Annotated in this window: 114 protein-coding genes and 2 tRNA genes (1 of these 116 running past the window's edge); 49 read left to right on the top strand and 67 right to left on the bottom strand. The window is 61.9% G+C overall.

Translation table 11 applies throughout. The features are described from left to right. Positions 1–167, top strand: the end of a protein-coding gene (locus ACI3KQ_RS12590) for an ATP-binding protein (protein ID WP_404958094.1). 1,594 nt of this gene lie to the left of the window's left edge; 167 of the gene's 1,761 nt are visible here — the last part of the coding sequence; the start codon falls outside the window, past its left edge; its stop codon occupies positions 165–167. 330 nt (positions 168–497) lie between these two features. On the opposite strand, the gene ACI3KQ_RS12585 is transcribed toward ACI3KQ_RS12590, so the two are convergent. The 4 genes from ACI3KQ_RS12585 to ACI3KQ_RS12570 all read right to left on the bottom strand — a co-directional run bounded on the left by ACI3KQ_RS12585 (position 498) and on the right by ACI3KQ_RS12570 (position 4,281). Next, positions 498–1,853: a tyrosine-type recombinase/integrase gene (locus tag ACI3KQ_RS12585; protein ID WP_404958092.1), complete on the bottom strand. Its 1,356-nt coding sequence runs from the start codon at positions 1,851–1,853 to the stop codon at positions 498–500. Between the two features lie 227 nt (positions 1,854–2,080). Beyond that, the gene (rpsI, locus tag ACI3KQ_RS12580) at positions 2,081–2,614 is read right to left on the bottom strand and encodes a 30S ribosomal protein S9 (RefSeq protein WP_404958090.1); all 534 of its coding nucleotides are present in this window, start codon (positions 2,612–2,614) and stop codon (positions 2,081–2,083) included. Then, entirely contained in the window at positions 2,614–3,093 is a 480-nt protein-coding gene (rplM, locus tag ACI3KQ_RS12575) for a 50S ribosomal protein L13 (RefSeq protein WP_404958089.1), read from the bottom strand. Before rplM ends, rpsI begins: the two co-directional genes overlap by 1 nt. Before the next feature lie 138 nt (positions 3,094–3,231). Continuing rightward, positions 3,232–4,281, bottom strand: a complete 1,050-nt coding sequence (locus tag ACI3KQ_RS12570) for a COX15/CtaA family protein (protein WP_404958087.1) — start codon at positions 4,279–4,281, stop codon at positions 3,232–3,234. Positions 4,282–4,453: 172 nt separating this feature from the next. On the opposite strand from ACI3KQ_RS12570, the gene ACI3KQ_RS12565 reads away from it, so the two are divergent. Continuing rightward, the gene (locus ACI3KQ_RS12565; protein WP_404958085.1) at positions 4,454–6,460 is read left to right on the top strand and encodes an ATP-binding protein; all 2,007 of its coding nucleotides are present in this window, start codon (positions 4,454–4,456) and stop codon (positions 6,458–6,460) included. An 18-nt stretch (positions 6,461–6,478) separates the two neighbouring features. On the opposite strand, the gene ACI3KQ_RS12560 is transcribed toward ACI3KQ_RS12565, so the two are convergent. Beyond that, positions 6,479–7,108, bottom strand: coding sequence for a 2-dehydro-3-deoxy-6-phosphogalactonate aldolase (locus tag ACI3KQ_RS12560; protein ID WP_404958083.1), 630 nt, complete (start codon positions 7,106–7,108; stop codon positions 6,479–6,481). A gap of 2 nt (positions 7,109–7,110) precedes the next feature. Further along, entirely contained in the window at positions 7,111–8,007 is an 897-nt protein-coding gene (locus ACI3KQ_RS12555; RefSeq protein WP_404958081.1) for a 2-dehydro-3-deoxygalactonokinase, read from the bottom strand. 134 nt (positions 8,008–8,141) lie between these two features. On the opposite strand from ACI3KQ_RS12555, the gene ACI3KQ_RS12550 reads away from it, so the two are divergent. The 3 genes from ACI3KQ_RS12550 (at position 8,142) to ACI3KQ_RS12540 (ending at position 11,732) form a co-directional block, all read left to right on the top strand. Beyond that, positions 8,142–9,944, top strand: coding sequence for an IlvD/Edd family dehydratase (locus tag ACI3KQ_RS12550; RefSeq protein WP_404958079.1), 1,803 nt, complete (start codon positions 8,142–8,144; stop codon positions 9,942–9,944). A gap of 98 nt (positions 9,945–10,042) precedes the next feature. After that, positions 10,043–10,963: a Gfo/Idh/MocA family protein gene (locus tag ACI3KQ_RS12545; protein WP_404958113.1), complete on the top strand. Its 921-nt coding sequence runs from the start codon at positions 10,043–10,045 to the stop codon at positions 10,961–10,963. 19 nt (positions 10,964–10,982) lie between these two features. After that, the gene (locus tag ACI3KQ_RS12540) at positions 10,983–11,732 is read left to right on the top strand and encodes a FadR/GntR family transcriptional regulator (protein WP_404958077.1); all 750 of its coding nucleotides are present in this window, start codon (positions 10,983–10,985) and stop codon (positions 11,730–11,732) included. 33 nt (positions 11,733–11,765) lie between these two features. Here ACI3KQ_RS12540 and ACI3KQ_RS12535 read toward each other — a convergent pair whose 3' ends face one another. Further along, the gene (locus ACI3KQ_RS12535) at positions 11,766–12,632 is read right to left on the bottom strand and encodes an SMP-30/gluconolactonase/LRE family protein (protein WP_404958075.1); all 867 of its coding nucleotides are present in this window, start codon (positions 12,630–12,632) and stop codon (positions 11,766–11,768) included. 183 nt (positions 12,633–12,815) lie between these two features. Between ACI3KQ_RS12535 and ACI3KQ_RS12530 the strand changes: the two genes are divergently transcribed. Then, a complete protein-coding gene (locus ACI3KQ_RS12530; RefSeq protein ID WP_404958073.1) occupies positions 12,816–14,120 on the top strand; it encodes a sugar MFS transporter in 1,305 nt (434 codons plus the stop codon). 79 nt (positions 14,121–14,199) lie between these two features. Here the strand turns inward: ACI3KQ_RS12530 and ACI3KQ_RS12525 are convergent, their stop codons facing one another. Beyond that, complete coding sequence (locus tag ACI3KQ_RS12525; RefSeq protein WP_404958071.1) at positions 14,200–15,093, bottom strand: N-formylglutamate amidohydrolase; 894 nt, start codon at positions 15,091–15,093, stop codon at positions 14,200–14,202. 146 nt (positions 15,094–15,239) lie between these two features. Between ACI3KQ_RS12525 and cpdR the strand changes: the two genes are divergently transcribed. Further along, positions 15,240–15,617, top strand: coding sequence for a cell cycle two-component system response regulator CpdR (gene cpdR, locus ACI3KQ_RS12520; protein ID WP_404958069.1), 378 nt, complete (start codon positions 15,240–15,242; stop codon positions 15,615–15,617). A 5-nt stretch (positions 15,618–15,622) separates the two neighbouring features. Here the strand turns inward: cpdR and ACI3KQ_RS12515 are convergent, their stop codons facing one another. Next, on the bottom strand, positions 15,623–16,957 hold the full coding sequence (locus ACI3KQ_RS12515) for a dicarboxylate/amino acid:cation symporter (RefSeq protein WP_404958067.1): 1,335 nt from the start codon (positions 16,955–16,957) through the stop codon (positions 15,623–15,625). A 126-nt stretch (positions 16,958–17,083) separates the two neighbouring features. On the opposite strand from ACI3KQ_RS12515, the gene ACI3KQ_RS12510 reads away from it, so the two are divergent. After that, positions 17,084–17,158 (top strand) — tRNA-Val (locus ACI3KQ_RS12510). A gap of 556 nt (positions 17,159–17,714) precedes the next feature. On the opposite strand, the gene ACI3KQ_RS12505 is transcribed toward ACI3KQ_RS12510, so the two are convergent. The 5 genes from ACI3KQ_RS12505 to petA form a co-directional block, all read right to left on the bottom strand. After that, a complete protein-coding gene (locus ACI3KQ_RS12505; protein WP_404958111.1) occupies positions 17,715–18,338 on the bottom strand; it encodes a 5'-methylthioadenosine/S-adenosylhomocysteine nucleosidase in 624 nt (207 codons plus the stop codon). A gap of 8 nt (positions 18,339–18,346) precedes the next feature. Then, on the bottom strand, positions 18,347–18,883 hold the full coding sequence (locus ACI3KQ_RS12500) for an adenine phosphoribosyltransferase (protein WP_404958065.1): 537 nt from the start codon (positions 18,881–18,883) through the stop codon (positions 18,347–18,349). Positions 18,884–18,959: 76 nt separating this feature from the next. Next, positions 18,960–19,808, bottom strand: coding sequence for a cytochrome c1 (locus ACI3KQ_RS12495; protein WP_404958063.1), 849 nt, complete (start codon positions 19,806–19,808; stop codon positions 18,960–18,962). An 18-nt stretch (positions 19,809–19,826) separates the two neighbouring features. Beyond that, entirely contained in the window at positions 19,827–21,146 is a 1,320-nt protein-coding gene (locus ACI3KQ_RS12490; RefSeq protein ID WP_404958062.1) for a cytochrome bc complex cytochrome b subunit, read from the bottom strand. Between the two features lie 11 nt (positions 21,147–21,157). Beyond that, entirely contained in the window at positions 21,158–21,724 is a 567-nt protein-coding gene (petA, locus tag ACI3KQ_RS12485; RefSeq protein WP_404958060.1) for a ubiquinol-cytochrome c reductase iron-sulfur subunit, read from the bottom strand. 204 nt (positions 21,725–21,928) lie between these two features. On the opposite strand from petA, the gene ACI3KQ_RS12480 reads away from it, so the two are divergent. The 3 genes from ACI3KQ_RS12480 to ACI3KQ_RS12470 are packed head-to-tail and all read left to right on the top strand — an operon-like array spanning position 21,929 to position 23,840. Beyond that, a complete protein-coding gene (locus ACI3KQ_RS12480; protein ID WP_404958058.1) occupies positions 21,929–22,387 on the top strand; it encodes a tRNA (cytidine(34)-2'-O)-methyltransferase in 459 nt (152 codons plus the stop codon). Next, the gene (gene hemF / locus ACI3KQ_RS12475) at positions 22,384–23,235 is read left to right on the top strand and encodes an oxygen-dependent coproporphyrinogen oxidase (protein ID WP_404958056.1); all 852 of its coding nucleotides are present in this window, start codon (positions 22,384–22,386) and stop codon (positions 23,233–23,235) included. The genes ACI3KQ_RS12480 and hemF overlap by 4 nt, the downstream gene beginning before the upstream one ends. A gap of 5 nt (positions 23,236–23,240) precedes the next feature. Beyond that, on the top strand, positions 23,241–23,840 hold the full coding sequence (locus ACI3KQ_RS12470) for a GNAT family N-acetyltransferase (RefSeq protein WP_404958054.1): 600 nt from the start codon (positions 23,241–23,243) through the stop codon (positions 23,838–23,840). Here ACI3KQ_RS12470 and ACI3KQ_RS12465 read toward each other — a convergent pair. Beyond that, positions 23,822–24,607 (bottom strand): hypothetical protein, encoded by a 786-nt coding sequence (locus ACI3KQ_RS12465; protein ID WP_404958052.1) that lies wholly within the window; start codon positions 24,605–24,607, stop codon positions 23,822–23,824. The genes ACI3KQ_RS12470 and ACI3KQ_RS12465 overlap by 19 nt on opposite strands. A gap of 77 nt (positions 24,608–24,684) precedes the next feature. Here ACI3KQ_RS12465 and lipB point away from each other — a divergent pair, with 77 nt between their 5' ends. The 3 genes from lipB (at position 24,685) to ACI3KQ_RS12450 (ending at position 26,536) form a co-directional block, all read left to right on the top strand. Next, the gene (lipB, locus tag ACI3KQ_RS12460) at positions 24,685–25,395 is read left to right on the top strand and encodes a lipoyl(octanoyl) transferase LipB (protein WP_404958050.1); all 711 of its coding nucleotides are present in this window, start codon (positions 24,685–24,687) and stop codon (positions 25,393–25,395) included. A 58-nt stretch (positions 25,396–25,453) separates the two neighbouring features. After that, on the top strand, positions 25,454–25,744 hold the full coding sequence (locus ACI3KQ_RS12455; protein WP_404958048.1) for a hypothetical protein: 291 nt from the start codon (positions 25,454–25,456) through the stop codon (positions 25,742–25,744). Between the two features lie 102 nt (positions 25,745–25,846). Continuing rightward, positions 25,847–26,536, top strand: coding sequence for a hypothetical protein (locus ACI3KQ_RS12450; RefSeq protein WP_404958047.1), 690 nt, complete (start codon positions 25,847–25,849; stop codon positions 26,534–26,536). Between the two features lie 33 nt (positions 26,537–26,569). On the opposite strand, the gene queE is transcribed toward ACI3KQ_RS12450, so the two are convergent. The 25 genes from queE to ACI3KQ_RS12325 all read right to left on the bottom strand — a co-directional run bounded on the left by queE (position 26,570) and on the right by ACI3KQ_RS12325 (position 48,448). Next, positions 26,570–27,217 (bottom strand): 7-carboxy-7-deazaguanine synthase, encoded by a 648-nt coding sequence (gene queE, locus ACI3KQ_RS12445; RefSeq protein WP_404958045.1) that lies wholly within the window; start codon positions 27,215–27,217, stop codon positions 26,570–26,572. A gap of 4 nt (positions 27,218–27,221) precedes the next feature. After that, entirely contained in the window at positions 27,222–27,914 is a 693-nt protein-coding gene (queC, locus tag ACI3KQ_RS12440) for a 7-cyano-7-deazaguanine synthase QueC (RefSeq protein WP_404958043.1), read from the bottom strand. Between the two features lie 39 nt (positions 27,915–27,953). Beyond that, the gene (locus ACI3KQ_RS12435) at positions 27,954–28,364 is read right to left on the bottom strand and encodes a DUF3617 domain-containing protein (protein WP_404958041.1); all 411 of its coding nucleotides are present in this window, start codon (positions 28,362–28,364) and stop codon (positions 27,954–27,956) included. A 144-nt stretch (positions 28,365–28,508) separates the two neighbouring features. Beyond that, positions 28,509–29,417 (bottom strand): Hsp33 family molecular chaperone HslO, encoded by a 909-nt coding sequence (locus tag ACI3KQ_RS12430; protein WP_404958039.1) that lies wholly within the window; start codon positions 29,415–29,417, stop codon positions 28,509–28,511. Between the two features lie 101 nt (positions 29,418–29,518). Further along, positions 29,519–30,448, bottom strand: a complete 930-nt coding sequence (gene argF / locus ACI3KQ_RS12425) for an ornithine carbamoyltransferase (RefSeq protein ID WP_404958037.1) — start codon at positions 30,446–30,448, stop codon at positions 29,519–29,521. Between the two features lie 114 nt (positions 30,449–30,562). Continuing rightward, on the bottom strand, positions 30,563–31,756 hold the full coding sequence (locus ACI3KQ_RS12420; protein WP_404958035.1) for an aspartate aminotransferase family protein: 1,194 nt from the start codon (positions 31,754–31,756) through the stop codon (positions 30,563–30,565). Between the two features lie 130 nt (positions 31,757–31,886). After that, on the bottom strand, positions 31,887–32,282 hold the full coding sequence (gene fliS / locus ACI3KQ_RS12415; RefSeq protein WP_404958033.1) for a flagellar export chaperone FliS: 396 nt from the start codon (positions 32,280–32,282) through the stop codon (positions 31,887–31,889). 18 nt (positions 32,283–32,300) lie between these two features. Next, positions 32,301–33,701 carry a flagellar filament capping protein FliD gene (fliD, locus tag ACI3KQ_RS12410; protein WP_404958031.1) on the bottom strand — a complete coding sequence of 467 codons (1,401 nt, stop codon included), beginning with the start codon at positions 33,699–33,701 and terminating at the stop codon, positions 32,301–32,303. A 94-nt stretch (positions 33,702–33,795) separates the two neighbouring features. After that, the gene (locus ACI3KQ_RS12405; protein WP_404958029.1) at positions 33,796–34,266 is read right to left on the bottom strand and encodes a hypothetical protein; all 471 of its coding nucleotides are present in this window, start codon (positions 34,264–34,266) and stop codon (positions 33,796–33,798) included. A 79-nt stretch (positions 34,267–34,345) separates the two neighbouring features. Next, the gene (flhB, locus tag ACI3KQ_RS12400) at positions 34,346–35,485 is read right to left on the bottom strand and encodes a flagellar type III secretion system protein FlhB (protein WP_404958027.1); all 1,140 of its coding nucleotides are present in this window, start codon (positions 35,483–35,485) and stop codon (positions 34,346–34,348) included. After that, entirely contained in the window at positions 35,485–36,267 is a 783-nt protein-coding gene (gene fliR / locus ACI3KQ_RS12395) for a flagellar biosynthetic protein FliR (protein ID WP_404958025.1), read from the bottom strand. The genes flhB and fliR overlap by 1 nt, the downstream gene beginning before the upstream one ends. Then, positions 36,264–36,536 carry a flagellar biosynthesis protein FliQ gene (fliQ, locus tag ACI3KQ_RS12390; RefSeq protein ID WP_167302142.1) on the bottom strand — a complete coding sequence of 91 codons (273 nt, stop codon included), beginning with the start codon at positions 36,534–36,536 and terminating at the stop codon, positions 36,264–36,266. Before fliQ ends, fliR begins: the two co-directional genes overlap by 4 nt. 118 nt (positions 36,537–36,654) lie before the next feature. Further along, positions 36,655–37,449 (bottom strand): flagellar type III secretion system pore protein FliP, encoded by a 795-nt coding sequence (gene fliP / locus ACI3KQ_RS12385; protein WP_404958022.1) that lies wholly within the window; start codon positions 37,447–37,449, stop codon positions 36,655–36,657. Further along, positions 37,439–37,702 carry a flagellar biosynthetic protein FliO gene (locus ACI3KQ_RS12380; protein ID WP_167302144.1) on the bottom strand — a complete coding sequence of 88 codons (264 nt, stop codon included), beginning with the start codon at positions 37,700–37,702 and terminating at the stop codon, positions 37,439–37,441. The genes fliP and ACI3KQ_RS12380 overlap by 11 nt, the downstream gene beginning before the upstream one ends. Before the next feature lie 84 nt (positions 37,703–37,786). Beyond that, positions 37,787–38,125, bottom strand: coding sequence for a flagellar motor switch protein FliN (fliN, locus tag ACI3KQ_RS12375; protein ID WP_404958020.1), 339 nt, complete (start codon positions 38,123–38,125; stop codon positions 37,787–37,789). Next, positions 38,122–39,006, bottom strand: a complete 885-nt coding sequence (locus ACI3KQ_RS12370; RefSeq protein ID WP_404958018.1) for a flagellar motor switch protein FliM — start codon at positions 39,004–39,006, stop codon at positions 38,122–38,124. Before ACI3KQ_RS12370 ends, fliN begins: the two co-directional genes overlap by 4 nt. Positions 39,007–39,057: 51 nt before the next feature. Then, positions 39,058–39,699, bottom strand: a complete 642-nt coding sequence (gene fliL, locus ACI3KQ_RS12365; protein ID WP_404958016.1) for a flagellar basal body-associated protein FliL — start codon at positions 39,697–39,699, stop codon at positions 39,058–39,060. A 27-nt stretch (positions 39,700–39,726) separates the two neighbouring features. Continuing rightward, positions 39,727–41,697 carry a flagellar hook-length control protein FliK gene (locus ACI3KQ_RS12360; RefSeq protein ID WP_404958014.1) on the bottom strand — a complete coding sequence of 657 codons (1,971 nt, stop codon included), beginning with the start codon at positions 41,695–41,697 and terminating at the stop codon, positions 39,727–39,729. A 1-nt stretch (position 41,698) separates the two neighbouring features. Further along, entirely contained in the window at positions 41,699–42,124 is a 426-nt protein-coding gene (locus ACI3KQ_RS12355; protein WP_404958013.1) for a hypothetical protein, read from the bottom strand. Next, complete coding sequence (locus tag ACI3KQ_RS12350) at positions 42,121–43,449, bottom strand: FliI/YscN family ATPase (RefSeq protein ID WP_404958011.1); 1,329 nt, start codon at positions 43,447–43,449, stop codon at positions 42,121–42,123. The genes ACI3KQ_RS12355 and ACI3KQ_RS12350 overlap by 4 nt, the downstream gene beginning before the upstream one ends. Further along, a complete protein-coding gene (locus tag ACI3KQ_RS12345; RefSeq protein WP_404958010.1) occupies positions 43,446–44,090 on the bottom strand; it encodes a FliH/SctL family protein in 645 nt (214 codons plus the stop codon). The genes ACI3KQ_RS12350 and ACI3KQ_RS12345 overlap by 4 nt, the downstream gene beginning before the upstream one ends. Continuing rightward, a complete protein-coding gene (fliG, locus tag ACI3KQ_RS12340; RefSeq protein WP_404958008.1) occupies positions 44,077–45,102 on the bottom strand; it encodes a flagellar motor switch protein FliG in 1,026 nt (341 codons plus the stop codon). The genes ACI3KQ_RS12345 and fliG overlap by 14 nt, the downstream gene beginning before the upstream one ends. After that, complete coding sequence (gene fliF / locus ACI3KQ_RS12335) at positions 45,095–46,831, bottom strand: flagellar basal-body MS-ring/collar protein FliF (protein WP_404958006.1); 1,737 nt, start codon at positions 46,829–46,831, stop codon at positions 45,095–45,097. Before fliF ends, fliG begins: the two co-directional genes overlap by 8 nt. Positions 46,832–46,834: 3 nt before the next feature. Then, the gene (fliE, locus tag ACI3KQ_RS12330) at positions 46,835–47,194 is read right to left on the bottom strand and encodes a flagellar hook-basal body complex protein FliE (RefSeq protein ID WP_404958004.1); all 360 of its coding nucleotides are present in this window, start codon (positions 47,192–47,194) and stop codon (positions 46,835–46,837) included. A 12-nt stretch (positions 47,195–47,206) separates the two neighbouring features. After that, positions 47,207–48,448, bottom strand: coding sequence for a sigma-54 interaction domain-containing protein (locus ACI3KQ_RS12325; protein WP_404958002.1), 1,242 nt, complete (start codon positions 48,446–48,448; stop codon positions 47,207–47,209). 330 nt (positions 48,449–48,778) lie between these two features. On the opposite strand from ACI3KQ_RS12325, the gene ACI3KQ_RS12320 reads away from it, so the two are divergent. The 3 genes from ACI3KQ_RS12320 (at position 48,779) to mdoH (ending at position 53,279) form a co-directional block, all read left to right on the top strand. Beyond that, positions 48,779–49,597: a flagellin gene (locus ACI3KQ_RS12320; RefSeq protein ID WP_404958000.1), complete on the top strand. Its 819-nt coding sequence runs from the start codon at positions 48,779–48,781 to the stop codon at positions 49,595–49,597. A 212-nt stretch (positions 49,598–49,809) separates the two neighbouring features. Then, positions 49,810–51,297, top strand: a complete 1,488-nt coding sequence (locus ACI3KQ_RS12315) for a glucan biosynthesis protein (protein WP_404958109.1) — start codon at positions 49,810–49,812, stop codon at positions 51,295–51,297. Between the two features lie 74 nt (positions 51,298–51,371). Further along, the gene (gene mdoH / locus ACI3KQ_RS12310; RefSeq protein ID WP_404957998.1) at positions 51,372–53,279 is read left to right on the top strand and encodes a glucans biosynthesis glucosyltransferase MdoH; all 1,908 of its coding nucleotides are present in this window, start codon (positions 51,372–51,374) and stop codon (positions 53,277–53,279) included. Between the two features lie 37 nt (positions 53,280–53,316). Here the strand turns inward: mdoH and ACI3KQ_RS12305 are convergent, their stop codons facing one another. The 8 genes from ACI3KQ_RS12305 to ACI3KQ_RS12270 all read right to left on the bottom strand — a co-directional run bounded on the left by ACI3KQ_RS12305 (position 53,317) and on the right by ACI3KQ_RS12270 (position 59,620). Beyond that, positions 53,317–54,048, bottom strand: coding sequence for a sigma-70 family RNA polymerase sigma factor (locus tag ACI3KQ_RS12305; RefSeq protein WP_404957996.1), 732 nt, complete (start codon positions 54,046–54,048; stop codon positions 53,317–53,319). 12 nt (positions 54,049–54,060) lie between these two features. Further along, entirely contained in the window at positions 54,061–56,196 is a 2,136-nt protein-coding gene (gene flhA / locus ACI3KQ_RS12300; protein ID WP_404957994.1) for a flagellar biosynthesis protein FlhA, read from the bottom strand. Positions 56,197–56,204: 8 nt separating this feature from the next. Next, a complete protein-coding gene (locus ACI3KQ_RS12295; RefSeq protein ID WP_404957992.1) occupies positions 56,205–57,038 on the bottom strand; it encodes a lytic transglycosylase domain-containing protein in 834 nt (277 codons plus the stop codon). Positions 57,039–57,210: 172 nt separating this feature from the next. Beyond that, positions 57,211–57,519 carry a hypothetical protein gene (locus ACI3KQ_RS12290; protein ID WP_404957990.1) on the bottom strand — a complete coding sequence of 103 codons (309 nt, stop codon included), beginning with the start codon at positions 57,517–57,519 and terminating at the stop codon, positions 57,211–57,213. Positions 57,520–57,527: 8 nt separating this feature from the next. Next, positions 57,528–57,806: a flagellar biosynthesis anti-sigma factor FlgM gene (gene flgM, locus ACI3KQ_RS12285; RefSeq protein ID WP_404957988.1), complete on the bottom strand. Its 279-nt coding sequence runs from the start codon at positions 57,804–57,806 to the stop codon at positions 57,528–57,530. 46 nt (positions 57,807–57,852) lie between these two features. Further along, entirely contained in the window at positions 57,853–58,398 is a 546-nt protein-coding gene (locus ACI3KQ_RS12280) for a flagella basal body P-ring formation protein FlgA (RefSeq protein ID WP_404957986.1), read from the bottom strand. Between the two features lie 65 nt (positions 58,399–58,463). Continuing rightward, on the bottom strand, positions 58,464–58,955 hold the full coding sequence (locus ACI3KQ_RS12275) for a flagellar motor protein MotB (RefSeq protein WP_404957985.1): 492 nt from the start codon (positions 58,953–58,955) through the stop codon (positions 58,464–58,466). Beyond that, on the bottom strand, positions 58,952–59,620 hold the full coding sequence (locus ACI3KQ_RS12270) for a MotA/TolQ/ExbB proton channel family protein (protein WP_404957983.1): 669 nt from the start codon (positions 59,618–59,620) through the stop codon (positions 58,952–58,954). Before ACI3KQ_RS12270 ends, ACI3KQ_RS12275 begins: the two co-directional genes overlap by 4 nt. 261 nt (positions 59,621–59,881) lie before the next feature. Here ACI3KQ_RS12270 and flgB point away from each other — a divergent pair, with 261 nt between their 5' ends. From flgB to ACI3KQ_RS12205, 13 genes are all read left to right on the top strand, one after another. Beyond that, a complete protein-coding gene (flgB, locus tag ACI3KQ_RS12265) occupies positions 59,882–60,253 on the top strand; it encodes a flagellar basal body rod protein FlgB (protein WP_404957981.1) in 372 nt (123 codons plus the stop codon). Between the two features lie 20 nt (positions 60,254–60,273). Further along, the gene (flgC, locus tag ACI3KQ_RS12260; RefSeq protein ID WP_404957979.1) at positions 60,274–60,666 is read left to right on the top strand and encodes a flagellar basal body rod protein FlgC; all 393 of its coding nucleotides are present in this window, start codon (positions 60,274–60,276) and stop codon (positions 60,664–60,666) included. After that, positions 60,663–61,322: a flagellar hook assembly protein FlgD gene (locus ACI3KQ_RS12255; protein WP_404957977.1), complete on the top strand. Its 660-nt coding sequence runs from the start codon at positions 60,663–60,665 to the stop codon at positions 61,320–61,322. The genes flgC and ACI3KQ_RS12255 overlap by 4 nt, the downstream gene beginning before the upstream one ends. 42 nt (positions 61,323–61,364) lie before the next feature. Then, a complete protein-coding gene (locus ACI3KQ_RS12250; protein WP_404957975.1) occupies positions 61,365–62,210 on the top strand; it encodes a flagellar hook-basal body complex protein in 846 nt (281 codons plus the stop codon). Between the two features lie 136 nt (positions 62,211–62,346). Beyond that, complete coding sequence (locus ACI3KQ_RS12245; RefSeq protein WP_404957973.1) at positions 62,347–63,090, top strand: flagellar basal body rod protein FlgF; 744 nt, start codon at positions 62,347–62,349, stop codon at positions 63,088–63,090. Positions 63,091–63,148: 58 nt separating this feature from the next. Then, positions 63,149–63,937, top strand: a complete 789-nt coding sequence (gene flgG, locus ACI3KQ_RS12240) for a flagellar basal-body rod protein FlgG (RefSeq protein ID WP_404957972.1) — start codon at positions 63,149–63,151, stop codon at positions 63,935–63,937. A gap of 104 nt (positions 63,938–64,041) precedes the next feature. Beyond that, positions 64,042–64,701, top strand: coding sequence for a flagellar basal body L-ring protein FlgH (locus tag ACI3KQ_RS12235; protein ID WP_404957971.1), 660 nt, complete (start codon positions 64,042–64,044; stop codon positions 64,699–64,701). 11 nt (positions 64,702–64,712) lie between these two features. After that, positions 64,713–65,945: a flagellar basal body P-ring protein FlgI gene (locus tag ACI3KQ_RS12230; protein WP_404957969.1), complete on the top strand. Its 1,233-nt coding sequence runs from the start codon at positions 64,713–64,715 to the stop codon at positions 65,943–65,945. Next, the gene (locus ACI3KQ_RS12225) at positions 65,945–66,256 is read left to right on the top strand and encodes a rod-binding protein (protein WP_404958107.1); all 312 of its coding nucleotides are present in this window, start codon (positions 65,945–65,947) and stop codon (positions 66,254–66,256) included. Before ACI3KQ_RS12230 ends, ACI3KQ_RS12225 begins: the two co-directional genes overlap by 1 nt. Continuing rightward, on the top strand, positions 66,253–67,590 hold the full coding sequence (flgK, locus tag ACI3KQ_RS12220; RefSeq protein ID WP_404957968.1) for a flagellar hook-associated protein FlgK: 1,338 nt from the start codon (positions 66,253–66,255) through the stop codon (positions 67,588–67,590). The genes ACI3KQ_RS12225 and flgK overlap by 4 nt, the downstream gene beginning before the upstream one ends. Before the next feature lie 13 nt (positions 67,591–67,603). After that, on the top strand, positions 67,604–68,449 hold the full coding sequence (locus tag ACI3KQ_RS12215; protein ID WP_404957966.1) for a flagellin: 846 nt from the start codon (positions 67,604–67,606) through the stop codon (positions 68,447–68,449). A gap of 194 nt (positions 68,450–68,643) precedes the next feature. Further along, entirely contained in the window at positions 68,644–69,507 is an 864-nt protein-coding gene (motA, locus tag ACI3KQ_RS12210) for a flagellar motor stator protein MotA (protein WP_404957964.1), read from the top strand. Between the two features lie 3 nt (positions 69,508–69,510). Next, positions 69,511–70,566 carry a flagellar motor protein MotB gene (locus ACI3KQ_RS12205; protein WP_404957962.1) on the top strand — a complete coding sequence of 352 codons (1,056 nt, stop codon included), beginning with the start codon at positions 69,511–69,513 and terminating at the stop codon, positions 70,564–70,566. Positions 70,567–70,598: 32 nt separating this feature from the next. Here ACI3KQ_RS12205 and ACI3KQ_RS12200 read toward each other — a convergent pair whose 3' ends face one another. The 6 genes from ACI3KQ_RS12200 to ACI3KQ_RS12175 form a co-directional block, all read right to left on the bottom strand. Further along, positions 70,599–71,942 carry an ATP-binding protein gene (locus ACI3KQ_RS12200; RefSeq protein ID WP_404957960.1) on the bottom strand — a complete coding sequence of 448 codons (1,344 nt, stop codon included), beginning with the start codon at positions 71,940–71,942 and terminating at the stop codon, positions 70,599–70,601. Further along, positions 71,939–72,658 (bottom strand): response regulator, encoded by a 720-nt coding sequence (locus ACI3KQ_RS12195; protein WP_404957958.1) that lies wholly within the window; start codon positions 72,656–72,658, stop codon positions 71,939–71,941. The genes ACI3KQ_RS12200 and ACI3KQ_RS12195 overlap by 4 nt, the downstream gene beginning before the upstream one ends. Positions 72,659–72,751: 93 nt before the next feature. After that, a complete protein-coding gene (locus tag ACI3KQ_RS12190) occupies positions 72,752–73,402 on the bottom strand; it encodes an EF-hand domain-containing protein (protein WP_404957956.1) in 651 nt (216 codons plus the stop codon). A 140-nt stretch (positions 73,403–73,542) separates the two neighbouring features. After that, on the bottom strand, positions 73,543–74,760 hold the full coding sequence (locus tag ACI3KQ_RS12185; RefSeq protein ID WP_404957954.1) for an argininosuccinate synthase: 1,218 nt from the start codon (positions 74,758–74,760) through the stop codon (positions 73,543–73,545). Between the two features lie 161 nt (positions 74,761–74,921). Next, the gene (locus ACI3KQ_RS12180) at positions 74,922–75,806 is read right to left on the bottom strand and encodes a hypothetical protein (RefSeq protein ID WP_404957952.1); all 885 of its coding nucleotides are present in this window, start codon (positions 75,804–75,806) and stop codon (positions 74,922–74,924) included. A gap of 210 nt (positions 75,807–76,016) precedes the next feature. Next, positions 76,017–76,214: a DUF4169 family protein gene (locus tag ACI3KQ_RS12175; RefSeq protein ID WP_404957950.1), complete on the bottom strand. Its 198-nt coding sequence runs from the start codon at positions 76,212–76,214 to the stop codon at positions 76,017–76,019. Positions 76,215–76,326: 112 nt separating this feature from the next. On the opposite strand from ACI3KQ_RS12175, the gene ACI3KQ_RS12170 reads away from it, so the two are divergent. The 7 genes from ACI3KQ_RS12170 (at position 76,327) to ACI3KQ_RS12140 (ending at position 90,930) form a co-directional block, all read left to right on the top strand. After that, complete coding sequence (locus ACI3KQ_RS12170; protein WP_404958105.1) at positions 76,327–77,238, top strand: LysR family transcriptional regulator; 912 nt, start codon at positions 76,327–76,329, stop codon at positions 77,236–77,238. Between the two features lie 118 nt (positions 77,239–77,356). Next, positions 77,357–79,534, top strand: coding sequence for a TonB-dependent receptor (locus ACI3KQ_RS12165; RefSeq protein WP_404957948.1), 2,178 nt, complete (start codon positions 77,357–77,359; stop codon positions 79,532–79,534). 105 nt (positions 79,535–79,639) lie between these two features. Then, complete coding sequence (locus ACI3KQ_RS12160) at positions 79,640–80,752, top strand: DUF47 family protein (protein ID WP_404957947.1); 1,113 nt, start codon at positions 79,640–79,642, stop codon at positions 80,750–80,752. Positions 80,753–80,779: 27 nt separating this feature from the next. Next, the gene (locus tag ACI3KQ_RS12155) at positions 80,780–81,781 is read left to right on the top strand and encodes an anion permease (RefSeq protein WP_404957945.1); all 1,002 of its coding nucleotides are present in this window, start codon (positions 80,780–80,782) and stop codon (positions 81,779–81,781) included. 350 nt (positions 81,782–82,131) lie between these two features. Further along, on the top strand, positions 82,132–86,298 hold the full coding sequence (gene rpoB, locus ACI3KQ_RS12150; RefSeq protein ID WP_404957943.1) for a DNA-directed RNA polymerase subunit beta: 4,167 nt from the start codon (positions 82,132–82,134) through the stop codon (positions 86,296–86,298). 78 nt (positions 86,299–86,376) lie between these two features. Next, on the top strand, positions 86,377–90,633 hold the full coding sequence (gene rpoC / locus ACI3KQ_RS12145) for a DNA-directed RNA polymerase subunit beta' (RefSeq protein ID WP_404957941.1): 4,257 nt from the start codon (positions 86,377–86,379) through the stop codon (positions 90,631–90,633). Positions 90,634–90,856: 223 nt separating this feature from the next. Continuing rightward, positions 90,857–90,930 (top strand) — tRNA-Gln (locus tag ACI3KQ_RS12140). Positions 90,931–91,090: 160 nt separating this feature from the next. On the opposite strand, the gene ACI3KQ_RS12135 is transcribed toward ACI3KQ_RS12140, so the two are convergent. From ACI3KQ_RS12135 to ACI3KQ_RS12115, 5 genes are all read right to left on the bottom strand, one after another. Next, the gene (locus ACI3KQ_RS12135; protein ID WP_404957939.1) at positions 91,091–91,867 is read right to left on the bottom strand and encodes a WYL domain-containing protein; all 777 of its coding nucleotides are present in this window, start codon (positions 91,865–91,867) and stop codon (positions 91,091–91,093) included. Between the two features lie 250 nt (positions 91,868–92,117). Next, on the bottom strand, positions 92,118–92,267 hold the full coding sequence (locus ACI3KQ_RS12130) for a hypothetical protein (protein WP_404957937.1): 150 nt from the start codon (positions 92,265–92,267) through the stop codon (positions 92,118–92,120). A gap of 113 nt (positions 92,268–92,380) precedes the next feature. Beyond that, a complete protein-coding gene (locus ACI3KQ_RS12125; RefSeq protein WP_404957935.1) occupies positions 92,381–92,716 on the bottom strand; it encodes a PilZ domain-containing protein in 336 nt (111 codons plus the stop codon). 187 nt (positions 92,717–92,903) lie between these two features. Continuing rightward, positions 92,904–93,203 carry a HigA family addiction module antitoxin gene (locus ACI3KQ_RS12120; protein WP_404957933.1) on the bottom strand — a complete coding sequence of 100 codons (300 nt, stop codon included), beginning with the start codon at positions 93,201–93,203 and terminating at the stop codon, positions 92,904–92,906. Positions 93,204–93,292: 89 nt separating this feature from the next. Beyond that, positions 93,293–93,490, bottom strand: a complete 198-nt coding sequence (locus tag ACI3KQ_RS12115) for a type II toxin-antitoxin system RelE/ParE family toxin (RefSeq protein ID WP_404957931.1) — start codon at positions 93,488–93,490, stop codon at positions 93,293–93,295. A gap of 286 nt (positions 93,491–93,776) precedes the next feature. Here ACI3KQ_RS12115 and ACI3KQ_RS12110 point away from each other — a divergent pair, with 286 nt between their 5' ends. Both ACI3KQ_RS12110 and ACI3KQ_RS12105 read left to right on the top strand, forming a co-directional pair. Next, positions 93,777–95,519: a site-specific DNA-methyltransferase gene (locus tag ACI3KQ_RS12110; protein ID WP_404957929.1), complete on the top strand. Its 1,743-nt coding sequence runs from the start codon at positions 93,777–93,779 to the stop codon at positions 95,517–95,519. A gap of 707 nt (positions 95,520–96,226) precedes the next feature. Next, on the top strand, positions 96,227–96,595 hold the full coding sequence (locus ACI3KQ_RS12105; protein ID WP_404957927.1) for a glycine zipper domain-containing protein: 369 nt from the start codon (positions 96,227–96,229) through the stop codon (positions 96,593–96,595). 12 nt (positions 96,596–96,607) lie between these two features. Here the strand turns inward: ACI3KQ_RS12105 and ACI3KQ_RS12100 are convergent, their stop codons facing one another. Beyond that, positions 96,608–97,276 (bottom strand): hypothetical protein, encoded by a 669-nt coding sequence (locus tag ACI3KQ_RS12100; protein ID WP_404957925.1) that lies wholly within the window; start codon positions 97,274–97,276, stop codon positions 96,608–96,610. Positions 97,277–97,349: 73 nt separating this feature from the next. Then, complete coding sequence (locus tag ACI3KQ_RS12095; RefSeq protein WP_404957923.1) at positions 97,350–97,757, bottom strand: hypothetical protein; 408 nt, start codon at positions 97,755–97,757, stop codon at positions 97,350–97,352. A gap of 213 nt (positions 97,758–97,970) precedes the next feature. Here ACI3KQ_RS12095 and ACI3KQ_RS12090 point away from each other — a divergent pair, with 213 nt between their 5' ends. The 4 genes from ACI3KQ_RS12090 (at position 97,971) to ACI3KQ_RS12075 (ending at position 100,574) form a co-directional block, all read left to right on the top strand. Beyond that, the gene (locus ACI3KQ_RS12090; protein ID WP_404957921.1) at positions 97,971–98,792 is read left to right on the top strand and encodes a hypothetical protein; all 822 of its coding nucleotides are present in this window, start codon (positions 97,971–97,973) and stop codon (positions 98,790–98,792) included. Beyond that, complete coding sequence (locus tag ACI3KQ_RS12085) at positions 98,729–99,598, top strand: site-specific integrase (protein ID WP_404957920.1); 870 nt, start codon at positions 98,729–98,731, stop codon at positions 99,596–99,598. Before ACI3KQ_RS12090 ends, ACI3KQ_RS12085 begins: the two co-directional genes overlap by 64 nt. Before the next feature lie 105 nt (positions 99,599–99,703). After that, entirely contained in the window at positions 99,704–100,174 is a 471-nt protein-coding gene (locus tag ACI3KQ_RS12080) for a Panacea domain-containing protein (RefSeq protein ID WP_404957918.1), read from the top strand. Continuing rightward, positions 100,167–100,574 carry a hypothetical protein gene (locus ACI3KQ_RS12075; RefSeq protein ID WP_404957916.1) on the top strand — a complete coding sequence of 136 codons (408 nt, stop codon included), beginning with the start codon at positions 100,167–100,169 and terminating at the stop codon, positions 100,572–100,574. Before ACI3KQ_RS12080 ends, ACI3KQ_RS12075 begins: the two co-directional genes overlap by 8 nt. Before the next feature lie 521 nt (positions 100,575–101,095). Here ACI3KQ_RS12075 and ACI3KQ_RS12070 read toward each other — a convergent pair. Then, complete coding sequence (locus ACI3KQ_RS12070) at positions 101,096–102,475, bottom strand: amidohydrolase (protein WP_404957915.1); 1,380 nt, start codon at positions 102,473–102,475, stop codon at positions 101,096–101,098. 99 nt (positions 102,476–102,574) lie between these two features. Continuing rightward, entirely contained in the window at positions 102,575–103,468 is an 894-nt protein-coding gene (locus tag ACI3KQ_RS12065; protein ID WP_404957913.1) for a LysR family transcriptional regulator, read from the bottom strand. Positions 103,469–103,763: 295 nt separating this feature from the next. On the opposite strand from ACI3KQ_RS12065, the gene ACI3KQ_RS12060 reads away from it, so the two are divergent. The 3 genes from ACI3KQ_RS12060 to ACI3KQ_RS12050 are packed head-to-tail and all read left to right on the top strand — an operon-like array spanning position 103,764 to position 105,694. Next, on the top strand, positions 103,764–104,102 hold the full coding sequence (locus ACI3KQ_RS12060; protein WP_404957911.1) for a hypothetical protein: 339 nt from the start codon (positions 103,764–103,766) through the stop codon (positions 104,100–104,102). Positions 104,103–104,115: 13 nt separating this feature from the next. Next, entirely contained in the window at positions 104,116–105,072 is a 957-nt protein-coding gene (locus ACI3KQ_RS12055; protein ID WP_404958104.1) for a rhodanese-related sulfurtransferase, read from the top strand. After that, positions 105,062–105,694 carry a glutathione S-transferase gene (locus tag ACI3KQ_RS12050; protein WP_404957909.1) on the top strand — a complete coding sequence of 211 codons (633 nt, stop codon included), beginning with the start codon at positions 105,062–105,064 and terminating at the stop codon, positions 105,692–105,694. The genes ACI3KQ_RS12055 and ACI3KQ_RS12050 overlap by 11 nt, the downstream gene beginning before the upstream one ends. Positions 105,695–105,967: 273 nt before the next feature. Here ACI3KQ_RS12050 and ACI3KQ_RS12045 read toward each other — a convergent pair whose 3' ends face one another. Beyond that, positions 105,968–106,999 carry an SDR family oxidoreductase gene (locus ACI3KQ_RS12045; RefSeq protein ID WP_404957907.1) on the bottom strand — a complete coding sequence of 344 codons (1,032 nt, stop codon included), beginning with the start codon at positions 106,997–106,999 and terminating at the stop codon, positions 105,968–105,970. A gap of 591 nt (positions 107,000–107,590) precedes the next feature. Between ACI3KQ_RS12045 and ACI3KQ_RS12040 the strand changes: the two genes are divergently transcribed. The 3 genes from ACI3KQ_RS12040 (at position 107,591) to ACI3KQ_RS12030 (ending at position 109,975) form a co-directional block, all read left to right on the top strand. Then, on the top strand, positions 107,591–107,998 hold the full coding sequence (locus tag ACI3KQ_RS12040) for a hypothetical protein (RefSeq protein ID WP_404957906.1): 408 nt from the start codon (positions 107,591–107,593) through the stop codon (positions 107,996–107,998). Positions 107,999–108,065: 67 nt separating this feature from the next. Then, positions 108,066–109,397, top strand: a complete 1,332-nt coding sequence (locus ACI3KQ_RS12035) for a site-specific DNA-methyltransferase (RefSeq protein WP_404957904.1) — start codon at positions 108,066–108,068, stop codon at positions 109,395–109,397. 137 nt (positions 109,398–109,534) lie between these two features. Continuing rightward, positions 109,535–109,975, top strand: coding sequence for a DUF5681 domain-containing protein (locus ACI3KQ_RS12030; RefSeq protein ID WP_404957903.1), 441 nt, complete (start codon positions 109,535–109,537; stop codon positions 109,973–109,975). Positions 109,976–110,011: 36 nt separating this feature from the next. On the opposite strand, the gene ACI3KQ_RS12025 is transcribed toward ACI3KQ_RS12030, so the two are convergent. From ACI3KQ_RS12025 to ACI3KQ_RS12015, 3 genes are all read right to left on the bottom strand, one after another. Then, positions 110,012–110,671: a hypothetical protein gene (locus tag ACI3KQ_RS12025; RefSeq protein WP_404957901.1), complete on the bottom strand. Its 660-nt coding sequence runs from the start codon at positions 110,669–110,671 to the stop codon at positions 110,012–110,014. Beyond that, the gene (locus ACI3KQ_RS12020; protein ID WP_404957899.1) at positions 110,668–111,489 is read right to left on the bottom strand and encodes a hypothetical protein; all 822 of its coding nucleotides are present in this window, start codon (positions 111,487–111,489) and stop codon (positions 110,668–110,670) included. Before ACI3KQ_RS12020 ends, ACI3KQ_RS12025 begins: the two co-directional genes overlap by 4 nt. A 476-nt stretch (positions 111,490–111,965) precedes the next feature. Further along, positions 111,966–112,973 (bottom strand): hypothetical protein, encoded by a 1,008-nt coding sequence (locus tag ACI3KQ_RS12015; protein ID WP_404957898.1) that lies wholly within the window; start codon positions 112,971–112,973, stop codon positions 111,966–111,968. Positions 112,974–113,501: the final 528 nt, after the last annotated feature.

Here is a 113,501-nt window from a genome sequence, read left to right as displayed (position 1 = left end):
CACGCTTATCATCGACCTCTAAAATGGAAATATTAATGGTCGGCAAGGGGAAAGCATCGGCAGTTAATGCACAGAACATGGCCGTTGGGGTGACAATCAACTCATATGATGGCATTATAAGTGCGGCACGCAACGAACTAGAATGGTTGGTTTCTTCATTGAAATGAGGGTTTGCGCCGATTTGGCTATCCGCTCACTATTAGTAAGGTGAGCAGATCGCCAATTCCTATACGGTGGCCGTTGCGATCATAGGTGGCATTTATCAGGGGATCATACCAACCTGCTGGCGATCCATTGGCAGCATAGCCCCTGATGTTCCGCCCTACCTGTTGCCGCCATCCTAATAATTTCCCTGAACTATCCCTCAGATTTTGCCGCATCCCACCCTCCAATTTCGAGGCTGCCGATCAAGCGCCAGTTTTGCCGTGCGTCGATCTGAGATGCTCCACTATTAGTGGGAATGCTCTGTCAGAGCTTCTGAGCGCTGAAGGCGCATTTCATATTGCCGTATTGCTGGAGGCAGGCGTATTGCCTTCGTCGGGCTGGAGAACGCTCCTAAGTGCAGGATGCTCGCTTCCCCACGGGTCGTTTTCCAATTCAGCGAGCCCAGCGGATTTCACGAGAGCATCGAAATCAAAATCCTCCCCGCCGTTTTGTTTCGCAAAGCGTAGCGCAGCAAGGATCGTTGCGGGATCCCATTCGCCCTCTGGGTATCCAGTCAGCTCTTTGACACGGTGTTCGGGCAGCACATGGTCATAATGCTTATGGATTTGCGTAACCGAGGTTCCGCAGTTGCGGGCAATATCTGCGTGTTGCTTCCCGTTCGTCAGGCGATCCGTGATGTAGGTATGCCGCAGGCTATAGATGGTGCGGTTGTGGCCATCTGGCCCTTTCAGCAAATTCGCTTCGGCCAGCAAATTTCGGAAGGTGTGATGAGGATCCCAGCCCGGCTTGAATAGGAAAAGCTTCTCCTCTTCCGTGCTGCCGTCAACCTTTCGGAGATTCTCCAATTCCTGCAAATATGGCTTGAGGCCGGGCTGGCTGAACACAATTCGCGTGCCCGTCTTCGTTTCGTTCATCACGGTGATTTTAGCGAGGCCGTCGCAAGTCCATTTCACATCGCCCCATTTGCAGAGGGCGGCTTCGCGCGGCCTCATGCCCGTGAGATAGTAGAACCAGACGAGGCATCGGACGATCTGGCGCTGATGATTGTGCAGCTTATGTTGCCCACTGTGCTGCCAATCATCCATGTGCTGGGCCAGCTTGAACCACTCGTCCGCGTCAAATCCAAAGCGCTTGGCACGGTTGGGATCGGTCTTGAGCAACTTGGCCTTGGCGCGCGGCATGACGGGACAAAGAGACCAGCGCGCAGCCTGATCGAGAGCCTGGCCGATTAATCCAAGTTCCATCGACAGCGTTTTTCGTGCGGGGCGCTTCGTCCCTTTTTCCCTGCGCCAAGCAACGTAATTTTCAACCTTCTGCACAGTGATCTTGTCCACGGCGCAGTTATCAAAATACGGCTTGATGTAACGATTACCACTCCCGCTATGCAGTCTGCGACGGTGAATGCTGAGGTTCTTTTCAACCCACGGAATCCAGCGTTTATCCCAGAATTCGTCGAACTTGACTGAGTTCAGCGGCATGTCAGCATCTGCACGGGGCTTTAGCTTGCTGTAGAGTTCCAAGGCAGCACGTTCCGCCCCTGCCTGATCCAATATTTTCAGGCTTCGTCGTGTCCGTTTCCCGCCGCCAAGCTCCAAACGAGCCTGCCACGTCCCGTCACTATTGTCGCCGCGCTTATAGAGGACGATTGCGCCGCCCATCAATTTTACAGTGTTTTGCTGATGCCCCATGCTTGCCACCCTATGCGTGTAAAGGTGACTAAGTCGTAAGCTCGCGGGACGGCCATCGCGATCAAAACATGAACAAACGTGCAATCGCGCGTGTTATCTGCGTGCGTCAGGCTAACTCGTGGCAGCGCATTTCTGCGGCAAACGTGTAAGCTACGTGTAACGAAAAAAGGGGGGCATTCCTGACCCCCTTTTCCTTAATTTTCAACTGGTTAAACCCAGCTTCCAGATTAGCGCTTCGAGAACTGGAAGCTACGGCGAGCCTTGGCGCGACCGTATTTCTTACGTTCAACGGTACGGCTGTCGCGGGTCAGGAAGCCTTCGGCCTTGACCGCGCTGCGCAGCGCCGGTTCGTACTTCGTGAGCGCCTGGGCGATCCCGTGCTTGACGGCACCAGCCTGCCCGGAAAGACCGCCGCCTTTCACGGTGGCAATCACGTCATACTGACCTGCGCGGTCAGTGACGCCGAACGGCTGGTTGATCACCAGGCGCAGGGTCGGGCGAGCGAAATAGATTTCCTGATCGCGGCCATTGACCGTGATCTTGCCGGTGCCGGGCTTCACCCAAACACGAGCAACGGCGTCCTTACGACGGCCGGTGGCGTAAGCGCGGCCAAGGCTGTCGATTTCCTGTTCGCGCAGCGGCGCGGAAGGCTGGACCGGAGCGATAGGCGCGTCAACGGCGACGGCTTCGCTGGTCGCAGGAGCCGGAGCGTTGGCGGTCAGCGATGCGAGGTCGGACAGGGACTGGCGGTTATCGGACATTATGCACCCACCTTGTTCTTGCGGTTGCGCGACGCGAAATCGAGCACTTCGGGGTTCTGTGCGGCGTGCGAATGTTCGGCGCCAGCGAAGACGCGAAGATTGCGCATCTGCTGACGACCGAGCGGACCGCGGGGGATCATGCGCTCGATGGCTTTTTCCAGAACGCGTTCGGGGAAACGGCCTTCCAGGATCTTGGCAGGCGTGGTTTCCTTGATGCCGCCGGCGTAGCCGGTGTGCTTGTAATAGACCTTGTCGGTCAGCTTGCGGCCCGTGAACTTCACCTTGCCAGCGTTGATGATGATGACATTGTCACCACAATCGACGTGGGGGGTGAAGGACGTCTTGTGCTTGCCGCGGAGGATATTCGCGACGGTCGAAGCGAGGCGGCCGACGACGAGACCTTCCGCGTCGATCAGGATCCACTTCTTTTCGACCGTTGCCGGGGTTGCCGGCTTGGTCGTCTTCATCAGCGCCTTCATGGTGCCAATCTCCAGAATGAAACAGTGAACCGAATGCGTTTTTCAGACATTCGGAAGATGGGCGCTAATGACGGGCTGGGGGCTGGAAGTCAAGAGATTCGGCGGCTTTCCTGACGGGTAAAATAATACCCGTCGATTTTAGGGCCTGTTTTGCGCACCAATTGCATGCGCGCCCCAGGCGGCGGCGGCCACCACCAGCGCGCCCACGGCCTGGTGCAGCACGGCGAGCGGCAGGGCGATGCCGCTGACCACCGTGGCGATGCCGAGCGCGACCTGCGTTCCGACCGTGGCGTTGATGGCGATGGACGCGCCGCGCCGCCCTGCCCGCCTTGCCCGGCGCGCCAGAAGGATGAGGGCGATGGCCGCGACCCAAGCGAACCAGCGGTGAATGAAATGGACGAGATAGGGATCGCTGGAGACGGTCGCCCACAGCGAACCCAGCCATTGTATGCCGTCAGGCACCAGGCGGTCGTTCATCAATGGCCATGTGTTGGAAACATAGCCCGCGTCCAGCCCCGCCGTGAAAGCGCCGAACATCAGCTGGGCCAGCAGGATGAGCAGGACGAGCAGCGCAAAGGGCCGCAGCGCCGCCGGACGGGCAGCGGGATCGCGGGCCAGCGCCAGCAGGTCGAGCGCGGTCCAGACCAGCCCCCCGATGATGAACAGCGCGGTGAGAAGATGCACCGCCAGCCGGTAATGGCTGACATCGGTACGCTCCGACAGGCCGGACGTGACCATCCACCAGCCGATCGCGCCCTGAAGCCCGCCAAGCGCGAGCAGCGCGACGAGCCGGGGGCCGTAGCCCGCCGGAATGGCGCGTCGCCAGGCGAACCAGAGGAGCGGCAGCGCGAAGGCAAGCCCGATCAACCGTCCCAGCAGCCGGTGCACCCATTCCCAAAAAAAGATGAACTGAAAATCGGACAGGGACATGCCCCGGTTGATTTCCTGATATTCCGGCGTCTGTTGATATAGCCGGAATGCGTCCATCCATTGATCATGGGTGAGCGGCGGGATCGCCCCCGTGATGGGTTTCCATTCGGTGATCGACAGACCCGATTCGGTGAGGCGCGTAATCCCCCCGACCACGACCATCAAAAAGACGAGCGCGGCGACGGCCATGAGCCACCGCGCGATTGCGACTGGTCGCAAAGCGGACATGTAAGGGCGGCGGAGAGAAAACACGGTCATGGCGCGGGTTCATGCGCCCACGGCCGAACCGTTGCAAGAGGGTGACCGCCAATGGAAAAGCAAAGGCGGCAAGCAGGATAGCGGATACAATCAGGCGGCCGGGCGTATCCCGAATGATGATGCAATTAACACAAGATAATCGATGAGCGCGCCAACACAGGATGTGGCCAGGATGATCGCGGGACACGGACCGTTGGGCGAGATGACCGCACGGATCGACGGGCGTTCGCCGCTGGGCGCCGTCCACCAATGGTCTCCCGCCCTGCTGTCCACCGTTCGATTGCTGCTGTCATCCCGGGCAGAGATCGTGCTGTTCTGGGGGGCGGACCTTTGCGCCATCTATAATGAAGCCTATGCGGCCACGATCGGCGATAAGCACCCCCATGCCCTGGGTCGACCGGCCCGCGAAAGCTGGTCGGAGCTGTGGCACGACCTGGAGCCGTTGCTGCTGTCGGTGGTGCAGGATGGCCAGACCGTTCATGCCAAGGACCGCCCCTTTTACATCGAACGCGCAGGTGGCCGTGGAGAGCAGGTCTATTTCGACATCAGCTATTCCCCGGTGTTCGAAATGGACGGGTCCATCGGCGGCGCGCTGTGCATCGTCAACGAAACCACGCGGCGCGTGGAATCGGAACGGCAGATGCAGGCCGACCTCGACCGTCTGTGGGCGTTGGCGCGGGACCCGTTCGTGATCGCGGACGAAGCGGGTGTCTGGCTGTCCGCCAGCCCCGCCTGGACCGACATATTGGGGTGGAGCGAAGAGGAGTTGGTGGGTCGCACGTCGCAATGGATGGAGCATCCCGACGATTTTGGCAAAACCCGGCATGAGGTTGAAACCCTGCAGGACGGCATCCCCACGCAGCGATTTGAAAACCGGTTCCGGGCGAAAGATGGCAGCTATCGCATCTTCAGCTGGACGGCGGTGCCGGACAATGGGCTGCTCTATTGCGTGGCCCGGGACGTGACGGAACAGCGGATGCACGCGCAGGCGCTGGCAGAGACCGAGGCGGCGCTGCGGCAGGCGCAGAAGATGGAAACGCTGGGCCAGTTGACCGGCGGCGTGGCCCATGACTTCAACAATCTGTTGCAGGTGGTGACAGGCAATCTGGAACTGTTGCAGCGCGCGCTGGACGATAATGACCGGCTGCGGCGCGTGGCAGACAATGCGATGGGCGGCGCGCAACGCGCGGCGATGCTGACGCAGCGGCTGCTGGCATTTTCCCGCCGCCAGCCGCTGGCCCCCGAACGCGCCGATCCCAACCGGCTGGTAGGACAGACCACCGAATTGCTGAGCCGGACGCTGGGCGCCACCGTCGAACTGGAAACGATACAGGCGGCGGGCGCATGGCCCATCGAAATCGACGTCTACCAGATGGAAAATGTGCTGTTGAACCTCGCGGTCAATGCGCGCGACGCGATGCCCGACGGCGGGAAGCTGACCATCGAGGTCGCGAACACGCATATCGATTCCCATTATGCCGCGCAGGAAGATGAAGTCAGTCCCGGCCAATATGTGCTGATCAGCCTGTCGGACACGGGCCATGGCATGGATGATGACACGCTTAAACGCGCGATCGAGCCGTTTTTCACGACCAAGGAAGTGGGGCGCGGGACGGGTCTGGGCCTGTCGATGGTCTATGGCTTCATCAAACAGTCCGGCGGCCATTTGCGCGTTTATTCGGAGCCCGGACAAGGCACGACGGTCAAGCTGTATCTGCCGCGCAGCTACGGGCAGGTGGCGGCGAACGATCAATCGCCACTGCCCCCCCAGCCGCCAATGGGACACGATGGCGAGACGATATTGGTGTGCGAGGATGATGAAAAGGTGCGCGCCTATTCGGTCGAGGTGCTGACCGAATTGGGTTACCGGGTGATAGAAGCGAATGATGGACCGACCGCGCTGGCCCGGCTGGATGAGGCTTCACCGCCCGTTGACATGCTGTTCACCGATGTCGTCCTGCCCGGCGGCATGACCGGCGCGGACATAGCCAGCGAGGCGCTGGCGCGTCATCCCGGACTGAAGATATTGTTCGCCACCGGATATGCGCGCAACGCCATCATCCACCATGGCCGATTGGACCCCGGCGTAGAATTGCTGACCAAGCCGTTCGCCTATGCCGACCTGGCAAGCAAGGTGCGGGAGATATTGGACCGGGAAAAGGCAAAGGGCGTGGCGTGACGAGGGCCTTTTCCGCCCCTATTTTGCCGCCTTCCATGCAGTGACCAGTTCCCGCGCCTTTTCACCGACCTGTGCGGCGCTGTCGCCGGGACGGTAGAGCGCGCCGCCTACGCCAATACCTTCGCACCCGGCGTTTAGCCATTCGCCGATCGTCGCGGCGTCGGTGCCGCCAACAGCCCAGACGCCGACATTGCGAGGCAACACGTCCTTCACCGCCTTTACATAGGAGGTGCCCAGGCGGGCAGCGGGGAACAATTTGATACGACGCGCGCCTGCGTTGATCGCCGCAAAGGCTTCACTGGGCGTCATGAAGCCGGGCATGACCTCAAGCCCCAGCTGGACGCCCCTGGCGATGACCGATGGGTCGGTATTGGGTGTGACCATGATGCGGCCACCGACGCCGTGCAGCCCTTCGGCGGCTGCTACAGACAGCACCGTCCCCGCGCCGATCAGCGCAGTGTCGCCAAATGCGGATTGCAGCGCGGCGATGCTGGCCAGCGGGTCGGGCGAGTTCAGCGGCACTTCGATGATGCGGATGCCCGATTCCACGAGCGCAGCGCCAACGGCAACCGCTTCGTGCGGCTGAAGCCCACGCAGGATGGCGACGACGGGAGGCGCTCCATCGGCAAGCATGTCATCGATTGTCATGGTCAATTCTCCATAAAGCCAAGGCCCGCGAGCGCGCAGGATTGACCATCAAGCAGTCGGGAGCCGACGCCCTGCACATCGAGCGCCATGGCGTAGCGGGCGGACAGGCGCTGGTCGCCGATCAGGACGACATCGCCGCTGTGCGCCAGCGTGGCGCGGACTTCGGCGATTTCGCAGCCGATCAGCAGCCCGGACAGATAGCCCAGCGCCCAATCGGCGGATTTGCCGCTGCGCAAACGCATCGACCGTGCGGCGAACAGAGTGGTGAGCAGGCGAGCGTCGCTGGCGCGGTCCAGCCCTTCGGCAAAGCCAGCCGATTCCTGATCCACGTCGCCAGTCGCGTCCTTTGGCCCCAGGGTCGACCGGTCGCGCAGCAGGGCGAACAATTCCCCCGTGGGCACGGTGCGGAAGGCGGCGACCCGGCCATTTTCGACCAGCGTCCATTTGTTATGCGTGCCCGGCAGGACGAACAGATGGCGGCCCTGGGCCAGTTCGGGATGCGCGGCGCAGGCACCGAATATCTGCGTTTCTTCCCCCCGCATGACGTCGGGGACGCCGTCTGCCCCGGTGCAGGTCAGCCCGGCCATGATGCTGATCGGGGTCCCGCGCCAGTCGAAGCGGATGGCGGCGGCGCGCCATTCGTCTGCATCGGCGGGGCATGTCGCATAGGGTGCTTCGACCCAGCCGTCGCGGGCGCCGGCCATGCCGCAAAGGCGAATTTCGGCAGGCGCGCCGTCCTCCAGCCAGGGCGCAATCGCCTGCGCAAAGGCGGATTCGGCCTGACGCCCGACTTCGCCAATGCCCGGACCTTCACGTTGCGCGGTGATGCGGCCATCCTGCACCCGGAACAGGCGCAGATTGCTGGTGCCCCAGTCGCCCAGAACATCGTAACGGCTCACAAAAATGTCCCCGCAAAGCGGCGGGCGGAAGTTGGCGCGTGCATGTGAAGTCCTTGAAACCGTATTTGTATGAGTATATGCGGGGAGCAAATGCGTCAATGCGCTCCTTATTCCACATCGTCAGGGTCCCCGTCATGAACGATACCGTCAAGCCCGCCGTCACGCTGCGCAGCCGCGCATGGTTCGACAATCCCGACAATATCGACATGACCGCCCTGTATCTGGAGCGATATCTGAATTTCGGATTGAGCCAGGAGGAATTGCGTAGCGGTAGGCCGATCATCGGCATCGCTCAGACCGGCAGCGACCTGTCCCCCTGCAATCGCCATCATCTGGTGCTGGCCGAACGCATGCGGGAGGGCATTCGCGAAATGGGCGGCATCGCGCTGGAATTTCCTGTGCATCCGATTCAGGAAACGGGCAAGCGGCCGACCGCCGGGCTGGACCGCAACCTGGCCTATCTGGGGCTGGTCGAGGCGCTCTATGGCTATCCGCTGGACGGCGTGATCCTGACCACCGGGTGCGACAAGACGACCCCGGCGTTGCTGATGGCGGCGGCGACGGTGAACATCCCGGCGATCGCTCTGTCGGTCGGGCCGATGCTGAACGGTTGGCACAAGGGCGAGCGCACCGGGTCGGGCACGATCGTATGGCACGCCCGGCAATTGCTGGCGGCGGGCAAGATCGACGATGACGGCTTCATCAAGCTGGTGGCGTCGTCGGCGCCTTCGACCGGATATTGCAACACGATGGGCACGGCGACGACGATGAACTCGCTGGCTGAGGCATTGGGCATGATGCTGCCGGGATCGGCGGCGATCCCCGCGCCCTATCGCGACCGGCAGGAAGCCGCCTATCGCACCGGCAAGCGCATCGTCGAAATGGTGCATGAGGATTTGAAGCCATCCGACATCCTGACGCTGGATTCCTTTCACAATGCGATCCTGGTCAATTCCGCAATCGGCGGATCGACCAATGCGCCCATCCATCTGGCCGCGATCGCGCGCCATGTCGGCGTCGACCTGCCGCTGAAAGATTGGGAGACGGTGGGGCACAAGGTGCCGTTGCTGGTCAACCTGCAGCCCGCTGGCGAATATCTGGGCGAGGATTATTATCATGCGGGCGGCGTGCCTGCCGTCGTCGGGCAGTTGATCACGCAGGGGCTGATCCGCGAAGGCGCGATGACCGTCAACGGCAGGACGATGGGCGAAAATTGCCGGGGCGTGGAGATTGAGGACGAACGGGTCATCCGCCCCTTCGCCCAGCCGATGAAGGAAGATGCGGGCTTTCTGGTGCTGTCGGGCAATCTGTTCGATGCGGCGGTGATGAAGACCAGCGTCATCAGCCCGGAATTTCGCGAGCGTTATCTTTCCAACCCCGGCGACCTCAATGCCTTTGAAGGGCCGGCGGTCGTATTCGACGGGCCGGAGGATTATCACGCGCGGATCGACGATCCGGCGACGGGCATCACCGCCGATACGCTGCTGTTCATGCGCGGGGCCGGGCCGATCGGCTATCCGGGCGCGGCGGAGGTCGTGAACATGCGGCCGCCCGCCTATCTGATCACCGAAGGCGTGAGCGCCCTGCCCTGCATCGGCGACGGGCGGCAGTCGGGAACCAGCGGCAGTCCATCGATCCTCAACGCTTCCCCCGAAGCGGCGGCGATGGGCGGACTGGCGCTGATCGAGACTGGCGACCGGGTGCGGATGGACCTGAACAGCGGGACGGTGAACGTTCTGGTGTCCGACGAAGAACTGAGCGCGCGGCGCGAACGGCTGGCGGCGGCGGGGGGCTATCGCTATCCCGCTTCGCAGACGCCATGGCAGGAAATCCAGCGCAACCTGGTCGGCCAGCTGAACGAAGGCGCGATCCTGGAAGGGGCGGAGAAATATCAGCGCATCGCCCAGACCATGGGACTGCCGCGCGACAATCATTGAGGATCCGATCCGCCAGGAAAGCGCGTGTCGGCCAGCAGGAGTAAAGTGATGGGCAACCAAGCCATATTCGTCAGGGCGGAGCGCGCGCTGTGAGCCATGTGATCAAGGCAGGCCTGGTGGGGCTGGGCAAGATCGCGCGCGACCAGCATCTGCCCGCGATGGAAAAGGTGGACGGGATCGAACTGGCGGCGGTCGCCAGCCGCAACGCGCAGGCGCAGGGAGTCAGCAATTATCCCGACCTTGACGCGATGCTGGCGAACGAGCCGGGACTGGATGCGGTCATCCTGTGCCAGCCGCCGCAGGTCCGTTACGAAGCCGCGCGACAGGCGCTGCTGGCGGGCAAGCATGTCTTTCTGGAAAAGCCGCCGGGCGCGACCGTGTCGGAAGTGGAGGCGCTGGTCGCGCTGGCCGAGCGGCAGGGCGTGACGCTCTATGCCAGCTGGCATAGCCGCTACGCCGCCGCGGTGGCGCAGGCGAAGCAATGGCTGGCGACCCGCACGATCAGGCATGTGTCGATCCAGTGGCGCGAAGATGTGCGCCATTGGCATCCGGGCCAGCCATGGATCTGGGAAGCGGGCGGGTTTGGCGTGTTCGATCCGGGCATCAATGCACTGTCCATCCTGACCGAGATCGTAGCCGATCCACTGGCGCTGCTGTCCGCGCGGCTGGAGATTCCCGCGAACAAGCAGACCCCGATTGGCGCGCAATTGCAGATGGCGACCGCTTCGGGCGCGTCGGTGGAGGCGGTGTTCGACTGGCGGCAGACGGGCCACCAGACCTGGGACATCGCTGTCGATACCGACGACGGCCAGTTGCTGCTGTCCGAAGGCGGCAACATGCTGCGGCTGGACGGCGAGGTCCAGGTGAAAGCCCCTGATGACGAATATCCGGCCATGTACCGGCGCTTTGTCGCGCTGGTCGCCAACCATGCCATCGACGCGGACATTGCGCCATTGCGGCTGGTAGCCGACGCCTTCCTTTGCGGGGAACATTGCCCTACGACGGCATTCGAGGATTAGGAGGGACGCAGGGTTGACGATGGAGCGCAGGTTAGGAACCGAAGATGGCGGGCTGCGCATCCATCAGGCCATTGCCCGCAAACTGGGCACGGCCATCCTGATGGGCAAGCACCGTCCCGGCGACCTGTTCGAAGGTGAGATCGAGGCAGCGGAAAAGCTGGGCGTGTCCCGCACCGCCTATCGGGAAGCGGTGCGCATTCTGGTGTCCAAGGGCATGCTGGAAAGCCGCCCCAAGGCAGGGACGCACGTCCTGCCGCGCAGCCGCTGGAACGTGCTGGACCCCGAAATGCTGGCCTGGATGTTCGCAGGCGAGCCTGAGCCAGCCTTTGTCCGCGACCTGTTCGAACTGCGCAGCGTGATCGAACCGGCGGCGGCGGAACTGGCGGCGCGGCGGCGGACCGATAAACAGCTGGCCGCGATGATGCAGGCGCTGGAGGAGATGGAGCGCAACGGGCTGGCCAGCCCGGCGGGCCGACTGGCGGACCAGCAATTCCACAATGCCATATTGGCCGCGACTCATAATGACGCGCTGGCTGCGCTGACGAGTTCGGTCGGCGCGGCAGTCGGATGGACGACATTGTTCAAACAGCGCAAGCGCGCCGCCCCGCGCGACCCCCTGCCCGATCATAAGGCCGTCTGCCGCGCCATCGCCGCGCGCGACACGGCGGCGGCCCGCGACGCGATGATGGAATTGCTGCGGCTGGCGCTGGCGGACATGGACCTGGCGCTGACGGAGCCTGTGCAGGGTAAAGGTGCGATTGTGCCCTAAGGCTGGGGCCAACGGAAAAATCAGCCCGCGAAATCAGCCCCCGAACAAGGGCGTGGGAACGCCGGTTACGCCTGCATCGACTTCGAAAAAGGCACCGTCATATTCGCTTTCGGGCAGGCCGAATGCCGCCGACGTCACGAACATGCGGTCGAGATTCGCGCCAGCGAAGGTGATGTTCGTCACCTGCCGGGCGGGGAGCGGGATGGCGCGGTCGAGCTGTCCGTCGGGCGTGAAGCGGCTGATGCGCGATCCGCCCCAATGCGCGATCCACACATGCCCCTGCGCGTCGACGGTCATGCCGTCGGGATAGCCGTCATCTTCCGAGAAAAGGATGAAGGGATGCCGGTTGGCCAGCCCGCCGCCTTCGGTGCGGGTAAAGCGATAGACCGTGCGCCGCGCCGAATCGGTGTGGTAGAACCAGTGGCCGCAGGGAGAAAAGGCGGGTCCGTTGGGCACGGCGTAGCCGCTGTCCATCGCGGTCCAGCGGCCGTCGGGATCGAGCCGGTAGAGGGAGCCGCTATCCTGTTGTTCCGCCATGTCCATCGTGCCGCACCAGATGCGACCGTCCGAATCCGCCTTGCCATCATTCATCCGGTTGCCCGGCAGATGCGGTTCGGGATCGCCGATCGGGTCGATAGCCAGCGGGTCCAGCGTCAGCCGGGCGAACCCGCTTTGCAAACCAGCGATAAAGCCCCCGCCCCGGCGTTCCGCCACCCAGCCGAGCGGTTCGGGCATGGGCCAGCGCTGGACGGCGCCATCGGTCAGCGACAGGCGATTGAGCGCAGGTCCGCGAATATCGACCCAATAGACCGCATTGTCACGCGCCGACCACAAGGTCCCTTCGCCCAGCGTGTCGCGCACATCACGATCCACCCGTTTCCATTCGCTCACTATTTCCATCCTTCACTGCCAAGGGGACGATCATCGCATGGCGCCTGTGCCGCCCATCGACGCGTACGACGAAGATGGATTGCCTGTCCGTGCCATGCCAAATATTGACGCCCCGACCGAACGAATATACTCGGACAAATCGAAACGGCGCAACCTGTGGGGTTGGGCCTTTGCACTCCTGGAGAGAGATGAATGGCAGGTCCTGTATCATCGACCGCAGCCGTTGCCGCGGACCACAACCCCGGCACCCGCTACGGCCCGGCCCTGACGCTGTTGGCCAGCCTCTTTTTCATGTGGGGCTTTATCACCGTCATCAACAATACGCTGCTGCCACATCTGCGCAGCGTGTTCGACCTGAATTATACGCAGACCACGCTGATCGAATCCGTCTGGTTCATCGCCTATTTCGTCGCGTCCATTCCATCGGCCAAGCTGATCGAACGGGTCGGCTATCAGAAATCGCTGGTGGTCGGCCTGCTGGTCATGGCTGTCGGGTCGTTGGGCATGATGCTGGCCGCCAGCCTGCCATCCTATGGCGTGACGTTGGCTATGCTGTTCATCATCGCCAGCGGCATCACGCTGTTGCAGGTCGCGGCGAACCCCTATGTCGCGGTCGTCGGCAAGCCTGAAACCGCGTCTTCCCGCCTGAACCTGGTGCAGGCGATGAATTCGGCAGGCACGATGCTGGCCCCATTGTTCGGCGCTTATCTGATCCTGGGCCGGTCCAAGGGTGGCACGTCCAGCGCCGACACGGTCCTGACCGAAGCGGAACGGCTGGCCGACGCGCAATCGGTGATCCTGCCCTATGGCCTGGTCGCCTTGGTCCTGTTCGTACTGGCGATCATCATCGCCCGATTCCCCCTGCCCGCCATGGGTTCAGCGACGCAACGGCTGGCACGGGAAGAGCGCAAGAACCATTCCCTTTGGGCGCACCGCAACCTGGTGTTCGGCATTCCCGCGATCTTCATCTACCTGATCGCGGAAATCGGCGTCGCAAACCTGTTCGTGAACTTCGTCAGCCAACCCGACATCGCCAACCTGACCCATGAACAGGCGGGCCGTTACCTGACATTCCTGTGGGGCGGCATGATGATCGGGCGCTTCGTTGGGTCGGCGCTCATGCAGAAGGTCGATGCGGGCAAGGTTCTGGCCGCGTTTTCGATTGGCGCGTTCATCGTCATGATGGTCACCGTGTTCACCCATGGTCAAGTCGCCATGTGGGCGTTGATCCTGGTCGGCCTGTTCCATTCGATCATGTTCCCGACCATCTTCACGCTGGGCATCAAGGGGCTGGGCCCGTTGACCGAGGAAGGTTCGGGCCTGCTGATCATGGCGATCGCTGGCGGATCGCTGGTGGTGGTGCAGGGCTGGCTGGCGGACAATTACGGTTTGCAGACATCCTTCCTGCTGACCGCCGCCTGCGAGCTTTATATCCTGTTCTACGCATTGTGGGGTTCGCGCCCCACCCATGCCCTGCCGGATCAGCAGATCAGCTGACAGCGCGGAAACGCTGAAATCGCAAAAGGCCGGAATGGGGTGTCCATTCCGGCCTTTTTCTTTGCGTGTGCCGGGGGTCCTACTCGGCGGCTAGCGGATAGGCAGCGCGGGGGGCTTCGCTGGTGAGCGCGGTGACAAGGGCGGCAAGCGTGCCCTGCAATGCGGCAAGGCCGGGGCCCGGCCCATCCAGCACCGCGTCGAGGTAGAGCGTGCGGTCTACCTCGACCTGCAATGCATAGAGATCCTGCGCAGGCAGGCCGTGCCGTTCGATCATATGGCCCCCTGCATAGGGATGGTTTTGCGCCACGGCGATGCCGCGCCCGGCCAGCACATCGGCGGCCAGAGTCATCAGGCGCGCCGACGCCGCGCGACCGAAGCGGTCGCCCAGCACTATGGCAGGCGCGTTCTGCCCCGCAGCGGGTGGCGGCAGCGGCGGCATGGAATGAAGGTCGATCAATATGGCGTGGCCATGGGTTTCCCGCGCCTCCCGCATCAGCGCGGCGAGCGCGGCGTGATAGGGCCGGTGAATCAGTGCGATGCGCCGCTGAACCTCCGCCCAGGCGATGGGTCGCCGCCATAGTTCATAAGCGCCGGGCAGCCGCCGGGGGATGAGGCCCAACCCTCCCCGCAATTTTGCGCTGGCCTGAAGCGGCACTTCGCGGGGCAGTCCGGTGACCATCGCAGGATCAATCTCCCGCTCATGCCGGTTAAGGTCGATAAGGGCGCGGGGCGCGCGGGCTATGATCACGGCATGGTCCTGGCCCACCAGCGGATGGGCGAGCAGATCGGCCCAGCGATCCTCCAGCCGTTCCAGCACCCGCGGTTCCACGCGCGCCGATGCCAGCAGCGTGTCGTCATAATCGCGCCCGGCGTGCGGCACGGAGATCACGACCGGCGCGATCAGGCGGTCGGGCCGGTACAGGTCATAGGCAATCGTGGATTGGGCCGGGGGGCGCGTTGCGATATGGGTCAAATCAGCTCCCTTCATCCGCGCGGCAAAAATGGTTACCCGGCTGGATAATGTTTGTGTCTTGTCGCATATAGGAACTGCAAGCGCCATCCGCGACGGGTGGGACATGGGGCAGGCCGTGACCGGCCAGAGGCGAGACTGACGCAGCGATGGTTCGAATTCTGCTGGCCGAAGACGATGATAGCATGCGCGCCTATCTTTCGCGCGCGCTGGAGCGCACCGGCTATGAGGTCGTTGCCGTCGCGAACGGCGCGGACGCCGTGCCGCTGATCAGCAGTGATCAGTTCGACCTGCTGCTGACCGACATCGTCATGCCGGAAATGGACGGGATCGAACTGGCCCAGCATGCGGCCACCGCCGCGCCCGGCATGCGGATCATGTTCATTACCGGCTTTGCCGCCGTGACGTTGAAGGCGGGCAAGGCAGTGCCGCAGGCCAAGGTGCTGTCCAAGCCGTTCCACCTGCGCGACCTGGTGCTGGAAATCGAACGCATATTCGGCAGCGCGACGATGAGCGAGCTGAGCTGAACCGATCAGTCGGGGACGACTTCCTCCATATCGGGCGTAGGATCGAGCGGCAGGCCAGCCATGGCGGCGGTGAACCGGTCCCTGTCCAGCCCCTTTTCCCACACCGATACGACAACCGTCGCCACCGCATTGCCGATGAAGTTGGTCAGGCTGCGGCATTCGCTCATGAAACGGTCGATGCCCAGGATCAGCGTCATGCCCGCGACCGGCACTGTGGGGACGATCGACAAAGTGGCGGCCAGGGTGATGAAGCCCGCCCCGGTCACGCCCGCCGCGCCCTTGCTGGACAACATCGCCACCAGCAGCAACAGCAGTTGATCGCCAAGGCTAAGGTCCACATTGGTCGCCTGGGCGATGAACAGGGCGGCCAGCGTCATATAGATGTTGGTGCCGTCCAGGTTGAAGCTGTAGCCGGTGGGCACGACCAGCCCGACCACCGACTTGCGGCAACCGGCCCGCTCCATCTTTTCAATGAGGCTGGGCAGCGCGGCTTCGGACGATGACGTGCCCAGCACCAGCAGCAGCTCTGCCTTAAGGTAGCGGATGAGGTGCAGGATGTTGAAACCCGCGAACCGGGCGACGACGCCCAGCACAAGAAGGACGAACAGCAACGAGGTGAGATAGAAGGTCGCCACCAGCCCGGCCAGATTGGCGAGCGCGCCGATGCCATATTTGCCGATGGTGAAGGCCATCGCGCCCAACGCGCCAATGGGGGCGACCTTCATGAGGATGAAGACCAGCTTGAAAATGGCATGGCTAGCCGAATCGAGCACATGCAACAGCGGGTCGGCCTTTTCCCCGATCAGCGTCAGCGCGATGCCGAACAGGATCGCGACGAACAGCACCTGCAGGATATTATGCCCGTCGGCGACTGCGGAAATCAGCGTGTCGGGGATGACGTCCATCAGGAAGCCCGTCAGCGTGCGGGCATGGGCCTGCTGCTGATATTCCGCGATCTTGCCCGCGTCGAGCGTCGCCGGATCTATGTTGAGGCCCGCTCCGGGCTGCACGATATTGGCGACCAGCAGCCCCACGATCAGCGCCAGCGTCGAAAAGGTGAGGAAATAAGCAAAGGCCTTCGCCGCGACCCGGCCGATCGCGCCCACTTCCTTCATGCCCGCTATGCCGGTGACGATGGTCAGGAAGATGACCGGCGCGATGATCATCTTCACCAGTTTGATGAAGGCGTCGCCCAACGGCTGGAGCGCCACCCCCACATGGGGCCAGAAATGGCCGATGAGCACGCCCAGCGTGATGGCGACCAGCACCTGGACATAGAGCTGCCGATGGAATGGTAGGCGCGGCGTGGTCTGAATCGGCGCGGTGGTCGATGGCATCATGGCTGCGTGCGCCCCCTTTTGGCCGCAACATATGGGCCGACGATGGCCTGTCCAGAAGTTTAGCGCGAGGCATGCAATTTCAGGCTTGCGCCACCCCCCACCCCCCGCTATTGGCCCAACTCCCGTGGGCGTGTAGCTCAGTGGTAGAGCACTGTGTTGACATCGCAGGGGTCGCAAGTTCAATCCTTGCCACGCCCACCATCGAAAACCCCGTCAGGCCTGGCGCCTGGCGGGGTTTTTGTTTGCCTGGATCGGACGGCAGACCAAGCCTTGCCCACGACTTTTCTGGGCAAATTCTGGGCATGCAAGCGCCGGGCGAACCCAGCGAAATCCCGATTCGTTCGTGCATCGCAGACCAGCTTGTGCAGAGCGCAATCAGGAAGGGGCTAGAGCATCGTGCGCAAAAGTGGGAACCGGTTTTGCGCTTAAAAGGATGCGATAACAAAAAACTAGAGCGCGCGACCTGCGTCCGATTAAACGCAGCGCGATCTAGTATGTTTGTCCCGGCATTTGATGGTGCGGGATGGTGGCCTGCAGGGCGTAGAGGCGGTCGTCGAGCGGCAGGCAAAACCAGAAAGCAGAAAGCAGAAAGCCCCATCTGACCACCAATGAAATCCAAAACATGACCTTCGGGCGGGTCCGTTCCGGGTGGAAAACCGGGACCACTTCCCAGCGGCAATCAACAGTCATCCCGCACTAAGTGGAGAGTTTCAACGGCCCGATGCGTGACGAAAGCACAAGTGGGAGGAGACAAGCTCTACTCAACCAGCAGGTCCACTGCCCTCGCCAATTGTTCGTCGAGGTGGGCGAGCAGACTGCTCCACCCATGCATATCGACCAGATCGCCGGGGCCGTCGGATATGCCGCGCAGGCCCATCAGTGGCACGCCGAACCGCTGGCACGCGCGGGCGATGGCGAATGTTTCCATGTCGACCATGTCGGCGTCGATCAGCGCGTAATCATCGCCACCCACGATATTTGCGCCGGTCGACAGTCGCGCCGTTGGCAACGGTAGTGGCGCGTGGAGCGGGATGTCGACGGGATGGTCGGTGAAGGGGGTTACGCCCCTGGCAAAGCCTAACCGCGAAGCATCCATGTCTCGCCACGATACGGTTGAAACCTGATAGACCTGCCCCAACGCGCAGCGGCGGGACCCCGCCGATCCCAGCGAGACGACCAGGTCGGGCAGTTCCCCGCCCTCGTTCATGCGGTGCAGTACCAAGCTAGTGGCGATCGCCGCTTCCACAGGGCCGACGCCGATCAGCGCGGGGGTGATGCGTTGGCGTAGATGGGGACCATATTCATCCTCCACCGCCATGAGGAAGAGGACGCGCTGTCCTGCGAAGCTGGAGCAACTGGCTTTGGGCGACGGGCCGGGCATGTCGTCGGTCAATGCCCGTCGAAAGCAATGATGGCAGAGGCAGAGACGCCGTCGGCCTTCAACGCGGCCATGCCGCCAAGGTCGGGCAGATCAACGGCAAAGAGCGCCATCAAGACACTGGCCCCCTGCTCTCGCAAAAGCTGCGCCGCTGCCAACGCAGTCCCGCCGGTCGCGATCAGGTCATCCACCAGCACGACCCGCGCACCGGCCGGTATCTGTCCTTCATGCAGTTCAAGCCGGTCGGCGCCATATTCGAGCACATAATCGATGCCGACCGTCTTGCCCGGTAGCTTGCCCGCCTTGCGCACCGGCACGAAGCCTGCCCCAATCGCGTGGGCAAGCGCCGCGCCCAGGATGAACCCGCGCGCTTCGATACCCACGATGAATTGGGGATCGAGCGGTTGGGCAATTCGCGCCATCCGCCCGACAAGGTCGGCAAAGCCATGCGCGTCAGCGAGCAGGGTCGTGACATCCCGAAACTGGATTCCGGGTTTGGGAAAGTCGGGGATGGTGCGGACCAAAGCCGCCAGTTCGTCAGCTTTCATAATATCCCACGAAAAAGGGCCCGGATCCCGTCAAGAATCCGTGCCCCTTTTTCTTGCACCACTTGGCGCCCAGCCGTCAGGCAGCCTTTTTCTTGTCCGCCCAGATATTCTGGTAGGACATATAGGCCAGAGCCGTGGCGATCAGCAGGAAGACGATGGTCGCCAGACCCGCCCGGCGGCGGTTTTCCAGCTTCGGTTCGGCGGTCCAGGTCAGGAACGCGGCCACATCCTTCGACATCTGATCGACCGATGCCTTAGTCCCGTCGCCATAGGTCACCTGGCCATCAGCCGTCAGCGGCGGCGCCATCGCGAGGTTCAGGTTGGGGAAATAGGGGTTGTAGTGCAGACCTTCGGGCGTTTTGGCGTCCGGGAAATGCTTGATCAGTTCGGCAGGCTGGTTCTGATAGCCCGTCAGCAGCGAATAGACATAAGCGGTGCCGTCGTGACGTGCCTTGGTCATCAGCGACAGATCAGGCGGGATCGCGTTGTTGTTCGCCGCCGCCGCCGCGACATTGTTCGCGAAGGGCTTGGGGAAATAATCCGCCGGAACCGGCTCACGCGACGACATTTCGCCCGTCTTGGGATCGACATCAGGCGTCTTGATCGCCCACTGCTTGGCGATCGCCTTGATCTCCGCTTCATTATAGCCAATGCCGGCGAGATCGCGGAAGGCCACGAACTTCAGGCTGTGGCAGGCCGAGCAGACTTCCTTGAAAACCTGGAAGCCGCGCTGCAGCTGCGCCCGGTCGAACTTGCCCAACGGACCGTCGAACGAGAATTCCGCATCCTTGGGATGTTTGTGGAACTCATGCTCGACCGTCTTGGCGGGCGGCTCGGAGACATATGCCACCGCGCCGACCAGGAAGGAGATCAGCAGCCAGCCAGCAAAGAAGAGGCCGACGAGGAATGCGCCGATGCGAACCATGTTACTCTTATCCCCCTCTTAACCGGCGTTCGAAGGCTGCGGATCTGCGCCCATGCCGGGAAGCGCGTCCTGTTCGCCCTTGATATTATGGCGGTTGAGCACGGATTCAGTGATCGAGCCCGGCAGCGGCAACGGCCGTTCAAAGCGCGAGATCAACGGCAGGATGATCAGGAAGTGCGCGAAATAATAAGCCGAGGCGATCTGCGAGATCATCACATAGGGTTCTTCCGCCGGAGCACCGCCGCAATAGCCCAGGACGAGAACGTCCGCGATCAGGATCCACCAGAACTTCTTGAACGTCGGGCGATAGTTGCCCGAACGCACCGGCGACGTATCAAGCCAGGGCAGGAAGAAGAGCAGCAGGATCGATGCGAACATCGCCAGCACGCCCAGCAGCTTGGCTGGAATGAAGAAGAAGTCGACGGTGAAGGCACGCAGGATCGCGTAGAAGGGCCAGAAATACCATTCAGGGACGATGTGCGCAGGCGTCGAAAGCGGGTTTGCTTCGATATAGTTGTCCGCATGGCCCAGATAGTTGGGCGCGAAGAACAGCAGGATCGAGAAAAGGATCAGGAACACGCCAGCGCCAAAGCCATCCTTCGCCGTGTAATAGGGATGGAACGGCACGGTGTCCTGCGGACCTTTGACTTCCACGCCCGTCGGGTTCGACGAACCGGGAATGTGCAGCGCCCAGATGTGCAGGATGATGACCGCAGCGATCACGAACGGCAGCAGGAAGTGCAGCGAGAAGAAGCGGTTCAAGGAGGCATTGCCTGGAGCAAAGCCGCCAAGCAGCCAGGTCTGGATCGGTTCACCCACGATCGGGATCGCGCCGAACAGGCCCGTAATCACCTTCGCGCCCCAATAGGACATCTGTCCCCAGGGAAGCACGTAACCCATGAACGCGGTCGCCATCATCAGAAGGAAGATGACCAGGCCAAGCAGCCAGACCATTTCGCGAGGCGCCTTGTAGGAGCCGTAGAAAAGGCCGCGGAAGATGTGAAGATAAACGACGATGAAGAAGAAGCTGGCGCCGTTGGCATGCGCATAACGCATCAGCCAGCCCGCATTTACGTCGCGCATCGTCTGTTCGATGCTGCCGAAAGCGACCAGCGTGTTGGCGCCATAATGCATTGCCATGATCACGCCGGTGACGATCTGGATCATCAGCGCGAGACCCGCGAGGACGCCGAAGTTCCAGAAATAATTGAGGTTGCGCGGCACCGGGTAACCGGCGCCAACCGCGTTGTAGACGAAGCGCGGAAGCGGCAGCTTCTCGTCAATCCACTGCGTCAGTGGGTGCTTTGGCGTGTAATGCTCAGCCCAGGGAAAGCTCATGGTTTCTTACCTCAGCCTACAAGAATGGCAGTGTCGGAAGTGAAGGCGAACTTCGGCACTTCCAGATTCTTGGGCGCGGGGCCCTTACGGATACGGGCCGCCGTGTCATAGTGCGAACCATGGCAGGGGCAGAAATAACCGCCGAACTCGCCCTTGTTCTCACCTTCGCCAGCGCCGAGCGGCACGCAGCCCAGATGGGTGCAGACGCCCATGGTAACGAGCCACTGCTTCTTGCCGTCGACGGTGCGTTCCGCCAGGGTCTGCGGGTCGCGCAGTCCACCAGCATCGACCTTGTCGGCTTCCGCTATTTCCTTTTCCGTCAGGTGGCGCACGAACAGCGGTTGCGCGCGGAACGTGGTCTTGACCGCTTGTCCCGGCTGGATCGCCGACAAGTCGACCTCCGTCGAAGCGAGCGCCAGCACGTCCGCGCTGGGGTTCATCTGATCGATCAGCGGGATGACGACGGCAACCGCCCCCACACCTGCAAAACTGACCGCGGCAATGTTGATGAAGTCGCGGCGGCGCACTCCATCTTCGCCAGCTAAACCTTGGCTATCCGTATGTTCAACGCTCGCCATGCATATCAACCCTTGCAAAGACGTCCCTGTCACCCACCACATTGCCGTTGCCGGCTATGATTATCAGGAAAAGGCACCCATGGTAACGGGCCCCGCCTTCCCCCTGGCGTGGTTCGCGGGCCTGATAGCCGCAGGATGCCGTCTTTGCCAACAGCAATTTGGCCAAGCCTATGACAATTTGCCCTGCTGCATTATGGGCGGGGCATGCGTATTGCCCTTTATCAACCCGAAATTGCCGGAAATGTCGGCGCGATATTGCGCCTGGCAGCCTGCTTTTCCGTGCCTGTGGACATCATCATGCCGACCGGATTCGCCTTTTCCGACGCACGACTGAAACGGGCCGCCATGGACTATGGCGCGGCGGCGGAAGTGACTCGCCACGCCAATTTCGAGGCTTTTGACGAAGAGCGCCGCGCCAGGGGGCGCCGCCTGGTGTTGATGAGCAGCCACGCGTCCGAGCCGCTGCCCAGCATGCGGTTCCAGCCCGACGACGTGTTGTTGATGGGGTCGGAAGGCGCGGGCGTGCCGGACGCGGTGCGCGATCTGGCCGATGTGCGCGTGCGCATTCCGATGGCGCCGGGCTTTCGGTCCTTGAATATCGCCGTTTCCACGGGCATCGCGGTTGCCGAAGCCCTTCGCCAGACTGGACAGTTTCCGCAATGACCATCATCCTTGATCACCAGCAGCAGGCCGCACGCGACTGGTTCGAATCACTGCGCACGCGCATCTGCGCCGAGTTCGAGGCGATCGAGCGGGAAGCGGGAAGCGATGCGTCCTTCACATTCACGCCATGGGACCGGGAAGCGCCGGGCCTGACGCCGGGCGAAGGCGGCGGCGGCGTTCGTGGCGTCATGAAGGGCAAGATTTTCGAGAAGGTCGGCGTCAACGTATCGACAGTATCGGGCGAATTCGCGCCGGATTTTGCCAGGACCATCCATGGCGCGGATGAAAATCCGGCCTTTTTCGCCACGGGAATCAGCCTGGTCGCTCATATGGCCAATCCGCATGTCCCCGCGGTGCATATGAACACACGTTACCTGCGCACCGCCAAAAGCTGGTTCGGGGGGGGCGCGGACCTTAATCCGCCGCTGCCGCGCGACGACGATACGGGCGAGTTCCATGCCGTGCTGAAAGCGGCCTGCGACGCGCATGATCCCGACTATTATCCCCGGTTCAAAGCGTGGGCGGACGATTATTTCTACATCCCCCATCGGCAGGTCCATCGCGGGGTGGGCGGCATATTCTACGACCATCTGGAGGGGGAGTTCGATGCGGGCTTCGCTTTCACGCGCGCGGTGGGCGACGCATTTCTGGCGGCATTCCCGCCCATCGTGCGCCGCAGGATGCACGACAGCTGGTCGGAAGCGGATTATCGCCAGATGCTGGAGTGGCGCGGTCGCTACGCCGAATTCAACCTGGTGCACGACCGGGGCACGTTGTTCGGGTTGAAGACCGGCGGCAATGTCGATGCGATCCTGATGAGCCTGCCGCCGATGGCCAGCTGGAGCTGACATCCATGCCGCTGACACCCGTCGCAAATGATCAGATCGCGACGATCGTGACTCATCTGGAAATGCGGGCAAGGCCGATGCCCGCGCCGATCCCGCCCGCGCCGCTGCGCCTCAAGCCCTGGAAGGCGCCGCCAGCCGACGCCTATCGCGCGCTGTTTCGCCGGGTGGGTGAGCAGTGGCTGTGGTTTTCACGGCTGGCGATGAGCGATACGGAACTGGCGGCCATCCTCCATGATCCTGCGGTGGAGGTCTATGCCGTCACCGACCCTCGCGGGGTGGAGGTGGGTTTGCTGGAACTGGATTTCCGCGCAATGCCCGATTGCGAGTTGGGTTTCATCGGCCTTATCCCCGAACTGGCCGGCAAGGGTTTAGGCAGATGGCTGATGGCGCAGGCCAAGTCGCTGGCCTGGCGCAAGGGCGTCGAGCGTTTCTGGGTGCATAGTTGCACGTTGGACAGCCCGGCGGCCCTGCCCTTTTACATGAAGTCAGGCTTTGTGCCGTTCGCGCGGGAGATCGAAACCTTCGCCGATCCGCGACTAGCAGGATATCTGCGGCCCGACGCCGCGCCGCACGTGCCTATGCTGGGTCAGGCCCCTTCGGCCTGACGGTAAAGGCGGGCGAGCATCACCAGCATATAGACCTGCAACAGGGTCGACACCGCCGCAGCGGCGATGCCGCCCGACAGCCGCGCAGCTTCCGGGCCGCCGACCAATCCGCCGATCACGCCGAAGATTGCCTGCGCGGCGGAACCCACGATGGCCGACAGCAGGGTGAGGATGAGGATGAAGCCCAGCAGTCGCCAGAAATGACCGCGGGTCAAGGCCCAGCTATGGCGGAGCGAGGCCATCACCCCCGCATCGCCGTCGATCACCACCGGGTTAAGCAGCAGCAGCCGCACGCTGACGAACAGCATCATGCCGCCAACCGCGACGCCCAACAGCGTTGCGAGCGCGGCGGCCAACGGCTTTGCCACCAGCGACAGTACGACCACCACAATGGCGGCCACGGTGATCGCCGCACCCAGCAGGCCGACGACCAACAATGCGGTGCCGAGCAGAACGGGCAGGCGCGCGAGGCTGAGCCGCAGCGCTTCCTGCACGCTGATGCCGGGGCGCAGGGCGAGCGCGAACAGGGTCAGGGACCCGAACCAGATAAGTATGACGCCCAGCAGCACCGCCAGCCAGAAGCTGACTGGGACATCGGGAAACGCGTCTTTCATGGTCCAGCTGGCGAGTTCGGGCGGTGTCATTTCCTGAACGATCAGGCCGGGCAGCGCGACGAAGAGCAGCGCAACCGGGAACAGCAGGCTGCGTTCGCGCGCGACGAAGGCCACTGTTTCTTCCCATGCCTTGCCAATCGACATCACTGCCATATCTTCATGCCCTGTTCTTCACCGGAAAATCGGGGAGGAGACTTGATCGCTCGCTTCGCCCAAGTCAAGGAAACGCCATGGCATCGCCCCCTCCCCACGCCGCTGCATCAGACGCGACCGACATTGAATGGCGGATGGACCGCGATCTGGTCGATTATCCCGTGGCGCTACGCGACATGGAAGAGCGGGCGGCGGCGATCTTCGCCGGTGAAGCGAGCGAGCGCGTCTGGCTGCTGGAGCATCCGCCGCTTTACACGGCGGGGACGAGCGCCAACCCGGCGGAACTGATCGATCCGCGTTTTCCGGTTCATGATGCGGGGCGCGGCGGGCGCTATACCTATCACGGGCCGGGACAGAGAATCGGCTATCTCAACATCGACCTGCGCGATCGCGGCAGGGATGTGCGCAACTTCGTCCATCATCTGGAGGGATGGATGATCGACGCGCTGGACGAGCTTGGCATCGCAGCGCGGCGGGCCGAAGGACGGATCGGCATATGGACGGATGACGCCCAGGGCCGCGAAGCCAAGATCGGCGCGTTGGGCATCCGGGTGCGGCGCTGGGTCACGCTGCACGGATTTTCGATCAACGTCGATCCCGACCTGTCGCATTTCGGAGGCATCGTGCCGTGCGGGCTGGCCGAATATCCGGTGACCAGCATCGCCGCATTGGGCAAGCCCGCATCCATGGCGGCGCTGGATGCGGCGTTAAGGGCGCATTTCCCCACCTTTATCAGCCGACTGCGCCGCTGTGGCGCGGGGGTTGAGCAATGTGGTGACGGCGGCTAGGGTCTGCGCCTTCGCCAGGTGGGGGGCCGCCGGGCGCGATATGCTTTAGGAGACCTGGATGCGCGGGGACGCAACGACCATCTTGACTGCTTTACTGCTGGGCGGATGCACGATGCTGACGGCATGCGGCGGGGAAGAGAAGAGCAGCAACACGGTGCAGATGAAGGATCTGGAAGTCGTGGACGGCACGACGACCGACGCGATGACCGACCTGGACGGCGTGCAGAGCGATGCTCCGTCGCCCGTATCGTCTACCGCGCCAGCCGCCAATGCCGCCGCTGCCGCCGACAGGCAAGAACCCGCGGCCAACACGGCGCAGGCGGATACGGAGCTTTTGTCGGATCAATAATATCGCAGCGGCGTTCAGGCGCGATATAGGCGCGCGCCTGCAGACACCAGAATATGGGACACGGGCCGCGCGGGCCGGTGGTTCCGACCAAAAGGGGAAGTCATGACATCTCGTTCCACATTGCGGCGTATCGGTTCGGCTCTGGCCCTGTCCGCCGCGACGATGATTGCACAACCGGCGGCAGCGCAGTTTTTCTGGTCCCCGCCTGACTTTTCCGCCCCCGCGCTGACGGACGCCACGGCGGCCACGGCGCTGGGCCTGCCGGGCGCGACGGCGGATGAAATCCGTGCGGGTCTGGTGTGGAACCTGCGGGCAGCGCTCAACGTCGCGGCGCTCCAGTGCCAGTTCGAACCGACGCTGCTGTCGATCAGCAACTATAATGCGATGATCGCGCACCACGACCGAGAAATGGACTCGGCGCAGGCGACCCTGCTGGGTTATTTCCTGCGGACCGTCGGCAAGGGCAAGCCGGGACAGGCCGCGTCGGACCGATATGGCACGCGCATCTATTCAGGCTATTCAACCGTACAGGCGCAGCGCGGTTTTTGTCAGGCCGCAGCAGAGGTTGGGCGGCAGGCGATATTCGCCGACCGCGGCGCATTGCACGAAGTCGCGCGCACCGGACTGGCTTCGATCAAGAAGTCGCTGGTCCTGGCGGGTGAGCAATTTTATGGCGACCCCGGCCGCAGCTATTCGTTGAAGCTGCCGTCGCAGGACAAGAAATGCTGGAAGAAGAACCAGCTGCGTCCCAATTGCCAGGTTACCTACAATCAGCAGATCGGGGCGCAGTAAGGCACCGATCACGGCCCGGCTGGCCGCCAGCCTTTAGCGCAGACCCAGATATTTGTGGGTTTGCAGGCTGAGCCGCCAGCGGGGTCGCTCCATCACCAGGTCCATGGCGGCCTGCACATTGGCGGCCGCGTTGGGATCGTCGAGCGGCTGGACCAGCAGATGGTCGAAAGCCCAGTCCTCCATTGCTTCGACATCGGCCAGGCTATGGCCAAGGCCGGGTTGAGGCCAGACCAGCTTCAATTCATTACCGGCGCGTTGCACGACGTCGCTTCCCGCCTTCGGACTGATGCACACCCAGTCGATCGCCGGATGCGCCGGAATCGTGCCGTTGCTTTCGATTGCGATGGTGAAAGCCCGCGCATGCAGCGCATCGATAAGGGCGTCATCGATCTGGAGCATGGGTTCGCCGCCGGTAATGACGATATAGCGCCCCTCCCCGCCTGTGCCCCAAAAGGCCAGGGCCGCGTCGGCGAGCGCGGCGGCATCGGCAAATTTGCCGCCGCCATCACCATCGGTGCCGACAAAGTCCGTGTCGCAAAACTGGCAAACCGCCTTGCGCCGATCCTCTTCCCGACCAGTCCACAGGTTGCACCCGGCGAACCGGAGGAAGACGGCGCGGCGGCCGCTGTGCACGCCTTCGCCCTGCAACGTCAGAAACATTTCCTTGACGGCGTAGGTCATCGGGTCAGGGCTTTGCGGCGTAATCGGTAGGATCGGGCAGGCCCGCTTCCTCAAAACCCTTCGACCGCAGTCGGCAGCTGTCGCACAGCCCGCAATGCCGATTGCCGGGCGCTGGATCATAACAGGACCAGCTCAACCCCGCGTCCAGGCCCAGCCGCTGAGCCTCCCGCACGATGTCGGCCTTGCTCATATGCTGGAGCGGTGCGTTGATGCGCAGCGGGCGCCCTTCCACGCCTGCTTTGGTCGCCAGGGTCGCCATCTTCTGAAAGGCGTCGATAAATTCGGGGCGGCAGTCGGGATAGCCCGAATAATCGAGCGCGTTGACGCCGATGAAGATATCACTGGCGCCCGAAACCTCTGCCAGGCCCAGCGTGAGCGACAGGAATATCGTGTTGCGCGCCGGGACATAGGTGATCGGGATGCTGGACCCCACGCCGCCTTTGGGAACTTCCAGGTCAGCGGTCAGCGCGGAACCGCCAAAGGCGGTGAGGTCGAGCGGCAGGACGATATGAGACATGGCGTTGAGCGCCGCCGCAACCTTCGCCGCGGCCTGAAGTTCGACGCGATGACGCTGATTATAATCGATAGTGAGCGCAAGCACATGATAGCCAGCTTCGCGCGCGAGCCCGCCCGCGACCATGGAGTCCAGTCCGCCCGAAAGCAGGACGACAGCGAATTTTCCCTTATTGGCAACCATGTCCCCGCGCTAACAACCCGCGCCGCACTGTGCAAGCGATCAGCGGCAGGCGCCAATCCGCCGCGCTTCCATATCGACCGCGAAGGGCGCGCCATTGGCAATGCCCTGCGAACGGACCTGTGCCAGCCGAGGGGTTTCGACGCGAAGGTCGGTCCGACCGCTGCCCGCGCCACCGCAATCATAGCTGACGGAAAGGCGCGTCGCGCTTTGTTCAAGCGTCAGCTGTTTGCAAGTGGCGCGCGGATGACGGAGTTGAACCAACTGGCGCAAGTGGGAAAGGCAGAGCTTTCGCGGGCTGTCGCTTTCGCGCTCGCTGCCCCTTTCCCGCAATTCCCATTCGCCCGGCTCCACGCTGACAGCCGTCGGAGCATGCAGCGCCAGTGCGATGGCAGGCGACGCCAGGACCAGCATCGCAAATGCGCATGTCGTGGCGCGCAGACCGGTTGTCATTCCTTAGCCCCCATCATCAGCGAAGCGCACTGGGTCCGCCGGAGCATCATCCGGCATTGCGCCATGATGCACCCGAAATGCGGCCATTTGATGCGCAGCCCCCGCTGACGCAGCAACCCCCTGCAAAATCGCCCGAACTTGGTGTCAGCCTTCCGCGAAACTGTCCAGCAAAACCGGGAATAGCCGCGAACAGAAGGCGCAATCGACCCCGATCACGCCATTATCATCCGCCATTTCCTGGCGCTCACTGGCGGGGAATCGGCCTATGACACTGCGAATATGGTCGATGTCGCAACGACATCCCTTGGTCAGTTCCACCGGGTCAGTGACGCGCACTACATCTTCTTCGTGGAACAGCCGCCACACGATGTCGGTCAAAGGCAGCGCCGGATCCGTCAGTTCCCCGTCTTGCAGCGTCACGGCAAGGGCCTGCACATGTTCCCATTCGGGGTGGTCGTGGCGGGTGTGCAGCCGATCCCGCCCCACCTCGCCTTCCGGCAGATGCTGGAGCAGCATGCCAGCGGCCAGGCACCCCTCGCCCGCTTCATGCCGGGTCGCGATATGCACGACGCTGGGGATTTGTTCAGACTGGAAGAAATAATGTTCCGCCGCGCTGGCCAGCGAATCGCCATCCAACGGCACAATGCCCTGATAGCGTTCACCCGTTACCGCCTGGTCGAAGGTGATGGCCAGATAGCCCTTGCCGAACAGGCCGAACAGCGTCGGGTCAGGGCCGAGTTCCGCCAGGCGATCCGCGTCGAACTTGGCGTAGCCACGCACTTCGCCGCCCTTATAGTCGGCGACGAGCAGGCTGACGACGCCGCTTTCGGTCTGCGCCTGCAGGGTGAGCTGGCCGCCTGCATCCTTGAGCGTGGTGCCCAGCAACGCGGCCAGCACCAGCGCGGAGGCGAGCAGCCGTTCGATCGCCGGAGGATAGGCGTGCGCGGCAAGCACATCGTCCAGCACCGGCCCCAGCCGCAAGATGCGCCCGCGCGCATGGCGGGACGGAATGGTGAAGCCCAGGGCCTGGTCGATATGGGCGGATGAGGTCAAGGCAAGCTCCGTTTGACCCGCTTTGCAGGCGGGGAATATGCAACGTCCGCTGCTTTAGCGCGCGGTCGGTTCGCTGCTAGATAGGAACATGTCCGGCAAACTCAACCGAGACGGCCGGCGGCCCACAGCAGCACTGACTTTTGCCCATGGATGCGATTTTCCGCCTCATCCCAGATGAGCGACTGTGGCCCGTCAATCACCTCGGGCACCACTTCTTCGCCGCGATGGGCGGGCAGGCAGTGCAGGAAGCGGGCGTCAGGGCGTGCATGCGCCATCAGGGCGGGCGTCACCTGATAGGGCATCATCGCCTTGAGCTTTTCTTCGGCATGCGCCTGGCCCATGGAAATCCATGTGTCGGTGACGAGGACATCCGCGCCCGCGACGGCGGCCACCGGATCGCGAGTCAGGGTGACACGGGCGCCCGCCGCCTGCGCTTCATCGGCAAAGGCGGCGTCCGGTTCATAGCCTTCGGGTACGGCAACCCGGACATCGAACTTCAGCAGACCGGCAGCCTCTATGATCGAATGGAGGACATTATTGCCATCGCCCAGCCAAGCCCATTGGCTGCCCGGCAGCGCCAGGCCATGTTCCACCACGGTCAGCAGGTCCGCCACGATCTGGCAGGGATGGGACAGATCGGTAAGGCCGTTGATCACCGGGACGGTCGCATGGTGCGCCATCTCCTCAATCTTCGCATGGTCGTCGGTGCGGATCATGATCATGTCGCACATGCGGCTGAGCACGCGGGCGGTATCGGCCACGGTTTCGCCCCGGCCCAGCTGGCTGGTCGCGCCATCCAGGATCAGCGACGATCCGCCCAGCTGGCGAATGGCCATGTCGAAGCTGACGCGGGTGCGTGTGGAATTCTTTTCGAAAATCATCGCCAGCGTGTGCCCGGCGAGCGGCGCGTCGGCATCGGCCCGTCCCTTGGGCTGACCCCGGCGCGCGGCCTTGCGATCGATAGCGTCGGTCAGCATCGCGGCGATGGCTTCGCCGCCTGCGTCGGACAGGTTCAGGAAATGTCTGGTCATATTACCCTCATTCTCCTTGCCACCGTTCGTTTCAAGCGTGTCGGAATGCGCTGTGTTCCGCTTGTCGACTTGGCTCGAAGCGAACGGGGGGAGTTGCTGGTCGAATGGCTGGTTTCAGGCCGCCTCGGCCGTGCCGAAGCTGCGCGCGCCAGCCGACAGTTTTTCGATGCACTCGGCGATATGGCTTTCATCGATCACCAGCGGCGGCAGGATGCGCACGACATTCTGCCCCGCCGAAACAGTCAGCAGGCCATGATGATCGCGCAGATGCGCCACGAAATTGCGAGCGTCGTGGCTGTCCTTGAGCTTGACGCCCAGCATCAGGCCCATGCCGCGCACATCTTCGAACATGTCATGGTTGGGGATCAGCTGTTCGAGCGCCGAACGCAGCCGCGAACCCATCGCCTTTACATGGTCAAGGAAACCGTCGCCCAGCACTTCATCCAGCACCGCCATGCCGACCGCCATGGCAAGCGGATTGCCGCCATAGGTGGAGCCGTGGGTGCCGAAAACCATGCCTTTGGCCGCTTCTTCGGTTGCGAGGCAAGCGCCCAACGGGAAGCCCGCGCCGATGCCCTTGGCGACCGCCATGATGTCGGGCGTCAGGCCATATTGTTCATGTGCGGAAAAGGTGCCGGTCCGGGCATAGCCGCACTGAACCTCGTCCAGGATCAGAAGCAGCCCCTGTTCATCGCACAGCTTGCGCAGGCCCGACAAAAACGCCTTGGTCGCGGGAGTGACGCCGCCTTCGCCCTGCACCGGTTCCAGCAGGAAGCCCGCCGTGTCGCCATCGACAGCCGCGATGGCCGCTTCCAGATCGTTGAACGGCACCACCGTAAAGCCGGGAAGCAAGGGTTCGAACCCATCGCGCATCTTGGGCTGGCTGGTCGCGGAAATCGTACCCAGCGTCCGCCCATGGAAAGCGTTGTCGAACGCGATGATCCGGTGCCGGTTCGGCTGCCCGTTGACATAGTGATAGCGGCGCGCGGTCTTGATCGCGCACTCCACCGCTTCCGCGCCCGAATTGGTGAAGAAAACCGTGTCGGCAAAGGTCGTGTCGACCAGGCGCTGAGCGAACTTTTCCCCCAGCGGCATGCCATAGAGGTTGGATGTGTGCATCAGCGTCGCGGCCTGATCGGCAATCGCTTTCACCAGCCGGGGATGACCGTGGCCAAGGATATTGACCGCGATGCCGCTGGCGAAGTCGAGATAACGCTCGCCACGCTCGCCGATCAGATAGCAACCCTCGCCTCGCACCGGGCGGACGTCGCACCGGGGGTAAACGGGCATGAGCGGCGTGATCGACATGAGGCCCTCCCTTGGCTGGGCTGATACAAAAAAGTCCAAAACGCAAAAAGGCGGCCCCCGCCGGGCCGCCCTATGCGAGCAATGCCTATAACCAAGCCGCCAGAGCGGTGCAAGTCTTGCTAAAGCGCCCTCAGCCGATCTGGCCCCACGCGTCGGCGATCTCCGCAATCATGTCGCGCGCCTGTTCGACCGGCTGGGGATCGCGCTCCTTTGCGCTGACCAGCAGAAGGCGGCGCGCTTCCCGGTAGATCTGGGCGAGGCCCATGGCGACATCGCCGCCGCGATCAAAATCCAGGCTGGATTCCAGCGCGATCAGGATCGACATGGCGCGCGCCTGCTTGTCGGACACTTTGAGCCGATCATTGTTGCGTTCGGCCAGCCCGGTCGCTTCCAGAGCGATCAGCAGTTCGTCGAACAGCACCTTGACCAGTGCATGAGGGGTCGCGCCTTCGATGCGGCTGCCCGAATGAACGGCCGCATAGCCGCGCGCCGCGCGATTGCCTGCATAGCCCTGACTATAGAACATGATTGAAGACCCCTGTTATCAATTGTCGCTCTTGTTCCACATGGCGACCTGTTGTTCGAGATAGCTCTGCGTGGCCTTGAGCGCGGAAAGGCGCTTGTCCATCGCACTATAAACCTTTGAAAGCTGTTCCTGATAATCAGTCATCTGTTCGTTCAGCTTTTCCAACTGATCGGCCAACGACTTGCCCAGCTTTTCATATTTGCTTTTGGCCGAGGCCAGCGGACCGTCCTTTTGCAGGATCGCATCGCGCACGCCGTCCATCAGTCCGGCGAGACCCGGCGTCGTGGCCGACTTGACGGTCGGATTGAGCATCTGGGTGATCGCGGCAGCGTCGGCAGACAGTGCCTTGTCCAACACAGCCGTATCCAGCTTGAGCGTGCCGTCCCGGTTCGTGCTGACGCCGATGGACGACAGGGTGGCGTAGGTTCCCGTAGGCGTCAGCACCGCTGAGGTCATCTGCGAAAGCTGGCGCTTCATGTCACGGATCGACGTTTCGCCGTTGAGCACGCCCGCGCTGGACGAATCCGCGCCGGTCGAAGTCGCGGTGTTCAGCGCCTTCATCAACGTGTTGTAGGCGTCCACGAACTCAACCATCAGGTCGCGCATGGTCGTGGTGGGTTCGGTCGTGGCCAGGGTGACACTGGTGCCGGGCGCGGCCTTGTTCAGGTCGATGCGCAGATTGGCGATCGCTGTGTCGATCGTGTTGCTGCTATAATATTGTTCGACCCCATCCAGGCGGATGATCGAATCCTGCGCCTGAACCTCGCGCGTCATGCCCCCAGCCGCTCCGTCCCAAGTGAAGGCGTCGAGCGCAGTGTTGGCCGATGTGTTGGTGAAGGTGAAGCTGTTCGCCGCCCCGGTCGCGCCCTTCATGACCAGGCGCGTGCCCTGATTGTCGGTGATCACGCTGGCGGTTACGCCGGTGCCCGCCGCGTTGATCGCGTCGGCCAGGTCAGAATAGGTGGCATTGGCGGCGAGCGTGATGGGAACAGCGGCGGCGCTGCCCACCTGAAGCGAAAAGCTGCCATCGCCGATCACCGTCGCTGCTGTCGCGCCCACGGCTGGAGCGGACGCAATGGTCTGCGCGGCGGCAAGCTGGCGCACCTCCAGCTGGGCAGGCAGGCGTGGCGTGCCGCCGGGCAGAAGGCTGACGGCGGCAATGCTGGGATCATTGGAGGCAGGCGTTCCGGCATAGCCGGTGCCGGCGAGCAGGCTATTGAGCGCGTCCGCAAAGCTGTCCAGGGAACTGGAGGCCGAAGCCAGCGCGGATATGCGCGCATTGTTCAGGCTCTGGCGGTCGGTGATCATCTTCTGCTTGGGATCGCGCGCGGCGCTCACCAGGCTGGAGACCAGTGCCGACGTGTCGATTCCCGAGCCAATGCCCAGAGCCGTCGAAATGCTGCCGCTTACCGAGGTCATCCACCGTCCTTTCAGAAGTGAGAACGGCGATAGGAGAAAGACCTTTAGGAATGATTTTCATTGAGCGCGAAAGTTCGTCCGCAGACGGTCCTTCTCAATATCCTGACGAAAGAATCTGGTCGACCGCTCCGCGCTTCAGATGCGCCTGTGCGGCATGGGCATAGCTGGCCTGCTCCGCGATGCGCTTGCCCAGCATGACAGCGCTTTCAACAGCTTCCTTCGATGCGGGAGGCAGCGGCACCAGGATGATCGGCGTGGGCAACATGGTTTGAATCGCCGCGTCCGCCGCCTCGACCGAAACTTCGCCACCATAGGCCCTGAGGTCCGCCAGAATGTCGGCGACGCGCGCATGCATTTTCGCATATTCGGCCGCGCTGGCGAGATCATCCTCGGAGACTGAAGTCGCCGCGTCGCCCGGCGGATGCTGCCCGCCCTGGCCGTTACCATGCTGCATGGCAGGCCGCTGGTTGGCGGCGATTGACTGGACTGCGGACACGGGCGACGGCGACCGGGGTGAAACCCGATCAACCCGCGTTAGCTCGTTCCGCGACATATATTCGTTCATGACGCACCATCCTAATGCGTCCCCATGAACAGAGTACGGCGATCAATGCCTAAGATTTAGTTCACCCTGAGAATATTTTTCAGAGCTTGCGGCCGTCCGCGTCGAAACGCAGGTCGTCGGGCACATTGATGAAGGGCCGGTCCATCTCGCTCGCCATCCGATTTTCCACGCGGAAGACGAAGGCCAGCACCGTGGCGACGGCCATATACAGCCCTTCGTTGACGATATGGCCGGGCCGCGACGTGAAGTAGATGGCACGAGCAAGATCAGGATATTGCAGCACCGTCACGCCATTCTGGTCCGCCAGATCGCGAATGGCCGCAGCTATGGCGTCGCAACCCTTGGCAACGACGACGGGCGCGGCGTCCTGCCCCGGCTTGTAGCGCAGGGCGACCGCGAAATGGGTGGGATTGGTGATGACGACGCTGGATTCGGCCACGGCCTGACGCGTCGACCCGCTGAGCACTTCGAACTGACGGCGACGGATCTGGCCTTTCAGCTCTGGCGACCCTTCGCTTTCCTTATGTTCGTCCTTGATGTCCTGCTTGCTCATGCCCAGCCGTTTGGACCGCTGCATAATCTGGCTAGGCACGTCGATGCCCGCGATCACGAACAGGCCACCCGCCATGATGAGGCAGGTCATGATGAACATGTTGCCCAGGTCCGACATGGCAGGGGCGATGCCCGCCTTGCCAAGGCCGATGATGGCGGTCAGCCGATCCCAGATCACCCAGACGCCGATCGATCCCAGCAAGCCGACCTTGGCGATCGATTTGAGCAGTTCGATCAGGCCCTGCATGCCGAACATGCGCTTGAGACCGGCGGCGGGGTTGAGTTTCGACGCCTTGGGCGCGAAAGCCCCTGGACGGAAGCCAAGCGAGCCGAGGATCGCAGGACCGGCAATCGCGGCGAGCGTAGTCGCCAGCAATATGCCGCCCACCGGCAGGGCGATGCCGGTCAGCAGGCTCATGCCACGGGCAGCGGGCGCAAAGTCGGTAATGTCCTCTCGCCGGAAACGCAGCGCCTCTATCAGCATTTCCGACAGGGAATCGACAACCGAGGGTCCGGTAATCGCGATCCAGCCGATGCCCGCCATCACCACCAGCGCGGTCGCCAGTTCCTTCGACTGAAGGATGTCGCCCTTCTTGGCGGCGTCCTGCAATTTCTTCGGGGTTGGCTTTTCGGTCTTTTCGCCGCCGCCGTTGCTGTTGCCCGACATCAGCGGCCCTCCGCGATGGACTGGGCCTGATCCAGCCCGGCCTTGAGAGACGCTGTCAGACCTTCACCCATGACGGGCGCGGCGACCGCGAGCAGGATGAGGCCCGCCATCAACGCCACCGGCATACCAACCGCAAAGAGGTTGAGCGAAGGGGCGCTGCGCGCCAGCATGCCCATGACGATTTGAACCAGCACCAGCGCAAAGCCGACCGGCAGTGCGACCGTGACCCCCGCACCCAGTAGCGATCCGCCGAACTGCACGAGGCTCCACACCGCTTCGTTGCTGAGCATCGCGCCGCCGGGGGGCAGCGCCTGATAGCTTTGCACCACGAAGCTGGCGAGCATCAGATGGCCGTCCATGCCCAGCAGCAGGAAGGTGGCGAGGATCGACAGGAAAGTGCCAATCGCCTGCGTCGTCTGGCCAGAGGAAGGATCGACCATCGCAGCGAAGTTCAGGCCCATGGCATTGCCGATCGCCTCCCCAGCGACGAAGGCGGCGGCATAGCCAATCTGGACCGCAAATCCCATGGCAAGGCCCGCGAGCACTTCGCCCGCGACGAGCATGACACCCTGAAAGCTCGCCACACCGTCGGTTGGCAGCTGGATGGTGACACTGTTGAGCGCGGCCATGCCAAGCGCGAGCGAAAGGATGAAGCGCAGCGGCAACGGCACAGCCGGTGCGCCGAACACCGGGGCCGCGATGAACGCCGCGCCGGGCCGGATCATGGCGATGAGCCAGACCCACAGCTGCGTTTCGACGTTCGCGAAGCCCGGCGCGATCATTGGAGGAGGTCCGGGATCCGTTCGAAGATTTCACGGGTAAAGTCGGCGATCAGCACCATGATCGAACCGCCGAACAATGCGAGCATGCCGCCAACGACGATGATCTTGGGAATGAAGCTGAGCGTCTGTTCATTGACCGACGTCGCGGCCTGCACCATGCCGATGAGCACACCAGCGATCAGCGCAGGAATCAGCACCGGCGCGGCGGCCAGGGCCGTAATCCAGAGCGCCTGCTGGGCCAGGCCCATGAAGAAATCGGCATTTTCCATTTTTACGCCGGATCCAGGAAACCGTTCGGGCTGAACTGGTCGAAGCCCTTCACTTCCAGAACAGAAGATAAAGCCTTCGACAGGCTCAGGGTGAACGGAGGATAGGGTCGCTTACCCCTCATGTCGCGAACGACCCCGCCAGGCTGCCCATCGTCAGCGCCCATCCGTCCACCAGCACGAACAGCAAGAGCTTGAACGGCATGGAAATGATGGTCGGTGACAACATCATCATGCCGAGCGCCATTAGCGTGGAGGCGACCACAAGGTCGATGATGAGGAAGGGCAGAAAGATCATGAAACCGATCTGGAACGCGGTCTTGAGTTCCGACGTCACGAAGGCGGGCAGCAGGATGGAAAAGGGAATGTCGGCAGGGGAGCGAAATGCGGGCGCTTCGGCAAGATTGGCGAAAAGCTTAAGGTCGGTTTCGCGCGTCTGCTTCGACATGAAGCCATGCAGAACCTTGGCCGAACGGCCGACGGCTTCCTCTATGCTGATCTGCCCCTTCCCATAGGGGTCGAACGCCTGGGCGTTGATCGTGTCGATCGCCGGGCGCATCACGAACAGCGAGAGAAAGAGCGACAGGCCGACCAGCACCTGGTTTGGCGGGGTCTGCTGAAGGCCGAGCGCCTGGCGCAGCAGCGACAGGACGATGATGATGCGGGTGAAGCTGGTCATCATGAGCACGAGCGACGGCAGGACCGTCAGCAGGCTCATGAGGATGAGGATTTGCAGCGACAGCGACAGCGGGCGGCCATCGCCCGAAATCGCGCCCATCGCGCGGGTCAGCGCGCCGCCATTGTCGACCGGTGCTGCAGGAGCCGCCTGCGCGGCCGCCTGCGCCAGCGCGGGTTCCGCCAGCAACAGGCCAGCGGTCAGCGCGAGCCCACCGATCAGCAGCGCCTTAGCGCGCACGGTATGGATCGCCTTCCGCGATCTTTTCGATACGGCCACGGGTGACGGACAGCAATATCTTCTTGCCTTCGAATTCGACGACGGCGAGCTTGCCGAAAGTGCCGAGCGGCAGGGCTTCGAGCATCTTGAGCGAGCGGCCATCCTGCCCGACCATCAGGCCGGGCTGATATTTGCGCCAGAGCCACAGCGCCCCAAAAGCCATGCCGCCGACCAGCGGCAGAAGGATCAGCAGTTTGACGAAATACCAGAACATGGGGCGGGTCCGCGATTATGGTTAACTCGCCCTTCCGAATCAGAAAGATCGGCGCGCAGCAAGGGAAAAGCGTGATCGAAGCGATCAGCCGCGCCGTTCGACCCCGGCAAGACGGTTTTCAGCGGTCGCGATATCGACGATGCGAATGCCGTAGCGGCCATTCACCGTCACCACTTCACCCTTGGCGATCAGGGCACCATTGACCATGATGTCGAGCAGGTCGTCGGCCTGGCGATCCAGTTCGACGATGCTGCCTTCGGCCAGGTCCATGACCTCCGCCAGGCGCAGCGACGTGGAGCCGACCTCCACCGACATGCGGACGGGAATGTCCGCCAGCAGGCGGAATTGCGGGTTGCTGACCATGCGGCTCAACCCCGTGTCGCCCATGCCGTCCATCCGCGGCGCTTCGCTCATGTCACTCATTTGGCTGATCCCTGTGCAAGCTTTTCAATCTGGAAGGCGGCGCGGCCATCCTGTTCGCCGATCGAGCCATGGGCGACGATGCGGTCTCCCACGATCAGCGGCAGGCTGCGGCTGATCGTGACGGGTATGATGTCACCGGCCTTCAATTGCATGAGGTCGGCGAGGGAAAGATTGGGGCGCGCCAGCACCGTGCGGGCAGGCAGGCGGATGTCGCGCATGCGGTTGGCGATGCGGGCTTGCCATACCGGGTCGGTGCGATCTTCGTCCACCGTGACCTTTGCGCCCATCAGCGGTTCGACCGCACGGAGCGAGGACAGCGGGAACAACAGGTCGATCGGCCATTCCTGGTCGCGCGTGATGCTGAGGTTGAAGCGTTGGAGCACCATCTGTTCGTCGGGCTGCGCGGCCGAGGCAAAGCCAATCCCGGTTTCCCGGACGATAAGGCTGACTTCGAGCGGCAGGATATCGGTCCAGCTTTCCACCATCCGCGCGATCAACGCTTCGGAAATGCGGCTGATCAGACGGTCTTCGGTGGGCGTGAATTCGCCGCGAGCGGGCAGCGGGCGATTGCCGATGCCGCCATAAAAACAGTCCACCAGCGTCGAGATCATGGTTGCGTCCATGCGCAGCAACATCTGCCCCTTGAGCGGAGCGACGCGGTAGACGCCGATGCTGGAAAAGGTGGGCACCTGAGCCGACCAGGCGGCAAAGTCGAGCAGCTGCGCATCCTGCACCCCGACATGCGGCCGCACGCCGGAAATCGGTTCGACCAGGGTACGCAAACGCCGGCCAAGCTTTTCGCCCAGCCGGTCGAGCCCGGACAGCATCTGTGGTGTCTGCGATTCCCCCCGCCCGAAGGCGTAGGTCTGAACGTCGTTCATCTTAGTCCCCTGCCCGGCGGATCAGGGGACTTCCCGACCTTTCAGACACCCCTATTGAATAACGAAATTGGTAAAATAAACGTTATCGATACCGCCATAGCCCGTTTTTTGCTTCAAAATATCGTTGATCGTAGCCTTGATCTTACCCTGGAGCTGTCTTTTGCCTTCCGGCGTGGCCAGCGTCATTTCAGGCTGCTGTGCCAGCATCATAAGAACCTGGCTGCGAATCGCCATCTCATGGGTCTTGATCGCTTCGATCACGCGCATGTCGTAATAGGTCGATACGGCGATCGAGATCTGGGCGAAGGCGTCTGTGTCCGACATGTTGGACGTGAAAGGCGCCTGCAGCTGGAAATAGGTCGCCTGATAGGCGGACGGATTGGCGGGCGTCGGCAGGTCGATGCCCTTGCCCGGCTTGTGCGCAGGGCCGTGGCCTGCAACAGCGGCTTCACCATGGCCTTCACCGCCCATGCCGTGCGCCTTTGCAATTTCTTCGGCATTTTCACCGGCCAGGACGAGCACCGGCTTGTTCGGGTCCGTCTTGGGCCCTTCCTCCTTCGCACCAAAGAAACCGGCGGCATAGAGACCGCCCGCAGCGCCCACGCCGCCCAGCACCATGGCAATGACGATCAGGAGGATCATTTTCATGCCTCCCCCCTTCTTTTTCTTCTTCGTCTTCGCCTCGTCGCTCATGTGCCGGTCCCTCGAAAATCCTGTTGATCAAGCATAGCGCGCGCGCCCGGCAATGCTGGCGTCCTGTCGCGCTTCCGCATGGTTAAGAACGGCAGGATCACCGGAGGATTTAGGGGCAAAGCCGCTATTTTCCCGTGATTGCCAGCGGCCCGGCTGCCCTTGAGGCTGACCCATATTCTGGCTGTTGTTCTGCCAGCCAGAATTGGTCTGGGAGCCTGACTGTTGTTGCTGGGACGATTGGCGCTGCGATGCGTCGCCGCCCATGTCGGAACGGGCGGATTCCCCCACAGGCGCCCGTTCGATCCTGACTTCGGCGATGCGGACCGCGGAAAGTGCCGAGTCCAGCTTGAGCCGGTCGCTATCCTGCCGCAGCGCCAGTTCCGCCGCCTCGCTGGCGACGGTCAGGCTGACCGCTGCGCCTTCAACGCCTTGACGAATGTCCACCTGCACCGTGCCCAACTGGCCGCTATTGACCTGGAAACGGCCCTGCGCGCCATTGGCGGACAGTCCGGCAATGTCACGGGCAAGCCCGTCGATCCACTGGCCCGACACGCCCATATCGACCACCTGCGCGCCAAGGCTGGCGGAAAGGTCGACGACGGGAGCGGACGGGGCCGCAACCGGGCTGGTAGCGGGCGCGGCGGCGGGGGCCAGCGGCGTCATATCCGCAGGCAGCACGGCGAGGGAGGGATTGGGAGCGGCATCCGCGACCAGCGCGGGCTGGCTATCCTTGACGCGCGCGGCGGCGGAGACTTGTTCCCCGACACGGGTGGACGATGCGCCAGACTGGCGGGCGGCCACCTGCTCACGCACCATTTGCAGCAAGGCGAGCGCCTCCGCCTTTACAGCTTTGCCGTTAAGGATGGGGGCGGCAGGCGCCATAGTCTGAATTGTCGCGGCGGCCTGTTCTGCAATGGGTCGGGGCGTTTGTGGAAGACTGGCCTCCTGGGGCTTCGCATCGCGTTCGGCCACAGGCGTGGCCGTGTTGGCAGGTGTCGCAGGCGTCGGCTCAGCCACGGGTGCAGGCGACGCTTGGGTAATGGGAGACGGTTGCGCGAACGGCACGGTCGCTTGGGCCACCGGCGCGGCGTTCGTGGCGGGGGCCGACGGCTCTGCGGCTGGTGCAGAGGTTGTCCCCTTGGTCATCGGGCCGGGCGCAGGGTCCATCGCGACTTCGGGCGCAGCAGTGGCCCGGACGACTGGCGCTGATGGCATGGCGCGAACTGCTCCCTCAACCATGGAAACAGGAGCAGGCTCCTTCGCGATTGCGGGTGCCGCAATGGTCGGGGCGACCGGCGCGGGCGGCATCGCGGGAACTTGCCCCTTCATCGTGGGAACGGGTGCAGCATCCACTGTGGCCGTGGGCGCAACGATGGGCTGCGTGACCGGCTGCGGAACGGGCGCGGCCGCTGGAGCGCTATCCTTCGGCTCTGCCTCTCCAGCCTTCGCCTTCTTGGGGGTGGGCTCGGCTTCTACTGGCGCGGCGTCGACGTCTATCTCGACCGGAGCTTCAGGCGCATCCTCGACTTTGTGACGGGGGGACGCCTTGGTCGAAGGGACAGCCTGTCCCGCTTCGTCCGTCACCTGGGGCTGGGAAGAGGGAGCTTCAATCAACGCTTCTGCTTCGACCTGCGGATCGGCGGCATGTTTGACAAGGCGAAGGGCGAGGCCGGGCGGAATTGTGTCGGGTTCCCCCCTGCCCGCAGCAACTGCAATGGCAAGACCAGGGGGGACATGGTCATGCGGGGGCCTGGCAGGGGCCTCGTCGAACGTCAGGGGAAGGTCCGGGGCGATGGCGCTGGCTGCCTGCTCGTCGGCCTGTAGCAAGGCCTGAGCGGAGGGCGCGGCGACGGCCTCCGCTGGAGTGCCTTCCACCATCGATCCGCTCAGCATCGCTGCGAAATCCGACCCCTCCTCCAGAGCGGCAGGCGGGGCCACAGTCGCACCGCGAGAGGTGGTGGAAAAGAACAGTGTCTTAAGGCTCGCAAGCATGTTCATGTCAGACATCCCCCGTCCGCTGCATCCGGCGATAGCGCGGCAGAGCCGCCAGCTTGTTCTCTCGCCATTCCTCAAGATTCGCGCGGGCGCGATCCTTGAGCTTTTCGGCGATTTCGCGATCCCGATTGGCCACTAGGCTGAGGCCTTCCTTGACCTCTACCTTGCGGCGCGCATCGTAGAGCGCACCATCCAGCTGACGGCCAGCCTGCTCCAGCCGACCAGCAAGTTCATGCATGGATGCAAAAGTCGCGCCATTTTCGACGCCTTCATTACTGAAAAGGTCACCGCGCACTTTGCGCAGCCGGTCCGCATTGCGGGCGATGCCTTCCGCTTCATCGCGGGCGCGTGCGGTTTCTGCCGCAGCCATGGCGTGCTGGACATGGCGGACGCGCAGCACGCGCTGGCGGCGGGCGACCGTCCCCTTCAAGCGCCAAACTCAGCGATCAGGGCACCAGCGCTCGTGTCGAGGTCGATCCGGCTCTTTTGATCCTGACGGATGAAGTCCAGGATTTCCTCGCGGCGCTGCACGGCTTCGTCGATCACCGGATCATTGCCGGGGCGATAGGCCCCCATCAGGATAAGGTCGCGATTTTCCTCATAGGCGGCCCAAAGGCGGCGGTAGGAGGCGGCGGCCATGCGATGTTCATCGGTCACCACGTCGGCCATGACGCGCGAAAGCGACTTGCCAACGTCGATGGCGGGAAAGATCGCCTGTTCCGACAAATGCCGCGACAGGACGAAATGGCCGTCCACAATGGCGCGAGCAGCGTCCACGATGGGATCGTCATTATCGTCGCCATCGGCCAGCACCGTGTAGAGCGCGGTGATCGACCCGCCGGTGCGGCTATCGACGCCTGCGCGTTCGACCAGCCGGGGAATGAGCGCGAGCGCGGAGGGCGGATAGCCCTTCATCGCGGGGGGTTCGCCAAGGGCCAGGCCGATTTCGCGCTGGGCGTGGGCGCAGCGGGTCAGGCTGTCGATCAGCAGCAGCACCTTCTTGCCCCGCGCGCGGAAATATTCGGCGATGGCCGTAGCGCGCGCGGCGGCGCGCAGGCGCAGCACCGGAGGATGATCAGCCGGGACGGCGACGACGATACTTTTGTGCATCGAATTTTTGAGCTTGGTTTCGAGGAAGTCGCTGACTTCGCGGCCACGTTCGCCGATCAGGCCGACGACGACGATGTCGGCTTCGGCCCCGGCGATCATCTGGCCCATGAGGACCGACTTGCCGACGCCGGACCCTGCGATGATGGCGATACGCTGGCCCCGCCCGGCGGTGAGCAGCGCGTTGACGGCGCGCACGCCCAGATCAAAGGGTTCGGTGACCCGGCCCCGGTCGAGGACGTTGCCTTTGACGCCGTTGAGCGGCCAGCTGCCGCCCGCGATGATCGGCCCCTTGCGGTCGAGCGGCTGACCCATGGCATCGACGACCCGGCCGATCAACCCTTCGCCGACCTGCACCATATTGGCCTGGCTATCGGGTTCGACGCGCGCGCCATTTTCCAGCGGCACATCATTGTCGAGCGGGACTAGCAGGGTCTTGTCACCACGAAAGCCAATGACTTCGGCGCGGCAGACGGTGCCATCCGATGCGATCACCCGCGCGCCTGCACCGATCGGCTTGCGGAAGCCGGTGACCTCCAGCATGCCTGCGTCGTGGCTGACCAGTCGGCCAACATGGCGGGGTGCACGGTTCTGCACCTGGAGATGGTCGAACAGGCTTTCGGCCTGCTTCAGCGCGGCCTTGATCATGCCTTCCCTTCCATGTCGTCCATCAGCGCACGCAGGCGCGACAGGCGAACGTCGGGGCCATCTTCGACCCAGCCATCAGCAGTTTCGAGGCGGACGCAGCCGCGATGCATGGCAGGGTCGCCTATCAGCTTGAGGCCGATCACTTCGCCGTCCAGCATCGCCACATCGTCGGGATGCAGATGCAGCGCGCCCTTTTCATCATTTGCTTCGACAAAAGCGGCAACGGTGTCGCAGCGCTGGACAAGCCGTTCGATGTCGATTTCGACTTCACCGACGATCTGTTCGACCAGGCGGACAACAGTTGCGGACAGCATCGTCGACAACATGCCGCTGGGCGCAGGCGTCAGCAGTTCGAGCGCTTCGGCGAGGCGGGCGCGTGCTTCCGCATCGGCGGCGGCTGCGTCGCCGACGACCCGGCATCCTTCGTCAAATCCTTGCGCGAAGGCTTCCATCCGCGCCTGTTCGATCAGGTCCTCGTCCGTCATCGCGGGCGTGGCGTCGTGAATGCCTGAGCCGCGCGATGCGGGCGCTTGCGAATAAAGGCTGCGGAAGCCCCCGCTCCTCACCTGCCCCATGCCGCCCAGCGGAATGCTGGCCGCATCGATGTTGCTGCTCGCGTCCCAGACCTTAAACAAAATCATTCCCCTTGCCGCCCAGCATGATCGTGCCAGCGTCGGCCATGCGGCGCGCGGTGGCGATGATCAGCTTTTGCGCTTCGATCACTTCGGCAAGGCGGATCGGCCCGCGTTCCTCGATCTCGTCCGCAATCGCCTCGGCGGCGCGCGCAGACATGGAGCCGAAGATCTTGCCCTTGAGCATTTCGTTCGCCCCCTTGAGCGCCACGACCAGCACGGACGCGTCGATGGTCCGCATCAGCGTGCCCATATTCTTGTCGTCCATGTCGATCAGGTTATCGAAGACGAACATCTCTTCTTCGATGGTCTGGGCGATCATCTTGTCGCGCTTGGCAACGGCCTTCATGATCCGCTGTTCATTGTCCTTGCGGACGTTGTTCATGATCGCAGCAGCTTCGATCGTGCCGCCACGTTGGGAGGCCGCGCCCTGCTTCTTGGATGTCGACCCGCGCAGCAGCAATTGTTCCAGGTCATCGAGCGCCTCGTTAGACACGGGGCCGAGCGTGGCGATGCGATAAACGATCTCTTCCTGATATTCAGCCGGAAGCAGTTGCAGCACATCGGCGGCAATCGGGGCTTCCAGATGGGCGAGCACGATCGCCATGATCTGCGGATGTTCGGCCTCGATCAACGATGCGACTTCCTTGGCGTCCATCCACTTCAGCATTTCCAGCTGGGTGGAACGGGTCGGCGGCGTGATCCGCGCCAGGATGGTTTCCGCGCGTTCCTCGCCCAGCGCCTTGGTCATGGCGCCCCGGATGTGGCGGGTCGCGCCATAGCCGATAGTGGTGCGCTTCTTCGCCTTGGTGACGAAATGGTCGAGCGCTTCATTGACTTCCTCGACCGCTACGTCGGCGACGTCATACATTGCATAGCCAAGCTGGCGGACTTCGTCGGGTTCCAGGCGGGAGAGGATCTGCGCGGCCTCATCCTCGTCGAACAGCATCAGCAGGACGGCGGCGGCGGCGCTACCCTTGATGGCGCCCAGACCATTTGGGGCTTCCATGGCTTCAGCCATTGTCCTTCTTCCCTTCCTTCAGAAGGTCGCGAACCACCAGCGCGGCGCGATCAGGGTCCTGCTTCACGAAATTACGGATCAGGTCGGCGCGCTGCGCATAGTCATAGGTGGACGATATCATGTCGAGCGTCACCGTCCCGGCGGGATCAGCGACCGATGGCGATTGGCGGCCGATTTCCGTCGAGATTTCGCGGCCGATCTTTGGCCCATTGGCGGCCATGTGGCTGGCGGCGGCATCCTGGGCAGCGGCGCGGCGCTTCAGAAGCGGGCGACCGATGCCAAAGACGACCAGCAGCGCGACGGCAAGGGCCGACAGGTTGCGGACCAGCGGGGAAACCCAGTCGGCTTCATACCAGGGCGCTTTTACTTCTTCCGCCTTGATGAAGCTGCGCGAGGACAAGGCGACCACGTCGCCCCGCGCCTGGTCAAAACCGACCGCGCCCTTCACCAGAGCTTCCAGAGCTGCGATTTCCTGGGCAGTGCGCGGCTTGCCGTCCGCGCCATTGTCGAGCGCGACGGCTACCGACAGCCGCTTGACCGTGCCGATGGCGTCCTTGGTCACCGACACCTCGCGGCCAAGTTCAAAGCTGCGGTTGAAGGTTTCCTCGGTCTTCAGCGGCGCGCTTTCCGGGGTTGCGGGCTGGTTTGCTTCCGTGCCTTGCGACACAGCCTGTCCATTGGGATTGGTCTGGGTGACCGTGGGGTTGACCGGCGCCTGGTTGCTCAGCGCGCCGGGAACGCCGCCCGCTTCGCCACCGGCTCCCTGGCCGCGCGGATCGGACGCCCAGCTGCCGGTTTCAGCACGAAGGCGCGCTTCGTCCTGTGGAAAGCTTTCACGGGTCGCCTGACGTTCTGCAAAGTTCAGTTCGGCGCGAACTTCAGTCGAAAAATTGTCAGCGCCCAGGATCGGGGTCAGCAACGCGATCACCGATTGACGATAGCGGTCCTCGATCTTGGTCTGGACAGCCAGCTGGCGGTCGTCGGCGGAGTTGCCGTCATTATTGCTGAGCAGGCGGCCATTCTGATCGACCAGCGAAATCTGGTCGGGGCTGAGTTCGGGCACCGACGAAGCGACGAGGTGGACGATCGCGCTGACCTGCGCATCGGTCAGCGTGCGTCCCGAAGCGAGGCGGAGCATGATCGATGCCGAAGGCTTTGCCCGTTCCCGCAGGAAGACGCTGCGCGGCTCGACGGCGAGGTGCACCTTGGCGCTTTCCACGCTGTCGATCGCCTCGATCGTGCGGGCGAGGTCCATTTCGCGGGCCGACCGGAGCTTTTCACCCTCTACGGCGCGCGATGCGCCCATCGGCATGCTGTCGATCATGCTGTTGCCGTCGGGCGCGCTTTTGGGCAGGCCCTGCGCGGCGAGCATCATCTTGGCCTTGAAATAATCATCCTCCGCCACGGTCATCGCACCGGAATTGGTGAAGTCATAGGCAAGGCCATTCTGGTCCAGCACCTGCGCCACGGCCGACTTATCGGCATCGGGCAGGCCCCGGAACAGGTCACGCTGCGGCGGTTCGCGCAGCGCGAGCCATGCGGCGCCCGCCGTGGCGACGACGCCCAGCAGGCCCAGCAAAGGCAGGCTTTTGGCGACGGCGGGCTGGCGCATGAAGCCGGTGACGCGGGCTTTCAGAGCATCGGCGCCCTTCGCGCCGCCAAAGGCAGGCGTGTTGGTGGCGGGAAGAGCGGCAGCGCCGCTATCGAGGGTGAGTGCGTTCTGGCTCATCGTTTATACCGGCATGCTCATGATGTCCTTGTAGGCGGACAGGAGTTTGTTGCGGACCTGAAGGGTCGCTTCGAAGCTGACCGACGCCTGCTGCTTGGCCAGCATGACGGCGGCGATGTCAGTCGTTTCGCCGCGTTCGAAGGCGGATGCCGCTTCGCCGGCCTGGCTTTGCAAGCCGTTGACCTGGTTCAGGGCGGAATTCAGCGCTTCGGTAAAGCCGCCGGGCTTGGTGCCCTCGGCTCCACCGATGCCTGATCCACCGCCGACCGTGCCGGTCTGGGCCACGTCGCGCAGGGCGGCGTTCTTCTGGAGGATGGCGTTACGGATCGCCATCACGCTGTCAGTCGGGGAAATGCCGGTCATGCCCTACCTCCCTCAAGCCGCTGCAAGTTCGCGCATCTCGGCGAGCCGATAGCGCAGCGTGCGTTCTGAAATGCCCAGCTTGCGGGCGGCGGCGGCGCGGTGGCCGTCCGTCTCACGCAGCGCGGCGCGGATAGCGTCCAGCTTAGACTGGCGGGCAACGTCGCGTAGACGGACCGGCTCGGCTGGAGCAGGCACAGCGCCCACGATGCGCAGCTGCGGCGCTCCGGCGATGTGCAGGTCGTCCGCGTCGATCCGGTCGCCGTCCCGCAGCACGACAGCGCGCTGAAGAACGTTGCCCAGTTCGCGGGCATTGCCTGGCCAGACATGACCGGCCAACTTTTCCAGCGCGGCGGCGGTCGGCCACACGAAATCCTGATGGCGCAGCAGCATGGCGGCGGCAATCGCGATCACGTCGCCGGTGCGTTCGACCAGCGGGCGCATCTCCAGCGGCATGACGTTAAGCCGCCAGTAAAGGTCTTCCCGGAACCGCCCGGCCGCGACTTCGGCGGCGAGGTTGCGGTTGCACGCGGCGATGATGCGGACGTTGACGGGAACCGGATGGGTCGCGCCGACTGGCAGGATTTCCCCTTCCTGCAGGGCGCGGAGAAGCTTTGCCTGAAGCGCCAGCGGCAGCTCGGCGATTTCGTCCAGGAACAGGGTGCCGCCGTCGGCCGCGAGGAACAGCCCTTCCGATGCGTTCGACGCGCCAGTGAAGCTGCCCTTCTTATGACCAAAGAGCATGGCTTCCATCATCGTTTCGGGAAGCGCGGCGCAGTTGACGGCGATAAAGTCGTGAGTATTGCGGCCCGACTGGGCATGGAGGAAACGAGCCATGCCTTCCTTGCCGGTGCCGGTGTCGCCCTGGATCAGGACGGTGGCGTCGCTGCGAGCGACCCGGCCCGCCAGAGTCATAAGGTGAGCGCTGCCCGCATCGCCCACCGCCGGGATGACTGCCGGGCGAGCCAGCTCCGCGATCAGCGCGAAGGCAAAGCCCATATCTTCGAGGCCGAATGCCACGCGGGCGGGCAGCCCGTTGGCGGCAGGCACCAGCGAAGGCGCGCCGTCGACCAGGTTGATCAATATGTCGCGATGGGTGGCATGACCGATCTCGGTCGCCAGAAGGACGCGGCGCTCTTCCCGCTCACGCGGACTCTGTGCATCGACGATGCGCACCATGTAAAAGGCATTTTCCAGCCAGTGCTGCAAGCCCGGAACGAGCGAGCAGACTCCTCGGCTGACGTCAAGCGATGCCATGAAAGTCCCCAATCCATTTTGGCTGGTTTGTGCCCCCGCACGCTCCAACCCCCCTTCGATGACGTCAGAAGTGCCCGACTGTGGTTAGCATATAGTTAATGCGGCAATTACCTTGCCGCAGGACGGCAATTTTCTTCCGCTTTGCCGCTCGCCCCAACCGGCTTCTATAGGACGCGCGCGCGTGAGACCCACGGATTTGCGCCGTTTTTCAATTTTTCTCAAAAAAGTCGCGTTCAGCCCTAAAAGCTTTTTTCACGCCGCCGTTATCCCCTTTCGAGGCCGCAAGCAGCCTGATGGCAGCGACCTGATAGGACATAGAAAGGGAATATCATGACTGTTATCGGAACCAACTCTTCTGCTCTGCGCGCCATGAATGCATCGGCTTCGTCCAGCAAGGCGCTGGGCGTAGCGATGGAACGCCTGTCGACCGGCAAGCGCATCAACAGCGCCAAGGACGACGCCGCCGGTCTCGCCATCGCCGCGACCATGACTTCGCAGATCAAGGGCATGACCCAGGGCATCCGCAACGCCAACGACGGCATCTCGATGGCGCAGACGGCGGAAGGCGCACTGCAGGAAGTCACCAACATGTTGCAGCGTATGCGTGAACTGACGGTTCAGGCAGTCAACGGCACCAACGACGCTGATGCGAAGACCAACATTCAGGCCGAAGTCGCGGCTTTGTCCACCCAGATCACGAACACGCTGACCAATACCGAATTCAACGGTCAGAAGCTGTTCGACGGCACGGCCGGCACCGCAGGCGTTGTCACTATCCAGGCTGGCGCCAACAGCAGCGACACGGTCGACATCACTTTCGACGATCTGGCGGCTGGCCTGGCGACGGTCCTCGCTGTCGACGTTACGACCGCTACCTCGGCGGATCTCGATGACTTCGGCACCGCGATCCAGGGCATCGCCACGGCCCGCGCAACGCTGGGTTCGGTTCAGAACCAGCTGGAATCGGTGGTCAACAACCTGACCGCGAATGTCACCAACCTCTCCGACGCCCGCAGCCGCATCGAAGACGCTGACTTCTCGTCGGAAACGACCGCTCTCGCCAAGTCGCAGATCCTGAGCCAGGCTTCGACGGCCATGCTCGCCCAGGCGAACCAGAGCCAGCAGAATGTTCTGAAGCTGATCCAGTAATCACCGGATCACGACCTGAATTGACCGGCTGAGGCATTGGTCACCGCCAGCCAGTCATGCAAACCCGGCGCTTAACCGTCCCCACCGCGCCGGGCGAGCACCTTCGATCAAACGACCAGGCAAGAAGCCTCCGTCCCCCCGGGCGGAGGCTTCATCGCTTTTCGAGCAGGCCAAGGCTTGCAATGTGGCCGGGCACGCCCATCATGAGCCGCATGATGAAAATCGACCGTCGCGCCATGATCGCCGCATCCGGCGCAGCGCTGTTCCTTCCCCGTACCCTTTTCGCTCAAGCCGCAGCTGAGCGCTTTTCCTGGGAGGCGCTGGTGACAAGAGCCGGGCGCCTCGCCCGTGCGGCTTACCGGGAAACACCGCATCATCCCGGCGCACGGAAGGTCGATTATGACGCCCTATATCAGGCGCGTTTTCGGGAGGATCGCACCATCTGGGGCGATCTGCCCGGCGATACTGGCGTACAGCTGTTCCCCTTGAGCGCTTCGGCGGAACAGCCGGTGGAAATCGCTCTGGTGGAAAATGGGCGGGCGACCCCGTTACGCTATGACCCTGCCATGTTCGACGCGCCTGCGGACAATGCCGTCCGCCAACTCGGCCCCGATGCGGGCTATGCCGGTTTTCGCGTGATGAACGCCGCACGGGACGGCGACTGGCTGTCCTTCCTGGGGGCGAGCTATTTCCGATCGCCCGGCGCGACCAAGCAATTCGGCCTGTCCGCCCGCGCCATCGCGATCAACACCAGCGTGCCGGGCAAGGAAGAGTTTCCTCGGTTCACCCATTTCTGGCTGGAGCGCACCGGGCGAAGCAGCCTTGTCATCTACGCGCTACTGGATGGCCAATCGATCACGGGCGCCTTCCGCTTTGTCAGCGAATTGACGCCGCAGGGCGTGCGGCAGGATGTCGATACCGCGTTGTTCCCACGCCGCCCCATCGCCGAACTGGGCCTGATGCCGATGACCAGCATGTTCTGGTATGACCAGGCGAGCCGGGCCACCCGTACCGACTGGCGTCCGGAAATCCATGATTCCGACCTGTTGTCATTTGTCGGTGCTGACGGAGCCACGCATGGCCGTCCGCTCATCAACCCGACCGCCCCGCGGGTCAGCGTCTTTGCAGAGCGTAATCCCAAGGGATTTGGCCTGTTGCAGCGCGACCGGAATTTCGATCATTATCAGGATGACGGGGTTTTCTACGAACGCCGTCCCTCGCTATGGGCGGCCCCGCGCAAGCCATTGGAGACCGGGCAGATGCGCCTTTACGAATTTCCGACGACCAGCGAATATGTCGATAATATATGCGCCTACTGGACGCCATCCGCCCCTGTCCGCGCGGGTCGGCGGATCGATGCCAGCTATCGGTTGGACTGGTCGTCGGCGCGGTCACCGGGGGCGAGCGGCGTCGCCTTGCTGGAAAATATCTGGTCAGGCCAGGCGGGCGAAGCCGGGATCGACCGGCTGGTCCTGGATTTTTCCGGTGTGCCACAGGATGTCCGACCCGAAATCTGGGTCGATGTTGCCGACGGCACACTAGTCAAGAAAGGGGGGTATCCGGTGCTTCACCAGCCCGGCTTGTTCCGCGTTGCGCTTGACGCCCGACGCAATAGCGGCAAACCGATGGATATTCGGGTCCAACTTAGGAATGGCAATCGGCCTTTCAGCGAATATGTGCATTATCCCGTCGGCGCTTGATGGGTCCTGTCTATATGGCCAAGGACACGCTTATGTTCCCGGCAAATGCCAGGTTCCCGATAAATGGATATGAGATGACGGTAAGCGGCGGCACGCATATTGGGGACAAGTCCGGCGAGGCAGGAATGAACCGGGGATTTGAGCTTGTGCCAGCCGAAATGCCCCTGGCCATGCCGGAACAGGATTTCGGCGCGACACCCCGCGACTTCCCGCGACGGCCGTTGAACATCGACCAGGTCGCGCGGCGCATTTTGGTGGTGCTGCTCGCCCTGCTCCCCGCATCCATGGCCGCGCATGAGATGCGGCGATCGATCGGTCTGGATGGCATTTCGATGTGGGAAGGCGTCTACCTGGCCTTGTTCATCCCGCTGTTCGCCTGGATCGCCTTTGGATTTGCGACCAGCCTGATCGGCTTCCTGATCCTGACCATGGGCAAAGGCGCGGGCGTGCGCCGTCATCATGTGCAATTCGCAACGCCGCTCAAAGGCCGGACGGCAGTGCTGCTGCCGGTATGCAACGAGGATTTTCAGGAAGTATTGGACCGGCTGTCGATCATGGAAGCGTCGCTGACCCAGGTGATGGGCGGCGAGCGGTTCGAATTCTTCATTCTGAGCGATTCCAACGCGGCCAATGGCGAAATTGAGCGGCGCGCCTATCTGGACATTCGCGATGGTTTTTCGCGCCCGGTCCATTATCGCCGCCGCGCGCTGAACGTCGGACGCAAGCCTGGCAACATCGCCGAATGGGTGGAGCGGTTCGGCGGCGGCTACGACTATATGATCGTGCTGGACGCGGACAGCGTGATGAGCGGGCAGACGATGGCCAGGCTGGCGGCGGACATGGAGCGCCATCCGCATGTGGGCCTGATCCAGACCGTCCCCACCGTTGTCGGCGCATCTACCTTTTTTGCGCGCTGGCAGCAGTTTGCCAGCCGCCTGTTCGGCCCTATCTCCGCCGCTGGCATGATCTGGTGGGCGGGTTCGGAAGGCATGTTCTGGGGCCATAACGCGATTCTGCGGACCAAAGCCTTCGCGCAGAGCTGCGGATTGCCCGAACTGCCGGGTCGGGCGCCATTCGGTGGTCACATCATGAGCCACGACATGATCGAGGCCGCACTGTTGCGCCGCCGCGGGTGGGACGTCCACATGGTGATGGCCGACGACAGTTTCGAGGAATTTCCCCCGTCCCTTCCCGACCTGGCGACCCGCGACCGGCGCTGGTGCCAAGGCAACATCCAGCATGTGCCGCTGATTTCCAGGATCAAGGCGCTGCATCCGGTCAGCCGGTTCCAACTGTTGGTGGGCGCTTCGGCCTATTGCACGTCGCCGCTCTGGCTGGCGTTGATGCTGGTGGTGCTGGGCGGTGCGCTGACCGGGGTGTGGCCACCCAGCGCGATTTTGCCGTCGGGAGGATTGCTGGCGCTGACGGCGGTCCTGCTATTTGGCCCCAAGTTGCTGGCGATGCTGTGGGCCATGTTGGATCCGGCGCGGCGCATCGGTTTTGGCGGGGCGGCGCGGATGAGCCGAGGTTTGATCACCGACATAATGCTGTCGATCCTGATGGCGCCGGTAACGATGCTGACGCAGACGATCAACCTGTTCGGCATTCTGATGGGCCGCAAAAGCGCGTGGAATGGTCAAACGCGCGACCGCGACGGCATGGCGATGGCGAGCGCGATTTGGCTGTTCAAATATCATATCATGCTGGGCAGCGGCCTAACCGTCCTGGCGGTGAAGGCGGGCACGTCGATCGGGTGGATGCTGCCGGTAGTTGCAGGATTGCTGCTGGCCCCTTTTCTGGCGGCACTGACCGCGCGCAAGGATCTGGGGCAAAAAGCCGGGCAAAGCGGGTTGTTTCAGGTGGCTGAGCCATGGTGGCGTGCGCAGAATTTCCAACCGATCCATCATCGGCTGACGTCGATTGACGATGCGCCGGTAAGGGCGTCTGTCAGGGTGCCGCCCGCGATCGCGAAGGATAGCTAGAATCGCCTGCTCCTGCCTACCCAGGAGCACAGGGGCGTCAATCCCAGTCGCGCAGCTTTTCCCGCAGCTTTTCAAGCGCCGCTTTCTTGATCTGGCACACGCGAGCAGCGCCGATATCCAGCGCCTGGCCAATCTCTTCCAAATTCAGTTCTTCCACAAAGTAGAGTTGTAGCACCAGGGCTTCGCGCTGCGGGAGTTCACTGATGCAGCTGGCGAGAGCAGCTTTCAGTGATTCGCGCTCCATCACATCATCCGCCCTGTCCTCGACATCGGCGAACCACATGGACTGATCGGAATAGACCTCATCCATGCTGGTGTGCTGGACCATTTCCGTCCCATCGGCGAGTTCGCGATAGGCGGCGGCTTCAATGCCTAATTCGGCGGCCATTTCAGCCTCCAGCGGGGCGCGCCCCAGCCGCTGTTCCAGCTTGGCGCGAACCGACGAAAGCTGTTTGCGGTTCGCCATCGCCGACCGCGCAATCGTCGCCTGACGCCGTAAATGGTCGATCATCGCGCCGCGCACGCGCAGTTGCGCGTAGGAGGCAAAGCCAAGACCGCGATCTTCAAAGCTGTTCGCGGACTCGACCAGGGCAACCATGCCGATCTGCAGCAGGTCCTCAACCTCGATCGCAGTCGATACGCGGCCATGAACATGCCATGCGATCTTGCGCACCAGCGGCATGTAGCGCCGGGCAAGCTGTTCAGGGCTATTGTTCGACCGGCCGTAGGTGTTGGAATCGGAACCGGCGGCAACCTTCTTCATGAACATGGGTCAGGCTCCTCAGGCGACGCGTTCGCGGCCAGTAACGGTTTCGCGGGGCAGCGGATCGTGGCGCGGCGCGGACCGCTGATCGCCGCCGACGACGGCGACGACTTCCACGCCCTTGCCATCGGGAATTTCCAGGAAGGACAGCACCGGCGTTTCAGGCAGGTGCGGCTTGAACAGGCGGGCCAGCGCACGGCGGGCGACCGGCGAGGTGACGATGGCGAAGTTGCGCGCCTGACCCATGATCGGACGGGCGGCCTGCACCACCGATTCGATGATGCGGTTGGCAAGCGCCGGTTCGATCGGGTGCCTGGCATCGCCCGCGACGCGCATCGCCTGTGCGAGCAACGCTTCGAGATCGCCGTCCAGCGTGATGACCGGCAGCGGCATCTTCACGGGCACGAGGCCCTGGATGATCAACGCGCCGATGCGCTGGCGGACCGCTTCCACAAGCTGTTCGTGATTCATATCGGGCCGTGCGGCATCGACCATCGCCTCGCAGACGCGACGGAAGTCCTTGAGCGCGATCCCTTCGGACAGCAGCGCGCGGCACAGCGCGGAAATCTGCGTGAGGCTGAGCGTGCCAGGGGTCAGGCCGTCGACCAGCTGCGGCGCGGCGTCCTTCAGGTTGTCGAGCAGCTTGCGCGCTTCGTCCAGGCCGAACATCTCGCTGGCGTTCATCGCGATCAGCTGGTTGAGGTGGGTGGCGACAACCGTCGGCGGATCGACCACGGTATAGCCTGCGACCACCGCTTCGCTGCGCTGGACGGGAGAAATCCACACGGCGTCCAGACCGAAGGTCGGGTCCTTGGCCTCGCGACCGGATACCACGCCTTCCAGCGCACCGCTGTCCAGAGCGAGCAGATCGTCGGGATAAATTTCATCCTCACCGACGACCACGCCAGCGATGGTGATGCGATATTGATTGGGTTCGAGCGCCAGATTGTCCTTCACGCGGACCATCGGCACGACAAAGCCCAGCTCCTTCGACAGCTGGCGGCGGATGCCGGTGATGCGGGCCATCAGCGGCGCGCCCTTGCGTTCATCGACCAGACCGATGAGGCCATAGCCGATTTCCAACCCCAGGATCGCGCCGTCCGACACATCATTCCATTCGATGAGCGCGGGGTTGGCCGGTTCCGGCATAGGGGCGGGCTCGGCGGCCTTGGCCTTCGCACTCTTGCGCAGGTGCCAAGCGATATAGCCTGCGACCGCGGCGGCGGGCAGGATGATCATGTGCGGCATGCCGGGCAGGATGCCAAGGAAGGTCAGAATCGCCGCGACAGGCACCCAGGACTTGCCCGAACCGAACTGGCTGGTGATCTGGTCCGACAGTTCCTGTTCGCTGCCGACGCGGGTCACGATGGCGGCGGCGGCGATGGAGAGCAGCAGCGCGGGCACCTGCGCCACCAGCGCATCGCCGATGGCGAGGATGATGTAGGTCTGCGCCGCTTCGCTCATGCTGAGACCATGGCTGACCACGCCCAGGATGATGCCGCCGACGATGTTGATGACCAGAATCAGGATGCCAGCGACGGCGTCGCCCTTCACGAACTTCGACGCACCATCCATGGAGCCGTAGAAGTCCGCTTCGGTCGACACTTCGCGGCGGCGGACCTTGGCTTCTTCGGGCGTCATGAGGCCCGCGTTCAGGTCGGCGTCGATCGCCATCTGCTTGCCGGGCAAGGCGTCCAGGGTGAAGCGCGCGCTGACTTCCGACACGCGGCCCGCGCCCTTGGTGATGACGACCAGGTTGATGATCATCAGGATCGCGAAGACGAAGATGCCGACGACATAATCGCCGCCGATCAGGAAGTGGCCAAAGGCTTCGATGACATGGCCCGCTGCGTCGGACCCCTCATGGCCCGACACCAGCACGACGCGGGTCGAGGCGACGTTAAGCGCCAGCCGCAACAGGGTCGCGAACAGCAGCACCGTCGGAAAGCTGGAAAAATCGAGCGGCTTGGCAGCATTGAGCGCCACCATCAGCACCGCAAGGCTGATCATGATATTAGTGATGAAACCCAGGTCCAGCATGAATGCGGGCACCGGCACCATCATGAAGAGCACGACCATCAGCGTGGCGACAGGCAGGACCGCTCCCTTGGCAGCGCTCGTCCATATCTTCGCTTTGACTTGGGCTGGAGACATTATGGCCGTTACCTTCCGAGGGTGGCAAGCATGAGGTAGGCGAGACGCGCCGTTTGCGGATTGGGCCGGACGCTGACGTCGGCGGCATTCGCAAGGCGCTGGGTTTCGATCCGCACATAGTCCGCGGGCTGCACCATCTTCGCGCCTTCGGGCAGCGCGGTGTCCGAACCATTGGCGGCATAGCGGATGGGTCCGGCGTCGATAGAATCGACGCCCTTCTGCAGCTTTGCCGCGAAGCGATCGCGAATTTCGGCGAAACTGCGAGGACTGCCGGAGCGGTCATAAAAGATGGAGCGATTCGCCCGCGCTGCCGCCGGGAACATCGACGCGGCAGTCGCACCCGGAGCGCGATCATGGACCGACAGGAACTTGCTGGCGCCGCCAACACCCAGAAAATGGGCGAGGTAAAGGTCGACCGGCTCAGCCTCGCGGCTGAGGCGCTGCTCCAGATAAGCCTTGTTGTCGGCAGCATGCTGCGCGGCCATGACGGACGCGGTTTCGGGATGTTTTCGCAGGTCCAGTATCTGCTGCCGCAATTCAGGATCGGCCACAAAGTAGCGCCCGTTCTGACCGCGGCTGATCGAGTCAGCTGCCCAGCCAAGCCCATATTCGCTGCCATGCTTGTCGATGACGGCAAGCCAGCTCTGGTCGATGAATTGATAAAGGCCCGTCGCAGACGATGTCGTCGCGCGCGCTGTGGGATTGAGGCTGCTTTCAATCTTGGCCTGGCCCAGCAGATAGGCGAAATCGACGCCGGTCCTGCGGCTGGCCATGGCAATCGCGCTGGTCACGCGATTGCCGGTCGAAGCGCCTGTCGATGATATGTCTGCAAAAGCCGACAACTGAAAAATCCCCTTTGGTACCGGGGACCATTAGAGCAAGGCTTATGCCAAGATTTGGTTAACGCGCGCTCCATAAATATTGATGGCGCGTTCAGCATGAAAAGAAAAAGGCGCCCGTGGGCGCCCGTTTTCCTTATCGCCGTGCCCTGCCTGCGCAGGAACAGGTTGAGACTTATCGCCCGTAAACCAGTGGCGCCTGCGTTGATCCATGTGCTGCCAGCAGCGCCAGGCGCTGGCCGGCATGATCGGTCAGCACATTGATTCGCACGCGCGCGGATTCGATCATGGGAAGCAGCTCCGTCACCCGCACGCGAATGGCGTCGTCGGCGCGCCACGCGCCGATTGCGCGCACAGCGGCAGCGCAACGGCTGACGCGGTTAGCGGCGGCGTCGATCACCGCTACATCGGTGCCGTCAAGCGCAACGCGCAACTCTTCGAAAGCCGACAAGAGGTCATCCAACGCTGCGACACCGAGCGGCATGGCCAGGATTATCCGTTGATCGGCAGGTCGAGGGCGAGCATCTTGTCCGCGATCACAGCCGGATCGACCGGATAATTGCCCGAAGCGATGGCAGCCTTGATCGCGGCCACACGGTCCATGTCGACCGGCGCACCTTCGGCAGCCATGCGAGCAGCCGGGCTGGCCGATGCAGCAAAAGACGACACGTTTGACGAACCCTTGTCGGAAAAAGTCCGTGCCTTGCCGCTTTCCCGCAAGCGGGAAGCCTCTATGGCGGCGCTCACATTCTGGCCGACAGATTTGATCATGGCTTACTATCCTTCATTCATCCCGCCCATTCTATAACGGTCGGGTTCAGAAATCATTAAATCCTGGAATCCGCACGGTGCCCATTTCGACCACCTGCGCCAGGACCGGTCCTGATTTCCGGTCTTCCCGCACGCGGATGGTGTCGCCAATCGCGCCATCCTCATCGGCGACCATGACGCGCGATACGCTGAAGCTGGCATTGCCTGCGATCAGTTGAACCGGGTCGCCTCGCTTCACCACAATGTCACGCTGGACCGGACGCGCAGCCGCGCCGTACCGCGCCGCCGGGGTCGCGGAAGCACCGCCGCCGCCGCTAAGCGGCACGCGTATCCGCCAGCCGAGCGTATCGCATTTCACGATTGCTGCGCCGAATGTCGGCCCTTCAACGCTGGGCAGAGAAGGACAGGCCGCCAGACGCAACCGTCGATCGACCGGAGCCATGGGACCGCCCGGTTCGCCGATCTTGGCTCCCACGGTCATGGCAACCAGGCCGTCGATACGGTCCAGATTTTCAAACCTCTGTTGTGCCAGCGCAGGCTGGGCACAGGCTGCTGACAGCGCAAGGATGGCGATCAGGGGCAGCTTGGTCACAGGACTTCTCCGAATGCGGGCAGATTCATGCCACGCATTAAGCAATGACCATGGCTAATATTCCGTTAACGCGGCGAGCCGACCTGCCCGACGCGGATGACCTGCCCCTTGCCGGTATCGCCATCCATCTGGTCCAGCCCCCGGATGCGAAGCCGGTCTTCGGCCAAGCCCTGCGCCTTCAGTTCACGCGCAACCGCGCCCAGCCTTGCGGCAGCCAGATCCCATGGATCGAACCGCCGCCGCGCTGGGTCGGTGCCCTGGCTGCTGATGTCGATCCTGCCGCCGCCTGATCTCAGGCCAGCCGTTGTCCGCGCGATCGCGGCCCTGCCCTGACTGGACAACAGCGCTTCATCGGGCAGGAACAATGTCGCCGCCCGCCATTCAACGACGGAACTGGCCGTGCGTCCGCCAAATTGCTGCCTCACCTGGGCGAGCATGCCGTCACGTTTATGCCCGCTCGCCTGCAACAGAATGAAAAAGCCGAGCAGCAGCAGCAGCAGATCGGCGAAGCTGACTGCCCACCGGTTGCGCCGCGCCTGCGATGCTATGGCGGTCATGCGACCTCTCGCATCGATGCGCGGCGCACCGGCACATTTTCACGCCGCGCGATGGTCAACATGCGGTCGGCAGCTTCCTTCTGCCATGCAAGTTCGCGTTCCGACAGGTCGGCGAGCCTGCTGGCAACAGGCGCGGCGATCAGATTGGCGATCACCACGCCATAGAGTGTCGTCAGCAGCGCCAAGGCCATGGATGGGCCGAGTGCGGCGGGATCGTCCATCGCGGCGAACATGCCGATAAGGCCCAGGATCGTGCCCGCCATACCCAGCGCAGGCGCGGCGTCGGCAATCGACAGCCAGACATTGCGCGCGCTGGCATGGCGCCGCGCGCGGTCCGACAGGGATTGCGACGCCCAGATTTCAAATTGTTCGGTCCGGTCGCTGTTCGCCAGGCGGCGCGCCGCTTCGGCAAGAAAGGGGTTGGCTGTTTTCACCCGGTCGGTGCAGGCCAGGCCGCGCAGCTGCGCGACCTCGTCGATCTTTAGCAAGGCCGATCGCGCGACCATCTGGTCCTTGCCCGGATCGGCGCGGAATAGCGGCACGAGCGCCGCGAGCGCCCTGCCGATTGCCGGGCCGCCATTCTGGAAAAGCGCAACCGCGCCGACGCCCGAGATCATCACCGCCAGCGTCAAGGGATCAATCAGATGCGCCAATGTCCCGATCATCAACCTGTCCCCACTTAACGCCCGAGTCCTGGCGGCAAAGCATTGCCAGGGAGCGGCAAAATCTTGCCGTCCTTGCCGCTGCTCCCGTTTCAACCCACAGATTTCCGCCATTTCCGTGCCAGTCGTTGCGTCACCCACGCAAATTGGCACGGCTCTTGCGAATACACCTTCGGATCACCCGCGGTTCACGCCATCAGGCTTTAGAACGGCGGATGTCCGACACGATTTAGGGCTTCGGCTCAAAAAGACGGAAAGACGAAAATGTCGCTGGAAGACGGACTGTTCGGAGTACATGGAAAGGCGTTAGCGCTTCGCTCGCAACGTCTGTCCCTGCTCGCGTCCAACATCGCGAACGCCTCGACCCCCGGTTACAAGGCGCGCGACATCGACTTCGACGCCGCGCTGAAAGAAGCGACCACGCGCCAGCAGGGCAGCGGAATCGCGGATGTCAGCAAGGCGGTCGATGACAGCATGGGCTATCGCGTGCCGCTACAGCCCAGCCTGGATGGCAACACCGTCGAACTCAGCACAGAACAGACGCTGTTCGCTGAAAACGCCGTCAAATACCGCACGACCCTGTCCTTCCTCGAAGGGCGCATCAACACCATCAACCGCGCGCTGAGGGGAGAATGAGCATGAGCGGCTCCGGTCCCATGAACGTATTTGATATCGCAGGGCGCGCCATGAGCGCGCAGCTGGTGCGACTGAACGCGACCGCATCCAACATGGCGAATGCTGGCAATGTGACCGGCAGCGAGGCGGAAGCCTATCGCGCCATCAAGCCGGTTTTCCAGTCGGTTACCGACAGCCCCGGCGTTTCCACGGTGAAGGTCGCCAATGTCATCACCACCGACGCAAAGCCGACCAAGCGGCACGACCCCAATCATCCGCTGGCCGATGCCAATGGCGATGTCTGGGAAGCAGCCGTGGATAGCAGCGCGGAACTGGTCGACATGATCGAAACCGCCCGCATGTACCAGAATAACGTGCAGGTGCTGAACACTGCCAAGTCGCTGATGCTCGAAACCATAAGGATCGGCAAATGAGCACGACCTCCACCGTCACCGACAGCGCCGGGCTGTCGGTCTATAATCCTTACAAGAATGTCGGCACCGGCAAGTCGGAAATGGGCCAGGCAGATTTCCTGCGCCTGCTTACCGCGCAGATGCAGACACAGGATCCGTTCGAACCGATGGACAACGCGCAGATGGTTTCGCAGATGGCGACCATCACCAACTCCAGCGGCATCGCGGAGATGAACCAGACGCTCAAAGGCCTTGCATCCTCGCTGACCGGATCGCGTCTGGGCGACGCGGCCAGCTGGATCGGCAAGTCGATGCTGATTCAAAGCAACATCGTCGCCCCCGACGCCGCAGGCCAATATATCGGCCAGGTATCATTCAAGGACGCGACCAGCGGAGCGACCGTCGACCTGATCGACGGCAGCGGCAATGTCCTGAAAGCCATCGAACTTGGCAACCAGCCTGCGGGCGACGTCAATTTCTATTGGGACGGCAAGAATGATGCGGGAGAGCAGGTCGCCACCGACGCGCTCAAGATCCGCGTCAATGGCGCTTCGCCCACGCGCGTCGCCAGCTGGGCGACCATCGCCGCCGTCCAGTCACCCGCCGACGGCAGCGCCTCCAAACTCATCACCGCATTGGGCACCTACAGCCCGTCGGACGCTCTTTCACTCGCCTAAGTTACCGATCCACCAAATCCTTTTCACCCAAGGAGCAACGCCATGTCCTTTTACATTTCGCTTTCCGGCCTCAAAGCCGCTCAGACAGATCTTTCGACCATCGCCAACAACGTTTCCAACGTGAATTCGACCGCGTTCAAGAAGAGCAAAGCCGTATTCGGCGACATCTTCGCCGCCGCGCCGATGCAGACGACAACCCAGGTCGCCGGTCAGGGCGTGCGCGCGCAGGGTATCAACCAGCAATTTACCCAAGGCACGATCGAAAGCACCGACAAGACGCTTGACCTCGCCATCACCGGAGAAGGCTTCTTCACCGTCAAACGCGAAGACGGCCAGATCGGCTATACGCGTAATGGCGCGCTGGCGGTCGATCAGGAGCGTTATGTGACCGACACCACGGGCGCCCGCTTGCAGGTGATCCCGCTGGATCCGACGACCGGCCTTCCCACCGTCACGGTTGATTCCACCCTGACATCCGCATCCCTTACCGATTTGCAGATCCCGACAAACTGGCCAGCCGGAGGCACCGGCAACCAACTCAACAGCGTCGGCGTCGGTCAGGATGGCAAGATCAGCGGCGTTTATGCCGATGGCACGACCGTCTATCTGGGCGCTGCGGCGATCGCGGCGTTCAACAGTCAGGAAGGCCTGCGGCAGCAGGGTGACGCGCACTGGACCTCCACCGACGCGAGCGGCCCTGCAATGCTGGGCATGGGTAATAACGGTCTTTACGGTGCTGTCCGCACCGGTGCGCTGGAACGTTCAAACGTCGATATTACGGAAGAACTGGTCAACCTGATTTCAGCCCAGCGCAACTTCCAGGCGAACTCGAAGGCGATCGAGGCGGCCAACACGCTCTCGACCACCATCGTCAACATGCGCACTTAATAGCGGATAGGGATTTGTGCTCCTGCGAAGGCAGGAGCCCAGTCCCGCCGTATGATCTGGGCTCTCACAAGCCACTCGTCTTGTTCGAGTGCCTTCGCAGGAGCACGCAGCGAAATCCGAAACACAGGACAGACCCATGGACCGGCTCGTCAACACGGCACTCACCGCAATGCGCGGCGCGATGGCGCGGCAGGCGGCGATTTCCAACAATCTCGCGAACGTCAACACCGTTGGCTTCCGGGCGGAGATCGCCAATGCAGAGACGCGCTGGATCAAGGGCGATGGTTTCGACACACGGGCGCAGGCATCCGAACAGGTGATCGCCGCCGACATGGCGCAAGGCGCGGTCACTGAAACCGGCAATCCGCTGGACGTGGCCATGAACGGCGATGCTCTGCTCGCCGTTCAGGCCGCCGATGGCAGCGAAGCCTATACGCGCCGCGGCGACCTTAAAGTATCCGACAGCGGACTCCTCACCACCGGCGATGGTTTGCCGGTGCTGGGCGAAGGCGGCCCCATAACCTTGCCGCAGATGGACAGCGTTTCCATCTCGCAGGATGGCAGCATCTGGGGCGTTCCCCAGGGCGGCGACCCGGCGAACCCGCAGCGCGTCGATGGGCTGAAGCTCGTCCGCGCGGTCGGCTCCAGCATCGCCAAGGGCACGGACGGCCTGTTCCGCGAAACCAATGGCGGCGTTCTGCCGACAGACCCGCTCGCCACCGTCACCGGCGGATCGGTCGAAGGGTCCAACGTCAACGCGACATCGGCCCTGGTCGACATGATCGAAGCCAGCCGGGCGTGGGAAACGCAAGTGAAGCTGATCGACACCGCCAAGCAGCTGGATGACGGCGGCGCATCGCTCATGCGGCTTGATGGTTAATTTGGCACGAACCTTGCTGTTCATCCAGCAAGACTGACTTCGCAAGGAAGACGAGACGATGACCAACGCAGCCCTTCACGTCGCCCGCACCGGCCTCGACGCGCAAAACACGAAGATGCGCGTGATCGCCAACAACCTGGCGAACGTCAACACGACCGCCTTCAAGCGCGACCGCGCCGATTTTGAAACCCTCGCCTACCAGCAGATGGTGGCCGCAGGGGCAAACTCGGACAGCGAGAACAAATTCGCCACCGGCCTGAACCTAGGTTCGGGTGTCGCGATGCAGGGCACCAGCAAAATCAACACGCAAGGCACGTTGCAGCAGACCGGCAACGCGCTCGACATGGCGATTGAAGGCTCCGGCTTCTTCCAGGTCCAGCGCCCGGACGGCAGCATAGCCTATACCCGCGCTGGCAATTTCAGCACGACGGCCGAAGGCGTCGTCGTCACAAGCGACGGCCTGCCGCTGATCCCGCAAATCACTGTGCCCCAAGGCGCGACCGGCGTCACCATCGGCAATGACGGCACCGTGACCGCGACGTTGCAGGGCCAGACCGAACCCACGCAGCTGGGCCAGGTCGAACTGGCCAGTTTCATGAACGCGGCGGGCCTGCAGCCGATCGGCGGCAACCTGCTGACTGAAAGCGCCGCCAGCGGCACGCCGCAGGTGGGCATTGCGGGCCTCGATGGCCGCGGCGTCATCCGATCCGGCAATCTGGAAACCTCGAACGTCAACGTGGTCGAGGAACTGGTCGACATGATCGAAACGCAGCGCGCCTATGAGGTGAACAGCAAGATGATCAAGGCGACGGACGAAATGCTGCAATATGTGAATCAGCAGCTGTGAGCCCGATGATGCCCGCCCCCCATAACCCGTTCGGGCTGAGCCTGTCGAAGCCCTTCCCTTCCCTTCAAAAGAAGAAAAGCCCTTCGACAAGCTCAGGGCGAACGGTGATTTTTGCGTTGTGCGCGGCAGCCTTTGTCGCCACCCCGGCAATGGCCGGCAAAAAACGCGATGCCGAGCGGCAATTTTATGCCCCCACCGTCGTTGCCGCCCCTGCCGCGCCGGTGGCGAACGGCTCCATTTTTCAGGCTTCCATGGGCTATACCCCGCTTACCAGCGGCGCGCGGGCGCAGAGCGTAGGGGACATCATCACCATCGTCCTGGTCGAACGCACGCAGGCGACCAAGACGAATTCGGCCGACACCAGCCGCAGCGGCAGCATCGGCCTGACGCCGCCTACTACCGGCCTCTTTTCAAAACTATTTTCGCCCAGCGACATCGGCGCGAGCGGAGATCAGGGCTTCACCGGCAAGGGTAACGCGACCCAATCCAATGCTTTGATGGGTGAGATCACCGTGACGATCGCGGCGGTTTATCCCAACGGCACGATGCTGGTGAAGGGCGAAAAGGCGCTGACGCTCAATCGCGGCGACGAGTTCATCCAGATCAGTGGCTTGGTCCGCCAGGCCGACATCAGCCCGGACAACCGCATCGCATCGACCCGCGTCGCCGACGCCAAGATCATCTACACCGGCAAGGGCGAAATCGCCCGCGCAAGCCGCCAGGGCTGGCTGCAGCGCTTCTTCTCGATGATCAGCCCCTTCTGATGGAGATTGCCATGACGCAATTGAAATGCATCTCCGCCGGCTCCATTGCGAAATCACCGTTCGCCCTGAGCCTATCGAAGGGCTTGTCTGTCTTCAAGGAAGTGAAGAGCTTCGACAGGCTCAGCTCGAACGGATCAAGGCGACGGTTTCGTAATCTTCTTGCTGCGGCGTTTGCGGCTATCGCACTCCTGACCACTCCCGCCCATGCCGAACGGATCAAGGATCTGGGCACCTTTCAGGGCGTTCGTCCCAACCAGCTGACCGGATATGGCATCGTCGTCGGCCTCGCAGGCACGGGCGACGACAGCCTGGACTATGCGACGCAGGGCGTGAAAGGCATGGTTTCGCGCTTTGGCCTGACATTGCCGCAGGGCATCAATCCCGCGCTGAAGAACGCCGCCGCCGTGCTGGTGACGGCCGACCTTCCCGCATTCGCCAAGCCCGGCCAGCGGCTGGACGTCACCGTGTCCGCACTGGGCAAGGCCAAGTCCCTGCGCGGCGGCACGTTGATCATGACCCCGCTTCGCGGTGCGGACAACGAAATCTACGCCATGTCGCAGGGCAATCTGGCCGTCGGTGGCCTCGGCGTTTCAGGTGCTGATGGCAGCCAGGTCTCAGTGAACATCCCTTCGGCTGGCCGCATTCCCGGCGGCGCAACGGTCGAGCGCGCGGTCGCCACCGGTTTCGATACCGCGCCGACCCTTACCTTCAACCTTGCCGAAGCTGACCTCACCACAGCATTGCGTGTGGCGGACGGCATCAACCGCACCTTCGGCGACAACCGCGCGCGCGCAACCGACGCCGTTTCCGTGAACATCGACGCCGCGCCCGGCGCGACCGACCGCATCATGATGATGGGCATGATCGAGAATATCGAGGTCAAGCCCGCCGATGCCCCCGCAAAGGTGATCGTCAACGCCCGCACCGGCACGGTCGTCATCAACGGCGCGGTGAAGATCCACCCGGCGGCGGTCGCGCATGGAAAATTGACCGTCAGCGTCAATGAAAGCCCCCGCATCGTCCAGCCCGCACCCTTCTCTCAAGGTCGAACCGCCGTGGAGCCTTCCAGCTCGATTTCGATCGATCAGGAAAAGAAACCTATGGTTAATTTTAAAGGTGGGGCGTCGCTGACCGATATAGTGAAGGCGGTGAATGCCATTGGGGCGTCCCCTGCCGACATGGTCGCGATCCTCGAAGCCTTGAAGCAGGCAGGCGCGATGAAGGCGGAACTGGTGGTATTGTGATGCAGATTTCAAGCGTTTCATCAGGGGTTCAGCCCGCCGCATCGGCGCAGAAAGCGCAGTTGGAAAAGACCGCGAAGCAGTTCGAGGCGATATTCCTGCGCCAGATGATCGGCACCATGCGCCAGTCAGGCGGCGGCGAAGGCATTTTCGATTCAAGCGCGACCGACCAGTTCCGCGACATGTCCGACGCGCGCACCGCCGATACGATGGCGGAAAAAGGCGCGCTGGGCATCGCGGAGATGTTGCTGCGCCAATATGAAACTCGCCAGCCGGTCGCGGCTGCCGGTCCCGAGCAGGATAAGGGCGAATGAGCGACCTTTTCATCATCGGTGCTTCGGGCACGCGTGCCTATCGGCAAGCGATGGCCGCGATTGCGGAAAATATCGCGAACGCCAGCACCGATGGTTATTCGCGCCGTTCGCTGACGACCGTCGAATCCGGTTCGTCCACCGCGACGATGGCGACCTATATCCCGCGCGCGAACTTCGGCGGGACCGAAGTGAAAGGCGTCAACCGCGCCGCCGATCCCTATCTGGACGCAGCGGTGCGCTATACTGGCACGGCGCTCAGCAATTCGACGGCGCGACTACGGTGGATGACCGACCTGGAAGGCGCGCTGAACGATACGGACACCGGCATCGGCAAGCTGATGACATCGATGTTCCAGAATATCGACAAGCTGGCCGCCAGCCCCAATGACACATCGCTGCGGGTCACATCGCTGGACAGCATCAGTCGGGTGGCGGAGGCATTCCAGCGCACCGCCGCCGACCTTGCCCAGGTTTCCAGCGGCATCGCCATCGAAGCAGAGGCATCGGTCGAAACCATCAACCGGTCGCTGTCGCAACTGGCCGATATCAACAACAGCCTGTTGCGGGCTCAGCCCGGCACGTCGGCCCATGCGCAATTGCTGGACAGCCGCGACGCCGCGCTGAACACCCTGTCTGCCAACCTGAATGTCGATATCAGCTTTGGCGCGCATGACATGGCGACGATCAGCTATAACGGCACGACGATCGTGCAGGGCGACGCCGCCACGACGCTGGCGCTGACCGTCAATGCCAATGGCACGATGGCGATCGCAACCAGCGGCGGCACTGCTCTGACCGCGCCGTCGAACGGCACGCTGGGCGGCCTTTTTTCCGCGGCCGAGACGACCGTGCAACGCCGCACCAGCCTGGACACGCTGGCGCAGCAATTCGTGACGGACATGAACGCCTGGCACGCGCAGGGCCTGACCAATGCCAATGTGGCGGGCGCGCCCCTGCTGTCCTACGGCGGTAGCGCGGCCAGCGTCACCGCGCTGATCACCGACCCCGCAGCAGTCGCAACCAAGTCGGCGGACGGCACGCTCAACGGCAACCTGCTGACCGTTTCCACGGTGCTGCGCGGCAATGGCAGCGCGGAGCAGGGATGGACCGCGATCATCGCATCGCAGGCAAATCTGCTCGCTTCGGTAAAAGCGGAATATACGACCGCACAAGGACGCAGCGATCAGGCGATTGCAGCGCGGGAAGCCGTGAGCGGTGTCGATCTGGACATGGAAGCCGCCGAACTGCTGCGATTGCAGCAGGCCTATTCGGGTTCCGCCAAAATCCTTCAGGTGGCGAAGGAAACTGTCGACGCCATCCTGCAACTGATCTGAGAGGGCTGACCCCATGGTAGGCATCACCAACAAGACGCTGATCGCCGAAATCCGCCGACAGCAACAGCTGTCGCAGGGGATCGTCGAAGGCCAGACCGCCATTTCCACCGGCATTTCCCTGACCAAACCGTCCGACAACGCGCTGGCATGGGTGCAGGTGTCAGAAATCGGCAAGGCGCAGGCCCAGCAGTCCGCGTGGAAGGCCAATATCAGCTATGGCACCACGCGCGCGGCCAATGCGGAAGCCAATCTGGAACAGATCACGACATTGCTCGTACGCGCGCAGGAACTGGTCACGTCGGCCCGCAACGGCAGTCTCAACGCATCGGGACGCGCCGCGATTGTCGAGGAAATGAAGACGATCCGCACCACCATCGACACCATGTTGACGCAGAAGGATTATCAGGGCGTACCTGTATTCGACGATATGCAAAGCGTGCTCGTGCCAGTCAGCCGCGGCCTGAACCTGGCGGTCGTGGGCACGCGGCAGGATGTGTCCGAAGGCATCGACGTCAACGGCACGCCCATGTCGCTGGACGACATCATGGCCCAGAATATCACCGCGCTGGAAAGCGGCACCGACGCCGACCTCATTGCATCGCTCGACGCCATCAGGGCAGGACAGACCCATATCGTCGTCGAACAGGCGAAGCAGGGTGTACGCGGCGATCGACTGGACGTCATCGGCGAGCGACTGACAAATATCGACCTGGACCTGAGCGAACGGCGTCAAGGGCTGGAAGCCACTGACCTTGCCGAAGTGATTTCGTCGGTCAAGGCCAAGCTGCTGCAACTGGAGGCCGCCCAGTCCGCCTTTGCGCGCATCAACCAGCAAACATTGTTCGACCTGATCCGTTAAAAGTTCAGGGGGAGGTAGGATCGTGCTCTTTCCTTCGCGGGAGCACGGCGTGCGCAAGGGCGCTTGCACCAGAACCGACCGAAAAAATCGACGTCCTAAACCTCGCGCTAACCATTGCACGTTAACCATCCAGTGAAGCGCCCTTTTCGGTCGGGCGGAGTCAGCGCCCAAGGGCAGAATTTTCAGGGGTAGACATGTTCGCAATCATTGGCCTGGTCGTGCTGCTCGCCATGGTATTTGGCGGCTTCATCTTCACGGGCGGCGACATTGGTCCCGTTCTGCATGCCCTGCCGCATGAAATGCTGATCATCGGCGGCGCCGCCGTCGGCGCGCTAATCATCGGCAATTCGGCTGCGGACCTGAAAGCGCTGGGCGGCGGTCTGGGCAAGGTGTTCAAAGGCCCCAAATATAAGAAGCAGGATTTTCTCGACTGTATCTTCCTCGTTTCGCGCCTGATGAAGACGCTGCGGGTCGAAGGGCCGGTCGCGCTGGAACCCCATATCGAGGACCCGGCAAGCTCCACCATCTTTTCCGAATATCCACGCCTGATGGGTGACAAAACGCTGATCCATCTAATCAGCGATACGCTGCGCCTGGTGGTCGTCTCCTCCGGCACGCTCGACCCGCATGCGGTGGAAGAGGTGATGGATAACGCGCTCAAGACCCATCACCATGAAGCACTGAAACCCGCCGACAATCTGCAGGGTCTGGCGGATGCGCTCCCCGCGCTCGGCATCGTCGCGGCAGTTCTGGGCGTCGTGAAGACCATGGGATCAATCGACCAGCCTCCGGCGATCCTGGGCGGCATGATCGGTTCGGCGCTGGTCGGCACCTTTCTGGGCGTTCTGCTCGCCTATGGCATGGTCGGCCCCTTCGCCAATCGCTGCCGCGCGGTGATCGAAGCCGACGGGTCAATATATCATGTGGTCAAGCAGATCATCATCGCATCGCTGCACGGCCATCCGCAGCCGCTGGTGATCGAAGCCGCACGCTCTGGCCTGACACACGCCAACCAGCCCGGCTTCGCCGAAGTGTTCGACGGCATGCGGGGCAAATAAGCCATGGCGGAAAAAAAGCGCGGCGGGAACGAACCCGAACCAAGGCCGATCATCGTCAAAAAAATCATCGTCGAAGGGCATGGCGGTCATCATGGCGGCGCGTGGAAGGTTGCCTATGCCGACTTCGTGACGGCAATGATGGCCTTTTTCCTGCTGATGTGGCTGCTGGGCGCAACCACCGAAAAGCAGCGTAAAGGCCTGGCCGACTATTTCACGCCGACGCTGGTTGAGCTGAAGATGGCATCGGCCGGTTCAACCGGGCTGTTCGGCGGCGATTCCATGGTCAGCAAGGAAAATTACCCGACCACCGGCGGTCAGGGCAACCTGGCCATCACAATTCCTCGCGACGCCAGCGGCACCAAGGATCAGGGCGGCAAGGCAACCCGCGCCGCCGACCGCATGAAATTCGAGGCGGTGAAAAAGGAACTGGAAGCGCGCATGGCCCGCAACAAGGGCATGGCCAAGCTGCGCCGCAACGTCCGCTTCACCGAAACGCGCGAAGGGTTGCGCATCGACCTGATCGACGAATCCAATTTTGCAATGTTCACCATGGGCACCGACCGCCTGCTGCCTCAGGCTCGCGCACTGGTCAGCGAAGTGGCCGGGGTCGTGCGCGGCATGCCCAACCCGCTGATCGTACGGGGTCATACCGACGGCCTGCCCTATAGTTCAGGGCAGAGCATGAACAATTGGATGCTTTCGTCCGCCCGTGCCGAAGCCACGCGCAAGACGCTGGCAGCGAGCGGCATCGGCAACGATCGCTTTGCCCGGATCGAGGGCGTGGCCGACCGCGAACCCTTCGCCAAGGGCGACGTCTACGACCCGCGCAACCGGCGCATGTCGATCATCCTTGGCTGGACACGCGGCGGCGGTGCAGGCGGCGAGGATGAAGCAGTGGACGAGGAAACCAAGGCCGCGATCCGCGAACGCGACGATCCGGCGACGGTAGCCCGGACGGAAACGGTCAGGATCGATATGGGTGGAACCACGCTTCCCCAAGGCGCCCAGCTGGTCAATCCAACAGCAGCGGGAACGTCAAATAAGCCCGGCAAGCATTAGATATCTCCATGCGGTGCATGGGGACCGTCTTGCTAAACCGGCAGCACCAGGCTCGCTTCCAGTCCTCCGCCCCCGCGGTTTACAAGTTTCAGCGCGCCGCCATGTTCGGCCATGATCGCCCTCACCAGCGCAAGACCCAGACCCGCACCGCCCGTTTCGCGGTTGCGCGAGCCCTCCAGCCGCGTGAACGGCTCCATCATTTCTTCCATGCGGTCTTCGGCGATGCCTGGCCCGTCGTCCGCCACGGCGAGACGGATCGCCCCTTCTTCGCGGACAACCGAAACATGGGCGCGCTCGCCATAAACGATAGCGTTTTCGATGAGGTTGCGCAGCGCCCTGCGTATCTGCTGCGGCCGTACCGAAGCGACCGCCCGGTCGCTGTCGGCCATGGTGGCGGGCGAGCCAAGCTCGATAAAATCCTCAACCACCGCATCGGCCAGCGCTGAAAGGTCGACTTTCTGCGCCGCTTCCGTACTGCGCCCCGCCCGCGCGAGCGACAATATGTCCTCCAGCATCCGGTTCATCTCATCGATCGTCTGTGACATGCGCGCGCGTTCGCTTTCGTCTTCGACCGATTCGGTGCGGACGCGCAGCGAAGCAAGCGGCGTGCGCAGATCATGGCCGATCGCGCCGAGCATCCGATCCTTTTCATCCAGCATTGCGACGATACGGCTGCGCATGGCGTTGAACGCCATCGTCAGGTCACGCACATCGCCGGGGCCGCGTTCTTCCACCGGATCAGCCGAACCGGTGTGCGCAAATTGCTGCGCTGACCGCGTAAGCTGCCCCAGCGGTCGCGCCAGCCGGCGCCCGACCCACAGCAGCGGCGCCAGCACGATGACGTAGAGGATCAAGGTCTGGCCGATCAACCAGCCGCCAAAACGCGGCGGGCGGCCCCCGCTACGGCTTTGCGTCACCACCCATTTGCCCGGTTCATATTGAACCGCCATGACCAGGCGGCGAGGTCGGTTATCCTCCGCAAAGTCGCCGCCTGTGCGCATGCGCAGCCGTTCCCAGCGGCGCAGTGGCGCGGGTTCCTTCGCTTCGACCACGCGGATCGAATAGATGCGCAGCCCCGCGTCAGCGAACATGGCGAGCGCGCGCCTTTCCACTTCGGGACGGGCGTCCCCCGTCAGTTGCGGCGCTCTGTCCAAGAAACGTGCGCGTGGCCTATCCCCCATCGGGCGGTCGCCGCGATTGTCCAGCGCATCGACGATGCGATAGACGGCGGGTGCGGTCTGCGCTGTCAGTGTCAGGCTATTGCGTTCGCGCAGGAGAAGACCGAAGTTTATCGCTTGGGCGACGAACAGTGCGATGGCGACCAACAGGATGATCTGGCCAACCAGGCTTTGCGGCCACAGGCGAAAGCGCTTCACAGCTTTCTCACATCGGCGGACAGCGTATAGCCGCCCCCCCAGACCGTCTTGATGAGCGTGGGGTTTTTAGGATCAGGCTCGATCTTCTTGCGCAGGCGGCTGATCTGGTTGTCGATGGCGCGGTCGAAGGCGTTCGCTTCACGCCCTTGGGTGATGTCGAGCAGCTGGTCGCGGCTCAGCACCTGATTGGGGCGCGTGGCAAAGGCGAGCATCAGATTATATTCGGCGGTCGACAGGGGCAACGCCACCCCTTCCCGATCCACCAGCACCCGTTCCTGCGTCTTTAGCAGCCAGTCCGCAAAAGCATAGGTCGCGCCGTCGGGAGCGGTAACGCGCTGGCCCCCGGTCGCAACGCGACGAAAGATCACCTTGATCCGGGCGACAAGCTCCCGCGGGGAAAAGGGTTTCAGCACATAATCGTCTGCGCCCATCTCCAGCCCAACGATGCGATCGGTCTCCTCCGACTTCGCGGTTAGCAGGATGACGGGGGTTTCACTGGTTGCGCGGACATGGCGGCAGAGCGACAATCCATCCTCACCGGGCATCATGATGTCGAGCACCACGAGGTCGATGGCGTTTGCGTTCAGCCTGATCCGGGCCTCCGCAGCGCTTTCCACGGCAGTCACGCGAAAACCGTTGCGCGACAAATATTGCGCCAACGGTTCGCGGATGGAACGCTCGTCATCGACGAGCAGCAGATGGGGGCGTTCAGTCATAGGGGGTTCTTGTCACGGCTGCTGGCCAGTGGGAAGGGTGAAGGCAGCGTCCAACCCTTCCCACCTGCTGTTGAACGTCGCCCAGTCATGGGATCAGTTTCTGGTGCCCGTTTTGGCCGCGTCCCGACGCGCCTGCCAGGCATCACGCATCGTCTTGCGCGCCGCCTTCATCTCATTGGCGGAAACCGATCCATCATTGTTGGTATCGGCCTTGTCGAACATGGCCAGCGGACCGGCGATGAATTCGGCACGGGTAAGGACGCCATCCTTGGCAGCGGCGCCATGACCATCGCCCATGCCACGGAACATCATGCCCTTGCCCATGCCATCCCGGTCACGATGGCCCATCCCATGGCTCTTGCGCCCGCCGGGGCGGTCGCCGTCCTTCCGGGTGCCGCGAGCCTGATGGCCTGCATCGAATTCAGCCCGGCTGATCTGGCCATTTTTGTCACTGTCGAGCGCGGCGAAGCGCTGGTCAAGGCGCGCCTTGCGGCCAAGTTCACGATCCTGCTTCGTCAGTTTGCCGTCCCTATCATGGTCCAGCCGGGTGAAGCGGGCATCGAGCGCGGCGGTGAGTTCCGCCTTGCTGATCTGGCCGTCCTTGTTGGCGTCAGCCATCATCATGCCGCGATGACGACCATCCTGACCGCCATGACCGGGCTGAGCCAGCGCGAAGTGCGAAGCGGCCAGCCCGCCGACAAAGAGCGAGCCAACCGCAACGGTTCCCAAAAATTTGCGGATCATCTTGTCATCTTCCTTCCAACGGGTTCGATGAACGGCCACCGCCGTCCTTGTGAAACCCTTATGAGGAAGATTTGTCCCGCAAGCTTGTCATGTCACCCGCCAAATTGTCGTAATTTGTAACGGGAGACATGAGTGGATGATCAGCCGTCCCGACGCCCCAGCAACCGCAACCGAAGCGCATTCAGCTTGATAAAGCCCGCCGCATCCCGCTGGTCATAAGCGCCCGCATCATCTTCGAACGTCACCACCTTCTCGCTGTAGAGCGAATAAGGCGACTTGCGCCCAACGACCTGAACGCTGCCCTTGTACAGCTTCAGCCGGACGGTGCCTGTCACCTTCTCCTGGCTATGGTCGATCGCCGCCTGCAACATCTCACGCTCCGGCGAGAACCAGAAACCGTTATAGATCAGTTCGGCATATTTGGGCGCCAGCTCATCCTTCAGATGCGCCGCACCCCGGTCCAGCGTCAGCTGCTCGATACCGCGATGGGCCAGATGATAGATGGTGCCGCCCGGCGTTTCATACATGCCGCGCGACTTCATGCCGACGAAGCGGTTCTCGACCAGATCCAGCCGACCGATGCCATGCTTGCGGCCATATTCGTTCAGCGTCTCCAGCAAAGTCGCCGGGCTCATGCCCACGCCATTGATCGCCACGCCGTCGCCCCGCTCGAAATCGACCGTGATATATTCCGGCGCGTCAGGCGCGTCCTCCGGGTTCACCGTGCGCGAGAAGACATAATCCGGCACTTCTTCCCACGGATCTTCGAGCACCTTGCCCTCGGAAGAGGTGTGCAGCATGTTCGCGTCGGTCGAAAACGGGCTCTCGCCACGCTTGTCGCGGGGGATGGGAATCTGGTGCTGCTCGGCAAATTCGATCAGCTTCGTGCGGCTCGCCAAGTCCCACTCACGCCACGGCGCGATCACCTTGATGTCGGGTGACAACGCATAATAGCCCAGCTCGAAACGCACCTGATCATTGCCCTTGCCGGTCGCGCCATGGCTGACCGCATCCGCGCCGACCTGCCGCGCGATTTCGATCTGCCGCTTGGCGATCAGCGGCCGCGCGATCGACGTGCCGAGCAGATACAGCCCCTCATACATCGCGTTGCCGCGCATCATCGGGAACACATAGTCCTTCACAAACTCTTCGCGCAGGTCGTCGATGAAGATATGCTCATCCTTGACGCCCATCAGCTTGGCCTTCTGCCGCGCAGGCTCCAACTCCTCGCCCTGCCCCAGATCGGCGGTGAAGGTCACAACTTCACACTGGTAGGTCTGCTGCAGCCACTTCAGGATCACGCTGGTGTCGAGCCCTCCTGAGAAGGCAAGGACAATGCGGTTGATCTTATCGGACATGGGTGGAGCGACCTTCCTTGAAGCTGGCCTTGAAGCTGGCGCGAAATTACCGGCGCGCCGGTATCAGGGGTAGGCCTGAAGTGCAACCGAATCGAGAAGACTGTGCATAAGCAAAAGGGCGACGGCAACGCCATCGCCCTTTCCTAACACCATGTCGATGCTTAACGCGTTTGCGGTTTGAATGTCATTCCGCGCTTGCGGTCCGCACCCATGCGATAAACCGTCTGCATCTGCGGTTCGGCATGAACGGTCTGCGGGGGTGCTACGTCATTGATCGCAGCATTCTGCCCCGCCGCCGCCTGTTCTTGCTGAGCCAACAGAAAGCGCGCTCTTACCATCCGCTTGCGCGGGGTGAGGAAGGGATTTTCCGGGCTCGGCGGGGCGGCGACCATGGCGGCCAGACCGCCTCCTACTCCCGCCGACGCGAGATTCGCAGCTGGCACTGGAGCCGCGGTCGGCACTACGGGAGCAGCGACCGGTTGATCATTATAAACGACCTGGTCGCTCACAGTTTCGCCCCTGGTTCCACGACGACGACGACGGCTTACAGCCGCAGCGCCCAGCCCCAGAAGCAGCAGCGCACCGCCGCCCAAAGCCGTGGGCAGAACCCAGTCATTCATCGCAGCATTTTCATCTGTGCGGGTGACAACCGGCTCAGGCGCTGCGGTCGCCTGATCAGGGGCCATCACCGCAACTGGCGCTTCAGGCTGAGGCGCGGCTTCAACCGTCCGTTCGATCGGGGGTGGAGTGGTTGGCACCTCCGCACGTGCCGAACGGGCAATAGGAGCAGCCTGTGGGACGGGAGCCGATTTCACACTTTGCTCAGCGGCCTCCTGTTCGGCTGCGGCACGCGCTGCGGCGATGCGTTCCTGTAACGGCGCTGTTGGTTGAACCATTGGTTGCGGCGTGGCGGCGTCCGCCGACAGGTCGGCAGGCGGCGATACAGGCACTGCTATGACGGGCGCCGAAACAGTCGGTAGCGCCACCAACGGTGGGGCGGTGTCTGAAACAGCAGCGTCCTGCGCATAGCCATAGGTGGAATTCAAAGCCAGAACAGCGACAATCGCGGAACCGGCTGGGCGGATTTTTAAAATATATCCTCTCATAGCTAAAGTTGAACTCTCGATACGTTCAATTCAGCGCATGATAAGCCCAGTTTCCACGATAGTTTGATCCATCAGAGCGACGAAACGTTCCTCGATAGTTCAATATGAACAAATATTCACCTTGTTACAGGTCGCATATAGCCTGCATCATCATTTTTTGTCTGTATCATCCTGATTTTCGCGGCGGCTATTCTCCAGTCGATCCGATTGACGCTGCGCCTCTTGCGCCTGCCGTTCGCTTTCTGTCTTCGTGCGGCCAAACTTTGCGCGATTAGACTGCGCCTTTATTTCCTTTTCTGCCCGCGCCCTGTCCTTGCGCACCTGCCGCAGATTGATGATGTCCCCCATGCCGCCTCCGAAAGAAGTCCCTGCTCCGCTGCCAGATGCCACCGTGCGGCTATCGATGCAAAAGCCCATTATCACGCTTACCCCCGTGCGACATTTCCATTATCAACACGCCATGGCCACATCTTCACTGCGCCAACTGGACATATTCGCACAGATGGTGGCGTCCGGTAATGCTGCCATTTGCGCACGCGACCTTGGCATTTCGGTTGAAAAGGTGGCGCAGGACCTCGCGTCGCTGGAGATGCGCTTGGGCTATCGCCTGTTCGACGAAATTTCGGGCAACCTCCGGCTGACGGCGGCAGGACGCAAGACCGCCGAGGCCATGACCCTGCTGTCACGGGACGATCCTGAAAGCTGGAGCAGCAGCAAGGTGGATGAGCCGGATCCGCAGGCGCACGACCGGGAGGAACGGCAGTCCATCGTGCTGGCGGCCCCCGCTCCGGTATTCGGTCGCTTTCAGGAGGCGCTCGCCGCTTTCGAAGCGGCCAATGAGGATGTCGCGATCACGCTGGACTTGACTATCCACCTCGCCGAAGAAGCCGCGACGGCGTTGCGAGAGGGGCGGGTGGACATCGCCTATTTCTACGCGCTCGGCGAAACCGCGGACCTGCCATCACGCTATGGTTGGTCTGAACAGATCAACCTTTATGCCGGGAACACCCACCCGCTCGCGCTGCAGGACAGTGTGAGCGCGCAGGATCTTGCAACCTTGCCGATGCTGATGATGGAACGGCCCAATCCCCTGCGGCGGATCATAGACGCCGCCCTGGCAAGGGATGGCATCCGCACCGGCGATCCGGTGCTGGAAACGGACAATATGTTCGACATCATGACCATATTGCGGGAAGGCGCAGGCTGCTTTGCAGCCTTTGGCCCCTTGGCCCGCGACTTGGGGCGCCTTGGCGGGATTCGGCGGCTCGCGCTCGAACGCTCCCTGCCTGTCGTCGAAGTGAGGCAGGCGACAGGAACGCGAGCAGCGAACGGATCGGCAGCCACCGCGCTGGCGGATTATCTGTTCCTCTGATCATTCCCTTAATGCCGATGCTGAAAATCTCCATGCCATGCCCGATTTTCTCATTGATATGTTATAACATCGACGGTAGAGGAGCGCAGCTTTCGATATCTTGAAGGACGAATATCCGATGCTCCGGCTCCCCCTGCTGCGCGCCAGCTGCGCCATCGCCGCCCTTACCCCTGCCATCCCCGCTTTGGCGGAAGTCAGCACGCCGCCCACTCCACCGGCCTATCATGACGACCGGGCCGACATCATCGTCACCGCCATCATTCCCCGGCGGCAGGGCGACATATTGTCGGGCACGTCGGTGGTGACCGGCGAAGAACTCGTCCGCGCGCTCCGCCCCACCATCGGCGAAACGCTGGCCCGTCAGCCCGGTGTATCCGCCACCTCCTTTGGACCCAACGCATCGCGCCCGGTGCTGCGCGGCTTTCAGGGCGAGCGCGTGCGAATCCTGACCGACGGCGTGGGCAGTTTCGACGTGTCGAACACGTCCGTCGATCACGCGGTCGCGATCAATCCCCTGACCGCCGACCGTATCGAGATATTGCGCGGTCCCGCGGCGCTTCTATACGGGTCATCGGCAATTGGCGGCGTGGTCAATGTGATCGATAGCCGGATACCGCGACGGGTGCCGGACGAACCAATCCACGTGGACGGCATCGCCACCTATGGCAGCGCAGCGGACGAACGGACGGTTGCTGGAGAGATTGAGGTGCCGTTGGGCGGCGGGCTGGTCGCTCATGCGGATGGCAGCTACACCAAGACCGGCGACCTGCGGACCGGCGGCTATATCCTGGCAGCGCCACTTCGCGCCATCGCGGCTGATTCCGACGAAGAAGAAATCCGCGAAGACGGGCGTCTGCGCGGCAAGCTGCCCAACACGGCGGCCGAAACATGGGAAGTGGCGGGCGGCCTGGCCTATGTCGGCGATCGCGGCAATCTGGGCTTTTCGGTCTCACACAGCGAAAACCGTTACGGCGTTCCATCACGCATCGATGTGACCGAGGCCCATGATCATGATCATGATCATGATCACGATCACGATCACGATCACGATCACGAAGAAGAACATGGCCATTCCCATGAAAACGTGACCCTGGCCATGCAGCAAACACGCGCGGACCTGCGCGGCGAAGTGGCGGTGAATGGCGGGTTCCTCGACAGTATCCGACTGCGCGCCGGCTGGGCGACCTACCGGCATGACGAAATCGAACCCAGCGGCGAAATTGGCACTACATTCCGCAATCAGTCCATGGAAAGTCGGCTGGAGCTGATTCAGTCACGTCGTGGCAATTGGGATGGCGCGTCCGGTGTGCAATATTTCACCCGCCGCTTTTCCGCCAATGGCGAAGAGAAGTTCCTGCCCAAAAATGACACGGAACAATTGGGCTTCTTCACCCTGCAATCGGTCGATCTGGGCGATATGCGGCTGGAAGCAGGCGCGCGCTATGAAAAGACGAAGCTGCGTTCGGTCCCCGACGCCGACCTGTTCATCGCGGGCCAACGGCGCAATTTTGACGCCTTTTCAGCATCGATCGGCGCTAGCCAGCAAATCGTTCCGGGCTGGCGGTTGGGGTTGAACCTTGCCCGCACGGAACGCGCGCCATCTGCCGAAGAATTGTTCGCGCGCGGCAATCACGCCGGGACGCAGGCATTTGAACTGGGCAATCCGGGCTTTGGCCTGGAAAAAAGTTGGGGCGTGGAAGGCACGCTGCGCGGTCAGGGCGACGGCTACGGCCTGTCGCTGTCCGCCTATCACAACTGGTTCAATGGCTATATTTACGACGCCATCGTGGACGACAGCATATGCATGGCCGCCAATGGTGGCGCGGAACTGGAGTTTCCATGCTTCCAATATGCGCAGGCAAATGCCCGCTACTGGGGTTTTGAAGCGGAGGCTTCGGCCAAGCTCGGGCAAATCGGTCGCTATGCCGTTAATGTGGATGGCGTAGCCGACTATGTCCGGGCAACGATCACCAGCGCGGGCCCGGCGCCCCGCATCCCGCCGCTTCGCCTGCTGGGCGGCCTGGAACTGCAGGACGACCGACTGACGCTGCGCGGCGAGGTGGAGCACAGCTTCGCCCAAGACCGGATCGCGGCGACCGAAACACGCACCGGCGGCTTTACGCTGGTGAATGCGTCGCTGTCCTTCAAACCGTTCAGCGGCAACGATCGCACCAGCATCACCGTCAGCGCCAATAATATCTTCGACGTGGAGGCGCGGCGTCATGCCAGCGTGCTGAAGGATTATGCACCGCTGGCCGGGCGAGACGTTCGCGTCACAGCCCGACTGTCGATCTAAATCTAGTTGATTGCGCTATGTGACGTTTTCGTTACATAGCGCTGGCATGGATCAGGGGCGACCAGACATTGGCGCGGCCAGCCGCGCTGCGCTGGAACTATGGTGATGCGCCAGATCGCCGCGCTGCCCTATGCCACGGACGCCGACGGATCGATGCGCATCCTGTTGATCACGTCACGGGAGACGCGGCGCTGGGTCATTCCCAAGGGCAATCGTATCAAGGGCATGGCCGGGCACCGCGCTGCCGAAGTGGAAGCCTATGAGGAAGCAGGCATCCACGGCATTGCCTGCCCCGCCCCCCTGGGCCGTTACCGATATGACAAGCGGCGCAAGAGCGGCACGCGTGAGGCAACGGTGGATGTTTTCCCCCTTGCCGTCACGGGCCAGTTGCCGCAATGGCCCGAACAGGGGCAGCGGGAACTTCGCTGGTTCCCGGTCGCAGAAGCCGCGAAGGCCGTCGACGAACCCGATCTACAATCCATTATCGCTGCCTTTCGCGAACCCCCCGGAAATCCGGGCTGGTTTTTCCGCATGCTGCTGCGGATCAGGGAATGGCAAACCGAAAGGACTGGAATGCTGCGCTGGTTTCATGCGTTGATGCCCAAACAGGGCCGCTTTTTCGAACAATTCGAAGATCATGCCACAATGCTGGTCGCGGGTGCGGATGCGCTCGCGAAGTTGCTGAAGGGCGGACCTGACATGGACGCGCATATTCGGGAGATTTCCGAACGCGAGCATGAAGCGGACGACATCATTCGCGAAGTATTGCAGGATGTGCGCCGGATCTTTGTGACGCCGTTTGATCGCAGTGCCATCACCGGCCTGATCGGCGTCATGGATGACGCCATCGACCAGATGAACCAGACCGCCAAGGCGATCGCCCTGTTCGAGGTCAAGGAATTCGCGTCGCAGATGCAGGACATGAGCGCGCTGATCGTCGAATGTGCGCGGATCACCGCCGAAGCCATGCCGCTTTTGCGCTCGCTCAACCTGAATTCCGTCCGGCTGCACGATCTGACCGAAAGGCTGGTGAAGCTGGAAGGCCATGCGGACATATTGCATGAGGCGGGCCTGAAGGCGCTCTATAACAAGGCGCGGCAGGGCAATCCGATGGACTTTGTCGTTGGGCACGAAATCTACGCGCATCTGGAAAAGGTGACGGACAGGTTCGAGGATGTCGCCAACGAGATTTCCGGCCTGGTCATCGACCACGCCTGATCGCCGCTTCGACCGAGCCCAGACCCGATGGAACCCCATATCGCCTTTCCGCTGCTGATCGCCCTGATCGGCGTCGCCCTTGCCTTCGACTTTCTGAACGGCCTTCACGACGCGGCCAATTCCATTGCCACGATCGTATCGACGCGCGTGCTGAAACCGCAATATGCCGTAGCCTGGGCGGCTTTCTTCAACTTCATCGCCTTCCTCTTCTTTGGCCTTCATGTGGCAGAGACGGTGGGCAAGGGAATCGTGGACGCCAGCATCATCGATCCGCCGGTGATCTTTGGCGCTCTGATGGGCGCCATCGCCTGGAACCTCATCACCTGGGCGCTCGGCATCCCGTCATCCAGCAGCCACGCATTGATCGGCGGCTTGCTGGGCGCGGGCACCGCCAAGGCGGGGTTGAGCGCCGTCGTCTGGACCGGAGTGTTCAAGACCAGCGCCGCCATCGTACTGTCACCCGCCGTCGGCCTGCTGCTGGCGCTGCTGCTGGTGCTTATCGTCAGTTGGATATTCCGCCGCTTCACGCCGCAGGGCGCGGATCGCGTGTTCCGCAAGCTCCAGCTTGTGTCGGCATCGCTCTATTCCTTGGGGCATGGCGGCAATGATGCGCAAAAGACGATGGGGATCATCGCGGTGCTGCTCTATTCGCAGGGCATGCTGGAGGGCGGCTTTCACGTCCCCTTCTGGGTGGTGATTTCATGTCAGGCCGCCATGGGCCTGGGCACGTTGCTGGGCGGATGGAAGATCGTCCACACCATGGGGTCGAAGATCACCCGCCTGACCCCCGCGCAGGGATTTTGCGCGGAAACCGGCGGAGCGATCACCCTGTTCATGGCGACCCATCTGGGCGTGCCAGTGTCCACCACTCATACGATCACCGGATCGATCGTGGGCGTGGGCGCTTCCCGCCGCCTGTCCGCCGTGCGCTGGAACGTTGCGTCCAACATTGTCGTCGCTTGGGTGATCACCCTGCCCGCAGCAGCACTGATCGGCGCGGGCTTCTATGAACTGACGCGGCTTTTCTGACAGCCAACCTGCCGGTCGAAGGGCACTGGTCGATTTTGGTGAGAGCACCCTTCCCAAACGTAGGTCCGCGTTCTATATGCAGTTTCGAAATCCGGTCGTCATGTCGCCTTCGGGCAGTGCGACGACCGTCCCGTGGATCGCCCGGGGACCAGCTTCAAGTAGCGCGCGAAGCTGGCGGGATTGGGCGAAAATCGACGGGTCACAAGACGCTGACAGTGCGGTTCGGACAGTCCCGGCCCGCACTTTTTTGCGTGGAGGCAGAGGGGCGAATCACCCCCTAAGTCGCCCATGTCAGGCTGAATTTCGCTGCGATGCGAAAAAATGCGACGAATTAACAGGCAGGATACGCAATGGCGACCAAAGCTCTCCCCCCGATCAGCAATACCGGCGCGAAGAAGCGCATAAGGAAGGTGTTCGGCGACATCCACGAAGTGGTGCAGATGCCGAACCTGATCGAGGTTCAGCGGGAAAGCTATGAGCAGTTCCTGCGTTCGGACCCATCGCGCGGCTATGTGTCGGGCCTGGAAAAGACCCTGCGGTCGGTCTTCCCGATCCGCGATTTCGCCGGCACCGCCGAAATGGACTTTGTCCATTATGAGCTGGAAGACCCGAAATACGACGTCGAGGAATGCCGTCAGCGCGGCATCACCTATGCCGCGCCGATGCGCGTCACCCTTCGCCTGATCGTGTTCGAAGTCGATCAGGATACCGAAACCCGCTCCGTGCTCGATATCAAGGAGCAGGATGTCTATATGGGCGACATGCCGCTCATGACGGGCAACGGCACCTTCATCGTCAACGGCACGGAACGCGTCATCGTGTCGCAGATGCACCGTTCGCCGGGCGTCCTGTTCGACCATGACCGTGGCAAGACCCACTCGTCGGGCAAATATCTCTTTGCCGCGCGGGTCATTCCTTATCGCGGTTCGTGGCTCGACTTCGAATTCGACGCCAAGGACATCGTCAACGTCCGTATCGACCGCAAGCGCAAGCTGCCAGTGACGGCTCTGCTCTATGCGCTGGGCCTGACCCCTGAGGACATGCTCGGTCATTTCTATAACAAGGTCGTGTTCGTCCGTGGCGAAGGCGGCTGGCAGATCCCCTATCTTGCCGAAGCATGGCGCGGCCAGAAGCCCGCGTTCGACATCGTCGACGCCAAATCAGGCGAAGTCGTTTTCGCCGCCGGTCACAAGATTTCGCCCCGCGCGGCCAACAAGGCGGAAAAGGACGGCCTTGAGACGCTGCTGATCCCGACCGAGGAAGTCTATGGCCGCTACAGCGCCTATGACCTGATCAACGAGAGCACCGGCGAAATCTACATTGAGGCCGGTGACGAAGTGTCTCCCGAAAACCTCGAAAAGCTGGACAAGGCGGGCATCGACCGCCTGGAACTGCTCGACATCGACCATGTCACCACCGGTCCCTGGATTCGCAACACGCTGAAGGCCGACAAGGCTGAAGAACGCGACCAGGCCCTGTCCGACATCTATCGCGTCATGCGCCCCGGCGAGCCGCCGACGAAGGAAACGGCGGAATCGCTGTTCGCCGGTCTTTTCTTCGATCCCGAACGCTATGACCTGTCGGCCGTGGGCCGCGTGAAGCTCAACATGCGTCTCGACCTCGACGCCGAAGACACAGTCACCACCCTGCGCACCGAGGATATCCTCGCCGTGGTCAAGGAACTGGTGAACCTGAAGGACGGCAAGGGCGAGATCGACGATATCGACAATCTCGGCAACCGCCGCGTCCGTTCGGTCGGCGAACTGCTGGAGAACCAGTATCGCGTCGGCCTGCTCCGCATGGAGCGAGCGGTCAAGGAACGCATGTCCTCCGTCGACGTATCGACCGTGATGCCGAACGACCTCATCAACGCCAAACCCGCAGTGGCCGCGGTGCGTGAATTCTTCGGCTCCTCGCAGCTGTCGCAGTTCATGGACCAGACCAACCCGCTGTCGGAAGTCACCCATAAGCGCCGCGTGTCGGCGCTTGGGCCGGGCGGTCTGACCCGTGAGCGCGCTGGCTTCGAAGTCCGCGACGTTCACCCGACCCATTATGGCCGTATCTGCCCGATTGAAACGCCCGAAGGCCCGAACATCGGTCTGATCAACAGCCTCGCGACCTTCAGCCGCGTCAACAAGTACGGCTTCATTGAAACGCCATACCGCAAGGTCATCGATACGAAGGTGACCGATGAGGTCGTCTATCTGTCGGCGATGGAAGAAGCCAAGCACACGATCGCGCAGGCAAACGCTGAACTGAACGCCGACGGCACGCTGGCCGAAGACCTGATCTCAGCGCGGGAAGCGGGCGAATTCCTGATGGCGCCCAAGGACCACATCACCTTGATGGACGTCAGCCCCAAGCAGCTGGTGTCGGTAGCCGCCTCGCTCATTCCGTTCCTGGAAAACGATGACGCCAACCGCGCGCTCATGGGATCGAACATGCAGCGTCAGGCCGTGCCGCTGGTCAGTGCTGAGGCGCCGTTCGTCGGCACCGGCATGGAAGGCACGGTTGCACGCGATTCCGGTGCTGCCGTCGCATCCAAGCGTGCTGGCATCGTCGATCAGGTGGACGCGACCCGCATCGTTATCCGCGCCACCGGCGACATCGAACCCGGTCAGTCAGGCGTCGATATCTACACGCTTCAGAAGTTCCAGCGTTCGAACCAGGACACTTGCATCAACCAGCGTCCGCTGGTGAAGGTGGGCGACCTGATCGAAGCAGGTGACGTGATCGCCGACGGCCCGTCGACCGAGTTCGGTGAGCTGGCGCTGGGCCGCAATACGCTCGTCGCGTTCATGCCCTGGAATGGCTACAACTACGAAGATTCCATCCTGATCTCCGAACGGATCGTGAAGGATGACGTCTTCACCTCGATCCATATCGAGGAGTTCGAAGTCATGGCCCGCGACACCAAGCTCGGGCCGGAAGACATCACCCGCGACATTCCGAACGTCGGTGAAGAAGCGCTGCGCAACCTCGACGAGGCAGGCATCGTCTATATCGGCGCCGAAGTGGAGCCGGGCGACATTCTGGTCGGTAAGATCACCCCCAAGGGTGAATCGCCGATGACCCCGGAAGAAAAGCTGCTCCGCGCGATCTTCGGTGAAAAGGCGAGCGACGTGCGCGACACGTCCCTGCGTCTGCCGCCGGGCGTTGCCGGTACGGTCGTTGAAGTGCGCGTGTTCAACCGGCACGGCATCGACAAGGACGAGCGCGCCATGGCGATCGAGCGGGAGGAAATCGACCGTCTCGCCAAGGACCGCGAGGACGAACGCGCCATCCTCAACCGCGCGACCTTCAACCGTCTGCAGGAAATGCTGCTGGGCCAGACCGTCACGGCAGCGCCGAAGGGCGTCAAGAAGGGCATCGAGATCGACGAGGCCCTGCTGGCTGAGGTCGAGCGCCACGAATGGTGGAAGTTCGCGGTCGCGGATGACGCCCGTCAGACCGGCATCGAAGCCGTCAAGGCGCAGTATGACGAAGCGGTGAAGCTGATCGTCGAAAAGTTCGAGGATCGCGTCGACAAGCTGCAGCGTGGCGACGAACTGCCTCCGGGCGTGCTGAAGATGGTCAAGGTCTTCGTTGCGGTGAAGCGTAAGCTCCAACCGGGCGACAAGATGGCTGGCCGTCACGGTAACAAGGGTGTCATTTCGCGCATCCTGCCGATCGAGGACATGCCGTTCCTGGAGGACGGCACCCATGTCGACATCGTGCTCAACCCGTTGGGCGTGCCATCGCGCATGAACGTCGGGCAGATCTTCGAAACGCATCTTGGCTGGGCTGCCCGTGGCTTGGGTGAACAGCTCAAGCACGCGCTGGAGGATTGGCGGGAAGCCAATCCGAATGCGCAGGCTGGCGAAATGCCCGAAGCGGTCAAGACGCGCCTGCTGGAAACCTATGGCGAACATTATGCCGATCAGATCGAAGGCCGCTCTGCGGAGCAGATCGTCGATCTTGCCGAGCATCTGGCACGTGGCGTGCCGATGGCGACGCCGGTGTTCGACGGCGCCCGTGAAGCCGACGTGTCGGCGATGCTGGAACTGGCCGGGCTGAACACGTCGGGCCAGTCGGATCTGTATGACGGCCGCACCGGCGACCGTTTCGACCGTAAGGTGACTGTGGGCATCATCTACATGCTGAAACTGCACCACTTGGTCGATGATAAGATTCACGCACGTTCCATCGGTCCCTACAGCCTCGTCACCCAGCAGCCGCTGGGCGGTAAGGCACAGTTCGGTGGTCAGCGCTTCGGTGAAATGGAAGTGTGGGCGCTCCAGGCCTATGGCGCCGCCTACACGCTGCAGGAAATGCTGACCGTGAAGTCGGACGATGTCGTGGGCCGCACCAAGGTCTATGAAGCGATCGTCAAGGGCGACGACACGTTCGAAGCTGGCATCCCCGAAAGCTTCAACGTGCTGGTCAAGGAAATGCGCTCGCTGGGCCTTAACGTCGAACTCACCTCGCTGGACGAAATTCCTGAGGAAGACGGCGGCTTCGCGCAGGCAGCGGAATAAGGGGTTTGCGGGGCGCGACCTGACGGTGGCGCCCTCCCCTCCGCACCAGAAATTTGCCCTCATGAGGGAATGAAAAAGATGAATGAACTGACCAACTTCGCGAACCCCGTCCAGAAGGCTGAAACCTTCGACCAGATCCAGATCGGCCTCGCGTCGCCGGAGCGCATCCGCTCATGGTCCTTCGGTGAGATCAAGAAGCCGGAAACCATCAACTATCGGACGTTCAAGCCCGAGCGCGACGGCCTGTTCTGCGCCCGCATCTTTGGTCCGATCAAGGACTATGAATGCCTGTGCGGCAAGTATAAGCGCATGAAATACAAGGGCATCGTCTGCGAGAAGTGCGGTGTCGAAGTCACTGTGTCGAAGGTCCGCCGCGAGCGCATGGGCCATATCGAACTGGCCGCTCCTGTCGCGCACATCTGGTTTCTGAAGTCGCTGCCCTCGCGCATCGGCCTGCTGCTCGACATGCAGCTCAAGCAGCTTGAGCGCGTGCTGTATTTCGAAAGCTACATCGTCACCGAGCCAGGCCTGACCCCGCTCGAAAAGTTCCAGCTTCTGAACGAAGACGAACTGCTCGATGCGCAGGACGAATATGGCGAGGACGCCTTTTCCGCCGGGATCGGCGCGGAAGCGGTCAAGCAGATGCTGATGGACCTCGACCTTGAGGGCGAGAAGCAGGCGCTGCTGGACGAGCTGGCTGTCACAAAGTCGGAACTGAAGCCCAAGAAGATCATCAAGCGGCTGAAGGTCGTCGAGAGCTTCCTGGAATCGGGCAACCGCCCCGAATGGATGATCCTGGACGTGGTGCCGGTCATCCCGCCAGAACTGCGCCCGCTGGTCCCGCTGGACGGCGGCCGTTTCGCAACCTCGGACTTGAACGACCTCTATCGTCGCGTCATCAACCGTAACAACCGCCTGAAGCGCCTCATGGAACTGCGCGCGCCGGACATTATCGTCCGTAACGAAAAGCGCATGTTGCAGGAAGCCGTCGACGCCCTGTTCGACAATGGTCGTCGTGGCCGCGTCATCACTGGCGCGAACAAGCGCCCTCTGAAGTCGCTGTCCGACATGCTCAAGGGCAAGCAGGGCCGCTTCCGTCAGAACCTGCTCGGCAAGCGCGTCGATTATTCGGGCCGTTCGGTCATCGTGACCGGCCCGGAACTCAAGCTGCACCAGTGCGGCCTGCCCAAGAAGATGGCGCTCGAACTGTTCAAGCCCTTCATCTACGCCCGCCTCGACGCCAAGGGTCTGTCCATGACCCTGAAGCAGGCGAAAAAGTGGGTCGAGAAGGAGCGCAAGGAAGTCTGGGATATCCTGGACGAAGTGATCCGCGAGCATCCAGTCATGCTGAACCGCGCGCCGACGCTCCACCGCCTCGGCATCCAGGCGTTCGAACCCGTGCTGATCGAAGGCAAGGCGATCCAGCTTCACCCGCTCGTCTGCTCGGCCTTCAATGCCGACTTCGACGGTGACCAGATGGCCGTCCACGTTCCGCTGAGCCTTGAGGCGCAGCTGGAAGCGCGCGTGCTGATGATGTCGACCAATAACATCCTCAGCCCCGCGAACGGCAAGCCGATCATCGTTCCGTCGCAGGACATGGTTCTGGGCATCTATTATCTGTCCATGGAACGTGAAGGCGAGCCTGGCGAAGGCATGCTGCTGGCTGACATGCAGGAGGTCCATCAGGCCCTCTTTGCCAAGGCCGTAACGCTGCACTCGAAGATCATCTCGCGCGTTCCGCAGACCGACGAAGCCGGTCAGCAATATATGAAGCGTTTTGAGACTACGCCGGGCCGCATGCTGCTGGGCGAATGCTTGCCGCAGAACCACAAGGTGCCCTTCGACGTCGTCAACCGCCTGCTCACCAAGAAGGATGTGGGCGATGTGATCGACGAAGTTTATCGTCACACCGGCCAGAAGGACACGGTGCTGTTCGCCGACGCCATCATGGCGCTGGGCTTCCGCCACGCATTCCAGGCCGGCATCTCGTTCGGCAAGGACGACATGGTGATCCCGGATTCGAAGGAAGGCACCGTTGCCGAAACCAAGGCGCTGGTTGCCGACTATGAGCAGCAATATCAGGACGGCCTGATCACCCAGCAGGAAAAGTACAACAAGGTGATCGACGCCTGGAGCCGTTGCGGCGACCAGGTCGCGAACGCCATGATGGACGAAATCCGCGCCCAGCCCAAGGATCCGCAAACCGGCCGCATGGCCCAGATCAACTCGATCTACATGATGGCGCACTCCGGTGCCCGTGGTTCGCAGGCCCAGATGAAGCAGCTTGCCGGTATGCGCGGCCTGATGGCCAAACCTTCGGGCGAGATCATCGAAACGCCGATCATCTCGAACTTCAAGGAAGGTTTGACCGTCCTTGAATATTTCAACTCGACCCACGGCGCCCGTAAGGGCTTGGCCGACACCGCGCTCAAGACCGCGAATTCGGGTTACCTGACCCGTCGTCTGGTCGACGTGTCGCAGGACTGCACGATCGTCGAGGAAGATTGCGGCACCGAAAAGGCGCTGGAGATGAAGGCCATCGTCCAGGGCGGTTCGGTCATCGCCTCGCTGGGCGAACGCATCCTGGGCCGCACCACGGCGCAGGACATCGTCGACAGCAAGGATGGCACCGTCATCGTTCCGATCGGCACCCTGCTGGACGAACCGCTGGTGGCGCAGATCGAAGCCATTGGGACGCAGGCCGTGAAAATCCGCAGCCCGCTGATCTGCGAAAGCAAGATGGGCGTCTGCGGCAAATGCTACGGTCGTGACCTCGCCCGTGGCACGCCGGTCAATATCGGTGAAGCGGTCGGCGTCATCGCTGCGCAGTCCATCGGTGAGCCGGGTACGCAGCTCACCATGCGTACCTTCCACATCGGCGGCGCAGCGAACTTCAACGAAACGTCGAACCTGGAAGCCATGTCGGACGGCACGATCGAGCTGCGCGACATGCCGACCATCACCGATAAAAATAACCGCCGCCTGTCGCTCGCCCGTAACGGCGAGATCGCGATCATCGACTCCGAAGGCCGCGAACGCGAAACGCACCGTCTGCCTTACGGCGCCACCATCCTGTTTGCGGATGGCGATACCGTGAAGAAGGGCGAACGCTTTGCCGAATGGGATCCGTTCACCATGCCGGTGATCACCGAACGGCCGGGTATCGTGAAATATGTCGACCTGATCGACGGCAAGACACTGACCGAACAGACTGACGAAGCTACCGGCATCGCCCAGCGCGTCGTAACCGAACATCGGGGCGCGGCTCGCACCAAGGAGGATCTGCGTCCACGCCTGACATTGCTGGACGACGGATCGGGTGAAGCGGCCCGCTACATGCTGGCCGTCGGTGCGACCCTGTCGGTCGATGATGGTGCGCAGGTTCAGGCCGGTGACGTGCTTGCGCGTGTCAGCCGCGAAGCGGCCAAGACCCGCGACATCACCGGTGGTCTGCCGCGCGTTGCGGAACTGTTCGAAGCCCGTAAGCCCAAGGACAATGCGATCATTGCCAAGGTGTCGGGCCGCGTCCAGTTCCTCAAGGACTATAAGGCGAAGCGCAAGATCGCCATCGTCCCTGAAGATGGCACCGATTCGGTCGAGTATCTGATCCCCAAGAGCAAGGTGATCGACGTTCAGGAAGGTGACTTCGTGAAGCGCGGCGATAACCTGATCGGCGGGTCGCCTGATCCGCACGACATTCTGGAAGTGCTGGGTATCGAGCCGCTGGCCGAATATCTGGTCGCGGAAATCCAGGAAGTCTATCGCTTGCAGGGCGTGAAGATCAACGACAAGCACATCGAAACGATCGTTCGCCAGATGCTGCAAAAGGTCGAGATCATCGAATCCGGCGACACCACCCTGCTGGTGGGCGAGCAGATCGATCGCGAGGAAATGGACGAGATCAACAGCAAGCTGGCACCAGGCTTCCTGCCTGCCGCTGGCAAGCCGGTGCTGCTCGGCATCACCAAGGCGTCGCTTCAGACCCGCAGCTTTATCTCGGCGGCCTCCTTCCAGGAAACGACCCGCGTCCTCACGGAAGCGGCGGTTCAGGGCAAGAAGGACACGCTGGTTGGTCTGAAGGAAAACGTCATCGTCGGCCGCCTGATCCCGGCGGGCACGGGCGCGGGCATGAACCGCATGCGCGTTGCCGCTTCGTCGCGTGACGCGGCGATGCGGGCCGCGTTGCGGGCCTCTAGCCAGATCGACCTGATCGCGCCCAAAACCGCTGCTCAGGAGCATGCGGCCGAACTGGCGCAGGGTCCTGAAGCAGCGATCGGCGACGATCCGTTGGCCTCCGTCCAGGGTGAGGATTTCACCACCCAGGATCTCGACTGACGCTTTGAAATGAAGGGGGTCGCTTCCTATCTTGGAAAGCGGCTCCCAGCCCACCAACCCGATGAGGGAAGGTGAAAAAGCCCGCCGGACACCTTAATTGGTCCGGCGGGCTTTTTGCGACAGGTGCTGCGCAATTTTGACCATAAGCCAATCGCAATCCACTTGACCTGTCCACCAAGCGGGCCTATTTGCGCGCTTCCGATGCGATTAACCGTCGCCTTGGTGCCCGATCCTCTAATGGTAAGAGAGCGGACTCTGACTCCGTCAATCAAGGTTCGAATCCTTGTCGGGCATCCAAACTTTTCTCAGAAATAACAAGCACTTCACTGCATTTAGCCATGCCTGAGCTGGCATTTTCATGTTGCGACCGACTCCCACGCATTTCTGCCATTTTCCGCAGATTTCCGAGCGTTCCCGGCGGCTCCATGCAACACGGATGCAACATGAAACCGGGCCACTAACAGGCTCGGCGACCCATCTGCCGCTTCATTTCCCTAAGCGCGAATCTTATGCCCTCACCGATCTCTTCGAAGTGCGACATCTTCGGTAGCGATAGTGGATTGACTGGCTGGTGCGACCGGCGCACCGACCAGAGTGCTATGTCAGCGGACGGTTTCCGCATCGTTGAAATCACGATGGTAATCAGCCTTCGCATCTCCGCAGCTGATAGTGTCCCACTACCCGCTTCCCAGTTTATGTGTTGGGTCATCGCCCCCGCATAATCCCACCAAGCCAGAATCGCAGCCGCCTGCTGTTCGCCCAGCGAACAGTCGGCCGGCATGCCGAACGCTTCCAGAAGAGCGGCGCTCTGATCTTGCCGCACCAGGCGATCGCCGGCGAACGGCAGCGGCAGGTTCAGCCTCAACGCGAAATTGTGCGTGCCCTGACCGTCACTGCCCAAGCTCTTCATCTGGGGCTCTCCGTCACGAACCCAAAGGCCGCAACTCTCAAGCCAAGCCACAGCGCCCCGGAACACTTCACCCGTCGCGCAGTCGACTATCTGGCAGATCCGCTCAATAGCGAAAGTGCGCGCTTCGTCGCGGAGGTGGCAGAAGGCTTCTAGGTAGAGCGCGCCATCGACATGCGACATGTTCTCAACCGTCACACGGCGGCCGCTCAGTTCGCCGCCGCCTGATTCATAGGTGAGATCCAGCAAGCGGCCTTGCTGGTCGCCGCATCCGACCAGCACCCGGCGCGCCTCCCACCGCCTCAGTGGATCGCCTTCGTCAAGCATGCTCCCTCCCTGCCTCCAGGAGATAGTTCGTCCCTTCTACACCGAAGGGCGGTGGCGGCTGAGTTGAACGGACAGGCTATTACGGGTTATGGCTTTGGACAGATCGGCGCCTGCTGCGGGCGTCAGCCTTCTCCGCGGAACCGGCTGACAACGCGCTTCCACTCCCGCTCATCGGACGCCGAAAAGCGTATGTGCGGCGGCGTTGTGAGGGGTGCGGGCCGGGCACGATGCCCACAGAGCCTGCGCGGCTCTAATATTCGATGTGCCGACGGTCCATCTCGTCGATGATCGCCTGATCATCGGGCGATAGATTGTCGTGATCGTTCACGGCCTCCCAGGCGCGGTACAATTCCTCATTGGTCATCTCGCGAGGATCAGGCTGAAGCGGCTTCGTTGACATGACGCTCTCCATCACGGGAGGGTCCATTATCTCATGACACGCTTTTCGGGGCAACGCGCCCTTACTGCCGGAACACCCCTTCTCCTCATGGCGCAGTACGTCGCCGATGGACGTCACCTCGCTATGAATTTGTGGATTGTGGCGCTTGTGACTTCGGGCAGACGATCGACGACGCCCAGCGCGCTCGGGTCGATCACCTGGCTGAACAGCACGCCGCAGCGATCTTCGCCGACCCAGATGACGGTCGCCCACAGTTCATGCCGATCGGTGATGACGCTCACCCGTGAGCCGATGGCGGGAAGATGCCTGCAAGCCAGAAGCGCGCCGTGGCTGGAGATGTTTTTGATCGTAACCGGCACCCCTACGCTTTCGAAGAACAAGGCGGCGTCGATGTTCAACTGCGAGCGCAGTTCCCTGCGCTCGTCGCCATGCTTCAGTGCAATCCCCATTATTTTCTCTCCCGGTGTCCCCCCGGTGAGCCTTTTTTTGGGGTGGGCCGGATTAACGCCTGCTTGTCGAAGCTGGTTATCGACCGCTAAAGCTATATCCAACGAGATAGCTTTAGAGAGGTCCGAACCTCGCCTCTGAGATGGGGCTCGATCATCGTGCAATCGAGCGCCTGCGGGCGCCGCTGTTTCATGCCGCGATAAGGCTCCGCACCGCCAGATCAGCTTCATGCTCACGCGCCTTGCCCAACTCGTAGCGGGCCTGCATCCGCATCAGCGTCTCAGCCTTCACGCCAAAGGCATGCTCGAAGCGGATTGCCATATCTGCGGAAAGGGCCGCGCGACCATTCAGAAGCGAGCTGATCGACTGCCGGCTGACCCCGAACGCCTCGGCCAGATCATTGATCGAAACGCCATGCGCCTCGACAATCTCGGTCTTGAGCCACTCGCCGGCATGGATCGCGAACGAGGGATGAATCTTGATAGCCATCAGTGATAATCCTCCAAGTCCAGATCTATGACGGCGCCCTGCTCATCCATCGAAAAGGTCAGGCGCCAGTTACGGGTCACGGTCATCGCTCACGTTCCTGCCCGGTCGCCGGTCAGGGGATGAAGGCCGTAGTTCGGAGGCGTCGAGAGTTCATCCAGCGTGTCGGCATCGATGATGAAGTTGACCATCTTGAACAGCCGGTCGACCAGATCGCCGGGCAGTCCCTTGGGCTTGCCTGTCTCGACAAACCGCCGAAGCGCCTTGTGGTTGATGCTCTCGATCTCCATAAATGGAAAGTGTCGCTTTACAGATGAAATGTCAAGCGGGGCTTTACATTTAACTCCGAGAAAAGCGCTTTTCCCGTCACCAAAGATGGCGATCTGGCCGCCTGCACGGCACATCGCAGAGGGAGCATATGGGCGAAGCCAAAGCACCATCCCCTTTTGGGGCGCCACTGAGCGCCGCCGCCCTTCTCTCCCATGATCGCTTCAGACGAAGAGGTGCGTTAACCCATTCCATTCGAAATTGAAGTATCAGGAAGCCGCTTTGACAATTGAAGGTGGGGGCTCTTCAGTGAACCGGCTCTACTTTGGTGACAATCTTGATATCCTCCGTCGCGATATATTGGATAACAGCGTCGATCTGATTTATCTTGATCCGCCATTCAACTCGAACGCCAGTTACAACCTTCTCTATAAGACGCCTGTCAAAGACGGGCCGAGCGGGCAACTTAGAGCCTTCAAAGATACCTGGAGCTGGGAGGAAGACGCAGCTCCGTTAGCGCTTGACGAGATAGGACAGCTCGACGCCAACCTGTTCCGTGTACTCCACGCCCTTCAGGCCTCGCTGGGGGAGAGTGATCTCATGGCGTATCTGGTCATGATGTCCATCCGGCTACTGGAGATGCGCCGGGTACTGAAGGCCACCGGCACGATCGTGCTTCATTGTGACCCCACAGCTTCCCACTACCTCAAGATCATTCTGGACGGCATTTTTGGAGGGCAGTGGTTCAAAAACGAAATTGTCTGGCTCCGCAACGTTGGCCGTTCTCACAGCAAGCGTCGCCTTCCGTCGAACCACGACATATTGCTCATGTTCGGCAGCCCGGCCGGATTCTGGAATGAGGCTCAAGCATTTCTGCCATACGATCACAATGACCTGCCAGCGAAGACCCAAGCAAAGTATGCGAACGTTGATCCGGATGGACGCCGTTACCAACTGGACAACCTGATCAATCCCAACCCGGATCGGCCCAATCTCACATATGAATTCCTGGGTGTGACCCGCGTTTGGCGATGGACCAAGGAGCGAATGCAAGATGCCTACAACGCTGGGCAGGTCGTCCAGACAGCGCCAGGCCGCGTGCCACGCCTGAAGCGTTATCTTGATGAGCAACGGGGAATGCCTCTCGGAGACGTTTGGACGGATATTCGTCCGCTGAACTCTCAGGCCGATGAACGGATTGGTTATCCGACACAGAAACCCCTTGCTCTGCTGGAACGAATCATCGGTCTAACCACAAGAGAGAACGCTGTTGTCCTCGATCCCTTCTGCGGCTGCGGAACAACGATCCACGCGGCTGAACGCTTAGGGCGCCAATGGATCGGGATAGACGTTTCCTATGCGGCAATATTGGTGATTAAGGAGCGGCTGGCTTCGAAGCTGCCGTCCGCCCAATATGAAATAGACGGCATTCCGTCCGAAGAGGCAGAGGCCCGCGCACTCGCGAAGCTTGATCCCTATACTTTCCAGCAATGGGCGGTTGGACGCGTCAACGGACAGCCTCGAGGCAAGGGTGCCGATCGCGGGATCGACGGCGAAATCATCTATAAGACTGGGTCGCGCAGCTATGATCGGGCAATTATTTCCGTCAAAGCCGGGCGCAATGTCGGCCCCGCCATGCTGCGCGATTTGGGGCATGTAGTGGAACGCGAAGGCGCTCAACTGGGTGTGTTCATATGTCTCAACGAACCCACCAGGGAAATGCGGCTGGAAGCCCAGCGAAGCCCGTTGGTCGAAATAGCTGGACGGAAGCGCCACAAGCTGCAGATCATGACGGTGCGGGATCTGATCGAACGGCCAGATCTTGGCCTTAAAACTGAACTCGGCTTCATCCAGTCGGCGCAAGAGGCGAAGGCGATCGCACGGCGGCCTCGAGCTAAGACCCCGACGCCTGACCAGCTACGCCGGGAGCCGCCTCTGCCGCCGATGTCCATACTAGGAGGCAAGGCCTCCGCGAACCAAGTGTCGATGGACTTGGATGAACCTCTGCTTGTCACCCCCTCGTCTTCGCGGCGCAAACGCGCGCGGCGATAGCCTTCCATGTCTCGACGCCGGAGGGATCCCCTTGGCCAACTCTCCTATGCGGGCGGTTGCATGCAGTGGTACTTTCCCGCCGAGCTGCCTGATCACCCACTGTGCGCAGGCCCAGAATTCCCGATCCGATACCGCATGAGCGGCCTGGCCTGGCAACTGGCTCGACAGGGCGAAAATAGCAGTTTTGAAAAACGAGTGCCCAAATATTTTTGCGTAAGTTGGGCAAACAGAGTTGCCCTCGCACCCTCTCAAAGCCCTTACGCCATCGGCGTTAAGCGGGGTTTGAGGGCGGACATAATGGTAACGCAATCAGCTCGAAACGTCAGTTCAATCATCAGTGCTGGGCGACAGCCCCTTCGCGCGATGGGACTGGCCCCGGCGCTGCGGACGCATGCAGAAGATTGGCCCGCTCACGTCGAGGCGAGAGCGAGCCAATGTGCAATGTTCAAACCTAAGCCACCGTCGTTGCATGCGATGGGTTATGACCGCCGTCGCGGTACAGGATATAGCGGGCGCTGCTCGCGTCCAAACAGGAGTCCCTCGTTTCGACTGTCACGAACACGCTGCCGACCCTGATCCTCTCATCATAGTAGGCTGCGTCGCCAGGATGGCCCGCCACTTGTCACCTGAACGCCAGCTAAACCGCCCATTCAGGAAACGGCCAAGCTCAGCCAGTCATAGCCCCATGACGACACAGGGAGATTGTCATGGGGATCAAGGATATCACGTTGGCGCTGAGTTTGGTGGCTACGCTGTGCGGCGCTGTGCCGTCCGTTGCGCTGGCGCATGATAATGGCAGGCATCGTGGCTGGCACAAACACCGCCATTATGATGGCGACCGCTATTATGCACGCCGCGGCTACGATGACCGCCGCTACTATCGCGATGACCGGCCTCGGTATGTGCGCCGCGATTGCAAGACTAGCGGCACCACTGGCCTGCTGGTCGGCGCTGCTGCGGGTGTCTTACTCGGCCGCGCAGTTGATACGCGGGGCGACCGTCTGCCCGGCACCATCGTTGGTGGTGGCGCGGGCGCTCTGATCGGCAAGGAGATCGACAGCAAGCATCGCTGCTGAGCGGACCACCACCTACTGAACGCAACCACATCGGGCCGCGCGCGCATAAGCGTTAATCGCGGCCCGCCTGCCTCCGTCCGCTTCCAAATATCGATCGATGATGGCGGCGACCGCAGACGGACAGGCAGAAGCCCAGTGGCCCAGCCCGTGCAGCGCCGCTTCCTGGCAGGCCGCATTATCCGACCGCAATATGCGCTCCATCGTCTCCAGCATGGCAGCGTGCAGCCCTTCCCTCTCTGGGTCATCGGCCAGCGCCACAGACGGCATGACATCGAACCACATGTAGCAAGGAATGCTGAGCGCATTGCCGGGTTCATCGATATGGCTGAGGATCTGCGGCGCGCGCGGCACGAAGATCTGTTCGAACCGGACGGCGATAGCTTCGATACACCGCCGACGCGCGCCAACGGGGACGTCCTGGCTGTAGAGCCAGCCGCTGTCCCCTGAGGCCGACGTGTTCATGAGATAGGTGAGGCCCTGAGCAATCTGCGCGTCGCTGAACCATGCGAGCGCGGGCACCGGGTCAGAGAACAGGCGGGTCAGATAGTCGACGGCCACCGCCGGCGCCGGATCCCACCACGGCGCGTCAGTATCGAAGTGCCAAGCATTGCCGTGTAGGCGCACTTCATGGCTGAAGACGTGTTCAATCCAGTCGGCGAATGACAGGTCACCTAGACGCATGAGACGTCTGCTCGTTGCCTAATGTGAGGTGCCCGATTTGAAACCAGCCCAAATCGATGCCGCCCGTGCTGGCTCATTTGACCTTGGACACCGGCAAGCGGTGAGCGATCTCACCCCATACGTTGCCGTCGATATCCATAAGCTCACCAATCACGATCAATTCCCGCCGGTCGAATGAGCCAACCTTGCGCGGTCGCGCTTCCTTGTCCCGTGGGGTGCACATCACAGCATAGGCTGTTGCGCCGCCCCTGATCCGTTCGACATGCCCGACCCGCTCGCGATAGCCGAGATTGTCGGGATCATCGGCATAGGCTTCATGGTGCGTCAGGCGCACAAAGTATCTGCCATCCACTGCGCGGCGCTGATCCTGCCAAACTCGGAGGATGATGACACCGTCCTCCCGTTCCGCGCCCCATGACCACCGACTGTTCCTTAGCGGCGCATTGAGCGAGGTGAAGTGACTGCCCAACGGCTCAGACATAGCGAAGCCCCTCTCGATTCCGTCCGTCGGACACGCTGCCACAACGGGGTACGGACGAACAGACCGCCCCTGACAATTCGCGGGTCCTACCCAAGGGATGGGGAAACCAAAGCGGTGGGGTGCCCCGAAAAAAGCGCCTGAGCCTCGTTTTTCCTTTTGCGTAAGTCAGCGGCCCGGCAGCAGCTTCGCTTCAAACTTGCGCACAGACCCGACTTGATTCATAAGGTCCCTGTTGTGGCCACCCGTTTCATGAGGGTCCACAACGTGCGCTTTCCGATTTTGTCCCTGTCCACCCCCCGGCTGGCCAAGCCGATGAGCTGGAAGATTGAGCAGCCCGGCGGTGATGCGCTGGGACCGTTTCGCCGGACGCTATCGAAGCGTGTCACCCTCTCTGCGGCGCGCGCAACTGATAAAGCAGCCCGTCTGACGCGTGATGATATCCGCACTACGATGCGCGCTCAGCGGCTCGGTGGCCTGTCGCGCACGATCGCATCCACTTCCGACCTGCAGAAGGGGAGAATCAATGCCGCCGACTTATCCCGGCTGGACGTGGGCGGCTTCGTCTCTATTCGGGGGGTGAAGTCACCCCGAACCGCGGGCGCTCTCCAGAGCTATCTTGACCAAGACGTCACCAACATTGCGCCGGTGCGCGGGCAATGGCTCGCATTTCCTACGACTTCCATCCCCAAGAAGGTGGGTCGCCGCAAGATCACACCAGCCCTCTACCGCGCTGGCGGCCTGGAACAGAAAATCGGCCCGCTCCAGTTCGTTAAGAGCGGTCGGCCCGCGGTGGCATATTTGGTGGTCAATGACGTCACCATCCGAACTGGCGGCAAACGCCTCAACCCCCGCAAGCTGCCGAAACGGGGTACTGCCAGCAAGGGCCGCGCGCACGTTTCGATCATCGCCTTCGTGCTGGTTCGAGCCACGCGCCGATCTCGCCGCGCTGACCCCCGCCAGATCGCCGAGAAATGGGCGCGCCGACTGCCAGCCCTGCTCAACCAGGAGCTGAGCGGCTCCTCCACCACATTCTGAGGCTCCACATGGGCAACATCAATTCTTTCCCGCTGCTCCTGACCATTAAGGCGAGCGATGGCGCCGACCGCGAACTGCGGCAGTTCGAAGGAAATTTGCGGAGCGCTGCCGACCGGGCGGGGACGGCTTGGCAAGACGCTGGCCGCCGTGCCGACCAGTCCTTCCGCTTCGATTTGACGCGGCGCGAGGTGCGGGCGCTGGCGACCGAAATCGACACGTTTCGCAACCGGCAGGCGCAGAAGAAGCTGCGCGCGTCGGAACTGCGCGGCCTGGCTTGGCGCTGCGTCGATCTGAGGGCCGCAGCGGTGACGGTCGATCAGCGCGCCGATCTGAAGAACGTAATCGGCCATCCCAAGTCAGAGGCAGGCTATCGAACGATCCCCCTGCCCGCCTCCGCTATCGCCGCCCTCACGGTCTGGAAGCTCGCCTGCCCCGCGTCAGACGCGGACCTGGTGTTCCCTTCTCTGGCCAAGAAGGTGATGAGTCATCAATTCATGAACGTGAACATCATGGGTGCAGTGCAGCTGTCGGCGGGCTTCGCGGCGCCGGTGGTCGATAACGAAGGCAAGCCCAAGCTGACCAAGGAACAGCAGCCGGTGATGGCTCAGCGCTACACGCTCCATGATTTCCGCCACGCCGCTGCATCGCTCTGGATTGAACAACGGGTCAATCCGAAGAAGGTCCAGCGCTGGATGGGCCACAGCTCTATTCAGGTGACGTTCGACACCTACGGCCATCTTTTCGACCAGGCGGAGCAAGACAGCGCCGTGGCCGCGGCTATCGAGAGGGAATTGATTGGAGGATAAAGGTTCCTGCAAGCGCTCGAAAAATGGAGCTGCGTCCAAGGGCTTGGCTAGTCTTTCCATCGCGTTGAAAATCGCTATATGTTCCGGCGAAGGAGGCCGCCGAGATTGAGTTACGACGCCCGCCAAATCGCGAACTGGTTTATCAAGCGCGCTGCCAATGATGGCAGGGTGCTGTCGATCATGTCGTTGTTGAAGCTCGCCTACATCGCGCATGGCTGGCATTTGGAAATGCGTGGCGGCAAGCCGTTGTTCGATAACCGAATTGAAGCTTGGCAGTATGGGCCGGTCATTCCTGACGTTTACAATGAGTTTCGGCCGCAAGGCGTCAGCGCGAGCGATATTTCGCCCGCCTACCAAGCGCCACTCGATGCGAGCACAGAAGACCTGCTGGAGCAGATTTACAAGATCTACGGCCGAATGAGCCCTTTTCAACTTTCCGAGCTTACGCATGTAGCTGGAGGGCCTTGGGAAACTGCGCGCAAGTGGGGCGGCTGGTATGCTGAGATTCCAGATGAAGTGATCCTCTCGCACTACGTCGCTAAGCGCCAACAGTCGGCAAATTCGCAGCATGGCTAAGGTCCCCCCGGTTGATCTGCCGACTGAAAGTGAGGGGTCGCGCCGCTTCGTGGACCTCGAACTGCGATTGCTGGACGCCGATGCGAAGGCGAAGGAAAACCTCAACCGCGAAGCGGACCAGCGCTATTTTCTGCGCTGGGGAGCTGTAGCCTTGTCTGTTGCCGTCGTCGCTGGAATGGCATTTATGTTATACCACGTGGGCTATTACATGCTCAGCAAGTCGGTAGCGAATGTCCCTGCTGCATTCCTCGTGGCCATATATGTCGCGCCGATCGTGTCCATGACGACCGTTTCTCTCGCCTTGTTGGTAGCAGCGTTCCGCGCGTTCAAAGATGGCGACGAGAAGGCCGGGGCATCTCTGATGACAGAAGGCGCGAAAGCAACGGGTCTCATCAATTAGGCTGCGAGATGACGAGTTAGATCGTAGCTGAGCTTCCAAGTGGCAGCTTGGATGCAACACCGATGCAACATGGAACCAGAAATCGGCATAAAGCCGAGGGGTATTGCCGCACTCTGACTCCGTCAATCAAGGTTCGAATCCTTGTCGGGCATCCATAACGTTCAGTATTAGGCTATCGACTCGTCGAGCGATGAAGCCCGTTTAGCGCAGCAGTCGGCAGCGCAAGTTCGATACCAACCGCGCCACTCTCTCCCTAGTCACAAGATATCCGGCAGTGGTCGGTTAATCGGCGCAAATGATGATGATAAGCGGGCGAAAAATCGCTGCGGTCCTCGCTTCCCGGTTGCTATAGCGGGCTTCGATCTGAGTGAATCAGATCGCCGCTCCAAGGTCTTTGCTTTCCGCGATTTCCCAAACAGCGATCGGTCCCGCTCGCTTAGAAAAATCGCTTTAGGCTTCAGGCAGTCAGGCCGGGTCTGTTCATAAACCGCATCGAACCTTTCGCTGTGCTGCAAGCTCGTTCATCGGGGGGAAGCGCCGTTAAGCGAGAGAACCGACCAGACAAGAGCCGCCGCGCCGTTGCGTATCGCAGGTCGCGCCGCCGGTGCGTACAGGGGTGAATGATTGGTCGGAGGGGCAATGCCCTTCGCCTTGTAAGCGGCAAGCGCCTCTGGCTGGTCACTTCCAATCATCAAATAAGCGGACGGGATGCCCTTTGCAGCAAACTCCGAAAAATCCTCGCTGCCCGAAAAGCCCGGAACACTGGCGGGGATCGATATTACGCCCTTCCCGAACGCGGACTTGAGCGCGGGCGCTATCCGGGCCATCAATTCCGAATCATTCTGTGTGGCAGCCGATCCATTAAGGCGCGTGATCGTCGGCGCAGGCGCGCCCGCCATCATCGATACGCCATAGGCTGTCTTTTCAACACCGTTCAGCAGAAGCGAACGCACCTCCGGCGTAAAGGATCGCAGGCTGAGACGCAGCGTAGCGGTATCAGGTATGATATTTGCAACGCTGCCGGCCTGGAACGCTCCGACCGTGATCACGCCGAATGTCGCTGCATCCTTCTGCCTGCTGATGACAGTCTGGACATCGCTGACGAAATGCGCGCCCATGACGATCGGGTCGATCGCCGAACTGGGCGCCGAACCATGCGCACCGCGTCCGTTGAATATGATCTCCAGCGCGTCGGATGCTGACAGGATGACCCCTTCCTTCATCACGACAGAGCCGAGTGGCATGCCTCCGCCCACATGGGCGGCCAATGCGAAGTCAGGTTTGGGGAAACGGGTCAGCAAGCCGTCATTCAGCATCGCCCTTGCTCCGCCAAGCGACTCTTCAGCAGGCTGTGCAATGAACAGCAACGTTCCTCGCCATTGCTGCTTCAGAGCGACGAGCGCCTCGGCGGCTCCGACCCACCAGGCCATGTGCACGTCATGACCGCAGCTGTGCGCCACAAAAGTCCGTTTGCCGTCCAACAAGGCGTGAGCGCGGCTGGCGAAGGAGAGCGAGGTCTTCTCCTCCATTGGCAAGGCATCCATTTCCGTCCGCACCAGCGTGACCGGGCCAGGACCATTCCGATAAATGGCCACGACGCCTGTCTTGCCCACATTTTCAGTCACTTCGAACCCCAGCGTGCGCATCCGCCTGGCCAACAGCATGGCCGTCCGATGCTCCTGGAAACCCAGCTCCGGGTGCTGATGAAGGTCGCGATACAGGGCCTCCAGGCCATCCAACTTTTCATCAAGTATGTGATCTACCGCGACCTTTTCCGCGACTCCAACAACATTGGCGGACTGATCGGACGTGCGTGGTGAAGGCTGGAACGCCATGGCCTGCGCAGGATCGCCGGTCGCCCAAAGCAGCGTCAGCGCTGCAATAGCTGAAAATCGCTTCACATATCCTCCCAGATATTCTCATCCGTCTATCCGGGCATATCCGACGGCGGCATGGCGCGCGCGCATCGTCTACTCATAGCTATAACCTTCGGTAATGCGTTATCGCAGCGATGATCTTATAATCTTCGCCAACAGCGCACCGCCTGGCGTCAGCAGTTCCTCATCCTTGCAGACAAGCGCGATGTGCATGTCGGGCAGATCAATATTCAGGTCGAGGCGGGTGAGTCCCCCGCTTCGCAGCTTCAGGCTCAGGTGCGGATTAGTGATCTCGGCCCAATGGCTGATGAGGGCCGACTGTTCTGCAAGATCGAAATAAACTGAGATCGACGTGCAGCGAGATATGCGCTGGGGCAGATTTCGGCCCAGCCGGTCCGCCACGATGGGAATATAGCCGTGATGATAGTCGGACAAGTCGCCCGTGATCCATTCCATCGACCAGAGCTGTTCGACTGTTTTTGGGATCACGGGATCGCGTCCTCCCGTCGCCAGCATTGTCCTGTAGGTTTTGAGTGTCACACATTGCAACCCGGCCAGGTCCAGGCTGCCATAATGGTGCACAATGCCCAGATCCAGGGTGCCACAACGCACGGCGTCAAAAATCTGCGCCGGGCGCAACTCCAGCAGGCCCAGTTCCACCGAAGGCTGACGCTGGCGAAAATTCGCGACGACGCTGGCTATGCTGGTGCCCGCAACCGGTGGAGATATGCCAACCAGCAATCGCCCGCCCAACGTACCCTTTAGCCATTCAACCTCTTCCCGTGCCTTGTCGAGTTCCTTCTGAATGCTGTCATGGCGCTTGGAAAGTATCACACCGAAGGGCGTCAGAGTGGTGCCGGTTACGCCGCGGACCAGTAGTGAAACACCCAGTTGCCGTTCCAATTCCCGGATCGACTTGCTGAGCGCCGGCTGAGACACGTGCATCGCACTGGCCGCCCGCTGGATGCTGCCCGCCCGCGCGACCTCGGCCAAGGCACGAAGTTGATGGAGTTTCATAGGGGTTTCCGCATTCAGTGACTCCCGCAAGGGTAACATGTCTGCGGTGACGTTCCCTCAATTTGGAAGCTAATGGAAGTCATGGTGGCAAAAGCGCCAGATACGTATTTTCGGCGAAGGTTTACGGCAAAGAACATCTGCTGCCCTGTTGAGAGGCGTCAGGTTCGCATGAAACCGGCATCACCTTACAATGCGCCCACTCGCACCGAAAAACTGAGCGTCATGAATTTGCTCATGTGCTGTCGCCGCGCGCGGCGCTATAGGCTGGAAGCAATCAAGGCAGCTGAATCGACATATGGCCCGAAAACATTCGAAGTACGATCCCTATGACCATCTCCCGCAAGAGGATGATGCACCGGCAGCGCCAGTGGCCTGCTGGCTTTGCGGTCGACCGACAGGCAAAACCATCGTCTGGCATCATCCAGTGCCCAAGAGCCGCGGAGGCCGCGATGTCGTGCCCATGCATCCAATCTGCCAGCAGACGGTGATCGCCAATTTCACAAATTCCGAACTTCAACGTCACGGGATGGAGGTGGCGGGCCTGCTGGACAACCCGAACGTGCGCAAATTCGTGGACTGGGTGGCGAACAAGGACCCGGACTTCACGGCGACCATCGCCAAGAAGCAGCGCTGAAGGAGTTGATCCCCTGACCGGTTCGTCTTCCTCCATCTGCGTTGCCGCGCTCTACAAGTTCGCCCGGCTGGACGACTGCGAAACGGTGCGCCGCGAACTGGCTCGGCTGTGCTGCGCCCAGGGTGTGAAGGGAACCCTCCTGCTCGCCAGCGAAGGGATCAACGGCACGATTGCCGGATCCAACGCTTCGATCGACAATGTCCTGGGGTTCATCCGCAGCTTGCCGGGGTTTGGCGACGCAGAGGTCAAATATGCCACAGCGGAGGCGATGCCATTCCATCGCATGAAGGTGCGGGTAAAGCGCGAAATCGTGACGATGGGCCAGCCCGACATCGATCCGCTCACCGGGGTCGGACATTATGTGTCGCCGCAGGACTGGAACGCCCTGATCAGCGAACCGGGCACAATCGTGATCGATACACGTAACGATTATGAGGTCGCGGTCGGCAGCTTTGCCGGGGCAATTGATCCAAAGACCTCCAGCTTCCGCGATTTCCCTGCCTGGTTCCGTGCCGAACGTGAGAAGCTGCTGGGCGCTGGCGATCAGCCTAAGGTCGCGATGTTCTGCACCGGCGGCATTCGCTGCGAGAAGTCGACCGCCTTCCTGAAGGCCGAAGGCATCGACAATGTCTATCACCTCCAGGGCGGAATCCTCAAATATCTGGAGACCATCCCGCCCGAGGAAAGCCTTTGGGAAGGAGAATGCTTCGTATTCGATCAACGCGTCGCAGTCGGCCATGGACTTGAAGCGGGGACCCACATTCTGTGCCACGGTTGCCGTCGGCCAGTCGGCAGTGCGGGCCAGGCTTCACCGCTTTATGTGTCCGGAGTGAGCTGTCCCGCCTGTCATGCGACGCGCACCGATGCCCAGCGCGCGGGCTATGCCGAACGCGACCGGCAGGAACAGCTCGCCAAGGCGCGGGGCGTCGCGCATATCGGCGCCAACGCGGCCAAGCGGCGTGCGAAATAGGCCGATCCTCTACAGCTTCCGGCGCTGCCCCTATGCCATGCGCGCCCGCATGGCGCTGCTGATCAGCGGCACGGCCTGTCACATTCGCGAGGTGAAGCTGTCGCGCAAGCCCGATGCACTGATCGCCGCGTCTCCTAAAGCGACGGTCCCCGTAATCGTGCAGAGCGATGGCAGCGTGATTGAGGAAAGTCTGGCGATCATGCGCTGGTCGCTGGCGCGCAACGATCCCGAAGGATGGCTGGAACGCGAAGACCGCGACCTGATCGAAGCCAATGACGGCCCGTTCAAGCATCACCTCGATCGCTACAAATATCCCGATCGCCATGCGTCAGACCCGGCGGAGCATCGCGCCGCGGGACTGGCGATGCTCCAGTTGCTCGAACTGCGCCTGGCTACGCGGCGCAACCTGTGTGGAGACCGACGCGGCATCACCGACATCGCCATTTTCCCCTTCGTGCGGCAGTTCGCCGAAACCGATCGCACGTGGTTCGATATTCAGCCGCTTCCCGGCGTGCAGGCATGGCTCCGCGATCATCTTCAGTCGGATCTGTTCGACGCGATCATGGCTCGCCTGGATCCGTGGCAACCGGGCGATGCGCCGATAGATTTCCCGACAAGCTGAAACAGCCTCGGTCGATCACGCTGCCAGCTGTTGCCTTACCGCTCTGCATTCTCCCTGATTTCGCGATAGGCCGCCTCACGCGTTTCAGCGGCCAAAGACTGAAGGTAACGGGCCGCTTCCTTATAAGTAAGGAACAACCCGCCAGCGGTCGCCACGGGCGTTGTCCGACCATTGAAAATCCGGCGGAGCAAGCGCCTTTGTGGTCGGCTCAGCGATTGGTCTTCTACTTCTTGCATCGTTCACCAGTCAGTCTGGTTTCGAGCCGTGCGGCTTTTACTGAATGCTTTTGTCGACGCGGCCTAGAAGCGACTGCGATGTCGCCAGAACCGCTTCCTTTACGGGCCTGAATGAAACTCCCGTAAGTTCGGACACATATTCAGCATTAGCTAAGGACCGGATGCCAACTTCCGCGCGAATAGTCCTGACGCTTGGTACAAGAATCTTCATCAACTTGACCAACAAGGGAGAAAATTCGGACTGCGGTATTTTACTCTTAAGCTCTGGATACTCCTTACTCAGAAGCTGGGCTATCTCCCCAAATGACATGGTTCCGCTGCTTCCAATCAGGCGTCGCCCACCCGCCTCTTTCAAGGTCATGGCAACAACATGCAATTCTGCAAGGTCGCGAACATCCACCAGTGGATTGGCTATCGGCAGAGTCTTCGGCATGGCGCCTTCCAGCATCATCTTGATGATCTCGGTCGATGTGCTGCCGTCCTTGCCCATTGTGGGGCCCACCACGACTCCGGGATTGATAACCGCTAACTTTTCTAGTCCCGCCTTCTCTGCCCAGTCCCATGCCGCGAGTTCAGCCCTGGTCTTGGAAACACTATAAGGGTGCGTTTCAGACCACTCTGGATCGGTCCAATCTTTTTCAGAAAAATGAAACTCAGTTTTCGGGCGTCCGGCACGATACATCATCGCCGCGATTGATGACGTCAATACCACGCGTTTGACATTTGCCTTAAGCGCAGCATTCAACACCCGCATTGTTCCGCCAAGCGCCTCTGGCACCAATGCTTCTTTATGACGGGGCTGCTCCAGCGGGAACGGCGACGCAACATGCTGTACATAATCGCAACCTTCGACCGCAGAATCCCATCCGTCATCTGATGTCAAATTCGCAACAACAAAGCTGAGATTTTCGACATTTGCGCCAGCTTCAATCAAATCATTGCGAACATCATCTTCCTTTGCCGATGAACGCAAGGTTCCTCTTACATTATAGCCCTTCCGCAGCAAAGCTAAGGCCACATATTTGGCAACAAACCCACTTATTCCAGTGACGAGTACTGTTTCTCTCACTTCACTCTCCAGTTACAAATAGGGTGTCCTAGCCTGGCCCGCACCACAAGGCTATCGTATGTCGGCTTTCGGAGGAAGGGCGAGACTGCGTGGAAGCCGGAAAGCGACCGAGGCTGTGTAAAAAACGCGAAATTATGATATTCCACACAGCACCTACCATGGCACTATTTCGTCCCAGCGCTTCACCCACTGGGTGGGGATCAGCCCGACGGGAAAAAACAAGCAACTTCTCAGCCATAAGCCGAAAGGCACTTCCGCTAAGTTTTTCAGGAATTTCCTGCTGAAGGAATGGTGCAGAACGCATTCCCGAGCGAACCGGTCTCTTCCCTGCATTTCCCTGCATTCGGCCAAGAACGTGTTTTTGCCCGCAAAGTCGGCAAGTTGAATGGAAGAAAGTGGCAGAAAACCGCCGTTTTTGAGGGGAAATTCCCTACACGCGGTTGCAGGGAAATTGTCGGCCTGTTGCAGGGAATTCCCCAAAAGGAGCAGGGAACGGGCCTGGGGCGCCAATAAAGTTGGCGGCCCTCAAAGTGTTGGTAGGCGCGAACGCCGCAATGATGCTTCTGACGCTCTCCACCGAGGAGAACGAACATGATGCAAGGCCCCTGGTATTTCTTCCATCCCGATAGCCCTGGCTATCTCCAACGCAAGCTGGACCTCAGTGAGCCGATTTCAAGGGCAGAGCTTGTCAGAGTCTTCGAGGCTAATCCCGGCTTTGCCTGGGAAGGCGCCCTTCATACGCTTTACTGTCACGTGCTGAATGGGTCGTTCAAGGGCAAGCCTGGCCCCAAGGAACGGTTCAGCTGGTCCATGTGGCAGTGCATAAATGCCTGGGTCGATCTTGAGGCCGAGGATGTCAGGGCCGAGCGCGCCGGTCGCCCGCACATTGGGGCGGATCTGTCGCCGGTACAGGAAGCCTATGAAAGAACGGCCCGGGCGTTTCGGCTGGGGACTGGCCCGAGCCTCGCCAACAGCCTGAGCTCACGTAAACTGCGGTAAGATTCCATGATCGCGGCGATGCGCCGCGCTGTGACATCTGACTGCCTCCTGCAACGAAGGAGGTTTTATGCAATCACAGCGCGGTCCCCTCTCACGGGGGGATCTGGTGGAGCGTGACGTCACGCTCCTGAAGCCGCATGCGCGCAACGCGCGTACCCACTCAAAGAAGCAGATCGGTCAGATCGCGCGGAGCATCGAAAAGTTCGGGTTCACCAACCCGATCCTTATCGATGAGCAGGACCGGATCATCGCCGGTCATGGCCGGGTTGAGGCGGCGAAGAGCCTGGGGCTGGCCCGCGTTCCGGTTCTGCTACTCGAGGGCATGAGCGAGGCTGATCGTCGGGCCTATATCATTGCCGACAATAGGCTGGCGGAACTTGCCGGTTGGGATAGCGAACTGCTCGGTCTGGAACTGGGCGATATCTCGGCGCTCGTCCCGGATTTCGACTTCGAGGTAATCGGCTTCGACGTCGCCGAGATCGAAGCGCTGCTGAACGGCGTTGATGAAAAGGAAGTAGTGGAAGACGCGGCCGAAGAGCCAGAGCCGAAGGCGTCGCCCGTCACGCGTCCGGGCGACATGTGGCAGCTTGGCGGACATCGGCTGATCTGCGGCGACTCGACGAAGGGCGAAGTGTTCGAGAAGCTGATGGACGATGAGCTTGCCCAGATGGTCTTCACCGATGCACCCTATAATGTGCCGGTGAACGGGCATATCTGCGGCCTTGGCAAGGTGCAGCATGACGAGTTCGTGATGGGCGCTGGGGAGATGAGCCGCGAGGAGTTCACCGATTTCCTGGCAAAGGTGATGGCGAACCTTGCCGCCTACAGCGTTGATGGTTCGATCCACTATCAGTGCATGGACTGGCGTCACATGGGCGAGATGTTGGAGGCCGGTGGGCGGGTCTATGACAGCCTTCGCAACCTCGTCGTCTGGAACAAGGACAATGGCGGCATGGGCACCTTCTATCGCTCCAAACATGAGCTCATTTTCGTCTTCAGGAAGGGTAACGCATCGCACATCAACAATTTCGAGCTGGGACAGCATGGCCGCTATCGCACCAATGTCTGGGACTATGCCGGCGTCAATTCGCTGAAGGCCGACCGCGACGAAGAGCTTGCCATGCATCCGACGGTGAAGCCGGTGAAGATGGTGGCCGATGCGATGCTGGATTGCTCTCGCCATGGCGGTATCGTCCTCGATGCTTTTTCAGGCTCGGGGACCACGATCATCGCAGCCGAGCAGACGGGGCGGCTGGGGCGCGCGGTTGAGATGGATCCGCGCTATGTCGATGTGGCCGTGCGACGCTGGCAGAAGCTGACCGGCCAGAAGGCGATCCTGTGCGGAAGCGAGCTCAGCTTTGACGAGATCGAGAAGGTGGTGAACGAATTCGACATGTGAGCATGAGGGCAGCGCCGACGTGCGTTGGCGCTGCCCTCATCGAATTATCGCGGGGTTTCCATGACAGACTTTTCGGCCATTACAGGCCTATCGCCATGTCACTGCAGCGTTGCAGGGAAATGGAGGTCTTATCCGAAATGGCAGATAATTATGAGGTGGGATACGGCAAGCCACCGGCCGCGACGCGTTTCAAGCCGGGCCAGTCCGGAAACCCGAATGGCAGGAAGCCGAAGCCGAAGGCTGAGACCAAGCTGAAGCCTGTGTTGAAGAACGTCCTTGAAGAGCCCGTCAATATCGGAGGACGGGACTACACGCCGATGGAGGTGATCGCACGCACGCTGATGAACAAGGCGATGAAGGGTGACATGCGGGCGATCAAGGCTGTGATGGAACTCGAACAGAAGCTGGGCCTCGACAAGCCGGAGGGCCGCTCTGGTGTCCTCAAGATCACCCGGGTGCCGCCTGAACTGCGCGAGCAGTGGGCCAAAATGCAGCAGGCCAAGTTCCGCGGCGAAGATCCTGAAGGCCTGGCGGCGCTGGCTGAAAATCTTCCCAAGGAAGAACGCGGCCGCTACTGAAACGGAGAGCCGCGCCCGCTTGGGCGCGGCTTTTCTCTATATCCCGCAATCCGCCAGTGCGCTTGCAAGCGAAGCATCGAGCGGCACTGGTTTCAGACCATCCTTCGTGATCTGTCCGACCCTGTATATGCTGGAGTCGGGCAGACCCGTGTCGGCAGCCGCTGCCTTGGCGCGGAACAGCAGGCCATGCCCGGCGCGCAGTTCGGCGAGCATGGCGCGGGCTGTCTCCCCGCCCGCGAAGCTGCTCGTCGCCGTCGCGCTCATGACCATCCTGTTGGTGACCGCCATCGCGTCGGCCATCGCCTTTGCGGCAATGGAGTCCGACGGAGCCGCCCCCGACGGCACCGCGGCAGGCATGTCGATGGTCATCGGGCCATCTTCGGGCCGCAGTTCGCGGAAAAGCTGCTGATCCACCCGCCAGAGGATGGTTCCGGTCGGCAGACGGAAGCGACCACCGCTGCTGACACCGACAAGCAGCCCATGCTCGGGATGCTTTTCAATGACCGGATACAGGAAGCCCGTGCGGGAATAGCGGGTCTTGCCCAGATAATCGAGGGCGGAAACCACACAGCGACTTACCCCGGTGACAGGATCGGTGGTGCGCGACGCCTGCCAGGTCCGCGGTATCTTCTCCTTCGCCGCGACGGATGAGATGGCGCAGGCGATGGCCGCCAGCGTGAGGATCGTTTTCTTCATGGCGTGAGGGCCTCCCGGAGCTGGCGGACAAGGATATCAAGCAGGGCGCGCTGCCCGGCATCGGGTTCATGCGGGCTGGCGGATCGCCAGCGGCGGTGCTCGAGGAACAGTGCGATCCAGAGATCGCAGGTTCCTCCTGGCCAGCGGCCGGTCTTGCCTGCTACCGAGTGCGCCTCCTCCGCCACGAGGCCAGTCTCTCCCCTGCCCTGCTCTTTAAGCAGCGCATAGCCGTCGATCAGATGCGCGAGCGCAGCCGAACTGTCCCAGTCGCAATCCTCAGGGATGGCATCGAAGCGGCCGGCGCGGACGGCTGCCAGCCATGGTTCCGCCTGCTCCGGAAGCGCAGCCATATGGTCGATCAGAGCGGATATGTCGGGATGTCGCGTTCCGAAAAGGCGATCCACCAGTTCTTCAAGGCCGCTGGTCTTCTCGAACCTTTTGGCGAATATGACTCGATGATCGGGGCGCTGCTTCTTCTTTCCGCGGCTGTGGGTGGCGATCCGATCGCCGAGCGGCGGGATTTTCTCTCCCGGTGGATTGCCGAAGAAGCGATATGACACCGGCCGCATCGTCAGCGGGTCATAGGTCATCCAGATGATGCAGGCCGACGGCTTGGTTGCAAGGTTCACATGCGCGGTGACCTCCCGCGCCGCGCCGCCCAGTACCTGACCCTTGAGCTGGATATGGCGGATGATGCCGTTCGCCTCGATCACCAGATCATAACCGTCCCGGTCGCAGTCGGTACGCAGCAGTTCGAAGGGCAGGTTGCGCAGCAGCAGCTCGGAGGTGATGGCGCCGCTCAGATGATATTCCAGCACCTTCTCGATGAGGGACGAGTGGAGCGACAGCTGCGCCCTGGCGGCGGCGTTTCGGATGGCGGCGGGTGTCAGCGGTCATGCTCCTCTTCGTCGGGAGCGCCGCTGATGCCGTGGCCTCATTCGTCGCTCCTATGTCCTCTCGGGGCGACGGCCAGAAGCCGGATGTTAGTAACCTGCTAGTCACAGGCGCATGCGCCTTTACCGTTGCCGGCTGGACATGCGCGCATGCCACCCGGCCCCGGAAAATCCGTGACCGAGCTGACTAGAGGAGGTTACTAAGCCCCGCTTCCCGGCTTTCACGGGAAGCAGGGCCACATTGCTCGACTTGCCGCGACAGGCAAGTGGAATGTCAGGAAAATCTTGAAAAGCGCCTGCGGGCCACAGAGAGCCGCCCCCACGCGTCCGTCGCCCTTCCCTCAGGATCTACACGCGGGAATGAAACGGGAGGCGGCATAAACTGCCTCCCGTGTACAATCTCAGGCGGCTTCCCAGACCTGGTTGAGAATCCTGGCCGCCATTGCTGCCTTGTCCTGCGGCAGGAACCGTCCATAATGTTTGGCGACCATTTCGGGCGTATCCTGAATGGCGTAGCTTGCCTGTTCATAGGAGCCGGTATGCTTGAGGATGTGGGTGGCGAGAACATCCCGCACATTGTGCGGCCCATGCGGAAGCAGACCCCTGATCGCACCTCGCCCGGTATAGGGGTTGAAAACGCCGTAGCGCTGGATCACCAGCCTCCATGCCTCATAAAATGTGCTCTGGTTGTATGACGCGTCGCGGCTGGTCCTCTTGACCGTTTTGATGAAGAAGGTGCCGGGGTCATTCGCGCCGTTCAGCAGAGCCGGACGGTGCCGCTCGATATAGGTGCCGATATGATCGTAGAGACCGCCCAGATCAGGCAGCACAAGTCGGAAGGGTTTTCCGGCGAAAAAGGACGAATGCGCGTTCTTGAACGCAACGGCCGGAACAAGGACTTCCCAACCCTGATCGCGTTCGTTCCAGCGGAGCTCTCCCCGCTTCAGCGATTCAAGCTGGCGTTCCGAGCGCGGCAGAGTTCCACGCGCGCAGACCAGCAGTTGCCGCAGGTTCTTCTGCCGCAGACCAAGGTGAAGGCCCAGCCGGATGAGCAGGTAGGAACGGGCTGTCTCCGCCGCCGCGCGCGGGTAGCGTCGCGCATCCGGCCTCAACTTCAGTATCTCGTCGGCAATCCTCAGATACTCGGCGACCGGACTTGAGGCTTCGAGAATGGGCAGGATCGGCTCGAAGGGATCGCGGTGAATGCGCGCAACGCGTTCGATTTCCTTCACGCGCGCGCCTGCATGTGCATGGAGAAGGTCGCATGCCCCCGGCCAGTCTGCACGGGCAGCAACGATATCCTCTACCGCTACAAGGCCGTCTATCGGCACGAGGCGCGAAACAAGCTCCGGATGCTGACGCAGCCATCCTGTTTCCTGGCGGACCAGCGCCATGGCATTGCGCAGCATATCGCATTCCCAGCGCGTGAAAAAGCTGCGCCGCCGCTCACGCCATTGGCAACAAGCCCCCGATCACACTGATGAATCCCGGTGGCGCACCCAGCCCGTCACCGTGACCCTGGCCGGGAAACTCTAACCCGGAGTGGTCCAGAGAATGGTGTCGGATCATATGGACACTGAAGCTAAGTTATCAGCGGCCTGAAAACGGGGAGCAGGTCAAGTTTGGGCCCGCTCGCGGCAGATTACATCACGCGTGCTCAACGAATGAAGCGTCCCCGATTGCCGACATGCCAATGTTATTGCGATGCAACCTTACGAAGGTTTCGTTCCAGCTGAAGCGGAACGGCACCGGGGTTCCGCCGGATCGAACCTACTATCGTCCAACGGAATGGTGACTAGTCGCGCTTGGAAGTAGGCATTCGGTGAAGGCCGCGGATCAGGCGGCTTCGCGTTGATCTTCGGCGGCGCGCCAATTCCATGGCAGCAGTTCGTGGAGACGGTTCTGGGGGATGTCGGCGATGCGGCTGAGCACATCGG

The organism is Sphingobium sp. ZW T5_29 (genome assembly GCF_044987515.1).
In the GTDB taxonomy this organism is placed as follows: domain Bacteria; phylum Pseudomonadota; class Alphaproteobacteria; order Sphingomonadales; family Sphingomonadaceae; genus Sphingobium.
This window is presented reverse-complemented; position numbering and strand designations above follow the sequence as displayed.

Coding starts and splice junctions, on each gene's coding strand:
- ACI3KQ_RS12585 (WP_404958092.1), bottom strand. CDS start 1,853: ATGGGGCATCAGCAAAACACTGTAAAATTGATGGGCGGCGCAATCGTC.
- rpsI (WP_404958090.1), bottom strand. CDS start 2,614: ATGTCCGATAACCGCCAGTCCCTGTCCGACCTCGCATCGCTGACCGCC.
- rplM (WP_404958089.1), bottom strand. CDS start 3,093: ATGAAGGCGCTGATGAAGACGACCAAGCCGGCAACCCCGGCAACGGTC.
- ACI3KQ_RS12570 (WP_404958087.1), bottom strand. CDS start 4,281: ATGACCGTGTTTTCTCTCCGCCGCCCTTACATGTCCGCTTTGCGACCA.
- ACI3KQ_RS12565 (WP_404958085.1), top strand. CDS start 4,454: ATGATCGCGGGACACGGACCGTTGGGCGAGATGACCGCACGGATCGAC.
- ACI3KQ_RS12560 (WP_404958083.1), bottom strand. CDS start 7,108: ATGACAATCGATGACATGCTTGCCGATGGAGCGCCTCCCGTCGTCGCC.
- ACI3KQ_RS12550 (WP_404958079.1), top strand. CDS start 8,142: ATGAACGATACCGTCAAGCCCGCCGTCACGCTGCGCAGCCGCGCATGG.
- ACI3KQ_RS12540 (WP_404958077.1), top strand. CDS start 10,983: ATGGAGCGCAGGTTAGGAACCGAAGATGGCGGGCTGCGCATCCATCAG.
- ACI3KQ_RS12535 (WP_404958075.1), bottom strand. CDS start 12,632: ATGGAAATAGTGAGCGAATGGAAACGGGTGGATCGTGATGTGCGCGAC.
- ACI3KQ_RS12530 (WP_404958073.1), top strand. CDS start 12,816: ATGGCAGGTCCTGTATCATCGACCGCAGCCGTTGCCGCGGACCACAAC.
- cpdR (WP_404958069.1), top strand. CDS start 15,240: ATGGTTCGAATTCTGCTGGCCGAAGACGATGATAGCATGCGCGCCTAT.
- ACI3KQ_RS12515 (WP_404958067.1), bottom strand. CDS start 16,957: ATGATGCCATCGACCACCGCGCCGATTCAGACCACGCCGCGCCTACCA.
- ACI3KQ_RS12505 (WP_404958111.1), bottom strand. CDS start 18,338: ATGCCCGGCCCGTCGCCCAAAGCCAGTTGCTCCAGCTTCGCAGGACAG.
- ACI3KQ_RS12500 (WP_404958065.1), bottom strand. CDS start 18,883: ATGAAAGCTGACGAACTGGCGGCTTTGGTCCGCACCATCCCCGACTTT.
- ACI3KQ_RS12495 (WP_404958063.1), bottom strand. CDS start 19,808: ATGGTTCGCATCGGCGCATTCCTCGTCGGCCTCTTCTTTGCTGGCTGG.
- ACI3KQ_RS12490 (WP_404958062.1), bottom strand. CDS start 21,146: ATGAGCTTTCCCTGGGCTGAGCATTACACGCCAAAGCACCCACTGACG.
- petA (WP_404958060.1), bottom strand. CDS start 21,724: ATGGCGAGCGTTGAACATACGGATAGCCAAGGTTTAGCTGGCGAAGAT.
- ACI3KQ_RS12480 (WP_404958058.1), top strand. CDS start 21,929: ATGCGTATTGCCCTTTATCAACCCGAAATTGCCGGAAATGTCGGCGCG.
- hemF (WP_404958056.1), top strand. CDS start 22,384: ATGACCATCATCCTTGATCACCAGCAGCAGGCCGCACGCGACTGGTTC.
- ACI3KQ_RS12470 (WP_404958054.1), top strand. CDS start 23,241: ATGCCGCTGACACCCGTCGCAAATGATCAGATCGCGACGATCGTGACT.
- ACI3KQ_RS12465 (WP_404958052.1), bottom strand. CDS start 24,607: ATGGCAGTGATGTCGATTGGCAAGGCATGGGAAGAAACAGTGGCCTTC.
- lipB (WP_404958050.1), top strand. CDS start 24,685: ATGGCATCGCCCCCTCCCCACGCCGCTGCATCAGACGCGACCGACATT.
- ACI3KQ_RS12455 (WP_404958048.1), top strand. CDS start 25,454: ATGCGCGGGGACGCAACGACCATCTTGACTGCTTTACTGCTGGGCGGA.
- ACI3KQ_RS12450 (WP_404958047.1), top strand. CDS start 25,847: ATGACATCTCGTTCCACATTGCGGCGTATCGGTTCGGCTCTGGCCCTG.
- queE (WP_404958045.1), bottom strand. CDS start 27,217: ATGACCTACGCCGTCAAGGAAATGTTTCTGACGTTGCAGGGCGAAGGC.
- queC (WP_404958043.1), bottom strand. CDS start 27,914: ATGGTTGCCAATAAGGGAAAATTCGCTGTCGTCCTGCTTTCGGGCGGA.
- ACI3KQ_RS12435 (WP_404958041.1), bottom strand. CDS start 28,364: ATGACAACCGGTCTGCGCGCCACGACATGCGCATTTGCGATGCTGGTC.
- argF (WP_404958037.1), bottom strand. CDS start 30,448: ATGACCAGACATTTCCTGAACCTGTCCGACGCAGGCGGCGAAGCCATC.
- ACI3KQ_RS12420 (WP_404958035.1), bottom strand. CDS start 31,756: ATGTCGATCACGCCGCTCATGCCCGTTTACCCCCGGTGCGACGTCCGC.
- fliS (WP_404958033.1), bottom strand. CDS start 32,282: ATGTTCTATAGTCAGGGCTATGCAGGCAATCGCGCGGCGCGCGGCTAT.
- fliD (WP_404958031.1), bottom strand. CDS start 33,701: ATGACCTCGGTAAGCGGCAGCATTTCGACGGCTCTGGGCATTGGCTCG.
- ACI3KQ_RS12405 (WP_404958029.1), bottom strand. CDS start 34,266: ATGAACGAATATATGTCGCGGAACGAGCTAACGCGGGTTGATCGGGTT.
- flhB (WP_404958027.1), bottom strand. CDS start 35,485: ATGTCGGGCAACAGCAACGGCGGCGGCGAAAAGACCGAAAAGCCAACC.
- fliR (WP_404958025.1), bottom strand. CDS start 36,267: ATGATCGCGCCGGGCTTCGCGAACGTCGAAACGCAGCTGTGGGTCTGG.
- fliQ (WP_167302142.1), bottom strand. CDS start 36,536: ATGGAAAATGCCGATTTCTTCATGGGCCTGGCCCAGCAGGCGCTCTGG.
- ACI3KQ_RS12380 (WP_167302144.1), bottom strand. CDS start 37,702: ATGTTCTGGTATTTCGTCAAACTGCTGATCCTTCTGCCGCTGGTCGGC.
- fliN (WP_404958020.1), bottom strand. CDS start 38,125: ATGAGTGACATGAGCGAAGCGCCGCGGATGGACGGCATGGGCGACACG.
- ACI3KQ_RS12370 (WP_404958018.1), bottom strand. CDS start 39,006: ATGAACGACGTTCAGACCTACGCCTTCGGGCGGGGGGAATCGCAGACA.
- fliL (WP_404958016.1), bottom strand. CDS start 39,699: ATGAGCGACGAGGCGAAGACGAAGAAGAAAAAGAAGGGGGGAGGCATG.
- ACI3KQ_RS12360 (WP_404958014.1), bottom strand. CDS start 41,697: ATGAACATGCTTGCGAGCCTTAAGACACTGTTCTTTTCCACCACCTCT.
- ACI3KQ_RS12350 (WP_404958011.1), bottom strand. CDS start 43,449: ATGATCAAGGCCGCGCTGAAGCAGGCCGAAAGCCTGTTCGACCATCTC.
- ACI3KQ_RS12345 (WP_404958010.1), bottom strand. CDS start 44,090: ATGATTTTGTTTAAGGTCTGGGACGCGAGCAGCAACATCGATGCGGCC.
- fliG (WP_404958008.1), bottom strand. CDS start 45,102: ATGGCTGAAGCCATGGAAGCCCCAAATGGTCTGGGCGCCATCAAGGGT.
- fliF (WP_404958006.1), bottom strand. CDS start 46,831: ATGAGCCAGAACGCACTCACCCTCGATAGCGGCGCTGCCGCTCTTCCC.
- fliE (WP_404958004.1), bottom strand. CDS start 47,194: ATGACCGGCATTTCCCCGACTGACAGCGTGATGGCGATCCGTAACGCC.
- ACI3KQ_RS12325 (WP_404958002.1), bottom strand. CDS start 48,448: ATGGCATCGCTTGACGTCAGCCGAGGAGTCTGCTCGCTCGTTCCGGGC.
- ACI3KQ_RS12320 (WP_404958000.1), top strand. CDS start 48,779: ATGACTGTTATCGGAACCAACTCTTCTGCTCTGCGCGCCATGAATGCA.
- ACI3KQ_RS12315 (WP_404958109.1), top strand. CDS start 49,810: ATGATGAAAATCGACCGTCGCGCCATGATCGCCGCATCCGGCGCAGCG.
- mdoH (WP_404957998.1), top strand. CDS start 51,372: ATGACGGTAAGCGGCGGCACGCATATTGGGGACAAGTCCGGCGAGGCA.
- ACI3KQ_RS12305 (WP_404957996.1), bottom strand. CDS start 54,048: ATGTTCATGAAGAAGGTTGCCGCCGGTTCCGATTCCAACACCTACGGC.
- flhA (WP_404957994.1), bottom strand. CDS start 56,196: ATGTCTCCAGCCCAAGTCAAAGCGAAGATATGGACGAGCGCTGCCAAG.
- ACI3KQ_RS12290 (WP_404957990.1), bottom strand. CDS start 57,519: ATGCCGCTCGGTGTCGCAGCGTTGGATGACCTCTTGTCGGCTTTCGAA.
- flgM (WP_404957988.1), bottom strand. CDS start 57,806: ATGATCAAATCTGTCGGCCAGAATGTGAGCGCCGCCATAGAGGCTTCC.
- ACI3KQ_RS12275 (WP_404957985.1), bottom strand. CDS start 58,955: ATGACCGCCATAGCATCGCAGGCGCGGCGCAACCGGTGGGCAGTCAGC.
- ACI3KQ_RS12270 (WP_404957983.1), bottom strand. CDS start 59,620: ATGATCGGGACATTGGCGCATCTGATTGATCCCTTGACGCTGGCGGTG.
- flgB (WP_404957981.1), top strand. CDS start 59,882: ATGTCGCTGGAAGACGGACTGTTCGGAGTACATGGAAAGGCGTTAGCG.
- flgC (WP_404957979.1), top strand. CDS start 60,274: ATGAACGTATTTGATATCGCAGGGCGCGCCATGAGCGCGCAGCTGGTG.
- ACI3KQ_RS12255 (WP_404957977.1), top strand. CDS start 60,663: ATGAGCACGACCTCCACCGTCACCGACAGCGCCGGGCTGTCGGTCTAT.
- ACI3KQ_RS12250 (WP_404957975.1), top strand. CDS start 61,365: ATGTCCTTTTACATTTCGCTTTCCGGCCTCAAAGCCGCTCAGACAGAT.
- ACI3KQ_RS12245 (WP_404957973.1), top strand. CDS start 62,347: ATGGACCGGCTCGTCAACACGGCACTCACCGCAATGCGCGGCGCGATG.
- flgG (WP_404957972.1), top strand. CDS start 63,149: ATGACCAACGCAGCCCTTCACGTCGCCCGCACCGGCCTCGACGCGCAA.
- ACI3KQ_RS12230 (WP_404957969.1), top strand. CDS start 64,713: ATGACGCAATTGAAATGCATCTCCGCCGGCTCCATTGCGAAATCACCG.
- ACI3KQ_RS12225 (WP_404958107.1), top strand. CDS start 65,945: ATGCAGATTTCAAGCGTTTCATCAGGGGTTCAGCCCGCCGCATCGGCG.
- flgK (WP_404957968.1), top strand. CDS start 66,253: ATGAGCGACCTTTTCATCATCGGTGCTTCGGGCACGCGTGCCTATCGG.
- ACI3KQ_RS12215 (WP_404957966.1), top strand. CDS start 67,604: ATGGTAGGCATCACCAACAAGACGCTGATCGCCGAAATCCGCCGACAG.
- motA (WP_404957964.1), top strand. CDS start 68,644: ATGTTCGCAATCATTGGCCTGGTCGTGCTGCTCGCCATGGTATTTGGC.
- ACI3KQ_RS12205 (WP_404957962.1), top strand. CDS start 69,511: ATGGCGGAAAAAAAGCGCGGCGGGAACGAACCCGAACCAAGGCCGATC.
- ACI3KQ_RS12195 (WP_404957958.1), bottom strand. CDS start 72,658: ATGACTGAACGCCCCCATCTGCTGCTCGTCGATGACGAGCGTTCCATC.
- ACI3KQ_RS12190 (WP_404957956.1), bottom strand. CDS start 73,402: ATGATCCGCAAATTTTTGGGAACCGTTGCGGTTGGCTCGCTCTTTGTC.
- ACI3KQ_RS12185 (WP_404957954.1), bottom strand. CDS start 74,760: ATGTCCGATAAGATCAACCGCATTGTCCTTGCCTTCTCAGGAGGGCTC.
- ACI3KQ_RS12175 (WP_404957950.1), bottom strand. CDS start 76,214: ATGGGGGACATCATCAATCTGCGGCAGGTGCGCAAGGACAGGGCGCGG.
- ACI3KQ_RS12170 (WP_404958105.1), top strand. CDS start 76,327: ATGGCCACATCTTCACTGCGCCAACTGGACATATTCGCACAGATGGTG.
- ACI3KQ_RS12165 (WP_404957948.1), top strand. CDS start 77,357: ATGCTCCGGCTCCCCCTGCTGCGCGCCAGCTGCGCCATCGCCGCCCTT.
- ACI3KQ_RS12160 (WP_404957947.1), top strand. CDS start 79,640: ATGCGCCAGATCGCCGCGCTGCCCTATGCCACGGACGCCGACGGATCG.
- ACI3KQ_RS12155 (WP_404957945.1), top strand. CDS start 80,780: ATGGAACCCCATATCGCCTTTCCGCTGCTGATCGCCCTGATCGGCGTC.
- rpoB (WP_404957943.1), top strand. CDS start 82,132: ATGGCGACCAAAGCTCTCCCCCCGATCAGCAATACCGGCGCGAAGAAG.
- rpoC (WP_404957941.1), top strand. CDS start 86,377: ATGAATGAACTGACCAACTTCGCGAACCCCGTCCAGAAGGCTGAAACC.
- ACI3KQ_RS12135 (WP_404957939.1), bottom strand. CDS start 91,867: ATGCTTGACGAAGGCGATCCACTGAGGCGGTGGGAGGCGCGCCGGGTG.
- ACI3KQ_RS12130 (WP_404957937.1), bottom strand. CDS start 92,267: ATGTCAACGAAGCCGCTTCAGCCTGATCCTCGCGAGATGACCAATGAG.
- ACI3KQ_RS12125 (WP_404957935.1), bottom strand. CDS start 92,716: ATGGGGATTGCACTGAAGCATGGCGACGAGCGCAGGGAACTGCGCTCG.
- ACI3KQ_RS12120 (WP_404957933.1), bottom strand. CDS start 93,203: ATGGCTATCAAGATTCATCCCTCGTTCGCGATCCATGCCGGCGAGTGG.
- ACI3KQ_RS12115 (WP_404957931.1), bottom strand. CDS start 93,490: ATGGAGATCGAGAGCATCAACCACAAGGCGCTTCGGCGGTTTGTCGAG.
- ACI3KQ_RS12105 (WP_404957927.1), top strand. CDS start 96,227: ATGGGGATCAAGGATATCACGTTGGCGCTGAGTTTGGTGGCTACGCTG.
- ACI3KQ_RS12100 (WP_404957925.1), bottom strand. CDS start 97,276: ATGCGTCTAGGTGACCTGTCATTCGCCGACTGGATTGAACACGTCTTC.
- ACI3KQ_RS12095 (WP_404957923.1), bottom strand. CDS start 97,757: ATGTCTGAGCCGTTGGGCAGTCACTTCACCTCGCTCAATGCGCCGCTA.
- ACI3KQ_RS12085 (WP_404957920.1), top strand. CDS start 98,729: ATGGGCGCGCCGACTGCCAGCCCTGCTCAACCAGGAGCTGAGCGGCTC.
- ACI3KQ_RS12075 (WP_404957916.1), top strand. CDS start 100,167: ATGGCTAAGGTCCCCCCGGTTGATCTGCCGACTGAAAGTGAGGGGTCG.
- ACI3KQ_RS12065 (WP_404957913.1), bottom strand. CDS start 103,468: ATGAAACTCCATCAACTTCGTGCCTTGGCCGAGGTCGCGCGGGCGGGC.
- ACI3KQ_RS12060 (WP_404957911.1), top strand. CDS start 103,764: ATGGCCCGAAAACATTCGAAGTACGATCCCTATGACCATCTCCCGCAA.
- ACI3KQ_RS12040 (WP_404957906.1), top strand. CDS start 107,591: ATGATGCAAGGCCCCTGGTATTTCTTCCATCCCGATAGCCCTGGCTAT.
- ACI3KQ_RS12035 (WP_404957904.1), top strand. CDS start 108,066: ATGCAATCACAGCGCGGTCCCCTCTCACGGGGGGATCTGGTGGAGCGT.
- ACI3KQ_RS12030 (WP_404957903.1), top strand. CDS start 109,535: ATGGCAGATAATTATGAGGTGGGATACGGCAAGCCACCGGCCGCGACG.
- ACI3KQ_RS12025 (WP_404957901.1), bottom strand. CDS start 110,671: ATGAAGAAAACGATCCTCACGCTGGCGGCCATCGCCTGCGCCATCTCA.
- ACI3KQ_RS12015 (WP_404957898.1), bottom strand. CDS start 112,973: ATGCTGCGCAATGCCATGGCGCTGGTCCGCCAGGAAACAGGATGGCTG.